Consider the following 97126-nt stretch of genomic DNA (forward strand, 5'->3'; position numbering starts at 1 on the left):
GCCCACCCCGCGATGCCGGGCGATCTCGGCCGCCACCCAGCCGATCCGCCGCACGTTGAGATCCCGGTCGGCCTTGCTGAAGCCGAGCCCGGCAGAGAGCTCCCGGCGCACCACGTCCCCGTCGAGCAGCGTCACCGTTCGGTCGCCGCTCTCCCGCAGCGCGTCCGCCAACCCCCGGGCGATCGTGGACTTGCCGGAGCCGGACAGGCCGGTCAGGAAGACCACAAGGCCCCGGTGCCGGCGCGGCGGCCGGGCACGAGCCAGCTCTTTCGCCACCGCCGGAGGGGTGTGCCACTCCGGCAGCGGGAAACCCCTGTCGAGCAGATCGTCGATCTCGCCCTGGGTCAGCGCCAGGCGGCGGTTACGCGGCGGGATGTCGTCCCGCCAGCGCCACTGCCCGTCCCGGTTGTCGTACGCCAACTCGCGGGGCACCAGCACCCGAAGCCCGGCGCCGGAGAGCATCTCCCCGGTGGAGAGCAGGTGGGTCACCCCGTACGCGGCGGAGACCCGGGCGCGCAGCAGGGCGTCGCTGATCTCCTCCCGCCGGTGCGACAGGGGCACCGCCACAAGGGTCGCCGGTGGCATCCGGTCCCGGGCGGCGAAGATCGTACGCACCAGCGCCTCCGGCGCGAGCCCACCGACACCGCCCTCACCGACCGGGATCATCACCAGCAGGTGCGCGGCCAGCGTACGTGCGGCGTGCGCGATCTGGGCCAGCTGCGGCCGGTGCAGTGGCCGATCGGCGATGACACCCAGCACCCGGCCCGGGGGCAGCAGCGCACGGACCTCCTCCGGGCTGCGGCGCAGCCGCTGGAACGGGCCGTGACCGCCGTCGCCGAGCCGTTGCACCTGACCGCCGACTCCGGCCACGCCCTCGCGGACCGACCACACGTCCACCACGTCCAGGGCGGCCGCCGGGGCGCCCTCGCCGTCGGTGAGCACAAGCGCCCGGCGGGCCGGGTCGCGCGGATCGAAGCCCTGCGCGAGCGCGCTCGGCACCTGGAGGGTCACCGGCACCTGCCACGGGGTGTCGTCGGCAAGGCGCCCACGACGGCTCACCGACACCAGGTCGGCGCGGGTCATGAAGCCGGTCAGGGGGGCGTACGCGCCGGTCAGCAGCAGCTCCAGATCCGCGAGCTCACCGGGACGCGGCGTGTACGCCGGCGCGTCCCGGAGCACCTCGTCGGGAAGCACCCAGCCGTTGCTCATCAACACCCCCACTCGGTGATCGGCACACAGTTTCGCAGCCCACCGCCGATCGGTCGAGGCCGCCACTCCACGACGCCGGGCGGGTCGGTCAGCGGCGGACCCTACGACCCACCGCAGACCGTAGCCGGTTCCAGACTTTCCGCTCGTCGCGGATGCGCGGACGGGCGCCGTCGGCACGACAGACGAAGATCAGCGGCAGCCGCGAGTCCTCCGTCCACCCGGCATTGGTGATCCGTGCCTTGATGAGCCAGCTGCCCCGGGTCCGGCCGCCGTTGAGGGACCGGAAGTCGATCGTGGTGGTGGCCCGGTGCACCAGGTGGATGGTCTCCCCGGCGGCCTGGTCACCGACCCGCTCGGTCTCGAAGGTCACCGGGAGGAAGATCTCGTCGCCGGTCTCCCGGCGGCGGGCGACCAGATCCAGCCGCGCCTTGCGGACCTGCTGGGTGGCGTCGAGGACCTCGGGGTCGATCTCGTCGACCGGGATCACCAGCACGTCCCGCTCGTCGTCGCTGCGGAAGCCGATCGGCTGGCCTCCGGAGCGCAGTTCGGCGGCGACGGTGACGGCGACGGCGTGCTCCTTGGGCCGGAGGTCGTCGATCCGGCTGTGCCCGGCGACGCCCGCCTCCCAGCGGGCCAGTCGGCGCAGGTCAGCGACCCGTCCCTGCCCGGCCAGGTAGGCCACGGCCCGTTGCAGGGGCGGCAGGCCGGCGGCCACACCGGGCGCGAACCGGTCCTGGATGATCTTCTGGACCTCCAGTGCGACCTGCTCCACCCAGTCCTCCGGGGCCTCCAACAGCCGCTTGCCACGTAGCCGGTTGGTCATCTCGTTGCGCAGCCACCGCCGGTGCAGCCGGTCACGCAGCGGACCCGGCTCGGTGTTGGCGTCCACGATGTCAAGCGCGTCCCGCACGCTCGCGAAGTAGCTCGACGGCTCCATCAGCGCCGCCGTGACGTTGCGGCTGTCGCCCCGCTGGGCGTGGTGGTAGCAGGTGTAGTCGGACAGCACGCAGGTGCGGCGCGACCTGAAGTAGGCCCGTACGACAAGCGAGTGGTCCTCGAGCCGCCGCTTGCCGCCCTCCGGGAACCGCAGCCCGTGCTCGAGCAGGAACGAACGACGGAACAGCTTGTGGCAGGTGAGGCTGTCGATGAGCGGGGCGTTGGACAGTGTGGCGTCGAAGCGGTTCTTGCGGAACAACTCCCGCGGCACACCACGTCCGTGCCCGGCCATCTTGCCGATCACCAGGTCCGCGTCGTACGTCTTCGCGCAGTCGTAGAGCCGCTCCAGCGCCTGGTCGGCGAACCAGTCGTCGTCGTCGGCGAAGAAGACGTACTCGCCGCGGGCGTGCTCGATGCCCACGTTGCGGGGACGCGACGGCCAACCCGAGTTCTCGATGTGCAGCACCCGGATGTGCTCGTGTGTGGCGGCCAGCCGATCCAACCGTTCGGCGGTGTCGTCGGTCGATCCGTCGTCGACGAAGACCGCCTCGAACTCGCCGGCGGGCAGCGACTGCCGCAGCAGCGACGACACCAGCTTCTCGATGTGCTGTCCGCTGTTGTAGGCAGGTACGACGACACTGACCTTGGGGGCGCCAGCCTCGACCATCACGATCCTCCCGCGTCGGCGGCCGAATGTCCGTCGGGACACCGTCCGGTGAACGGAATGTGAATCGTGCCATCCGGGATCGGCGATTTTCTCGGCGGGGTATCACGGCGTGCCCGGAGCGGCGCAAACGTCCCGTGTTCTCGCGACGGGACCTTAGGGGTCGGACTGTCGCGAGGATCAGGGGAGCACCGGGGGCGCGCCGGTGCCCCTCGGGGGCATCGACTCCATACGCTGACGTCGTGACACTGATCGCGACCCAGTCGCTCACCAAGACGTACGGAGGTCGGGTCACCGCACTCGCCGACCTCACCGTTGCCGTCGAGCCCGGGATCATCGGTCTGGTGGGCGCGAACGGCGCAGGCAAGTCCACCTTGATCAAGATCCTGCTCGGCCTGATCCCACCGACCAGCGGTCAGGTCTCGGTGCTCGGCATCGACCCGACCGCCGATCCGGCGGCGGTCCGTGCCCGCGTCGGTTACATGCCTGAGCACGACTGTCTCCCGCCGGACCTGTCCGCCGCCGAACTGGTGACGCACCTCGGCCGGATGAGTGGCCTACCCCGCACCACGGCCCGCGAACGCGCCTCCGAGGCGCTGCGCCACGTCGGGCTCTACGAGGAGCGCTACCGTCCGGTGGGCGGCTACTCCACAGGCATGAAGCAGCGGGTCAAGCTGGCCCAGGCGCTTGTGCACGACCCGGACCTGTTGCTGCTCGACGAGCCGACGAACGGGCTGGATCCCGCCGGCCGGGACGCCATGCTGGCGCTTGTGCACCGGATCGGCACCGAGTTCGGCATCTCCGTGCTGGTGTGCTCGCACCTGCTGGGCGAGGTCGAGCGGATCTGCGACACGCTTGTCGCCATCGACGGCGGCCGGCTGCTGCGCGCCGACCGCATCTCGGCGATGACCTCGGCCACCGACGTGCTCGCCGTCGAGGTCAGCGAGGGCACCGAGGAGTTGGCCGCCCGGCTGGCCGCACTCGACCTGCCGGTGGCGCGCGACGGGCGGCTGCTGCTCGTTCCGCTCGCCGACGACAGCACCTATGACCTGATCCTCGGTGCGGTCGCCGAGCTGGACCTGCCACTGCACCGACTGGACCAGCGCCGGCACCGGGTGGCCGAACTCTTCGCCACGAGGGAGCTCTCCCATGCCTGAGCAGTCATCCGCCGCCGTGCGGTCCACGCCCACAGGTGTCATCCACGACATCGGCTACCAGCGCTACACGGGGCCCCGGCTGGGCCGTCGGCACGTCTTCGGCGCGCTCTACGTGCACGGCCTGCGCACCACGTTCGGCTTCGGACGCAGCGTCAAGGCCAAGATCTTCCCGTGGCTCGTGGTCGGGATCGTCACACTGGTCGCCGTGGCCCTCGCGGCGGTACGCAGCCAGATCGGCGAGCCGGTCGCCACGTACGCCCAGTTCGCCGACTCGATGAGCTGGCTTGTCATCTTCTTCGTGGCGGTGGCCGCGCCGGAGCTGGTCTCGCGGGACCTGCGCAGCGGGGTGCTGCCGTTGTACTTCTCCCGGCCGCTGCCGCGCAACGACTACGCGCTCGCCAAGCTGCTGGCACTCGTCACGGCGCTGTGGCTGCTGCTGGGCGGGCCGCAGCTGGTGATGTTCCTCGGTGCGGCGTTCACCACCAAGGACGGCATGAGCGGGGTCTGGAACGAACTGCTCGACCTGCTTCCCGGGCTGCTCTACGCCGGGCTGTGGGCGGTGGTCTTCGCCTCGATCGGGCTCCTTGTCGCATCGCTGACCGGCAAGCGCGCGTTCGCCGCCGGAGGCGTGGTGGCGGTCTTCCTGATGACCACACCGATCGTGGGCACGCTGAGCATCCTGCCGTCGACGACTGCAAACGAACTGGCCGGCCTGGCCTCGCCCTCCACCCTCGTGCAGGGCGTCGGCATCTGGTCGCTCGGCGACCTGCTTGTCGAGAACGGCCAGGGCGGCGCGATGATCGGCGACTTCGGTCCGGTCTACGCCCTGGCCGCGGTGCTGCTGGTCGCCGGTGCGACCGCCCTCCTGCTGGCCCGCTACCGGAAGGTCGCATCCTGATGAGCACGCTGAGCCTGACCGGGGTGTCCCGGTGGTACGGCAACGTGGTCGCCGTCAACGACATCAGCATGGATCTCGGGCCGGGCGTCACCGGTCTGCTCGGCCCGAACGGCGCCGGCAAGACCACGCTGCTGCACATGATGGCCGGTTTCCTGTCCCCGTCGCGCGGCACTGTGACCCTCGACGACCAGCCGACCTGGCGTAACCCCGACGTGTACCGCCGGCTGGGCCTGGTAAGCGAGCGGGAGGCGGTGCAGAGCTTCCTCAGCGCGTACGAGTTCGTGCTGGCGAGCGCGAAGCTGCACCGGCTGCCCGACCCTGCGGCGGCGGCCCGCCGGGCCATCGACCTCGTGGAGTTGGAGTCGGCGCAGGACCGGCGGATCGGCACGTACTCCAAGGGCATGCGGCAGCGGGCCCGGGTGGCCGCCGCCATGGTGCACGACCCGCAGGTGCTGCTGCTCGACGAGCCGTTCAACGGCATGGACCCGCGCCAGCGGCTGCACATGATGGAGTTGCTGCACAAGCTGGGCGATGCCGGGCGGACCATCCTGTTCAGCTCGCACATCCTGGAGGAGGTCGAGCAGATCTCCGGCACGGTGCAGGTGATGGTGGCCGGTCGGCTTGCCGCCTCCGGTGACTTCCGCACCATCCGCCGGCTGATGACCAACCGTCCGCACGTGTTCGCGGTTCGCTCCACCGACGACCGGGCGTTGGCAGTGGCGCTCATCGCCGAGGAGTCGGTGAACGGTGTCGAACTGGACCGCACCGGGCTGACGGTGCGGGCCGGCGACTACGGGGCCTTCACCCGGGCGCTGCCCCGGATCGCGCTGACCCGGGGCATTCGGGTGCGCCAACTGGTGCCGTCGGATGAATCCCTGGAAAGCGTCTTCTCCTACCTCGTGGAGGCCTGACCGGTGAGTGCGAGGAGTGAACGAGCGCAGCGAGTGAGCCCCGCAGTCACGAACGAAAGAAGCTGAGATGTCGACAATTACCTGGATCACCGCGCGCGGGCTGTTCGGCCGGCGTCGGTTCCTGCTGCTGCTCCCGCTGCCACTTGTGCTGCTCGGTCTGGCAGTGCTCTGCCGCTCGCTTGGCGTCGACCCGGGCCAGTGGGGTCCGCCGGTGCTTGTCGGCCTCGGTCTGGCGGTCGTGCTGCCGGTCGTCGCGCTGATCATCGGCACCGGCGTGCTGGGTGCCGAGATCGACGACGGCACAGTGGTGCACATCCTGACCAAGCCGCTGCCGCGCTGGCAGATCGTTCTGCCGAAGCTCGCGGTGTCCGCCGGGGTCACAGCGGCCACAGTCGCGGTGCCGCTGTACGTCGCGGGCGTGCTCGCCGATTCGGTACGCCTCGGCCTGGCGCTGGCGGCCGCGGCGGCGCTCGGCGCGCTCGCGTACTCGGCGTTCTTCCTCGCGCTCAGCCTGGTCACCCGGCGGCCGGTGCTGCTCGGCCTGGTCTACGTGCTGATCTGGGAGGGGCTGCTGGGCAACTTCGTCAGCGGCACGAAGGTGCTCTCGATCCAGCAGTACGTGATCGCCCTGGCCGACCGGCTCGCACCCACCGGGCTGCTGGAGACCAGCGTGTCGGTGCCTGTGGCATCGGTGATGACCGCGTTGGTGAGCGTCGGCTTCACAGTGCTGGCCATCGACCGTCTGCGGTCGTTCAGCGTGGCCGGCGAGACGAGCTGAGGTCAGTGCGAGGCGGTGCTCCGGCCAGCCACCCCACGGCGGTAGGGCTGGCCGGATGGACCGGCCGGGTCACGCCGGGCGAGGCTGGTGGGCGTGATCGTCGAAGCGGAGCGGACGTCGTTGACTGAGCCGTACTCCCGGAGCAGCCGGCCCTGGCTGACCAGCCTGGCAGCCGCCGGGCTGGCCTGCGCCATCGTCACCACGGCGGCCCAGGGCATCGGCAAATTTCACTGGTGGGCGGTGTTCATCCTGATCCCGGCCGCGTTGATGGCAGCCAGCGGTGGGCCGCTGCTGGCCCGGGGCGGTGGTCGGGCCTTCGGCGGTTACATGCTCGCCTGCGTCGGTGGCCTCGTCTTCGCGGTGGGCGCGCTGCTGATGTTCGGGGTGATGGGGCTGGGCTGGCCCCTGCTGGTGGTGCTGCCCTGCCTGGCGGTCGCCGGCACCTACGGGTGGCGGGCGGCCGACCCGCTGGCCCGTGGCCTGCACCGGGCGGTGGCCCTGCTCGCGCTCACCGCCGTGCTGCTCGGTGTGACTCTGCAACTGATCCGGGTGGACCTGATCCGGCTGGAGACCGGCTGGTGGGGGGCGTTCCTGATGCTGGCCGGGGCCATCGTGCTGGGCAACGCGGGGGAGTTGACCAGGCACCGGATGCCGTACCGCCTCCAGGCGATCACCCTGCTGGTGGGGCCGGCGGTGATCGCGTTCCTGCTCGGGTTGCGCTTCCTGCGCGGCTGGTGAGCTGTTAGGAAGGGCCCCCTTTTATGCATCAGGCGTTAATAGGGGGCCCTTCCTTGCAGGTCAGAAGGCGCTGGCGATGACGAGTTCCGGAGTGCGGTCGGGCAGCAGGTCGAGCTTGCCGATCCGACCGGCCGCGCGCAGGTCGTCTGCGACAAGCGTGAGCTGCTCCAGCAGGTCGGCCGGGCCGAGCGCCTCGGCCAGCGGCACCTCCGCCTTCATCGACAGCTTCCGCTCCGACTTGGCCCGTCGCACCTGGCTCAACGCGTCACCGGCCAGCCGCAGCAGCGCCGGATCACCCGAACCTTCGATCGTCGACGCCACCTCGTACGTGGTGGGCCACGGCGCGCGGTGCACCGACCCGTACCGCCACCACGACCAGACCTCCTCGGTGACGTACGGCAGCACCGGGGCGAACAGGCGCAGTTGCACCGACAGCGCCGATGCCAGAGCCGCCCGTGCCGATTCGGCAGCCGCTCCCGTGCCGTACGCGCGCTCCTTCACCAACTCGATGTAGTCGTCGCAGAACCGCCAGAAGAACGCCTCGGTCGCCTGCAACGCGGCAGTGTGGTCGTACGCGTCGAAGGCGGCGCCCGCGGCGGTGACCACGGTGGCCAGTTCGGCGAGCATCGCCCGGTCCAGCGGGGCGGTCGCCGGGGTGCGCAACGCGTCCGCGGCACCGAGCCCGAGGGCGAACTTCGACGCGTTGAGCAGCTTGGTGGCCAGCCGTCGGCCGACCTTGATCTGCGCCGGGTCGAAGGCCAGGTCCATCCCGGGTTTGCCGCTGGCAGCCCAGTAGCGCACCGCGTCCGAGCCGTGCTGCTCCAGCAGCGCCAGCGGGGTGACCACGTTCCCCTTGGACTTGGCCATCTTCTTGCGGTCCGGGTCGAGGATCCAACCCGAGAGCACGGTGTCCCGCCACGGCAGCACCCCGTGCTCGAAGTGCGAGCGGACCACGCTGGAGAAGAGCCAGGTCCGGATGATCTCCTGCCCCTGCGGGCGGAGGTCCATCGGGAAGACCTGCGCGAACAGCTCCGGGTCGGTCTCCCAACCGCCGACGATCTGCGGGGTCAGCGACGATGTGGCCCAGGTGTCCAGCACGTCCGGGTCACCGACGAAACCGCCGGGCTGGCCGCGCTGTGACTCGTCGTAGCCGGGGGCCGGATCACTGGACGGGTCGACCGGCAGCGCCGACTCGTCCGGCGTGAGAGGGTGGGACCAGTCCGGCTCGCCAGCGTTGTCGAGCCGGTACCACACAGGCACCGGCACACCGAAGAAGCGTTGGCGGCTGACCAGCCAGTCCCCGGTGAGACCGCTCACCCAGTGGTCGTAGCGGTGCTTCATGTGCGCCGGCACCCAGCGCAGCTCCTCGCCCCGGGCCAGCAACGTCGCCCGCAGCTCAGCATCCCGGCCGCCGTTGCGCAGGTACCACTGCCGGGTCGACACGATCTCCAGCGGCCGGTCGCCGCGTTCGTAGAACTTCACCGGGTGCGTGATCGGGCGGGGCTCGCCGATGAGGTCACCCGCGTCGGCGAGCATCCCGACGATCTCCCGGCGGGCGCCGTTGACGGTCTGCCCGGCCAGCGCCGCGTACGGCTGCGCCGGCACACCGGCCGGCGGCTCGGGAAGCAGACGACCGTCCCGGCCGATCACCACACGGGTGTCCAACCGCAGCTCGCGCCACCACGTCACGTCGCTCAGGTCGCCGAACGTGCAGACCATGGCGACGCCGGTGCCCTTCGCGGGGTCGGCGAGCGGGTGGGCGTGCACCGGCACCTCGACGTCGAACAGCGGGCTTCGCACCGTACCGCCGACCAGTTCGGCGTACCGCTCGTCGTCGGGGTGGCAGACCAGCGCCACGCAGGCCGGCAGCAACTCGGGTCGGGTGGTGTCGATGAGCACCTCACGCCCGGCCGGGCCGGTGAACCGCAGCCGGTGGTAGGCGCCGGGGCGCTCCCGGTCCTCCAGCTCCGCCTGCGCGACGGCGGTGGCGAAGCCGACGTCCCACAGCGTCGGCGCCTCCGCCTGGTACGCCTCACCGCGCAGCAGGTTGCGCACGAACGCCCGCTGGCTCGTCGCGCGGGCCACGCGGCCGATCGTCGTGTACGTCAGCGACCAGTCCACCGAGAGGCCGAGCCGCCGCCACAGGGCCTCGAAGACCTGCTCGTCGGCGACTGTCAGCCGCTCGCACAACTCGATGAAGTTGCGCCGGGAGATGGGGGTGGGGTCGCGGCGTGCCGCGTCGTCGACAGGCGTCGCCGGTGGCCGCCACACCGGGTCGTACGGCAGCGCCGGATCGCAGCGCACCCCGTACACGTTCTGCACGCGACGCTCGGTGGGCAGCCCGTTGTCGTCCCAGCCCATCGGGTAGAAGACGGCCTTGCCGCGCATCCGCTGGTACCGCGCGACGGTGTCGGTGTGCGTGTACGAGAAGACGTGACCCATGTGCAGCTCGCCCGATACGGTGGGCGGCGGGGTGTCGATGGCGTACACGTCGGCGCGCTTCTTCGAGCGGTCGAACGCGTACGTGCCCTCCTCTTGCCAGCGGCGCGCCCAGCTCTCCTCGAGCCCGTCCAGACTCGGACGCTCGGGAACGCCGGCGCGGGTGGTCCTCGCCGTATCGGTCATCCTGCGATCGTAGGCACCGCGAGGGTGCCGGGCCACGTAGTTGCGCAGCACCGGGCTCAGACCAGCGAGTCGCGCCACTGCCGGTGCAGGGCCGCGTACCGGCCGCCGGCCGCGGCCAGCACGGCGGGTGGGCCGTCCTCGACGAGGCGTCCGCCGTCGAGGACGAGCACCCGGTCGGCAGTCTCCACTGTGGAGAGCCGATGTGCGATCACCAGGGCGGTCCGGTCCCGCAGGATGGTGCCGAGTGCCCGCTGCACGAGCCGTTCGGTCGGCACGTCAAGCGAGGACGTCGCCTCGTCCAGGATCAGCACTGTCGGGTCGGCCAGGAACGCCCGGGCGAACGCGACGAGCTGCCGCTGCCCGGCGGAGAGCCGACCGCCGCGCCTGTGCACCTGCGTGGCGTACCCGTCGGGAAGCGCGGCGATGAAGTCGTGCGCGCCGATGGCCTGCGCGGCGGCCTGGACCTCGGCGTCGTCGGCGTCCGGGCGGCCGAACCGGATGTTCTCGGCCACGGTGCCGCTGAACAGGTGGTTTTCCTGGGTGACAAGCACCACCGCGCGGCGCAGGTCGGCGTCGACCACCTCGCGCAGGTCGACACCGTCGAGGCGTACCGTGCCGGTGTCCGGGTCGTGGAACCGGGCGACCAGCTTGGCGATTGTCGACTTGCCCGCGCCGGTGGGCCCGATCAGCGCGACGGTCTGCCCGGCCGGCACTGTCAGATCCAACCCGTCGAGGATCGGGGTGCCTGCCAGGTAGCCGAACGAGACCGCCCGGAAGGTCAGCTCCCCCCGACCGCTGCCGGTCGGCAGCGGAACCGGCCGGATGGGCTCGGCGACGGCGGGCCGTTCGTCGAGCACCCCGGCCAGCTTCTCCAACGCGGCGGTGGCCGACTGGAGCGAGTTGTAGAACTGGCTCAGCTCCTGCATCGGCTCGAAGAAGCGGCGCAGGTACAGCAGGAACGCGGCGAGCACCCCGACCTCGGTGTGCCCGCCGAGCACCCGCCAGCCGCCGTAGCAGAGCACCACGGCGATCGTCACGTTGCCGATCAGCTTGATCGCCGGGGAGTACGTGGCGATCAGGCGGAACGCGTGCAGGCTGGAACGTCGGTAGTCGTCGCCGAGCGCCACGAAGATCCGCTGGTTGCGCGGCTCCCGGCGGAACGTCTGCACCGCACGGATGCCCCGCATGGACTCGACGAAGTGCACGATGACGAGCGCGACCGCCTCCCGGGTACGCCGGTACGCGCCGGCCGACGCCCGCGCGAACCAGCGGGACAGCACGAACAGGAACGGGAACGCGAACAGCGTCACCGCCGCCAGCGGCAGGTCCATCCAGAGCAGGATGGCGGCCACCGACAGGATCGACAGCGCGGCCAGCACCAGGCTGTCGATGCCGCCGTCGACGAGTTCGGCGATCGAGTCCAGATCGCTGGTCAGCCGGGAGACCATCCGGCCGGAGGTGTAGCGCTCGTGGAAGCCCACGGACAGCCGCAGGAAGTGCCCGAACACCCGCTGCCGCAGGTCAAGCAGGACGGCCTGGCCGATCCGGGCGGAGAGGGTCAGGAACCCACGCCGGGCCGCGTACTCGGTCACCGCGGCGACGGCGAACGCGGCGGCGACGGCGGCGAGCGGCCCGGCGTCCCCGGCCCGCAGCGGCGCGATGCCCCGGTCGATGCCGACCATCACCAGGTACGGCCCGGCCATCGCGGCGGCGTTCTGGGCCAGCAGCAGGCCGATCGCGGCGGCCAGCCGCCGCCGGTGCGGGCGGAGCAGGTCGGCCAGAAGTGCCCGACTGTGTCGGCGCAGCCGGGCCACCGCCTCGGGGGTGCTCTCCTCGGCCTGGCTGCGGTCGGCCTCCGGGTCGGTGGCCGTGCCGCGCCAGCGCGTCAGCTCCGGCTCCTGCTCCTGCTCTTGTTCCTCCGGCGGTGGGCCTGCCTGCTGCGGCACAGTCACGAGCGCACCAACCCCCACCCGTCGGAGGTGGGGGAACTGGACCCATCGCCTCCGCTCGGTGGTGGCTCGGCGGCGAGCAGCGCGCGGTACGCGGGTACTGTGGCCAGCAGTTCGGAATGCCGGCCGACAGCGACGATCCGGCCGCCGTCGAGCACTGCGACCCGGTCGGCAAGTGAGATCGTCGACGGCCGGTGCACCACAAGCAGCGCGGTGGTGGTGCGCAGGACCTGCCGCAGCGCCGCCTCGACAAGCGCCTCGGTGTGCACGTCCAGGGCGGACAGCGGGTCGTCGAGCACCAACAGTGCCGGCCGCCCCAGCACCGCCCGGGCCAACGCGAGCCGTTGGCGTTGACCGCCGGACAGCGACAGCCCCTGCTCACCCACCCGGGTGGCCAACCCCCACGGCAGGTCGTACGCGAAGTCGGCCTGGGCGAGCGCGAGGGCGGCGCGGACCTCGTCGTCGTCGGCGTCCGGGCGGCCCAGTGTGAGGTTCTCCCGCACCGACATGGAGAACAACGTGGGTTCCTCGAACGCCACCCCGACCAGTCGACGCAGCGAGGCCAGCCGGAGATCACGCAGGTCGTGCCCGTCCAGTGTGATCCGGCCGCCGGTCACCTCGTGCAGCCGGGGCACGAGGGAGAGCAACGTGCTCTTGCCGCTGCCGGTCGCGCCGACCAGTGCCAGCGTCTCGCCCGGCTCGATGGTCAGGTCGATCTCGCGCAGCACCGGCGCGGCGGTGCCCGGATAACAGAAGGCGACGCGTTCGAAGCGGAGCCTTCCGCGTACCGCGTCGCGGGACAACGTGAGCGCCTCGGGCGCGTCCACGATCTGCGGTGGGGTGTCCAGCACCTCCTGGATCCGGTCGGCGGCGGTCGCCGCCTCCTGACCGTTGGCGATGATCCAGCCCAGCGACTGCACCGGCCAGATGAGCATCAGCTGGAGGCTCGCGAACGCGACAAGCTCGCCGATGGTGAGCACACCCCGCGCGGCGGCGGCCGCCCCGGCCACCAGCACCACGCCGAGCGTCACGTTGGGCACCAGGTCGAGCAGCGCCGCGGTGTTGGCGAGCAGCCGGCCCTTGCCGACGCCCGTGTCGTGCAGGGTCCGGGCGCCGGCGGCGAAACGGGCGGCAAGTTCGGGCCCCCGGCCGTACGCCTTCATGGTGCGCAGACCCTGCGCGGTCTCCTCGACAAGCGTCGCCACATCGCCCTGCTGATCCTGCATCCGGCGGGACGCGGTGTGGTAGTGCCTGCCGAACCGTCGGGCGATCAGCAGCAGTGGCACCGCGCTGGCCGCGACAAGCAGCCCGAGCGCGGCGTGCAGGCGGATCAGCAGCAGCACCACCACCACGTAGGTGGCCAGGTTCAGCACCAGGAAGAACACACCGAACGAGAGGAACCGGCGAATCACCGACAGGTCGCTGGTGATCCGGGAGAGCAGTTGGCCGGACTGCCAGCGGTCGTGGAAGCTCGCCGGCAGCCGTTGCAGGTGGGCGTAGACGTCGGCGCGCAGAGTCGCCTCCATGCCCACCGCCGAGGACGACTGCACCCAGCGGCGGACGAAGATGAGCACCGCCTCGGCCACGCCGAGCAGCAGCGCCAGGCCACCGAGCTGGAGCAGCCCCGCGGGCTCGTGCCGGGCTATCGGCCCGTCCACCACCCGCTGCACCACAAGGGGTACGGCGATCCCGGCGGCAGTGCCCGCGAGCCCCGCGACAAGCAACCAGGCGAACTCGGCGGCGTACGGGCGCAGGTAGCGGCGCAGCCGCCAGAGGTTGTGCACGGAGTGGGTGCCCGAGGCGGCCCGGGCGGCCGGGTCGCCGTCGCTCTCCACAGGCACTACCCGACGGTAGCGTCAATATCTGTCGATGTTGCTGTCAGCTTGTTGTCAACCGCTGCTCGTGACCGAGCAGCCACCTCTTCACGTCGAGCCCCCAGCGGTAGCCACCGAGGCTGCCATCGGTGCGCAGGACCCGGTGACAGGGCACGAACAGCGCCGCCGCGTTACGGGCGCAGGCAGCCGCGGCTGCCCGTACCGCCGGTGGTCGGCCGGCCAGCGCCGCGTACCCGGTGTAGGTGACCGGGGTGCCGGCCGGGACTGACCGCAGCACCTGCCAGGCGTGGGCCATGAACACGCCTCCGGTGTGCTGCCGCACCGGGACGGCGTCGATGGCGGCGAGGTCACCGTCGAGGTAGGACCGGACGGCGGCGGTGACGGGCCCGAGGTCGGTGCGCTGCCGCAGCGGCGCGCGCAGGGTCGGGTGGATCAGGGGCAGCAGGGCCGCCGGGTCCGGTGTGAAGCCGGCCGCCAGGACGTCGCCGTCCGGGCCGGCGAGGATGCTCAATGGGCCGGTCGGCGTGCTCGTGATGGTGCTGTCGATGTTCATGCCGCTCTCCAGAGTCTGATCGTGGCGTAGGACCGCCAGGGCCGCCAGCGTTCGGCGTGCGCGTGGAGGGTGGTGTCGGGCAGGCCGAGTGCGGCGGCGCCGCGTCGGACCGCGAGGTCGGTGTCGAGCAGGACGTCCGGGTCGCCGAGGGCGCGCATGGCCAGGTAGTTCGCTGTCCACGGGCCAATGCCGGGCAGCGCGAGCAACTGCCGGACGGTTCCCTCCCGGTCACCTCCCGGCGCCAGGTCCACAGTCCCGTCGACAACCGCCCGAGCCAGAGCCCGCAGCGTCTCCCGCCGCCGAACAGGCATCCCAAACCCCGAATCCGGCACCCCCAGCACCTCCCCAGCGCCAAGAAACCCCCCACCCGGCCCCCCGCCCGCTCCCCCGCTCCGGTGATCATGAGGTTGGCGGGGGGTTTGATCTCCATCCGGCACGTCAACCTCATGATCATCGAGCGGGGACGGGGTGCCGGGCGGGGAAGGGGTGCCGGGCTGGGGGAGGGGAGGGCGGGCGGCGAGGAGGAGGCGGGTCAGGGTGGTGCGGGCGCTGGTGACCGAGACCTGCTGGCCGACGATGGCGCGTACGGCCATCTCGAAGCCGTCCACCGACCGGGGAACGCGGATGCCCGGCTCCGCCGCCACCACCGGGGCCAGCGCCGGGTCCGCCGCCAGTGTCCCGTCGACAGCTGTCGGGTCCGCGTCCAGGTCGAACAGGCGGCGGCAGCGGGCCACCGCCGGCGCCAGGTCACGCACGTCGGCCAGGCGCAGCGTCGCGGCCACGTACCCGTCGGTCGGGGTCAGCGCCACCTGACCGGTGCCGTGCGGCAACCGCAAACCCCTGTGGTACGTCCCGTCGCGCACCTCGTCCACCCCCGGCAGCGCCCGCACCGCCAGGAAGTCCAGGAGCGCCCGCGCGTGCAACGGCGGTCGGTACGCCAGTCGGAGCGTGATCGTTCCCGCCCCGGTCGCCACCTCGGGCCGGCCCCGGGCCGTGCGCAGGTCCGACGGCGCGCCCGCGTACACCTCTCGGATCGTGTCGTTGAACTGCCGCACACTGCCGAAGCCCGCGGCGAACGCGACCTCGGTCATTCCCAGGTCGGTCGTCTCGATCAGGATCCGGGCGGTCTGCGCCCGCTGCGCCCGGGCCAGCGCGAGCGGCCCGGCACCCATCTCGGCGCGCAGCATCCGGTGCAGGTGCCGCTCGGTGTAGCCGAGGCGGGCGGCCAACCCCGGTACGCCGTCGCGATCCACGACCCCGTCGGCGATCAGTCGCATCGCCCTACCGACCACGTCGGCGCGGACGTCCCATTCGGGGGAGCCGGGTGCGGCATCGGGTCGGCAGCGGCGACAGGCGCGCAGCCCCGCGCCCTGCGCCGCCGCTGCGGACGGAAAGAAACGGACGTTCTGTCGCTTGGGTGTGGTTGCCGGGCAGGACGGCCGGCAGTAGATGCCGGTGGACGTCACGCCGGTGTAGAACCAGCCGTCGAACCGCTGGTCACGGCTGTCCACGGCCCGGTAGCACCGCTCGAAGTCCATCTCCACGCCACCGATGATGCCCCGCCCGGATGGGCTTCGGCTGGCGGGAATCGGACCTGGCTGTGGACCAGGGGGAGCAGCGCCGTCGAGGAAGCGGTCCGGCCGGTCAGGCCCCGAGCGGTACTCGGCCTGACCGGCCGGGAATCAGCTCAGCGGGCTGGCTGCCCGGGCGCGTTCGCACTGGCGGTCGGAACCCCCGGCGGCGGAGGTTCCGCCGGGCGGCCCGGCGCACCGGGCGGGCTGCCGGGCGGTCCCGCCGGGCTGCCGGGCGGCGGCGGGGCCGGCGCGTCGGTCGGTCGACCCGAACTGGGTACGCCGGGCGCGGCGGGAACGTCAGTCGGTTTCGCGGTCGGAGGAGCCGGCACGCCGGGTGGCCCGGGTGCGGTGGGCGGCTCGGCAGCGGGGCCGGCCGGGCTGGGCGCGACGGGTCGCGGCTGGTCGGAGCCGGTCGCGGCGAGGGCGATGGGTGCCGCGATCAGGATGGCGGCCACGGTGCCCACCGCCCCCATCGTCACCGTGACGCGACGCCGCTGGCGTACCCGCCGTTCCGCTCGGCTCAACTGGTCATGCACGATCGGTGCCTCCTCAGCCAGGTCGGTGAGGGTGGAGCGGATGAGGTGCTCGAAGGGCTCGGTCATCGCCGTACCTCCAGCAGTTCGATCTCCGGTAGCAACTCCCGCAGTCGGGTGACCGCCCGGTGGGTACGGCTGCGCACAGTGCCCACCGAGCAGCCGAGCAGTTCGGCGACCCGGGCCTCGGGCAGGTCCTCGTAATAGCGCAGGACCACCACCGCCCGTTGGGCCGGCGGCAGGTGCCGCAGCGCGGCGCGCATCGCCAACCGCACGTCCGACCCACCGCTCGGGTCGGCGCCGACCGGCTCGTCCGCCGGGTTGAGCGGCGTCTCCCGCCACCGGCGCAGGCGCCGCCACCAGCTGATCTGCTGGCGGTACATCACCACGCGCAGGTACCCCTCGGGGTCGGTGTGGCGGATGGTCGCCCACTTCGGGATGGCTCGCGCCAGCGCCGACTGCAGGAGGTCCTCGGCTGCGTTCCGGTCCCCGGTCAACAGGTACGCGATCCGCATCAGCGCCGGAGTCCGGCTGCTGACGAACTCGGCCAGTCGGAGTCGTTCGTCCTCGTCCACAACCACCTCCCTTTCGTTGTCACCTCTACAGACGCCTCAGCTCGTCGCCGCTATCCACGTTCGACGGTGTTGTCCGTCCGAAAGTGTCGGTCGTGGCGGGTAACGTCCGGCCACCAACTCAAGAAGGGGTACGGCGATGGCGAGCGTGGCGGATCGGGCGGCGGCGTCGACACCTGGCGCTTTCCCGCCGCTGCCCCGGGCCGTCGTGCAGTCCTTCTACCGCCGGATGCGGGCCGTCGCGCCGGCCGCCGTCGGTGCCATCGAGCGGGACCGGGCCGCCGACCCCGAGCAGGCGTTCGCCGACACCGCTTGCGGCCGGCTGGTGCGGTCACTCGACGACGCGGGCCTCCGGGCACTCGGGATGTGGACACACCACTGGTGCATGCGTTTCTACGACGATGACACCCGGCCCGGTCGGCGGCTGGTCCGGGAGATCGCCACCCGACCGGGGCTGGGTTGGACGGCCGACGAGGTGCGCTGGATGCTGCGCGAGTCGGTGTGGGCCGGGCCGGCAGCCCCTGAGCGGTTCACGCTGCCCCGCGCCGCCGCCGCGCAACTACCCCCGACCGACCGGCCGCTGGACGAGTTGCCGCCGGGGCACTGGCCCGAGGGTGCGGTGCCCCGTCAGCGGCGGCCGAGCTGACGCCGCGCCAGCTCATCTCGCCGGCGTGGAGGGGCCGGCCTCTACATGGGTGCGCCCCCGGCCGTTCGGCGGCTGGGGCAGGATGGACGCGGCACCGCACCGACGGAAGGGACGCCCATGCCCGCAAGCGCACCGACGATCCTCGCCACAAGCATGGGTTTCAGCCGGGGAGACCGCGGTCCGCTGGATCTGCGTCCCGGCCCGGTCTTCGAGCTGGCCGCCGAGCTGGCCGAGGCCGGCCCGCAGCCACGGATCTGCTACCTCGGGCAGGCCGTCGGTGACCAGCCCACATCGCTGGCCGCCATCTACGGCGCGTTCGCCGACACCCGGTTCCGGCCGTCGCACCTGGCGCTGTTCCCGATGCCGAACGTCGACGACGTCCGCGCCCACCTGCTCGCCCAGGATGTGATCTGGGTCGGTGGTGGCAGTGTCGCCAACCTGGTGGCGGTGTGGCGGGTGCACGGCCTCGGCGAGATCCTGCACGAGTGCTGGCAGGCCGGCGTGGTGCTGGGCGGCGTGTCCGCCGGCTCGATCTGCTGGCATGTGGGCGGTGCCACCGACAGCTTCGGCCTGCGGCTGCGCGGCTTCACCGACGGGCTGGGCTGGCTGCCGTACGGCAACGGGGTGCACTACGACAGCGAGGCCCAGCGGCGACCGTTGATGCACGAGCTGGTCGGCAACGGGACGCTGCCGACCAGCCACTGCACGGATGACGGCGTCGGCCTGGTCTACCGGGGGACCGAGCTGGTCGAGGCGGTCGCCGACCGCGAGGGCGTCTCCGCGTACGAGGTGAGCCGTTCGACGGACGGCAGCGTCCAGGAGGCGGTCATCGCCCCACGCCTGATCGGCTGACAGCCTCGTCGACCATGATCGTCTGGCCGTACTGACGGCCGAATCGGAGCCGGCTGGACCCGCCTGGTCGGCACCGGCGTAAGCTGGCTCGTCGTGAGTCTCACCATCGGCATCGTCGGCCTGCCCAACGTCGGCAAGAGCACGCTTTTCAACGCGTTGACCAAGAACGACGTGCTGGCGGCGAACTACCCGTTCGCCACCATCGAGCCCAACGTCGGCGTGGTCGGGCTCCCCGACGAGCGGCTGGGCAAGCTGGCCGAGATCTTCTCCTCGCAGAAGGTGCTGCCCGCCCCGGTGTCGTTCGTCGACATCGCCGGCCTGGTGCGCGGCGCGTCGAAGGGGCAGGGCCGGGGCAACGCCTTCCTCGCCAACATCCGGGACGCCTCGGCGATCTGCCAGGTCGTCCGGGCCTTCTCCGACCCGAACGTGGTGCACGTCGACGGCAAGGTCTCCCCGGCCGACGACATCGAGACGATCAACACCGAGTTGATCCTCGCCGACCTCCAGACCCTCGACAAGGCGCTGCCGCGGTTGGAGAAGGAGGCCAAGCTCCGCAAGGACCGCCTGGCCGCCGTCGCCGCCGCGAAGGCTGCCATCGAGGTCCTCGACGGCGGCACGACCCTGTACTCCGGGGCCGCCGCTGCCAAGATCGAGCTGGAGCACCTGCGCGAGCTGCACCTGCTCACCACCAAGCCGTTCCTCTACGTCTTCAACGTCGACGAGGCCGAGCTGGCAAACGAGGCGTTCCTCGACGAACTGCGCGCCTTGGTCGCCCCCGCCGAGGCCGTCTTCATGGACGCCAAGATTGAATCTGAGCTGGTGGACCTGCCCGAGGACGAGGCCCGCGAGCTGCTGGAGTCGATCGGGCAGAACGAGCCCGGCCTCAACCAGCTCGTCCGGGTCGGCTTCCGCACCCTCGGCCTCCAGACGTACCTCACCGCAGGCCCCAAGGAAGCGCGCGCCTGGACCGTCCCGGTCGGCGCCACAGCGCCGGAGGCCGCAGGCGTCATCCACAGCGACTTCCAGCGCGGCTTCATCAAGGCCGAGGTGGTCTCCTACAACGACCTGGTCGAGCACGGATCGATGGCGGCGGCCAAGGCGGCGGGCAAGGTCCGCATCGAGGGCAAGGAGTACGTCATGCAGGACGGCGACGTGGTGGAGTTCCGCTTCAACGTCTAGTTCCGGTCCGACGTCTGCCTGATCCACGTCGCTTCTCGTGGCTGGTTCCTGCGGCTCACAATGTCGTGTGGAATCCGATCAGCAGTCCGATGACCGACTCGGCTATGCCCGCGACCGTGACTGGATCGCCTACGCGATCCATGAACTTCCAGTGGGCGTGCTGTGGGGGCCGGATGGCGCGACAGCGGAGCAGTGTGCGGAACTGCTGGACGGCTTAGACGAGTTCGCAACCGTCTGCGATCGCCTCGGATTGGGTGATCACGCGGAGTTCATCGAGAATTGCCGGTGGCACTTCGAGCACTATGCGCATTACCTGGGCCGCCGTCGTCATTTCGTGGACTACGGCACCTACGTTCGCGACCGGCACGGACCGATGAGCATCTCACCACCGCCGCCTCCGTACTGGTTGGGCAGCAGATAGATGCGCGGCGTCACGTGCTCGACGCCCGGCTGGGCTGAATCGCGTTGCCCACCCCGTCGAGCAGCCCCTACGGTGATCCGGTGATGATCCGTGACGCCGAGGACGCCGACTGGCCTGCGATCTACCCCTTTTTCAGCGAGATCGTCGCAGCGGGGCACACGTACGCCTACCCGGAGGATCTCACTCTGGACCAGGCTCGTGGGCTGTGGATGGAAGCTCCGCCGGGGCGTACCGTCGTCGCGGTTGATGGGTCGACAGTGCTTGGCAGCGCCAAGATGGGCCCCAACCGGCCCGGCCGTGGAGCCCACGTCGCGACCGCCAGCTTCATTGTCGATCCGGCGCACGCGGGCCGTGGCGTCGGTCGGCACCTGGGCCAGCACGTCGTCGACTGGGCGCGGCGCAGCGGATACCGCAGTATCCAGTTCAACGCTGTGGTCGAGACCAACGAGGTGGCCGTGCGACTGTGGCGGTCGCTGGGCTTCGAGGTGCTCGCCACCGTCCCCGAAGCGTTCGATCATCCAGAGCACGGCCTGGTGGGGCTGCATGTGATGTTCCTGGACCTGGCCAGCCCCGCAGAGTCGTGACGTCCGGCCGGATCCCGGACGCCCGTGTGCCTGCGACAGCAGACACACGGGCCGGGATGCCGTCCGGATTGCCCGTCGTTCGGATCAGGTCGGTTCGACAGGTAGCCACAGCTCGCAGGTCGCGGTGCTGAAGTCGTCCGCGCGCTCCACCATCGAAACGATCGACGGGCCGGGCCGCAGGCGCCACGGGTTGGACGGGAACCACTCGGTGGCCGTCGCGGCCCAGGTGCTCTGGAGCGTCTGCGGATAGGGCCCGGCGCTGCGGAATACCGCCCACCTGCCGGCCGGCACCTCGATGGCGTCGAGGTCGTCGGGGACCGGCGTGTCCAGGGACACCGCAACCCCGTGCAGGTACGTCAGTTCGCTGCCCTCGGTGGCGTCGGGGTCGACGTTGTCGCTGACCTGCAGTAGCCCTGCCGGGTCGGTGTCGCTGAGGGCCTTCAATTGGAGATGCGCCTCCATCGGCAGGCCGGAGATGTGCTGCTGGATGTGCGGATTGACGCCCTCGTGGATGAGCGGGACCCGAGCCGCGTATCCGGCGAGCCGGAACGCGGGGCGTTCCACGATACGAGTGTGCATGGGGATGCTCCCTTCGACTGTCAGGCGGAACCTGAGCTGCGGTTGTGTGCGAAGGGGACCTCCGTCGCGACGAACGTCACCGGGGCCGGCGCCATGGACCGCCCGGAACGCACGACCGAACGCCTCGGTCGAGCCGTACCCGTGCCGGACGGCGATGCTCAGCAGATCGCCGTCCCCCCGTACGACGTCGGCTGCGGCCACGGTCATGCGGCGTCGGCGCACGTACTCCGACAGGGGCATGCCAGCCAACGACGAGAACATCCGGCGCAGGTGGTATTCGGTGGTGCCGAGCGATTTGGCCAGTTCGTTGACGTCGACGTCATCGGTGAGGTGCTTCTCCACCAGATCGACAAGTCGATTGAGTGCCGCGATCACGAGACCTCCCTTCGACATCGAGCTTGGCTGAACGGACCCCGGCCCCGCCCGACCGTAGCGGCCCGATCCGATCAGATGCCCGAGGTGGCCAGCGAGCGGTCAGGGCGCCGTTCGACGGATGACCAGCAGGGCGATGTCGTCGTTGGGGTTCTCGGTGTCGAGGGTCGCCATGACGGCGGCGCAGACGGTCTCGGCAGGTTCGAGCGGAACGGCGGCCGCCAGCCGGCCGATGCCGGTGTCGATCGATTCGCCACGGCGTTCGACGAGCCCGTCGGTGTAGCAGACCAGGACCGCACCGGGCGGGAAGTCCACAGTCGTACTGCGCCGCTGCGGAATCCGGTGGCGGATGCCGAGCGGCGGGTCGACCCTGGCGGGAAGCAGGGCGGTGGGCTCCGAAGGCACGACCATCACGGGGCGCAGATGCCCCGCCAGGGAGACCTTGATCGTCGTACCGTCCGGGGAGATCATCGCGTACAGCGCGGTGCTGAGACTGCCGGTCTCGAAGTGGTTGACCTTGCGGTCGAGGAGGGTCAGCGCCTCGGCTGGATCGTGCGACACCAGGGCGTACGCGCGCAGCGCACTCCGGATCCGACCCATCACCACGGCCGACTGGAGTCCGTGCCCCGACACGTCACCGATGACCACTCCCAACCACCCCGACGGCAGGGGGAAGACGTCGTACCAGTCGCCGCCCACTCCGGAGACGTGACCGGGGACGTAGCGGGCGGCCATCTCCAGATTCGGCACCTTGGGCAGCTCCGTGGGGAGCAGGCTCCGTTGCAGAGCCAGGGCGGCGCTCTGGTCCAGGCTGTGCGCGCGGGCCTGGTTCGCCACGCCGATCCGGTCGGCGACGAGTTCGAGCAGCCGGACGTCGTCGGGTGCGAACCGGCGTGGCGTGAGAGTCCCTACGTGCAGGACGCCGATGAGATCACCGCGCGCGAAGATCGGCACACCGAGCAGGGACTTCACCCCGGTTTGCAGCAGGACCGGATTGATCACCTGCTCGGCGGTGACCTGCTCGATGATCACTGGTTGACGGGTCAGGGCGATCCGACCGGCGAAGCCCCGGCCAACGGAGACCCGGAATGCCTGCCGGACCTCCTCCTCCAGCCCTTTGGCGGCGGTCGCGACAAGCTGCCGGGCGTGGACGTCGAGAAGCAGGATGGCGGCGGTGTCGACGCGCAGCAGCTCGCGGACCCGGTCGAGCAGCTCGTCGAAGAGGTCGGCGGCGTCGAGCCGGGACAGCGTCGCATCGGTCACGGCCTCAATGCGGCGTAACCGCTCCGCGTCCGTGACTCCGCTGGTCGCAACCACCCGCTGATCCTAGCTGTGCAGTCCGCTGCTGCTGATCGCGCGCAGGTCAAGCTCGGACCTGGTGCAGCCGACGGCCGCTGAGGTGCGGCACCGGTCGGCGGCCGGGAACGAGCCGCGCGGATGGCCGCGACCCGGCTAAGATCGCCCGACTCGCCTTCGGCCTCACAACGGTCTGAGAAGGCCGGCCTGGGCTGCTACCGCTCGGCCCAGACGCCCAGCTCGTTGCCGCTGGGGTCGGTGAAGTGGAAGCGCCGCCCGCCGGGGAACTCGTACGGCCCGTTCACCACGTGACCGCCGGCGTCCTTGACGGCCTGCACGGACTGGTCCAGGTCTTTCGAGTAGAGCAGCACGAGCGGGCCGCCCGCCCGGACTTCCTTATCCACACGGAGGCCGCCCACCTCGGGTGCGGTTTCGCCGTGCGGGCTGCGGATGCCGGCGTATCCCGGCCCGTAGTCGTTGAACTGCCAGCCGAACGCGTCGGCGTAGAAGCGCTTGGCAATTTCGAGGTCGGTGACCGTGAACTCCACGTAGTCGATGGAGTGATGGCCGTGTGGCGTTGGCTCAGACATGCGCGAGATTGTGCGCCACCGGTATGACAGGTGCTTCACCGACACGGACCGCAGCGGGCAGGCACTGCTCATCACCTTCGACCTGGTGCCGAGTGGCGCGGGCACGCTCGTCCGGATGACCGAGACAGGGTTCCGTGAGCACCACGTCGTGAGCACCACCGTTCACGACGAACCGTGGTCGGCGATTGGCGACCCCATGCGGCGTACGATGATCGACATCCTGTTGTCCGACGGACCGGGCACTGCCACAACGTTGATCAGGGGTTACCCGTCACCCGCCCGGCTCAGTGGAGCTGCGGCGGCAGCCCTTTGCGGTCTACGACGGCCCGGACCTGCGCCTCCCACTTGAAGATCAGGTCGTTCCACTCAGGCGAGTCGAAGTAGTTCTCGGTCGACCCGTCGAGGTCGAACTCCGGCATGTACATGCCGACCACGCCCTTCTGGAGCAGACCCTCCTCAGGGACGTCCTTCTCGCGCAGGATCAGGATCGGTAGGCCGAGCTGGTACGCCATCGCCGGTTCGATGTGCGACCAGGGGCTGGTCAGCCAGGTGTCGTCCAGCCGGTAGCTCTTCAGGCCCGCGAGGTCGGTGCGGAAGTTGCCGCTGCCCGTCTCGATGTACGTCCGCCGCAGGGCGACGGTGATGAGCCCGTTCGACTCCAACATCAGCCGCCTGATCGCCTTCAACGGGGCATCCATGTCGTAGTCGGGGAGTGGCCTGCTGTCGGCAGTCCGACTGCCGGCAGAGGTGTAGACGGGCCGAGGCCGGACGACCTCGGAAGCAGCGTCGGGCACTGGTCCCGGTGACGACCGCACCATGATCGACAGGTTGGCAGGGCCCCCGCGTCAACGTTTGATCGATCGGCGGAGGGGCATGTGCTGCCGTGCGTATCGACATCAACGAGCCAAGGGCCGTCGAGCAGTTCTGGGAAGGGATGCACGATGTCGCAGCTGCCGCGGCACGGCACGGCACCAGGATGGCAACCTCTACGGGGCGCTGGTCAAGATCGGCAGATCGGCCCTGGCCCAGGGGGTCGAACTGATGCCGGCCGGTGGGCTGTTCCTGGTATGCCCGGTCTGCGATGCCGCGCCGGGCCAGCGCTGTATCAACGTGCCGGGCGAACCGCTGAACGGCGACATCCTGCACCGGCAGCGCGTCGATGTGGTGGAGAAGGTGATCGAGGGGCAAGCGGCGCTTCCCGCTCCGCTCGCCTGATCAACACGCGAGTGCTCCTGCCCGGCTCCCTCGGCCACCTGCGGAATCCAGCGCGGAAGGAAGGCCGGTCCTCGCGACCGCTGGCAAGGCCGGCTCCGGTTCCCTGACGGCGAGGCGTTGGTGCCTCCCGACGCTGTGGAACCGGAGCCGACCAACCGCCACTACTGCTTGCGGTAGACGGAGATGTGCGCCGGGCTGCTCGCGTCGAACGGCCGCCGGTGCCAGTCGGCGTACCGCTCGGTGAGCCGCAGCCCTGCCTGCTGGGCCATCTCGTCGATCTGGTGCGGCCAGGCGTACCGCATGGCGAACGGCTTCAGGTGCACACCGTCACCGTCGAACGTGATGGTCTGCCGGATGAACCGCTGCGCCGACCGGTCGTAGGAGTGCAGCCGGATCGTCGCCGAGTCCTCGGTGACGGCACGGACCCGCACCTGCTCGTCGGCGTCGAAGTCACGCGGGTCGGGCACGAACGTCTCGATCACGAACGCGCCGCCGGGTGACAGCACCCGGGCGACGTTGCGGAAGCAGTCCGCCTGCCGCTCGGCGTCGACCAGGTTGAACAGCGTGTTGAAGACCAGGTACGCGAGCCGGAACTCACCTGTCACCGGTACGTCCGCCATGTCGGCGACGACCACAGGGATCTGGTCGCCGCCGGGCTTGGCCCGCATCTGGGCGAGCATCTCCTCGGACGCCTCGATGCCTTGCACGGTCAGACCGCGCTCGGCCAGCGGCAGTGCGACCCGGCCGGTGCCGATCGCCAGTTCGAGGACCGGGCCGCCGTCGGCCAGGTCGGCCAGGAAGTCGACGGCGGGCATCGGGTCGGGGTTGGTGTCGCCGCTGTCGTAGTCGGCGGCCCACAGCCGGCCGAACAGGCCGGGATCGTCGAAGGCCGACATCAGCGGCCTCCGAGGTTGGTCAGGGCGTCACAGGTGCGCTGAGCAGGTCTGCTCACGAAGTCTCGATTCCTCAGGTCGGATGACGGTGGGTTCGGGGGACTTCGTCGTGTTGGGCATGTCGCTGCTCCCTTCCGGCGGCTGTCGAGTGAGGACACCAGAGACGGCAGGGGCCCGGCAAGGCAATTACGCCAGCCGGGCCCGGTAGTGCGCGTGGTCAGGAGATGTGGTGCAGGATCACGTTGTGTACGTGGTGGCTCTTCTGCGCGCCACGGAACTCCACCTCGTAGGTGTGCGTGCCGACGTGGATGGCTATCGCACCGGTGGAGAAGAACGACCCGCCCCAGGACTTGTTGCTGACCACGCTCACGCTGGTGATCTTCGAGTACGGGATGCTGGTGATCGCGAACCGCTTCCCGACGAAGGAACGGTCCTGGATGATCACCCGCCGATCGGTGAGCCCGATGAACCCGGTGCCGGTGCCCACGGCGTCGTAGACGGCGATGATCTGCTCGCCCTCGAGGAGTCCGCTCTCGATCTGCTGGACCTGCTCTTTGCGGTCGTACGCGATGTTCGCCATGCCTTCAAGGCTAGAAAACCGGCGCCAGCCGCCGTGGCGCGGTCAGGCTCAGGACTCGGTGACCGCCCGGTACGCGTCCTCGATGCGGGCGGCCAGCAGGACCTCGCCCTCGGTCAGAGGCTCGCCGTTGCCGTGCCCGACCCGGATCTGGGTGCTGTCGGACCGACGGCTGATCTCGGGGCGTAGGTGCAGTGCGTCCGCAACCACCTTCACCCGTTCTGTCAACGCCGCGTGTTGGGTATCGTCGATCACGAGGGTTCGCCGGATCTGTTCGCCCTCCCGCGTCCACCCGGATAACAGGGTCAACGCGTCGGACAGATAGTCGTGCTTGGCTCGGCTGTTGAACAACACCCGCATGACCGCACCCCCCAAGCGCCGTTGTCGGCTTGTGGCCAAATCGTCGCCATCCCGTGTCTTGTCGGTGCTCTCTAGTTTGTCCCCGCTCGTGGGAGGTGTCCACGCCCACACTTCCGGGTTCTGTTGGCCTTGCGGACGACGACGGCACCCAAACCGCCGATTGATCTGGCACCCTGGACGCCCGTGCAGACCGAACGGGCGAGTGGTGGCGGGCAGGGCGATCGACGGGACCTGAAAGTGATCGTCGGGGCGGCGATCATCCGGGACGGGCGGGTGCTCGCGTGCGCGCGTGCCGCCCCGCCGGAGGTGGCCGGCATGTGGGAATTCCCTGGTGGAAAGGTCGAACCGGGGGAGACCGAGACCGACGCGCTGATCCGGGAGTGCGTCGAGGAACTGGCCGTACGCGTCGAGATCGGCGACCGGGTCGGCCGCAACGTGCGGATGGCCCACGGTCGGTCGGTGCTGAAGGTGTACGCCGCGCGATTGGTGGGCGACGACGAGCCGCAGGCCCTGGAACACGAGGGGTTGCGCTGGCTGGCCGCCGACGAACTGGACTCGGTGACCTGGCTCCCCGCCGACGCACCGATCGTGACGGCCCTACGGCCCCTGCTCAAAACCCTGTAACGCCGCACGAAGGCTCCCCGGAGCCGGAGCCGGAGCCGGAGCCGGAGCCGGAGCCGCGGCGCGGAAGCGCAGGAGCGCGGTGGGCGCGGGCGGGCGCGCGGTGAGGGCGGAGTGCAGCGAGGGGCCGGCGGCTGTGCCGCCGGCCCCTCGCGTTGTCCGTTTAGTGCTTGTCCTGGTCCGGGTGGGCGAAGTTGAGCTCGTCCGGAGGCAGCGGGAAGGTCACGTCGTCGCCGAACGGCGACGGCGCGGCAGGCCTGTCGAACGTCAACTCGGTAAGCGGCAGCTTGCCCCGCTCGTCGACCGCTGGCGCGGTCGGGTGGGGCACCTCCCGGTGCCAGTTGACGCCGCTCTGCGCCTGCGCCTCGGCCTGCGGGTCGTGCGAGCCACCCGCGTGCGAGTGCACCCCGCCCCTTGCCGCGCCCGGCGACGTCGCCGAGCCCTGACGGGCGGTGGTCACGCTGGTCTGGGGCGTCTCGCCCCGACGGAAGATCTTGCTACCAAGCCACACAAGGGGATCGTACCTGCGGTCGACGACCCGTTCCTTCATGGGGATGATCCCATTGTCAGTGATCTTGATGTGCTCGGGGCAAACCTCCGTGCAGCACTTGGTGATGTTGCAGAAGCCGAGGCCCTGTTCGGCCTGTGCGTACTCCTTGCGGTCGGTCCGGGCGTCCAGCGGGTGCATGTCCAGTTCCGCTGCCCGGATGAAGTACCGCGGGCCGGAGAACGCCGGCTTGTTCTCGTCGTGGTCACGGATCACGTGGCAGACGGTCTGGCACAGGAAGCACTCGATGCACTTGCGGAACTCCTGCGAGCGCTCGACGTCGACCTGCTGCATCCGGTAGTCGCCCGGAGCGACGTCCGCCGGTGGGGCGAACGCCGGCGTCTCCCGCGCCTTCTCGTAGTTGAACGAGACGTCGGTGACCAGGTCCCGGATGATCGGGAAGGTGCGCAGCGGGGTGACGGTTACCGTCTCGGTCTCCTCGAAGGTCGACATCCGCGTCATGCAGCCCAGCCGCGGCTTGCCGTTGATCTCCATGGAGCAGGAGCCGCACTTGCCGGCCTTGCAGTTCCACCGGCAGGCCAGGTCGGGCGCGTCGGTGGCCTGCAGGCGGTGGATGACGTCGAGGACGACCTCGCCCTCGTTCACCTCGACCATGTAGTCCTGAAGGTCACCGCCGGACTCGTCGCCCCGCCAGATCCGGAACTGACGCTTCGCGCTCATCGGTTGTCCGCCTCTCCAGCGTCGGCGACGAGAGCGTCGAAGTCGGCGAGCTCCTCGTCGGTGAGGTACTTGGCCAGCTCCGCCCGGTCGAAGAGGCCGATCAGCTCCGGCCGCATCTTCGGCAGCGGCTTACGGGTCAGCTGTACGGTGTCGCCGTCCAGCGAGCAGACCAGGTTGACCTGCCGCCACTTCGGCTCCATCGCCGGGTAGTCCTCCCGGGTGTGCCCGCCGCGCGATTCCTGCCGCTCCAGCGCCGCCTTCGCGGTGCACTCCGAGACCACGAGCATGTTGCGCAGGTCCAGGGCCAGGTGCCAGCCCGGGTTGTAGCGCCGACCGCCGACCGCGCTCACCTTCGCCACCCGCTCGCGCAGCTCGGCCAGCCGTACGAGGGCGTCAGCCAGCTCACCCTCGCGACGGATGATGCCGACCAGATCCCCCATGACCGTCTGGAGGTCCTGCTGGAGGGTGTACGGGCTCTCGCCGGTGTCCCGCTGCAGCGGCGCGAGAGCGGTCTCCACAGCCGCCTCGACGGCGTCCACGGCGACCTTCGGCCGGGCGTCCAGCCCGTCGGCGTAACTGGCCGCGTGCCCACCGGCCCGCTTGCCGAAGACCAGCAGGTCGGACAGGGAGTTGCCGCCCAGCCGGTTGGAGCCGTGCATGCCACCGGAGACCTCACCGGCGGCGAACAGCCCGCGTACGTGGCCGAAGGCCGCACCCGAATCCGGGTCCACCTCGACGCCGCCCATCACGTAGTGACAGGTCGGACCGACCTCCATCGGCTCGGCCGTGATGTCGACGTCGGCCAGTTCCTTGAACTGGTGGTACATCGACGGCAGCCGTCGCCGGATCTCGTCGGCCGAACGCCGGCTCGCGATGTCCAGGAAGACGCCACCGGCGGGGGAGCCCCGACCGGCCTTGACCTCGCTGTTGATAGCGCGGGCCACCTCGTCGCGGGGCAGCAGCTCCGGGGGACGGCGGTTGTTGTCCGGGTCGGTGTACCAGCGGTCCGCCTCCTCCTCGGTCTCCGCGTACTGCTTGCGGAAGACGTCGGGGACGTAGTCGAACATGAACCGCTTGCCCTCGGAGTTCTTCAGCACGCCGCCGTCACCGCGGACCGACTCGGTGACCAGGATGCCCTTCACCGAGGGCGGCCAGACCATGCCGGTCGGGTGGAACTGGAGGAACTCCATGTTGATCAGAGTCGCCCCGGCGCGCAGCGCCAACGCGTGACCGTCGCCGGTGTACTCCCACGAGTTCGACGTGACCTTGTAGGAGCGCCCGACGCCGCCGGTCGCCAGCACCACGGCGGGCGCCTCGAAGAGGATGAACTCCCCGGACTCCCGGTAGTAGCCGAACGCGCCGGCGACCCGGTCACCGTCGAGCAGCAGCTCGGTGATCGTGGTCTCGGAGAAGACCTTGATACGCGCGTCGTACGAGCCGAACTCGCGCTTGTCTTCCTGCTGAAGCGAGACGATCTTCTGCTGGAGTGTGCGGATCAGCTCCAGGCCGGTGCGGTCGCCGACGTGCGCAAGGCGGGGGTACTCGTGGCCACCGAAGTTGCGCTGCGAGATCTTGCCGTCCTTGGTGCGGTCGAAGAGCGCGCCGTACGTCTCCAGCTCCCAGATGCGCTGCGGCGACTCCTTCGCGTGCAGCTCGGCCATCCGGAAGTTGTTGAGGAACTTGCCGCCGCGCATGGTGTCGCGGAAGTGCACCTGCCAGTTGTCCCGGCTGTTCACGTTGCCCATCGCGGCGGCGGCGCCGCCCTCGGCCATCACAGTGTGCGCCTTGCCGAAGAGCGACTTGGAGATGATCGCGGTCTTCTTGCCGGCGAGCCGGGCCTCGATCGCCGCGCGCAGACCGGCGCCGCCGGCCCCGATGACGACGACGTCGTAGTGGTGTCGTTCGATGCGAGTGGTAGTGGTCATGTCGGGGGCCCTTTAGTTGATGAACCGCAGGTCGGAGAACCAGCCGGCCGCCAGCGCCATGATGTAGAAGTCGGCCAGCGCCAGGGTGCCGAGGGTGATCCAGGCGAGCTGCATGTGCCGGACGTTCAACGCCGAGACGAACGTCCAGGCCTTGTAGCGCACCGGGTGCTTGGAGAAGTGCTTGAGCCGGCCACCGATGATGTGCCGGCAGGAATGGCAGGAGATGGTGTACGCCCAGAGCATCACCACGTTGCCCACCAGGATGATGTTGCCCAGGCCGAAGCCGAAGCCCTCGGGGGAGTGGAAGGCGAGGATCGCGTCCCAGGTGTTGATCAGCGAGATGATCGCGGCGGCGTAGAAGAAGTAGCGGTGCAGGTTCTGGCCGAGCAACGGGAAACGGGTCTCACCGCTGTACTCCTTGTGACCGTCCGGGACGGCGCAGGCCGGCGGCGACAGCCAGAACGACCGGTAGTAGGCCTTGCGGTAGTAGTAGCAGGTGAGCCGGAACAGCAGCAGGAACGGCAGCGTCAGTGCCGCGTCCGGGATGATCCACCAGCCGGGCAGGAACTGGCCGAAGTGCGAGGAGCCCTCGACGCACCGGTCCGTCACACAGGGGGAGTAGAACGGGGTCAGGTAGTGGTACTGGTCCACCCAGTACCACTTGTGCATGAAGACCCGGACCGTCGCGTACGCGACCCAGGCGCTGAGCCCGATCACGGTGATCAGCGGGGCGATCCACCATCGGTCGGTACGCAACGTCTTCGCCGCGATGGCGGCGCGTGCCCGCGCTCCCCGCGGCTTCGTTGCCGTTGAAGTCATTCGAGTCGTCTCCTCGGCGGGCCCGTACGGGCGGGCTGATCTATCTCCGGTCGGCACGCGGCCCGGCGAACCGCACCCGCTGCCACGTCATGCGCACACCAACGACCACGCCGGATGACCGGCGCAGCTAAGTGACACACGTTACGCCGATCTTTGCGGGCCGTCCGCGCAAGGGAGTGTCCCGTGTGTCTGGCCTGCGGAAAAGCCCTGGCACGCCGATCAATGGCTCGATGTTAAGAAGATCACTCTCCGCCCGGCTGATCAGCCCGAGGCGCCTCCCGTGAAGTGCCAGGACGCCAGTCGCACCGACGGGGCCGTCCACCACGTACCGTCCACCCGGTCCGGTTGACGCACGGGCCGCGCGCCGAGCCCCAGCACCGCGCCCGGACCGAGTGCCCTCGGGTACGACTCGGTGAACCTGAGGTCGCGTACCGCCCGTACGACAGTGCCGTCCTCGACGAGCCACACCCCGTTACGTGTCAACCCCGTGACGACAAGGCTCTTCGGGTCGAGGACACGCGTGTACCACAGGTCGGTGACCAGCAGCCCGCGTCGCATCCCGGCGACCAGCGCAGCGGTGTCGGTGTCGACGACCGCGCCGGCCGCCGTGCCAGTGGTGCTCCGACCCACAGCACTGGCCGGGCCGGCCGCGGCACCCGCGAGACGCAGGTTGCGGGCCATCGGGCCCCAGGTGGCACCGCCCGCGATCGCGTGCCCGGTGGACTCCGCACCAGCCTCGGCGGCCGTCCGCCGATCGTGGGCCACCGCCCGGGTCGTGCCCGCGTCCACCAGGGTCAGCGCCCGCCGGCCGGTGCCCTCCGCGTCGAACGGCAACCCCGACGCGCCCAGTGGATCGTCCACCACTGTCACCTGTTGATCGAACTGGGCAACCCCGGGCTCGGCGAACGACTGCCGCTCGGCGTACCGCTTGCCGTTGAAGCCGTACCAGGACAGGTTTTGCAGCAGGTCCGCCACGGCGGCCGGCTCGAAGACCACCTCGTAGTGCCCCGGCGGCAACTCGACCGGGTCGGCCGCCGCCCGCGCCTTCGCGGCGGCGTGCGCGCCCAACTCCGCGCCGTCCAGGTCGGCCAGCCGGTCCGCGCAGCGCCGCGCGACCCCGTCCGCGCCGTCGCGACGGGCGATGCCGTCCATCGCCGCCTCCACCGCGCGGCCGTACGCGGTGTGCCCCGCCGAGTTGGCGAACGCAGACGAGCGGTGCGCGGTACGGCAGTAACCCGCAGTGGTGAGGTCACCGGCGGCGGCAACGAACGCGCGTACCCGATCGGCACGCTCATCCGGCTCGGCGTGCGCGGTGGCCTCGTCGACAGGCGGAGCGTCCGGCACGGGTGCGGGCGGGGCCAGCCCTGGCCAGCCCGAATCGGGCGGGCAGAGCCGCGCCGCGGTCAGGGTGCGCTCCACCAGGGCCCGCAGCCCGTCGGCGGTGACCACGCTGCCGCTGCCGGCGGCCGTCCGGCCCTCGACGTGCAGCCGCAGCCGGACACCGACTGTGGATTCGGAGACGTTCTGGTGGATTGCCGAGTTGGCGAACCGGGTCAGCGCCAGGTCCGCGCGGGTCACGACCGCCTCGGCCTGAGCATCCGGTCCGCCGAGCCGCCGCACCAGCTCGACGACCTGCCCCGCCAGCTCGACCTCCGTCGACCCGCTCACGCTGAGCCACCTTTCGTTCGCGACTGCGGGGCTCGCAAACCCGGCTCACTCCTCGCGCTCACGCTGAGCCACCTTTCGTTCGCGACTGCGGGGCTCGCAAACCCGGCTCACTCCTCGCGCTCACGCTGACACCCCCACCCGGACGTTGCGGAAGCGCGCCGGCGCGGCCGGGTGACCGGTGTGCCCGGTCTGGCCGGGTTGGCCCTTGCCGCAGTTGGGCGTCCCCCAGGACACCGTCTCGCCGGAGAGCATGTCCATCGAACGCCAGAAGAGCGGGCCGATGCCCGTGTACGTGGGATTACGCAGCATCCGCCCCCGCCGACCCTTCTTGATCTCCCAGCCGACCTCGCAGCCGAACTGGAAGTTGAGCCGCTTGTCGTCGATCGACCAGGACCGGTTGAGGTCCATCAGCACCCCGTCGTCGGTAGCCGTGATGATCTCCTCCAGGGTGTGCGGGCCGGGTTCCAGGCCGACGTTCGTCATCCGCACCATCGGCAGCCGCGCCCACCCGTCGGCGCGTACGCTGCCGCCGTAGTCGAGGCCGGCCACGGCGGCCGAGTCCCGGCCGGCGAGCACCCCCACCCAGCGACCGTCGCGGACCGCGTCCCGCTTTACCGCCGGCGAGCCCTCGTCGTCGAAGCCGAAACTGCCCAGCGCGCCGGGGATGGTCGGGTCGATGGTGATGTTCATCAGCTCGGAGCCGTAGTGGAGCGAGCCGAGCTGGGCCAGATCCAGCCAGGACGTGCCGGCGAACGCGGCCTCCCAGCCGAGGATCCGGTCCAACTCGATGGCGTGCCCGACCGACTCGTGGATCTGCAGGGCCAACTGCTCGCCGCCGAGGATCAGGTCGGTCTCGCCGGCCGGGCAGGGCGGTGCGGTCAGCAACGCCCGGGACTCCTCGGCGATCTGCGCGGCGTGCGCCGCCAGGGCGAGCGACTCGACAAGCTCCCAGCCGGTGGTGCCGTACTGCCCCCGGTAGCTGGGCCAGGACCGTCGCTGCGTCTCGCCGTCGCCGATCGACGTGGCCGAGATGCCCCCGCCGCACTCACGGATCCGCTGGTCGATCCGGTGGCCCTCGCTGGACACGAACCACTTCGCGGTGTCCCAGATCTGGTAGAGCCCTTCGGCCAGGTCGGCGCCGTGCCCGACCATCGTGCGTGTCGCGTCGACAAGCAGGTCGCCCTTGTCCGACAGCGGCACGCCGAGCGGGTCGATCTGGCAGTCGGAGGCCCAGCTCGCGGTCACCGGCTGGCTCGGCACCAGGTCGACCGGCGGACCGGGCACCCGCGCGCTCGCTGCGGCCGTCCTGGCCGCGCGCCGGCCGGCGTCGCGGGCGGCGGCGTCCGACAGATCGGGTACGGCGTGAAAGCCCCAGCTCGACCCGACAAGCGCCCGGACGCCGAGGCCGATGCTCTCGTCCTGGGTCAGCTCCTCCACGTCGCCGTTGCGAGCCGTCATCGACTCGTAGCGGCGGTGCATCACCCGTGCGTCGGCGTAGCGGGCGCCGGCGTCGAGTGCGGCCTGCACGGCGGCGGTGGCCGCGTCGAACTCGGTCATGCGACCGACCCTAGGCCAGCCGACCGACAGCCGTCAGGGGAGCAGATCTTCCGGCCGGACGGTGGCCCACACCGGCTCCGCTAGCTCCAGAACCCCACGTGACCTTGACGCTACTGGCGTCGCCCGCGCCGTAGCCCTCCGCGCCCCGTAGCCCGATCCCGCCACGCCCCCGCCCTGTCCCGCTCCGCGGGCCGCCAGATCACGCAACATCCTTGTTGTCGTGGTGTCGGCGCGTCGGTGATGCCACTACATCCTGGTTCGAGCGTGACCCTTGACGGCGGTCGGGCTCCCAAGCCCTGTTCCCGGTCTCTCGGGGGAGGCGTTCGTCGTCAAGAATCGCGCAGCATCGGGGATGTTGCTGTCTCTCGGGTACTGGAGGCAGCAACATCGGGGAAGTTGCGTAGATCTTGGCGTGGGGCGCGATCAGGAGATGAATGGGCGTGGATGGCGAGGTGACGGGGCTGCGGGGCCGATGCCGACTCGTTACGCTCGGCCCCGCTGACAGGCGCTGGCGTCGTAGCTTATTTTCACCCTCGGGACTTGCCTGTAAGTTCTCTTCGTCACTGAGGGGAGGCGGCCGTGGACAAATCGGATCCGGCGCCGTCCGGGGGACCGGACGACCATCCCACCGTGCCGGCGCAGCGCGGCAACGAGGACGCCTACCTGCGGGTGAGTGACCTGCGGGTCCGGTTCGACACCTCCGACGGCGTGGTGCGCGCGGTCGACGGGGTGTCGTTCGCCGTCGAGCGTGGTCGCACCCTCGGCATCGTGGGCGAGTCCGGCTCCGGCAAGAGCGTCACGTCGCTTGCCATCCTCGGTCTGCACGACCCCAAGCGGACCACGATCACCGGGGAGATCTCCGTCGGCGGCCGGCAGGTGGTCGGCCTTGCCGACGAGGAGGTACGCCGGCTGCGCGGCCGGGACATGGCGATGATCTTCCAGGATCCGCTGTCGGCGCTGCACCCGTACTACACGGTGGGCCGGCAGATCGCCGAGGCGTACCGGGTGCATCACCCGAAGGCCAACCGACGCGAGGCCCGCCAGCGGGCTGTCGACATGCTGGAAAGGGTCGGCATCCCGCAGCCGGCACGGCGCTTCGACCAGTACCCGCACGAGTTCTCCGGCGGCATGCGGCAACGGGCGATGATCGCGATGTCCCTTGTCAACGACCCGGCGCTGCTGATCGCCGACGAACCGACCACCGCGCTGGACGTCACAGTGCAGGCGCAGATCCTGGACCTGCTCGCCGACCTCCAGGCCGAGTTCCAGTCGGCGATCATCCTGATCACCCACGATCTGGGCGTGGTCGGCCAGGTGGCCGACGAGGTGCTTGTCATGTACGGCGGGCGGGCCGTCGAGCACGGCAGCGTCGAGCAGGTGCTTCGCTCGCCGCAGCACCCGTACACCTGGGGGTTGCTCTCCAGCGTGCCGTCGCTGCACGGCGACGCGGACGCGGACCTGCTGCCCATCCCCGGCAACCCGCCCAGCCTGATCAACCTGCCGTCCGGCTGCGCCTTCCACCCGCGCTGCCGCTACGCGGACCGCAACGGCGACCGGTCCCGCACGGAGGTGCCCGAGTTCCTCCCGGCCGGCGCGGACGGCCATCTGGTCGCCTGCCACCTGAGCGCGCAGGAGCGCGCCGAGCGCTACGCCGAGGACGTCGCATCCGTGGGGGTGGCGCGATGAGCGAGGAACCGCTGCTGCGGGTCCGCGGCCTGACCAAGCACTTCCCGGTACGTCAGGGGCTGCGCTCCACCGGCCTGGTGCGGGCGGTCGACGGGCTCGACTTCGACGTGCGCCCGGGCGAGACGCTCGGCCTGGTGGGGGAGTCGGGCTGCGGCAAGACCACCACCGGCCGGATGATTGTGCGGCTGTTGGAGCCGACCTCCGGGACCATCGAGTTCGACGGACGGGACATCACCCACGCCAGGCGGCGCGAGCTGCGACCGTTGCGCCAGGAACTCCAGATCATCTTCCAGGACCCGTACGCCTCGCTGAACCCCCGGCACACAGTCGGGCGGATCGTGGCGATGCCGTTGCAGGTCAACGGGATCAAACCGCCGGGCGGGGTCAAGGCCCGGGTGCATGAGTTGCTGGAGCTTGTCGGGTTGAACCCGGAGCACTACAACAGGTACCCGCACGAGTTCTCCGGCGGTCAGCGCCAGCGCATCGGTATCGCCCGCGCGCTCGCCCTGCGGCCCAAGCTGATCGTCGCCGACGAGCCGGTCTCCGCGCTGGACGTCTCGATCCAGGCGCAGGTGGTCAACCTGCTGCGCGACCTGCAACGGGACCTCGGGCTGGCGTTCGTGTTCATCGCACACGACCTGGCCGTGGTGCGGCACTTCTGCCAGCGCGTCGCGGTGATGTACCTGGGCCGGATCGTGGAGATCGGCGATCGGGCCGACATCTACGAGCGCCCGCAGCACCCGTACACCAGGGCTCTGCTCTCGGCGATTCCGGACGTCACCCAGCTCGGCCCGGCGGGCCGGATCCGGCTGACCGGGGACGTGCCCACGCCGCTCGACCCGCCGTCGGGCTGCCGGTTCCGCACCCGGTGCTGGAAGGCGCAGGACGTCTGCGCCACCGAGGAGCCGGCGCTGGTGCCGCGCGACGGCGGCAACCAGGCCACCGCCTGTCACTTCCCGGAACCACCCGGCGCCGGTCCGGAGGCGGGGGCCGGCGTGGGCGTCGCGCAGGGGCGCGGGGCCGCAGCGAACGTCGAGGAGGTGTCGTCGTGAGCCTGTCGCCGGTGGAGGGTGTGGCGCTGGCCGAGATCGAGTCCGGCGCCGACCCGGGGGAGCCCGCGACGAAGGGCGTCGTCGGCCGTTCGCCCGGCCAGCTCGCCTGGCTGCGCTTGCGCCGGGACCGGACGGCAGTGGTCAGCGGCGGTCTGCTGATCTTCTTCATGCTGCTGGGGTTGGCCGCCCCGCTGATCGAGATGGCGTACGGGATCGGCCCGCGCGAGCAGTTCCAGAACCTGCTGGACGGCTTCGGGATGCCGCTGGGCTACGCCGGTGGGGTCAGCGGGGACCACTGGTTCGGCCTGGAGCCGGGGCTGGGCCGGGACATCTTCATCCGGCTGATCTACGGGCTGCGGACGTCGCTGTTCATCGCGTTCGCGGCGGCTCTGATCACCGCGACCATCGGGGTCGTGCTCGGTGCGCTCGCCGGCTACCTCGGCGGCTGGCTCGACGCGGTGATCAACTGGATCACGGACCTGACCCTGGCCATGCCGTTCCTGATCATCGCGCTGGCGCTGACCCCCACGATCACGCTGCGCTTCTACGGCGAGCGGGGGCAGGTGTCGGCGGCCTTCGGCGTGGGTGTGCTGATCGCCGTCTTCGCCATCTTCGGCTGGACCAGCACGGCCCGACTCGTACGCGGGCAGGTGATCGCGCTGCGCGAGCGGGAGTTCGTGGAGGCGGCCAAGGCCAGCGGGGCAGGGCTGGGGCACATCATCTTCCGGCAGCTCCTGCCGAACATCTGGGCGCCGATCCTGGTGTCGTTCTCCCTGGCCGTGCCGCAGTTCATCACCAGTGAGGCGGCGCTGTCGTTCATCGGCGTCGGGCTCAGTGACGAGACGCCGAGCTTCGGCCGGATGATCTACCGCAGTCTGGACTTCCTCCAGACCGACCCGGCGTACGTGTTCTTTCCGGGCATCACGATCTTCGCGCTGGTGTTCGCCTTCAACCTCTTCGGCGACGCGTTGCGTGACGCGCTCGACCCGAAGTCGTCCCGGTAGGGGTAACTCATGGCGCGATTTCTGATCAAGCGGCTCTTCTCCGCCGTGCTGACCCTGTTCGCGGTGAGCGTGCTGACGTTCCTGATGTTCTTCGCCCTGCCACGCGACCCGGTCACCAGCATCTGCTCGAAGAACTGCAACCCGGAGCGGCTGGAGCGGGTCCGCGACGACCTGGGTCTGAACGACCCGCTGATCAGCCAGTACGCCGGCTACATGAAGGGCATCTTCACCGGACGGGACCTGGGCAGCGCCCAGGGCGGCAGGTGCGACGCACCCTGCCTGGGCTGGTCGTACGTCACCAACGAGGCTGTCTCGGACACCATCGCCCGGGTGCTGCCGGTGACGCTGAGCATCGTGATCCCGGCGGCGATCCTCTGGCTGCTGCTCGGTGTCGGGCTGGGCATGGTGTCCGCGCTGCGTCGGGGCACCTGGCTGGACCGGGCCGCCATCGGCTTCTCGCTTACCGGCGCCTCGTTGCAGCTCTACTTCGTGGGCGCGGTGCTGCTGCTGGTGTTCGTCTACAACCTGCGGTGGCTACCGGTGCCCAGCTACACGTCGATCTTCGACAATCCGGCGAAGTGGGCCAGTGGGCTGGTGCTCGCCTGGGTGGCGCTGGCGTTCCTGTTCTCGGCCATCTACGCCCGGCTGTCGAGGGCGCAGATGCTTGAGACGCTGTCGGAGGACTTCGTCCGCACGGCACGGGCCAAGGGCCTTGCCAAACCCAAGGTGTACGGGCGGCACGCGCTCCGCGCGGCGATCACCCCTGTGGTGACCATCGCCGGGATGGACGTCGGCGGGGCGCTGGGCGGCACGGTGATCACCGAGACGACGTTCGGCATCCAGGGGCTGGGGCGTACGGCGGTGGACGCCGTCCGCTCCGGCGACCTGCCCACCATCATGGCCACCGTGCTGATCGCGGCCGTCTTCGTGGTGTTGGCGAACGTGCTGGTGGACCTGCTCTACGCGGCCATCGACCCCCGGGTACGACTGCGGTGACGGTCGGCTGCCCGCAGCGCCGCCCGATGGCGAAATTTATCGACAACTGTTACACAACTCGTAGGTTTTCTTCCTTACGATCCTCGGGACGTCGGCGGTTCTCGCCCCGACGAAACCGCACGGCACATGGGTGAAGGGGGTACTTCATGAGACCACGCGTGGTGGCTGCCGCAGGCGGCGCGATCGCTCTGGTTGTGGCATTGGGTGCGTGCTCGAAGAACACGGGCGAGGGCACCACTGTGGACACCGAGCGCAAGCAGACCGGGGTCATCGCGACCGACCCCAAGGACTCGCAGGGGCCGGCGGCCGAGGTCGAGGGCGCCGCGAAGGGCGGCACCTTCACCATCATCCGGGAGTCGCCGATCTCCCACCTGGACCCGCAGCGGACGTACTCGTTCGCCGGTCTGATGACCAACCCGCTCTTCGCCCGCTACCTGACCACCTGGAAGGACGACGGCAAGGGCGGCCTGGTCCTGGTGGGTGACCTTGCCGAGACCCCGGGCAAGAACGTCAACAACGACTGCAAGGTCTGGGAATTCAAGGTCAAGGACGGGGTGAAGTTCGAAGACGGCCGGCCGATCACCTCCAAGGAGATCGCGTACGGCATCGCCCGCTCCTTCGACCCGGACCTGTCCGGCGGCCCGACCTACATCCAGGAGTGGCTGGCCGACAGCCCGCAGTTCGACACCGCGTGGGACTTCAAGAAGAACAAGACGTCGCTGCCGCCGGGCCTGAGCACGCCGGATGACAAGACGCTGCGCTTCGAGTTCGCCAAGCCCCGCTGCGACCTGCCGTTCGCGGTCTCGCTGCCGACCACCGCGCCGCTGCCGCCGGACAAGGACACCGGCGTCGACCTGGACAAGCAGCCCTTCTCGTCGGGCCCCTACAAGGTCGCGAAGAACCAGGTAGGCGTGCAGATCACCCTGGACCGCAACCCCAACTGGGACCCGAACACCGACCCGGTCCGGCACCAGTACCCGGACCAGTTCGTCTGGACCTTCGGCCCCACCGCCGACGCCGCGAACAACCGGGTGATCGCCGACAACGGCGCCGACCAGAGCGCGCTCGCCTTCAACGGCGTACCCGCCTCGCTCGTCGCCAAGGCGGTCGGTGACGCGTCGCTGAAGTCGCGCAGCATCCTGTCGCCGACGCCGAGCGCCAACCAGCTCGTCATCAACAACCAGCGGGTCAAGGACCTGAAGATTCGCCAGGCGCTCAACTACGCCATCGACCGCGAGGGCATGATCAAGGCGCTCGGCGGGCAGACCGTCGCCGCGCCGCTGACCACGCTCATGCCGCCGGCCACCATCGGCTACAAGGCGTACGAGGCGTACCCGGCGGGCCCCAACGGTGACGTCGCCAAGGCCAAGGAACTGCTCGGCGGGCAGACGCCCGAGCTGGTCCTCGGTGTCGCCGACAACACCACCGAGCAGCAGCAGGGCGCCCAGCTCAAGGCCAACCTGGAGCGCGCCGGCTTCAAGATCACGCTGCGGAACATCTCGGACGACGCCAAGCTCGACGAGATCAAGAAGAAGGACAACCCCTGGGACCTGTACATCGGTAACTGGGCGGCGGACTGGCCCAGCGGCGCCTCGATCCTGCCGGTGCTCTACGACGGCCGCACCATCAAGGCCGCTGGCAACAGCAACCAGTCCTACTTCAACGACCCGACGATCAACGCCGAGATGGACCGCATCCTGGCGCTGGCCCCGGCCGAGCAGGGCCCGGAGTGGGCAAAGCTCGACGAGCGGATCATGAAGGAGCACGCGCCGGTGGTGCCGATGTACGTCGACGTGGCCTACTTCGTGCACGGGTCCAAGGCCGGCGGTGTCTTCGTCTCCAGCGTCTTCGGCTACCCGTCGTTCGTCAACGCGTACGTCAAGCCGTAAGTTCCCGCACCACAGCAAGGGTCCCCTCCCGACAACGTCGTCGGGAGGGGACCCTTGCTGTGAAGATGGCATTGTGAATGCGATCTACCCAGATGACGGCGACGGCGCCCAGGGGACCCCTGCGGAGGCCGTGCCCGGCCTGCGCCCCGAGACTGGCGATGCCACGTCGCTCACTCTCGACGTCGATGGAGAGACGTTCGCTCTCCGCCGAAACGAGTGCAACGGCACCGACTACACGTGGCTCAGCGGCCCGAACCCCGGCTACGGATTCGGAATGAGTCCGACTCTCGACCTGTCGCTCGACGAGCACAGGGAGAACATTCGCGACTTCCTGGCCATGGTCGACCCCGCCACCGGACGCATCGAGGACTGACACCGACCAGGCAGGGCAGATCTTGGACACTTACCGTCAAGCGATGACGGAAACTGTCCAAGATCCCGAATGGTCGGACCTGCCGGTCGTTCAACGGAACTTGCGGGCGGTCGATTCCAACCCCTCGCGGTAGGCGGCCCACCACGCCTCGTCGCGGTCGACCACGTTGTCGCCGGGCCGCCGCCAGCCGACCTGGCCATCGATTAGCTCACGCACGATGTCGGCGTGCCCGGCGTGCCGGTTCACCTCGGCGAGCATGCGCACGAGGATGTGGTGCAGGGTCACCGGTGTGTGGCCCCACCACCGCACCGAGCCGGGCGCGTCGATCGCAAGCGTGTCGATCGTCGCGTCCGCGTGCGCCCAGGCTCGATGCCACAGGCCGATGACATCGTCGCGGGACTCGTCCGCCGTGGCCCACATGTCCGCGTTCGGCTCGCCGTCCTCGTCCAGACCTGGGACGAACTCGGGAAGAGGCCTGTCGAACGTCTCACCGAAGTACCCGGCGGCCATCGCTGCCACGTGCTTTACCAGCCCGAGCAGGTTCGTGCCGGTCGGCACGAGCGGCCGCCGTACGTCGTACTCGGAAAGCTCGTCGAGCTTTCCGAGCAGCGCCTCGCGTGCCTCCCGTACAGATGGAGATTCGCCTTGGCGTCGAGGTCCGTCATGCCGCCCAGGATTGCATCCCCGCGATGCCTCCGTGTGCCCCGCGCGCAGTGGCATGGGCGGACGGTGGCGGGCCGGTCGGTCAGGCGAAAAAGTGATGCAGCGCCGCGGTCAGGTCGTCGGGGTTCTCCTCCGCGACGTGGTGTCCGGACTCGATCGGGTGGCCACGGAGATCGGTGGCCCACTGCCTCCAGATGGCGAGCGGATCACCGTACAGCTTCTCCATGTCGTCCTCCGTCGACCAGAGGAAAAGCGTCGGGCAGCCCACGGTGCGGCCGGCGTGCCGGTCGGCTTCCTCGTGCTCCCGGTCGACGCCGAGGCCGGCGCGGTAGTCCTCCAGCATCGCCCGGACGGTGGCGGGATCGTGAATGGCCTGCCGGAACTCCCTGTAGTTCTCGGCTCCCATGATCTCGGGCCGTGCCCTGCTCGCGTACCAGGCGTCGGGATCGGCGTTGATCACCCGCTCCGGCGTGTCCGGCTGAGCGAAGAAGAACCAGTGGTACCAGTCGCGGGCGAAAGTGGCGTCGCAGCGCGCGAGGGCCTCGCTGATGGGCACACCGTCGAGAACGACCAGGCGGTTGACCGCGTGGGGATGGTCCAGTGCCAGACGCAGCGCGACGTAGGCGCCGCGGTCGTGCCCGACGACGGAAAACGTCGGGTGGCCGAGGGCGTTCATAAGCCGGACCAGGTCCGCTGCCACGGCTCGCTTGGACTGCTGAGAGTGGTCGGAGAGGATCCGGGCCCTCCCCGACTGCCCGTAGCCGCGCATGTCCGGGCAGACGACTGTGAACCCGCGATCCACCAGTTGCGGCGCGACCCGATGCCACGTCGATCCGGTACGCGGATGCCCGTGGATGAGGAGGACCGGACGCCCTTGCCCCGCGTGCCGGACCCGAAGTTCCACTTCCCCGACGTCGATCCGCTCGTCCGCGAAGCCCTCGAACATGAGCGACAAGTGTCCAGCAGGCTCGTCAGGTAAACGTCGGAGCAGATCCTCCGACTCGGCCAGCTCGGCTCCACTCTGGCGAGGCAGGCGGTGATCCCGGATAGGTTCGTGCGGTGAGTGACCCGTTGCCAAGCGGAGGTATCCGGGTGTCGCCCGGTGACCTTCCGGCGCTCGAAGCCCGCTGGGCGGGGTGCTGGACGCCGCACGACGTCTGGCAGCGCCTGGCCGGCATCTCCGTGCCTTGGTTTGTGGCGGCGGGCTGGGCGCTTGACCTGTTCCGTGGTGAGCAGACCCGCGACCATCACGACATCGAGATCGGCGTGCCCGCCCGGCGGTTCCCGGAGATCCGCGAGCGCTTCGCCGAGTTCGCCGTCGATGCGGTCGGCGACGCCCGGATCTGGGAAGCGGCGACGCCGCAGGTGCTGAATGCCACCCGGCAGACGTGGCTGCGCGATCCGGCGACCGGACGCTACCTGCTTGACGTCTTCCGTGAGCCGCACGACGGCGACACGTGGATCTGCCGGAGAGACGAGACGATCAGGCTGCCCTACGCCGAGATCATCAGGCACACCGTGGACCGGATCCCCTACCTGGTACCCGAGCTCGTTCTTCTCTTCAAGGCCAAGCACGTACGCCCCAAGGACCAGGCCGACTTCGACGGCGCTCTCCCACTGCTGAGCCGTACCCGGCGTGAGACGCTGTCCAGGCTGTTGACGCGGGTACATCCGGGACACGCCTGGCTGGCAGCCTTGTCGACCCGTCCGTGACGAGGGCTGTCGTAGCCAGCGCCTAGCCTGTCGGGGTGAGCATGAACGGCAACTGGCTGCGGGTTTCCCCGGACGAACTGGAGCAGGCGAGGGCTGACCTCAACTGGGCCTACGAACTCGCCATTACGGAACGGGACGGCGACTCCGAGCGCTGGACCGGCACCGACAAAGCATGGAACGGGCTTGACTTCCTCCTCGATCGGCTGGGCTTCGAGATTCCACTGGTCCTCGGCGCGGAGAGCTTCGTGGAATTTCCCGACGTCGAACCCGACAGCGAGGAGATGTTCGACTTCCTGGAGAACCTCGAAGATGACTGGGGCTACGGGCCGCCCTCGTACCTGACACCGGCCCAGGTGGCGGCAGCGGCGTCGCAGTTGGCCGCGCTAACCGAAGACGACCTCGTCCGAGGCGTCGACCCGCAGGAGTTGAAACGGGCCGACGTCTACCCCGGGCCCTGGGAAAGCCCCGACGAACTCGCGTGGGCGGCCCACTATCTGCCCGACGTCCGGAGCTTCTTCGCGGCAGCCGCCCGAGATGGTGCCGCGGTGATCTGCTGGCTCGACTGAAGCCAATGTGAGCGTGGTCGAGGTCCGTTCCACGGACCGTGCGGGCTCGCGCCGCCACCACCAGAACGTCCATGTCCTTGCGCCGAAGCCGAAGCCGAAGCCGACCGAAACCGACCCGGACCGGCGGCGCGCCCGTGCCGGCCGCGCTTGGGTCGTGCCGCCCTGATCTACGGCGCGGGTTCGAGTACGACGACTGGGATCTGCCGGGCCGTCTTCTGCTCGTAGTCGGCGAAGCCTGGATACGCGGCCTTCTGCGCGTTCCAGATCCGTTCCCGCTCGTCCCCGGTGGCAACCCTGGCGACCAACTCGACGGTGTCCGTGCCGATCTCCGCGCGCACCTGGGGCTGGGCGAGCAGGTTGTGGTACCAGTCGGGACTTGTGGGCGCACCGCCCTTGGACGCGAACACGGCGTAGCCGCCGTCCACCTTCTGGTACATCATCGGGTTCACGCGAGTCTGGCCGCTCTTGGCGCCGACCGTGTGCAACAGCAGCAGCGGCGCGCCCGCGAAGTTGCCGCCGACCTGCCCACCGTTGGCCCGAAACTCTTCGATGACTTTGTCGTTCCAGCCGCTCATCGGTTCTCCTGCCCACGCGTCGACACTCGATCACGAATCCTGACAGTCTCGGCCAGAACGTGCCACCGCGCCGGCCACCCACTCCCGAGCCGACCACCCAAGATTCACGGCGGGGGCGAGCAGGACGGTTCACAGCAGATGGGTACGCAGGAAGTCCAGCTCCAGCGGCAGCAGTCGCTCGGCGGTGCCGTTCGCGGCCATGTGGGTGGCGCCGGTCAGCGGCAGTACGGCGTGCGGCCGGCCGGTGCTGAGCAGCGCCGCCGAGAGCCGCAACGTGTGCGCGGCCACCACGTTGTCGTCGGCCAGGCCGTGCACCAGCAGCAACGGGCGCGCCTGGTCCCGGCTGGTGACCGGTTCGGCGGCCAACTCGATGAGCGAGTGGTGCGCGTACACGTCCATGCCGTCCTCCGGCATCCCCAGATAACGCTCGGTGTACGCCGTGTCGTACAGCGCCCAGTCGGTCACCGGGGCGCCCGCGATCCCGCACTTGAACAGCTCGGGGTGGCGCAGCACCGCCAACCCGGCCAGCCAACCCCCGAACGACCAGCCGCGCACACCGACCCGGCTCAGGTCCAGGTCCGGGTGTTTGCCGGCGAGGGCTGTCAACGCGTCCACCTGGTCGGTAAGGATCACGTCGGCCACCCGCCGGTGGATCGCCTTCTCGAACGACGGGGCAACTCCCGGCGTACCCCGGTTGTCGATGGTGACCACAGCGAACCCGGCGTCGGCCCACCACTGCCGCTCCAGCCAGGCAGCGCGGGCGGCCACGACCTCCTGGTGGCCGGGGCCGCCGTAGACGTCCAGCAGCACCGGCAGCCGGCGGCCCGTCACGTGGTTGTCGGGGTAGAGCACCGCCGCCGGCAACCGCCGGTCGGTCACCCGCTCGAGCAGGGGCAGCGGAGAGTACGGCGGGTTGGCGGCCAGCGACAGCAGTTCGGCTACCTGCTGCCCGGCGCGGGACACCGTCCACCGCACCCCGGCGTGGTCCAGCGTCGCCGTCCCGACCACCAGCACGTCCCCGCCCACGGCCGCCGTGTGCCACCCCGAGTCGGTGGTGATCCGCCGGGCGTCCACTCCGCCGCCGATCGTGGTGCGGACCCGGAACAGGTGCCGCTCGCTCGGCTCGCCGTCGCTCGCCTCGACCAGCAGGTCGGCCGGACCGCTCTTCGCCGGCAGTCGACCCACCACCCGCCGCACGTACAGCGACGGTGGGGTGAGCAGGGTGCCGTCGGCGAACAGGCAGCGCGCGTCGTACCCGTCGTGGGCCAACTCTCCGCCGACCAGCACCCGGCCGTCCGGCAGGTGCGCCGGGGTGCCGGCGATCGGCTCCACCCAGCGCGGATCGGCCAGTTCGGCGTGCACCTGTGTCTCACCGGTACGCGGATCCACAGCGAGCACCAGCCCGTGCTGCTGCGAACGGCGCAGCACGGTGATCAGCGGACTGCCCTCGCCCCAACTGACCCCGGTCAGGTACGGGTAGGTCTCCCGGTCCCAGTGCACGTCGACCCAGCCGTCGTCAAGGTCAAGCAGATGCAGGCTGACCTCGGCGTTGGGCCCACCGGCACGGGGGTACGCGACGGCTGTCGGCGGGCTGCCCGGCTCGGCCGGGTCGTGCAGGTGCCAGCGCTCCAGCCGGGACTCGTCCACCCGGGCGGCGAGCACCATCCGACCGTCCGGCGCCCACCAGTAGCCTCGGTAACGACCGAACTCCTCGGCCGCGATGTGCTCGGCCAACCCCCAGCTCACCCCGGCGTCCTCGCCGGCCAGCAGGGTGTCGGTGCCGTCGGCCTCGATCACCCGCAGCTCACCTCGACGTACGCCCTCGGCCGCGTCGGTCACGTACGCCAGCCGCTGCCCGGTCGGATCCGGCCGGGGGTCGAGCACCGGGCCGACGGCTTCGACCTCGACCACGTCGCCGTGCACCAGATCGGCCCGGAACAACCGCCCGGCCAGCGCGAACACCGCCACCCGACCGGCGGCGTCAAGCGCGTACGAGCCGATGCCCGCGGCGGTGAGCCGCAGCCGCTCGCGCAGCGCCCGCTCACCGGGGGAGAGCGCCCGGACGTCACCGTCGGCGCCGAGCAGGGTCGCCGGGTCGGCCACCAGCCGCTCCTCGCCGGTCGCCACGTCCAGCAGCCAGAGCGCGTCCGCCGGATCCTCTGGCCCGGAGGAACGCAGGAAGATCACCCGGGAGCCGTCCTCGGCCACCGAGACCGCGCGTGGCGCGCCGTGGCTGAACCGGCGGGTGCGGGCGGCCAGTTCCGGAAAGTCCACAGGCCAAATCGTAGAGCCGCGCCGGGCGTGATGTGGCCGACCTGGGCGGACGCGTTGACGATGCCCCGATGGAACCGCCAGTTAGAGTGACCGCGTGACGACGCTGCCCGACCGCCGCCTGCTGCTGGTCCACGCGCACCCCGACGACGAGTCGATCGGCACCGGCTCGACGATGGCCCACTACGCCGAGGCCGGCGCACACGTCACGCTTGCGACCTGCACCCTCGGCGAGGAGGGCGAGATCCACGTACCGGCTCTGTCGCAGCTCGCCGCCGCCGAGGCCGACCAGTTGGGCGGCTACCGGATCGCCGAGCTGGCCGCGGCCTGCGCCGCGCTCGGCGTCACCGACCACCGCTTCCTCGGCGGCGCCGGCCGCTACCGCGACTCGGGCATGATGGGCCTCGCCACCAACGAGCACCCCCGCGCCTTCTGGCAGGCCGACCTGGACGAGGCCGCCGGGCACCTGGTGGAGATCATGCGGGAGGTACGCCCGCAGGTGCTGATCACGTACGACCCGAACGGCTTCTACGGCCACCCGGACCACATCCAGGCGCACCGGGTGGCGATGCGTGCTGTCGAACTGGCAGCCGCCGAGGGCTGCGCACCGCTGAAGGTCTACTGGACGGCCATGCCGCTGAGCGTGCTGGAAGCCGGCCTGACGCACTTCGCCGAGTCCTCCGACAACCCGTTCGCCAACATCAAGGATGCCGCCGAGCTGCCCTTCGGCACCCCTGACGACCAGATCGCCGCGCGGATCGACGGCACGGACCAGCACACCGCCAAGGAAGCGGCGATGCGGGCGCACGCCACCCAGATCCCGGCGACCTCGTGGCTCTACTCGATCGCCGGCAACTTCGGTGGCGAGTTCATGGGGGTGGAGTTCTTCACCCTCGCAGTCGGCGAAAAGGGTCCCGGCACCGGCCCGTACGGCTGGGAGGACGACCTGTTCGCCGGGCTGCCCGAGGAGGCCGGCCCGGATCGGTCGCCGGTCGCGGCAGCCGGCCTCCGGTGACCCTGCCCGCCGCCCCGATGCCGGTCGTGGAGGACCAGGAGACCCCGCCCGAGGCGGGGCCGCCGCCGCGACTGCTGGATCTGGGCCTGCGACTGACCGGCGGGATCGTCGCTGTGGTGGCCGGTGTGGTGACAGGTGTGCTGGAGTTGCTGCTCGCCACGTTCCGGATCGGCGGTCAGCTCGTCGGTGTCTCGGTGCTGCTCGCCATCGGCGCGAACATCGCGCTGAGCTGGTTCGCGTACGAGGCGGTCGGTCGCCGGTGGGCGGTGGCGCTGCCGGCCGTACCGTGGTTTGCCCTGATGGCGGTGGCAGCGGTCCGCACCAGCGAGGGCGACCTCCTGTTGGCTGGCGACAACTGGGTCGGCTTGGCCATGATCGTGGCTGGCGCGATGACCTTCGCCGTGATGGGCTTCCGGCAGATTCTCGCCCCACCGACCAGCCCTGGCGGCTGATGACGCCACCGGTGTGTGGGTGGTAGATATTCCTGCCAGGGAAGCGGCCCCATGACGGGGCGTACGGCAGGAGGTCGTCCGATGGACAGACGGTGGCGTGACGTCGGCGTGCTGGCGGGAGCGTTGTTCGCGGTCAACGTCGTCGCCCGACTGGTCACGCGGTTCGGTTTCGACGGCGACGACGCCGCAGCCGACCGGGTGTCGCTTGTGATGTTCCTGGTGATCGGTCTGGTCCTGGCCGTGGTCGCCTTCCGCTGGGGGTGCCGCAGGCCGCTGGGCGCCTGGGCGGGCGACGTCGTCGTCGTGGTGCTTGTGGCGATGGCGCTTACCGTGCTGGTCGGGCCGTTGCTCGTCGGCCACAATCCGTTCGCCGGTGGTGCTGGCACGTTCTTCGCCCAGATCTGGCTCTACCTGCTCGCGACCGGCGCCGGAACGCTTGTCGGCTACCTTGTCGCCACAGCTCTCGGTCGTGACTACCGTTCCCAGCAGCTCAAGCGGTTCGCCGAGGTCAAGGCCGCCAAGCCGCGCCGCGTCGTCCGCCGCTGACCCGCCGCGCGGTCGGAGTCAGTGCGGGGCCACCCGGGTCAGGTACGTGTGGTGCGTGGTGAACCCGAGGCGCCGGTAGAGCGCGACCGCCGCCGTGTTGCGCTGCTCCACCTGGAGGAACACGTGCGTCGCGCCGGCCGACGCCCCCCATTCGGCGAGTGCGTCGATCACCCGGCGGGCCAGCCCCTGCCGGCGTGCGGCAGGTAGCACCTCGATGAGGCTGAGGCCCAACCAGCGCCCCTGGCCGGTCACCGTGCCTCGGCCGATCGCCACGAGCGTGCCGTCGGCGTACACGTGGGCGAAGCGGACCTGGTCCACGGCGGTGAGCACGTGTCGGGCGGCGTCCGGCAGGCCGCCCTTGCGGCCTGCGGCGATGGCCAGCCACTCCTCGGTCGGCGCGGTCACCAACTCGACGACCGCGTCGCCCAGCCGACCGACGTCGCCAGCAGGCCCCTGGTCCGCGGGTGTGGCATCGAGCCTGCCGCCATCCGGCGTGGCGGCCGCACCGGACGTGTCGCCTTTTTCGGGGGCGGCGATGGATGGCAGGGGGAGTGGAGCGGTCTGGACGAGTGTCGGCGGGCGGGTGGTCCAGCCGCGGGCGTCCAGTTCGGCACCGACGGGCGCGGCGAGCGGCAGCGGCGTGTTGATGATCGCCGGTTGGCCCTGCTCGGCGTACCAGCGCTCGACCGCGTCCACGGCGGCGGGCAACGGGCGGTCCGGGTCGCCGATCGGCAGCGCGGAGTTGGCGCGGCCGGTCCAGCCCTCGGCGGAGCGCAGCAGCCATTCGCCGAGGCGGCTCCGGGTGGGCGCGGGCCAGGCTTCGTCGGCGGCCCGTTCGAGCGCCACCACCGACGCGGCGGTCGGCCGGCGGGTCGGCGGTACGCGCTTGGCCCGGTGCACCTGCGCCACCGGCACTCTCAGATTGCCCTTTGCGGTGGCAAGCGTGAGATGGGTCTCGCTCAACTCCACGAGCTCACCGAGGGCATCGGAGAATAGCGGGCGACCTTCGCGAACCCCCACAATCCGGCGGACCACGATACGGTGTCCCACATCCTGCTGTCGGAGCACGATCGACCCCCTCCCCGGCGAGATACTAGGCTCTTACCGTCGCGGGAGATCGCGGCGCGTCTTGCGGAGGAGAAGACCGGTGACCTACATCATCGCCGAGCCGTGCGTGGATGTGCTCGACAAGGCATGCATCGAGGAATGCCCGGTCGACTGCATTTACGAGGGCAACCGGATGCTCTACATCCACCCCGACGAGTGCGTCGACTGCGGTGCCTGTGAGCCTGTCTGCCCCGTGGAGGCGATCTTCTACGAGGACGACGTTCCGGAGCAGTGGAAGGACTACACGGGCGCCAACTACGAGTTCTTCGAGGACCTGGGCTCGCCCGGGGGCGCTTCGAAGATCGGCAAGGTGGAGAAGGACGCCACGTTCGTCGCCGCGCAGCCGCCGCGCGGCGAGGGCCACTGAACCGGCCCGCGCCGGTCTCGTCGCGGCTGCCCGAGTTCACCTGGGACACCCTGGACGCCGCGGCCACCCTGGCCGCGGCGCATCCGGAGGGTCTGATCAACCTCTCCATGGGTACGCCTGTCGACCCGGTGCCCGAGGTGATCAGGCAGGCGCTCGCTGACGCGTCCGATGCTCCCGGCTACCCGCTGACCGCCGGCACTCCGGTGCTGCGTGACGCCATCGCGGCCTGGGTCGCCCGCGCCTGTGGCGCCGGGGTCGACGGGCTCGGCGTGTTGCCGACCATCGGCTCCAAGGAGCTGGTCGCCTGGCTGCCCACACTGCTGGGCATCGGCCCGGGCGACGTGGTCGTGGTGCCGTCGATCGCGTACCCCACCTACGAGGACGGGGCGCGGCTGGCAGGTGCCACGGTGGTCCGCGCCGACTCGCTCACCGCTGTCGGGCCGACCTCCCGCGTCCGGTTGGTGTGGGTCAACTCGCCGGGCAACCCGACCGGGCAGGTGCTGCCCGCGGCGCACCTGCGCAAGGTTGTCGACTGGGCCCGTGAGCGCGGCGCGGTGGTCGCCAGCGACGAGTGCTACCTGCCGCTGGGCTGGTCCGCCGAGCCGGTCTCGGTGCTGTCCCCGCAGGTCTGCGGCGGTGACTACGCCGGGGTGCTCGCCGTGCACTCGCTGTCCAAGCGGTCAAACCTCGCCGGCTACCGGGCCGGGTTCGTGGCCGGTGACCCGGCGCTCGTCGCCGAGCTGTTGAAGGTCCGCAAACACGCCGGGATGATCGTGCCCGCGCCGGTGCAGGCCGCCATGGTGGCCGCCCTGAGGGACGAGCAGCATGCCGCCGAGCAGCGCGAGCGCTACCGAGCGCGACGTGAGGTGCTGACCGACGCGTTCACCGGCGCCGGCTTCACGATCGAGCACTCGGAGGCCGGCCTCTACCTCTGGCTCACCCGTGACGAGGACTGCTGGGCGACCGTCGACTGGCTGGCCCGGCGCGGCATCCTGGTCGCGGCCGGCGTCTTCTACGGTCCCACCGCCCAGCGGTACGTCCGGGTGGCGCTCACCGAGTCCGACGAGCACGTCGCCGCTGTCGCCGACCGGCTCCGGGCCTGATTCCGGGCGGCCGGCGATGACCGACGGCACGACCGGGCGGTACGCCGGAGTGCGGGCGGCGGTGCTCGGCACCGGCCTGATCGGCGGTTCGGTGTTGCTGCGCCTCGCCGACGCCGGCTTGGACGTCGCCGGCTGGGACCCGGATCCGGCGACGCGGGAACGGGCCCGGGAACGCGGCTTGAATGCCCCGGCCACTGTCGAGCAGGCCGTCGCCGGTCGGGACGTGGTATTCCTCTGCGGCCCGCTGCCCACATTGCCCCGCACGCTGGCACAGGTCGCCGAGCTGACCGCGCCGGACTGCGTGTTGACCGACGTCGGTAGCACCAAGGCAGAGGTGGCCGAGGCGGCCGGCAGTCTCGGGCTCACCGACCGGTTCGTCCCCGGGCACCCGATGGCCGGCGCCGAGTCCGCTGGCCTGACAGCCGCCTCAACGACGCTCCTCGCTGGCGCAGCCTGGGTGCTCTGTCCGGCGACGGGCGCCGCGACGCTCGCCTTCCGCTTGTTGACCGGGCTGCTTGTGGAGGTGTTCGGTGCCCGGGTGGTGCCGATGTCCGCGCCGGAGCACGACTCGGTTGCCGCTCTCGCCTCGCACGTGCCGCACCTGCTTGCCGGTGCGCTTGCCGGGGCAGTCCAGCGGTCGCCGCTGCGGGACGCGGTGCTGGCGCTTGCTGCGGGCAGCTTCACCGACGGCACCCGGGTCGCCGGCACGCCTGCCGAGCGGACAGCGAACATGCTGCTCGGCAACCGCGACCGGGTGCTGCAAGAGTTGGCCGCTGTGCGCGTACTCCTTGACGAGCTGGCCGCCGCGCTGTGGGCCGGCGACGCGACGGCCCTGACCGGCGGGTACGCGGAGGCGCGGGCGGCCCGGTCGGCGCTGCGCGGCCGCCGGTTCGTCGAGCTGGAGCAGGCTTTCCCGGCCGATGGGGACCATGCCGTCGAGGTGGCCTGGCTGTGCGGACTGGGCGCGGCGGGCGGGCACCTGACCGGCTGCCGGATCGACTCGGGTGCCGTCTCCTACACCGCGTGGCGGCCGGCGGCTGACTAGGCTGACAGTCATGGCGACGGACGGCCCGGTGGTGCAGGTACGCGGCGAGGCACACCAGGAGGTGCCGCCCGAGCTGGCCCGTTTCGCTGTCACCGCGACGGCCCGCGACAAGGACCGGGAGGCGACGCTGGCCCGGCTGGCCGAGCGTGCCGCCGCAGTGCGGGTGCTGCTGGACGGCGCGGAGCCGGCGGTGGCCCGGCGGGAGACCGGCGACCTGCGGGTGCGGCCGGAGACCCGACGCTCGGGCGAGCGCGTGGTGGCCTGGCACGGCAGCGTCACCACCACTGTCACGGTCACGGACTTCACCGCGCTGGGTGAGCTGATGCTCCGCCTGGCCGATCAGGACCAGGTCGAGGTGGTCGGGCCCTGGTGGGAGCTGCGCCCGGACAGCCCCGCGTACCGCGCGGCGCGGCACGCCGCGATAAGTGACGCGCTGCTGCGCGCCAGGGAGTACGCCGAGGCGCTCGGGGCCCGGGTCACCGCGTTGATCGAGCTGGCCGACACCGGCCCGGCGGACCGGCCGATGTTCGCCCGCGCGGCGTTCGAGGTCGGTGGCGGTGGCGGTGTGCCCGACCTGGAGCTGGACCCGCAGCCGCAGACAGTGCAGGCGGCAGTGCAGGCGCGGTTCACGATCAGCGAACCGGTGCTGGGCTGATGACCCCGGCGCGGGTTCTGGCCTTCGACGAGCTTGTGGCACGGGCGCGGGGCCTGGCCGACGCCGGTCCGCGTCAGCTGCTCGGCATCACCGGTGCGCCCGGTGCCGGCAAGTCCACGCTCGCCGAGCGGATCGTCGCCGAGATCGGGCCGAGCGCCCGGCTCGTGCCGATGGACGGCTTCCACCTGGCGCAGGCGCAGTTGGTCCGGCTGGGCCGCGCCGACCGCAAGGGCGCGGTCGACACGTTCGACGCCAACGGCTACGTCTCGCTGCTGCGCCGGCTGCACCGCCTGGAGCCGACTTCGGTGTACGCGCCGGAGTTCCGCCGTGAGCTGGAGGAACCGGTGGCGGGGTCGATCGAGGTGCCGCCATCGGTCCGCCTGGTGGTGACCGAGGGCAACTATCTGCTGTTGCCGGACTTTCCGTGGCAGGAGGTCCGGTCGCTGCTGCACGAGGTGTGGTTCCTCGACCTGGACGCCGAGCTGCGCCTGCGCCGGTTGACGGCCCGGCACGAGGCGTTCGGGCGTTCGCCGGAGGAGGCGCGGGCCTGGGCGTTGGGCAGCGACGAGACCAACGCTGCCCTGATCACCCCCACTGCCGACAGTGCCGACCTGGTGGTCCGCCTGTCTGAGCAGCCTGCGGCCTGATTGCCGGCACCGGCTGTCAGGTCAGTTCGCGTACCTGTCGTGCCGGGTTGCCGACGGCTACCACGTTCGCCGGTAGGTCACGTGTGACCACCGCACCTGCGCCGACGACGGTGTTCGCGCCGATCGTCACTCCGGCCAGCACGATCGCGCCACCACCGAGCCATACGTTGTCCCCGATGGTGATCGGCTTGGCGGCCTCCCACTTGTCACGCCGTGGTCCGGGTTCCACCGGGTGGGTGGGGGTGAGCAGTTGGACGTTCGGGCCGACCTGGACGTCGGCGCCGAGGGTGATCGGGGCGACGTCGAGGAAGACCGACTGGTAGTTGACGAAGCTGCGGGGGCCGATCCGGATCTGCCAGCCGTAGTCGCAGTAGAACGGCGGCCGGATCCAGGTGTCCTCGCCGACCTCGCCCAGCAGTTCACGCAGCGCCGCGAGACGCGCCTGCGGGTCGGCTGCGGGACTTGTGTTGAAGCGTTCCATGAGCAGGGCGGCCCGGTCCCGGTCGGCGACGATCTCCGGGTCGTCGGCGAGGTAGGGCTCACCGGCGAGCATGCGGTCCTTCATGGAGGTCACCGCTCGATCATGCCGTCCCTGGTGCGCGGCCATTGTTCAGATCGTCATATTCAGGACTTCCTTCTGCATACTCGGTATGCAATTCTGATGACCGTCAATGCGTCTCCCGTGGTAATGACGTTCCACCGAGGAGGATCCGTTGCATCACGCAAGAAGATTTGCCGCTCTCGGCCTCGTGTCCGTGCTGGCGCTCTCCGCGCCGGTCCCCGCCTCCGCCGCCTCCAGCGCCGTGCCCGGTACGCCGGACAGAGCGGGCCTGTCAGCCCGCCCGGCCGCCCCGGGTGCGCCAAACGCCGACCGATCGGCCACCGTCACATTGATCACCGGTGACCGGGTGACAGTCACCGGGTCCGGCGCCGCCGTCCGACCGGGCGCCGGCCGGGAGGACGTACGGTTCCTCGTTCGACGCGAGCGCGGCCACCTGTCGGTGACGCCGCAGGACGCGTTGCCACTGCTGCGCGCAGGCCGGGTCGACCCGCGACTCTTCGACGTCACCGAGCTGGTCGAGGCGGGCTACGACGACGTCCACCGGGACACCCTGCCGCTGCTCGTCTCGTACGGCTCGGCGGGCACCGCCCGAAGTGCCGCAGGCGCCCTGCCCGGCGTCCGGGTGACCCGCGACCTGCCGGCGATCCGAGGCGCGGCCCTGAGCACCGGCAAGTCCTCCCTCGGCGCGGTCTGGGCGACGATCACCAGCGGCCCCAGCGCGGCCCGGCTCGACGCGGCGGGGGGCGTCGAGCGGATCTGGTTGGACGGTCGCCGTCGGGTGACCCTCGACCACAGCGTGCCGCAGATCGGTGCGCCCGCCGCGTGGGCGGCCGGGCTCACCGGCAAGGGCGTGTCAGTGGCCGTGCTGGACACCGGCGTCGACGCGACCCATCCGGACCTGGCCGGCAAGGTGGCCGAGGCGCGCAACTTCAGCGAGGTCACCGACGGTCGGGACACGGTCGGCCATGGCACCCACGTGGCCTCGACCATCGCCGGCACCGGAGCGGCCTCCGACGGCAAGTACCGGGGCGTGGCACCGGACGCGACGCTGCTCGACGGCAAGGTCTGCGAGGACTCCGGGTGCTCCGAGTCGGCGATCCTCGCCGGGATGCAGTGGGCAGCGGTGGAGAAGAAGGCCTCCGTGATCAACATGAGCCTCGGCGGCTGGGACACCCCGGAGGTCGACCCGCTGGAGGAGGCGGTGCAGACCCTTACCACGCAGACCGGCGCCCTTTTCGTCACCGCCGCAGGCAACAGCGGCGCGGACGGCTCGGTCGGCTCCCCGGCCAGCGCAGACGCCGCGCTCGCCGTGGGCGCGGTGGACCGCGACGACGAGTTGGCCGGCTTCTCCAGCCGGGGCCCTCGTGTCGGGGACGACGCGATCAAGCCCGACATCACGGCCCCAGGCGTCGACATCGTCGCCGCACGAGCCGCCAACGGTGTGATCGGCGACCCGGTGGGGGAGCGCTACGTCGCGATCTCCGGCACCTCAATGGCCACCCCGCACGTGGCCGGGTCGGCGGCGCTGCTGGCCCAGCGGCATCCGGGCTGGCGGGCCGACCGGCTCAAGGCGACACTGATGGCCGCCGCCAAGCCGCACCCGACGCAGACCGCCTACGAGCAGGGCGCCGGTCGCGTCGACGTCGCTCACGCGATCACCCAACTGGTCAGCACCGACCCGGTGAGTGTCTCGTTCGGGCGCGCCCTCTGGCCGCACGGCGACGACGCCCCGATCACCCGCACTGTGACCTGGCGCAACGACGGCCCCGGCCCGGTCACCCTGGACCTGAGCGTCGAGGGCGCGGGCCCCGACGAGCGGGCGTTTCCGGCCGGCATGTTCCAGCTCGGCGCGAGCCAGCTAACAGTGCCGGCGGGCGGCACCACCGCGACCACTGTCACAGCGGACACGCGGCTCGGCGACGTCGACGGCTACTGGACCGGACGGATCGTGGCCCGCTCCGGCGCGACGGTAGCTGTCACGCCGCTGGCAGTGCACCGGGAGGTGGAGAGCTACACGCTTACGGTGGAGCACCTGAACCGCGCCGGTGAGCAAACGGCGGACTACTCCACGCTCCTGGTCGGGTTGGCTGGCTTCGGCTTCTGGGACGTCTACGGCACCGACGGGGTGGCCACGGTACGGCTGCCCAAGGGGAAGTACGGCCTGAACAGCCTGGTCTTCGAGGCCGGGCCGGACGATGAGCCGGCCGGGCTGTCCATGCTGGCGCAGCCCGAGCTGACTGTGGAACGCGATACGCGGATCACCGTCGACGCCCGCCGCACGAAGCCGGTCCGGATGACAATCCCGGAACGGGGCGCCACCCCGGAGCTGATCGATGTCAGCACGGTCTTCACCGCCGACGACGACAGTTCGTACGGCATCGGGCTCTGGACGGACACCTTCACCGGCCTGACCACCGGCCAGATCGGCAAGCCGGTCTCCGCGGACCGGTTCGTGGCAACCGTCAGCAGTCAATGGATCAAGCCGGGCACAGCGCCCAGCCCTTACCTGTACGCGCTGGCCGAGGCGATCCCGGGCCGGATGCCCACCGGCTTCGTCCGGAACTACGCGCGGCGGAACCTTGCCACAGTCGTGCACCGGTTCCGGGGCGGCTACCCGGGGCTGGAGGCCGAACGGCTGGTGCTGCCCGATGTGGGGTACAACACGGGCGGCTCCGCGCTTGTCCTACCCACAGCCGTACCGGGTCAGCGGGTCGAGCACTACAACACCCGGGGCGTGAAGTGGGAGTCCGAGATCGGCTTCGGGACGCGGGACGAGGACGGCTGGCTGAACCTGAAGGCGCTGCTCTCCTCCACACCCACCGCGTACCGGGCCGGGCGGACCGTCGGAGAGGACTGGAATCAGGCGCCGTACGGGCCGTCGTTCCCGGCCCCACACTGGCCCGAGCAGAGCGTCACCAGGACCGGTGACACCATCCTGGTCTGGCTGCCGATGTTCAGTGACGCCGCCGGGCATGCGGGCGGGTCGCTCACCGACAGCGAGCGAACCGTCCTCTGGCGCAACGGGAAACTTGTCGGCGAGAGCGAGTACGCCGGCTACGGCGAGTTCGCAGTGCCGCCGGGTGCGGCGGACTACCGACTCAGCGCGTCGGCTACGCGTAGCTTCACCGACCTGAGCACCGCTGTGGAGTCCAGCTGGACCTTCCGGTCGCGGCATGTGGCAGGTGAAGTGCCGGTGCGGTTGCCGCTGATGGCGGTGCGCTTCGCGCCTCCGCTGCGGGTCGACAACAGCGCTCCGGCCGGGCGAAGCTTCGTCGTCCCGGTGCGGGTGGAGCCGCAGCCCGGCGCGCCGGCCGCCCGGGTGCGGAAGCTGACAGTCGACGTCTCCTACGACGGTGGCAAGACCTGGCAGGCCGCCCAGGTCCGTAAGGGCGGGCAGGGCTGGACGGCCACCGTCCGGCATCCCGCCGGGCCCGGGTACGCGTCCCTGCGGGCCACCGCCCGGGACGCCGCCGGCAACACGGTGACCCAACAGATCATCCAGGCGTACCGGTTGCGCTGACGCGTACCCTCGCCGGGTCCGTGGTCGTGGGCCACGGACCCGGCGGGTACGTCAGTCGTTGGCGTGCAGGGCGGCGTTGAGCTCGATGCCCCGGCCGGTGCGCGGGCGGGCCTCCAGCGCGCCGGTCACCGAGTTGCGCCAGAACAGCAGGCCGTTGACGCCGGACAGCTCGCGGGCCTTCACCACCCGACCGTCCGGGAGGGTGATCTTGGATGCGGCCGTGATGTAGCAGCCCGCCTCCACCACGCAGTCGTCGCCGAGGGAGATGCCGACCCCGGCGTTCGCGCCGATCAGGCTCCGCTCGCCGATGCTCACCTTGTCGGTGCCGCCACCGGAGAGCGTGCCCATGATCGAGGCGCCGCCTCCGACGTCGGAACCGTCACCGACAAGCACGCCCTGCACGATCCGGCCCTCCACCATCGAGGTGCCCACGGTGCCGGCGTTGAAGTTGACGAAGCCCTCGTGCATCACAGTGGTGCCGGCGGCCAGGTGCGCGCCGAGCCGGACCCGGTCCGCGTCGGCGATCCGCACCCCCGACGGCACCACGTAGTCGGTCATCCGGGGGAACTTGTCCACCCCGTACACCGCCAGGTGGCGACCGGCGGCCCGCTCGATCACCCGCAGCTCGTCCACCCGCTCCGGCGGGCACGGCCCGGCGGACGTCCAGGCCACGTTCGCCAGCTTGCCGAAGATGCCGTCGAGGTTGAGCTGGTTGGGTCGCACCAGGCGGTGGGAGAGCAGGTGCAACCGGAGGTACGCGTCGGGGGCGTCCTTGATCGGGTCGTCCAGCGAGCCGATCACGGTGACCACCTGCACGGTACGCAGACCGGGCAGCGGGCGGTCCCCGAGCGCTGCCGGGGGCAGGTCGAGCACGTCCGACTGGTCCTCACCGGCGACCAGCGGCAGCTCACCCAGGCCCAGCTTGCCGGTCGGGTACCAGGTGTCGAGCACCTGCTCGTCTGCTGTCACCGTGGCCAGGCCGATGCCCCAGGCGGAATCTGCGGACGTCACTGTTTCACCTCTCGGTCGCGGCCGGGTCGGCCTCTGCGCACGACTGCGGGCGCTCACGCTCGCCCCGGTGGCCCGTAAGCTCGCTCTTCGCGCCGACAGACCTGAAGGTACCGTGCGAACCATGGAGAACCCGCTGACCCCCGAGGTCCTCGCCGATCCGGTGCAGCTGACCCGCGTACTGGTCGACATCGAGTCCGTGTCCCTCAACGAGAAGGCGATCGCCGACTTCGTCGAAGAGGTGCTGCGGGGCGTACCGCACCTGTCCACCCACCGGCACGGCAACACCGTGATGGCGCGTACCGACCTCGGTCGATCGCAGCGCATCGTGCTGGCCGGCCATCTGGACACGGTGCCGCTGAACAACAACTTCCCGTCGACCATGCGCGGCGACCTGATGTACGGCTGCGGCACCTCCGACATGAAGTCCGGCGTCGCGTACGCGCTGCACCTGGCCGTGACGCTGCCCGACCCGCGCTACGACGTGACGTACTTCTTCTACGAGGCCGAGGAGATCGAGTCCCGGTACAACGGGCTGAACCTTGTCGCCCAAGCGTTCCCCGAGTGGCTGGAGGCAGACTTCGCGGTGCTGCTGGAGCCGACGTACGGGATCGTCGAGGCGGGCTGCCAGGGCACCATGCGGTCGGTGGTCACCACGACCGGCGTACGCGCCCACTCGGCGCGCTCCTGGCACGGGGTGAACGCCATCCACGCCGCCGCCGAGGTGTTGCAGCGGCTCCAGGCGTACGAGGCGCGTCGGGTCACCATCGACGGCTGCGACTACCGCGAGGGCATGAACGCGGTGCGGATCAAGGGCGGGGTGGCCGGCAACGTGGTGCCGGACCACTGCGAGATCGAGGTCAACTACCGGTTCGCGCCGGATCGCACCCCCGCCGAGGCGGAGGCGCACCTGCGTGAGGTCTTCACCGGCTTCGAGGTGACAGTCACCGACATGGCACCCGGTGCCCTGCCCGGGTTGGACGCAGCCCCGGCGAAGGAGTTCCTGGCCTCTGTCGGTGCGGCGCCGATCGGCAAACTCGGCTGGACGGACGTGGCGCGGTTCGCGGCAATGGGGATCCCCGCGCTGAACTTCGGCCCCGGCGACCCCAACCTCGCCCACCATCCGGACGAGCACGTCGAGATCAGCAAGATCCGCGACGGTGCCGCGACCCTGCACCGCTGGCTCGCCTCGGCCTGACCGGGCCGCACCCGCTCCCGGTGATCAAGAGGTTCGCGTCAGCCTGGCCCGTTGTCGGCGGCGCGAACCTCTTGATCGGCTCCGGTGGTGGCGGGCGACAGGACAGGGTCCAGCTGGCGGGCGCGGCGACGCTCGGCCACCACGTCTCGGATCCGTCGCTGCATCTGTCGACGGATCCGGATCATCTCGCTGTTGCTGATCACGCTGTCTCCTCCCCCGAAGGCGCGCGCCGGGGCATACCCGGTATGTGAATAGTAAGACGTGCGGGGAAGTCAAATAGTTGCCCATGATCGAGAAGTTTTTCTCGGCGTCCCCGCCCCGCGTCCCCGGCGGGTGCGGCTCCACTACGGTTGCTGCATGAGTCAGAGCAAGGGGCGGGAGGCCGGCCGCGGTCCAGGTCAGGAGCGGCATCGGGGTGCGGTGACGTTGCGTCGAGGGGCGATCCCGACGAGCACCGCCGATCAGCGGCTGCTGGATTCGCGCAGCCGGGGCGACTGGAAGACCAGGGACGCCTGGCGCGCGCTGCGCATCCTCTCCGAGTTCGTCGAGGGTTTCGACACCCTCGCCGACCTGCCGCCCGCGGTGAGCGTCTTCGGCTCCGCACGCAGCAGCCCCGACAGCGCCGAATGCCAGCTCGCCGAGGAGGTGGGCGCCGCGCTGGCCCGCGCCGGCTATGCGGTGATCACCGGAGGCGGGCCGGGCGTGATGGAGGCAGCCAACCGGGGCGCCAGCGAGGCCGGCGGCCTCTCCGTCGGGCTCGGCATCGAGCTGCCGTTCGAGCAGGGCCTCAACGACTGGGTCGACCTGGCCATCGACTTCCGTTACTTCTTCGCCCGCAAGACGATGTTCGTCAAGTACGCCCAGGCGTTCGTCGTGCTGCCCGGCGGCTTCGGCACCATGGACGAGCTGTTCGAGGCGCTCACCCTGGTGCAGACCGGCAAGGTCACCCGGTTCCCGGTCGTGCTGATGGGCGTCGCCTACTGGCAGGGCCTGATCGACTGGCTGCGCGACACAATGGCGGCCGACGGCAAGATCGGGCCGGTCGACCTGGACCTGATCTGCCTCACCGACGACGTCAACGCGGCGGTCCGGCACATCGTCGAGGCCGAGGCGGCGCTCTCGGTGGAGCAGGAGGCGGTCCGCGAGGAGGCCGTCGCGCGTACCGGCGCTGACCAGCAGGCCGCCGCCGCGGAGTCGACAGCCGCGCAGTCCGCCGCCGACGGGCCCGGGGAGGGTTGATGGCGGCTATCTGCGTCTTCTGCGCCTCGTCGCGGACCCTTGACCAGCGCTGGCTGGACCTGGCCACCGAGACCGGCGCGGAGCTGGCCCGGCGTGGCCACACGCTTGTCAGCGGCGGCGGCCGTGTCGGCATGATGGGCGCCCTGGTCGACGGCGCCCGAGCCGCCGGAGGGCGCACCGTGGGCGTGATCCCGCAGGCGCTTGTCGATCTGGAGGTCGCCGACCTGGCCTCGGACGAGCTGCTGGTGACCGACTCGATGGCCAGCCGCAAGACCGTCATGATCGACAAGTCGGACGCGTTTCTGGCCCTGCCCGGCGGGCTGGGCACCATGGACGAGTTGTTCGAGGTGTGGACCACAGCGACTCTCGCCCTGCACCGTAAGCCGATGGTGCTTGTCGACACCGACGGCTTCTACGGCCCGCTGCTGGCCTGGCTCGACGCGATCACCGACCAGCAGTTCCTCAAGCCCGGTGGCCGCGACCTCCTGACGGTGACCCCCACCGTCCCGGAAGCCCTGAACACCCTAGAAGCGCACCTGCTCTGACCCCGCCCCCCGTTCCGCCCCGCCCCCCGTTCCGCCCCGCACGGCGTTCCGCCCGACTGCGTTGATCATGAGGTTGGCCGCGCCGTTGTCGGCGTGTCGCTCCGCTAACTTCATGATCGCCGGTAGTAGGTGAGGTGGTGGTTGGGTGGTGTGGGTGGGTGTCGCATGGGCGTGATGGGATGAGCTGATGCAGGCGTACCGGTTGGTGCGGCGGTCCGGTGGGCCGGCGCCGGGGGGCGAGGTCGCGCCGGCCAGCGGCGTTGTGCCCGCCGGCGGCGGTGCGTCCGCGGACCATGCCGTCTCCAAGGGCAACGCCGTGTCCGAGGTGGAGATCGGCGGCGCCGCGCGGGCCACCGAGGCCGTCGAAGCGGAGCGGGCCGTCGGAGGGCTCAGGCGGCAGGTCGATCCCGTGCAGGCGGAGGTCATCGGGCACACCGACGGGCCGATGCTGGTGCTCGGCGGTCCCGGCACCGGCAAGACCAGCACCCTCGTCGAGGCGGTCGCCGCCCGGGTGACCGAGGGCGTCGATCCGGAGCGGATCCTCGTCCTGACCTTCGGTCGCCGAGGTGCTACCGAGCTGCGCCAACGCATCGAGGCCCGGGTCGCGCAGGACGGCCACCGGGTGCTGCGCGAGCCGCTGGTGCGCACCTTCCCGGCGTACGCCTTCGGGCTGCTCCGCCGCGCCGCGGCCGAACGAGGCGAGCCGTCGCCCCGGCTGCTTACCGGCCCCGAGCAGGATCTGATCATCCGTGAGCTGCTGGACGTGGTGGGCGAGGAGCCCGACGACGACCCGGTCGGCTGGCCCACCGATCTGCGCCCGGCCCTGCGGACCCGGGCCTTCGCGGGTCAGTTGCGCGACCTGCTCATGCGCGCCGCCGAGCGCGGTGTCGGGCCCGTCGAGTTGGCCCGGCTCGGCGAGAAACTCGGCCGCGGCGACTGGCCGGCCGCCGCGCGCTTCCTGCGGGAGTACGTCGCCGTGCTCGCGTTGCGCGACGTCAGCAACCGGGGCTCCATCGCGTACGACCCGGCGGAACTGGTCCGCGCGGCCACCGGGCTGCTCCGCGACGACGAGGACCTGCTGGCCGCCGAGCGCCGCCGACTCGCCCACGTGTACGTCGACGAGCTGGCCGACACCGACCCCGCCCAGCTCGAACTGCTGTCGGTGATCGCCGGCGGCGGCACCTCGCTTGTCGCCTTCGCCGACCCGGATTCCTCCACGTACGCCTTCCGAGGTGCCGACCCGGCCGGGGTGAGCACCTTTCCGCACCGATTCCGCACCGCCTCCGGTGCGCCGGCCGCGCAGGTGCTGCTGACCACGTCGTACCGGGCCGGGCCGGGCCTGCTCGCCGCGATCGCCCGGCTGGGTCGCCGGCTGCGCGGTCCCGCAGCCCACCGCCGGCTGCGTCCCCTGCCGGATGCACCGACCGGGGTGGTCGAGGTGCACACGTTCCGTTCGGCGACAAGTGAGGCAGCCTGGTTGGCGCACGCGCTGCGCTCCGCCCACCTGCTCGACGGTGTGCCGTGGTCGCGGATGGCGGTGCTTGTGCGTTCCACAGCGTTGCAGTTGCCGACCCTGCAACGGGCGCTGCACGCGGCCGGCGTACCGACGGTGGTGCACGGCGAGGACCTGCCGTTGCACCTGCAACCGGCGGTGGCGCCGCTGCTGCTCCTGCTGCGCTGCGCGCTGGAGCCGGAGCGGCTGGACGAGGAGGCGGCGGTAGCGCTGCTGCACTCGCCGCTGGGCGGCGCGGATCCGCTGGCCGAGCGGCGGTTGCGACAGGGCCTGCGCGCGATGGCGCTCGCCGGTGGTGACAGGCGTCCGTCCGGGGAGTTGATCGTCGAGGCGCTGAGTGACCCGGCGGAGCTGGCCGGCATCGACCGGCGGTGGGCGGAGCCGGCCCAGGCGGTTGCCGGGCTGCTCGCCACCGCTCGCGATGCGGCCGCCCGGCCCGGCGCGACCGCCGAGACGGTGCTGTGGGCCGTCTGGCACGGCAGCGGGTTGGCCGAGCGCTGGGCGGGCGCCATCGGCCAGGGGCGGCCCGAGGCGGGTGAGGGGGACCTGGCACGGCGGCGTCGCGCCGAGGCGGCCGATCGGGACCTCGACGCCGTGCTTGTGCTGTTCGATGCGGCGGCCCGCTTCACCGACCGGCTGCCCGGCGCCCGTACCGAGGTCTTCCTCGACCACGTGCTCGCCCAGGACCTCCCGGCGGACACCATCGCGCCGACCGCTGACAGGGGCGCGGCTGTCCGGTTGCTCACCGCGCACGCCGCGAAGGGCCTGGAATGGGACCTGGTCGCGGTTGCCGGTGTGCAGGAGGGCATCTGGCCGGACCTGCGCCTGCGAGGCAGCCTGCTCGGTTCGGAACGGCTTGTCGACGTGCTCGCCGGTCGGTTCGTCGGGGGCGCCCGCGTGGCGAACATGGTGGGACAGACGTCGGCGCTGCTGGACGAGGAACGTCGACTGTTCCACGTCGCGATCAGCCGGGCACGGCACCGACTGCTGGTCAGCGCGGTGGCCTCGGCGGCGGTCGGCGGGGACGACCACGAGGAGCAGCCGAGCCGGTTCCTCCACGAGCTGCTTCCGGCCGCGCCGCCGACCTCGCCCGACGGTTCCGGACCGACCGACCCGCCCACGACGCCCGGCCCCCGCACCGGCCCGCCTACCGCTGGTCCGATCGGGGGCGGCAATCCGCAAGGCGCGCCCGGCAACGGCGGCGAGAGCGGCACGCCCGGCAAGGAGGGCGCGTCTGGCAAGGAGGGCGCGTCTGGCAACGGCGGCGCGCCCGGCAAGGACGGCAAGGACGGCGCGGCCGGCAACGTCGGCGCGCCCGGCAAGGACGGCGCGGCCGGCAACGGCGGCGCGAGCGGCGCCTCTGGCGCGGACGGCGAGAGCGGTGACGGTGGGGACGACGGGCCGGATCGGCCGGGTGCGCTGCCGGTGACCCGTCCGCCCCGGGCGCTCACACTGCCGGCGCTGGTCGCGGAACTGCGTACCGCAATCACCGACCCCGCCGCCCCGGCGGGCCGGCGGCGCGCGGCGGCGGCCGAGCTGGCGCGGCTCGCCGCCGCGGGCGTGCCGGGCGCGCACCCCGACGACTGGTGGGGGCTGCGCGCGCTCTCCGACGACCGGCCGCTTGTCGACGAGGGCGAACCGGTCCGGGTCACCCCGTCGGCCATGGAGAGCGCGTTGCGGTGCAGCCTGCGGTGGCTGCTGGAACGGCACGGCGGCAGCGGCCCGACAAGCACGGCGCAGGGGGTGGGCAACCTGGTGCACGCCGCCGCGATGCTTGCCGAGGACGCCAGCGCCGACCGGGGGGCGTTGCTCGACTACGTGGCGGCCCGGTTCGACGCGATCGAGTTGGCCGCCCGGTGGATGGCCGGCCCGGAGCGCGAGCGTGCCGAGGCCATGGTCGACAAGTTGCTGCGCTGGCTGGCCACCAACCCGCGTCGGCTGCTCGCCATCGAGCACGAGTTCGCGGTGCGCCTGGATGATCCGCACCGGCCCGTGGAGCTGACCGGCCGGGTCGACAGGTTGGAGGTCGACGAGGACGGGCGGCTCGTGGTGATTGACCTCAAGACCGGCAAGTCGACAGCTGTCACCGGCACCGAGTTGGCCGAGCATCCGCAGCTCGGCGCCTACCAGGCGGCGGTGGAGGCGGGGGCGTTCGCCGAGTTCGGTGACGAGTCCGGTGGCGCTGCGCTGGTGCAGCTCGGCACCTCGGCGAAGGACGCCCGGGAGCAGAACCAGCCGGCGGCGGGCGAGGGTCCGGCGGCCGGCTGGGCGACGGCGCTGGTCCGGCGGACCGCCGATACGATGGCAGCCGCCACGTTCGCCGCGGTGGCCAACTCGAAGTGCCGGGTCTGCCCGGTACGCACCAGCTGCCCGGTGTCGGGGCAGGGGCGCCAGGTCGTCGAGCCTCCGACGGTCCGGCGCGGCCGTGAGGGCGAGGAGTGAGCCGGTGTTGCGAGCCTCGCAGTCGCGAACCGAGCTGGCACCGTGAGCGCGAGGAGTGAGCCGGTGTTGCGAGCCCCGCAGTCGCGAACAGAGCTAGCCCAGTGAGTCAGCCGACCCTGTTCGGGGCCGGTCCGGCGCCGACGCCGCGGCTTGCCGACTCCGGCCCTCGGTACACCCCGGTGGAGCTGGCGAAACTGCTGCGGTTGCCGGCGCCCACCCGGGAGCAGGCCGCGATCATCGCCGCCCCGGTGGAACCGTTGCTCGTGGTCGCGGGGGCGGGGTCGGGCAAGACCGAGACGATGGCAGCGCGGGTGGTCTGGCTGGTGGCCAACTCGTACGTGCGGCCGGAGCAGATTCTCGGGTTGACGTTCACCCGTAAGGCGGCCGGGGAGCTTGCCCATCGGGTGCGTACCCGGCTCGACCAGTTGATCCGGCGGCTCGGGCGGCAGGGGCGCGATCCGCTTGACGATCCGCTCGCCGGTGAGCCGACCGTCTCCACGTACCACTCGTACGCCGGGCGGATCGTCACCGAGCACGGGTTGCGGGCCGGCTACGAGCCGTCCACGCGGCTGCTGACCGAGGCGTCCCGCTGGCAGTTGGTCGACCTGCTGGTGCGCAACTACGACGGCGACATGTCCGAGGTGGACCGGATGCCGAGCACCATCACCGACGCGGTGTTGGCGCTCGCCGGGGAACTGGACGAGCATCTTGTCGCCCCGGACCAGTTGGCCGCCTGGACGGGTCGGTTCTTCGCGGAGGTGCAGTCCCGACCGGGTCGGGTCTACGCGGATGTGCGCAAGGCGCTCGCCCTCCAGCAGACCCGGCTGCGTCTGCTGCCGCTGGTGCGGGCGTACGCGCGGCGCAAGGACGACTTCGAGGCGATGGACTTCGCCGACCAGTTGGCCCGGGCGGCCCGGGTGGCCCGGGATCACCCGGCGGTGGGCGAGATCGAGCGGGACCGGTTCCGGGTGGTGCTGCTCGACGAATACCAGGACACGAGCCACGCGCAGGTGGTGCTTCTCAACGCGCTGTTCGGCGGTGGGCATCCGGTGACCGCCGTGGGTGACCCGTGCCAGTCGATCTACGGCTGGCGGGGGGCCAGCGCCGGCACCCTGGACCGGTTTCCCACCGAGTTCGCCACTGCCGACGGCGAGCCGGCCGTGGCGTTGGGGCTCACCACGAGTTGGCGTAACCGTCCGGAGATCCTGCGGGTGGCGAACGCGCTCTCCACTCCGCTGCGGGCGGCCGGCGCGCGGGTGCCGGAGTTGCGGTCCGCGCTCACCGTCCGCGACCCGATCCCGCACCGCAGCCCCGGAGGGGCGGCCGGCGGCACCGTGCACTGCGCGCTGCTGCCGACGTACGCCGACGAGGCGGCGTGGATCGCCGACAGTGTGCTCGCCGCGTGGCGGGGCGCGGCGCGGATGCCGGGCGCCGCCCCCGAGCACATCCCGGTGGTGCAGCGGCCGACCACGGCGGTGCTGGTCCGGGTCCGCAGCCAGATCCCGGCGATCGAGTCGGCGTTGCGCGAGCGTGGCCTGCCGGTGGAGGTGGTGGGCCTGGGTGGCCTGCTGGACACCCCCGAGGTGCGGGACGTGGTGTGCACGTTGCGGGTGCTTGCCGATCCGACCGACGGGGCGGCGCTGTTGCGGCTGCTCACCGGCGCGCGGTGGCGGATCGGGCCGCGTGACCTTGTGGCGTTGCACCGGCGGGCGAGGGCGATCGCCAGGGCTCGGCGTCAGGTGGCCGCCGACGAGAACTCCGAGATCAGCCCTGACCTGCTGGACGAGGCGACCCTCGTGGAGGCGCTGGCCGACCTCGGGCCGGCGCAGGCGTACTCGGCTGAGGGCTTCGCGCGGCTGCGCGCGTACGGCCGGGAGTTGGCGCTGTTGCGGTACCGGCTGGACCAGGCACTGCCGGATCTGATCGCGGACATCGAGCGGACAATCGGCCTGGATGTGGAGGTCGCGGTGCGGGCCGGCCGGGACGGCGCCGGCGATGCCGGCCTGGCCCGGGGCCACCTGGACGCGCTCGGCGACGTTGCTGCCCGGTTCAGCGGGGAGACGCCCGGTGCGACACTGTCCGGCTTCCTGTCCTACCTGGCCGCCGCCGAGGACGAGGAGCGTGGTCTCGCCCCGGGTGAGGTCGAGGTGGTGGACGGCGCGGTGCAGGTGGTGACGGCGCACGCCGCGAAGGGTCTGGAGTGGGACGTGGTGGCGGTGGCCGGGCTGTGCCGTGGGCTGTGGCCCGGGCCGGTGCGCAACTCCGACCACTGGTTGGGCGGGTTGGGTGTGTTGCCGTTCCCGCTGCGGGGCGATGCCGACGGGTTGCCCGAGTTGGCGCTCGACGAGGCGGCTGATCAGCGGGCGGTGGCCCGGGCGCTTACCGACTTCACCGACGCGTGGCGGGCGCACGACGAGCGGGAGGAGCGCCGGCTGACGTATGTGGCGGTGACCCGGCCGCGCCGGCTGCTGCTCTGCTCCGGGTACTGGTGGGGGGAGGGGACGAAGCGCCCGCGCGGCCCGTCGGTCTTCCTGACCGAGGTGTACGACACATGCCTGGACGGCGGCCCGGGGCATCTGGTCGACGCGTGGGCACCGGAGCCGACGCCGGACGCCACGAACCCGACGGCCGAGGTGGTGCTGCGTGCGGAGTGGCCGGCCGATCCGCTGGGTCGGCGCCGGCCGGAGTTGGCCGAGGCGGCGGGGTTGGTCCGCAGGTTGATGTCCGACGGCCCGGCGGAGGTGGTGGTCGCCGGTGGGCCTGACGATCCGGAGGTGGCGCGCTGGCGGCGTGAGGCGGATCTGTTGCTGGCCGAGCGGGCCGAGCTGACCCGCCTGTCGGGGGCGGTGGAGGTGGCTCTACCCGGGCAGTTGAGCGTCACCCAGTTGGTGGCGTTGCGCCGTGACCCGGCGGCGCTGGCCCGTACGCTGCGCCGTCCGGTGCCGAGCGAGCCCAACCCGTACGCCCGCCGGGGCACCGCCTTCCACGCCTGGCTGGAGCAGCGTTTCGGCGCCGACCGGCTGCTCGACCTGGACGAGCTTCCCGGCGCGGCGGACGCGGACGCGGCACCGGATGAGGCGCTGGCCGAGCTGCAGGAGCGGTTCCTGGCCAGCGAGTGGGCCGACCGGGTGCCGGTGGAGGTGGAGGTGCCGTTCGCCACGGTGATCGCCGGCGTGGTGGTGCGGGGGCGGATGGACGCGGTCTTCGCCCGCCCGGGTGGCCGGTTCGACGTTGTCGACTGGAAGACCGGCGCGCAGCCCGCGGGGCCGGCGGCGGAGGTGGCAGCGGTGCAGTTGGCCGTGTACCGGCTGGCGTGGGCGGAGTTGGCGGGTGTGCCAGTCGATCGGGTGGGCGCGGCCTTCCACTACGTGCGGGACGGGGCGACAGTCCGGCCGGCCGACCTGCTCGACGTGACCGGGCTCACCGCCCTGATCGCCCAGTTGCCAGAGAATTCCGCCCAAGATTGACTCCTGCCCGGAGATCCATGGTAGGTTGAACACGTTGCAGTTTTGGTTACCAGAGACTCTGTGTGCGCCTGGCGGGAATTGTGGCCCCAGGCGCTCTTTGTTGTGTCCGGAGTTCTCCGGGCGGGGCGACCAGAAGCGACAGGCGATTCGCGCATTCCCGCGCGGAGCGCTCCTCTTCGGACCGGCAACAAGTGCGGGTCCGACGTTCCGTCAAGGAGACGAAACACATGGCTATTGGCACCGTGAAGTGGTTCAACGCTGACAAGGGCTTCGGCTTCATCACCCCGGACGGCGGCGGCGCTGACGTCTTCGCCCACTTCTCGGCGATCCAGTCCTCCGGCTACCGGAGCCTGGACGAGAACCAGCGGGTCGAGTTCGAGGTGACCCAGGGCCAGAAGGGCCCGCAGGCGGAGAACATCCGCCCGCTCTGATCTTCGGATCGGTCGGTATTACCCGTCGCGCCCTCCGGGTGTGACGGCGACGGGACCGGCCCGCCCCGCTGTCGACCTGCCTACGCAGGCGGCGGCCCGGCGGCGGGCCGGCCCGTACCCAATCGGTTCGTGCTTGTGAGTCCTGGCGGCCTTTTCCGCTGGTGACAGCGCCGACTTCGGCGCCCTCCCTCGACACGTGCCGCGTCGAGGAAGGCTTCTGCGTGACCACAGTTATTCCGTCCTTTGCCCACACCGGTCTGGCTCCGGCGCTGTTGAGCGCGCTGACCGCACAGGGCATCAACGAGCCGTTCCCGATCCAGTCGGCCACGCTGCCCGACTCGCTCGCCGGCCGGGACGTGCTCGGACGGGGCCGCACCGGCTCCGGTAAGACTCTCGCCTTCGGGCTTCCGCTGCTCTCGCGTACCGCCGGCCAGAAGGCCCGGCCGGGTCGCCCGCTTGTCCTGGTGCTGGTGCCGACCCGCGAGCTGGCACAGCAGGTGACCACCGCGCTGGCCCCGTACGCCCGCGCCGTCGGGCTGCGCTGTGCCACAGTCGTGGGTGGCCTGTCGTTGCAGCGCCAGGCGGACGCTCTGCGCGCCGGCGCCGAGGTGGTAGTGGCGACCCCCGGCCGGCTGCACGATCTGATCAACCGCGGTGACGCCCGGCTCGACCAGGTCGAGATCACCGTGTTGGACGAGGCCGACCAGATGGCCGACATGGGCTTCCTGCCGCAGGTGACCAAGCTGCTGGAGCAGGTCGCGCCGCAGGGGCAGCGGATGCTCTTCTCCGCCACTCTGGACGGCGGCGTGGACCGCCTGGTCCGCCGCTTCCTGAGCAACCCGGTGACCCACTCGGTCGACCCGGGCACCGCCACGGTCACCGCGATGACCCACCACGTGCTGCACGTCGACGCGATCGACAAGCCCGACGCGCTGACCCGGATCGCCGCCCGCGAGGGCCGCACCATCCTGTTCATGGGGACCAAGCACCGCGCCGACAGGCTCGCCCGCCAGTTGCTCTCCAAGGGGGTACGCGCGGCCGCGCTGCACGGCGGCAAGTCCCAGCCGCAGCGCACCCGGATCCTGGAGCAGTTCCGCAACGGCCAGGTGACAGCTCTCGTCGCCACGGACGTGGCGGCCCGGGGCATCCACGTCGACGGCCTCGACATGGTGGTCAATGTGGACCCGCCGACCGAGGCCAAGGACTACCTGCACCGGGGTGGACGGACGGCTCGGGCCGGTGAGTCCGGTTCGGTGGTCACCCTGGTCCTGCCCGAGCAGCGGCGGGACGTGTCCCGGCTGATGGCGACCGCCGGCATCCGGCCCCAGTCGGTCCAGGTACGCCCCGGCGACGAGGCGTTGGTACGGGTGACCGGGGCGCGTGAGCCCTCCGGCGTGCCGGTGACCATCGTGGCCCCGCCGGTGGCTGTTGGTCGGGGCCGCGGCTCCGCTGGTCCGGTCGCCGATGGCTCCGCCCGGCCGGCCCACCGCGCGTCGGGTCGGTCCCGCCGGCCGCGTCGCCCCCGTACCGTCTGATCTTCTCGACCCCTGACCGACCCGTCCCGCTTCGGCGGGGCGGGTCGGTTTCGTCTGCGGTCCCCACGCGGGGCCGGGGTCTTGTCCGTGCCCGGTGCCGGCAGTCGGCTTGCGGCACTCGGGGGGAGACGGCTGGTCCCTGGTGACAGCCTTTGCTCTGCTTCAACCGACGCAACGGGCACTGTCCGGATAGCGGACACCAACTGGTGCGTGGATTGAAGCAGAGCAAAGGCTGCAAGCAGGTGCCCGACCGGCCCTGGGGTTGGTGCCGTCAACGCGGCCGTCATCGCCGTCATCGCCGTCACCGTCGACACCCCCGACCCGCGAGCGCGATCTGGCTGTTCGGCTGAGTCGGTAATCAGCCCCGGTTGGGTCGGCTGGCCGACTGTTTTCCGGCCTGATGTGGTCAAAACTGACCATCGGGGGGACGCCGGGCGGGGGGCCCGGCGCGGAAGGGGTGGCCATGGCGGGCGAAGCCGGCTCGGGGACGCTGCGGGAACTGACCCTGGTGGTCGCGGTCGCGCTCGCCGGGTTGCTGCTCGCCATGGTTGCGGCCTTCACGCCCTGGCATGCCACCCCGGCGGGCAACGCTCCCGCCGGTCTGGTGGAGCTGCACAGCCCCGGCGACCTGGGTTCTGACCCGACGGTCCCGCACGTGGGCTGAGCAGCAACCGGCCGACCGGTGCCGGCGGAGGGGCAGGCCCGGTCGAATCGGTACGAGGTGTGGTCGGGCCGGCGGGGCACCGGCCCGACCACACCGCCTCCCCAGTGGAATGCCGGATCAGGCGGTCACGAAGCGGTGGGCGCCCGGTCGGTCGATTCGCGATCGAGCAGATCGGCGAGGGTGGTGCTGTCGACGACCGTGGCGATCGCCCCGTGCACGGCAAGCCAGACGTCGGTGAGCCCGGCGGCCACCCCGTGGTAGCCGGCCCGCTCGGCGGGCAGCCCTCGTACCGTGGTCAGCGATCCGCCGACCGCGCGCAGCACGTCGCCGACGGTGATGTCCTCGGGTGGCCGGGTCAGCGCGTACCCGCCGTCGGCACCGCGATGACTGTGCAGCAGGCCAGCCCTTCGCAGGTCGAGCAGGATGCCCTGGAGGAAGCTGAGCGGGATCCCCTGCACCTCGGCCAGGCTGGCCGCCTTCACCAACTCGCCTCCGTCACCACCGCTGCCCGCGTCGCCGCCGCCGTGAACGGCGGCGGCGACAGCGAGCATGGCCCGGAGCGCGTAGTCGCTGCGCGCGGAGACGTACACGTCACTGACCAGCCTGATCCAGTACGCCCCAGCGTCGACGGATCGACTTGTCCGCAGCCCCGAACGCCGCGTCCACCACCAGGCCGAGCACCAGAATGACGATCATCGTGGAGAGCAGCCAGGGCGCGTCGGACAGTTCGCGCGAGTAGGTGAGCTGGGCACCGAGCGAGGTCTGCGAGATGCCGACCACGAGCAGTTCGCCGGCCATCAGACTTCGCCACGAGAACGCCCAGCCCTGCTTGAGACCCGCGACGATCGCCGGCAGCGCGGCCGGCGCGATCACGTACCGGTAGAGGTTGAGCCCGCGGGCTCCCAGGTTGCGGCCGGCGCGCAGCAGTAGCGGCGGCACGTAGTCCACACCGGAGATGACCCCGTTGGCGATTGACGGCGCGGCGCCGAGCACCACCACGAAGAAGATCGCCTTCTCGCTCAGCTCGAACAGCAGGATGGCAAGCGGGAACCAGGCGATCGACGGCATGGTCTGCAACGCGGTGATCATCGAGCCGATGGCAGCCCGGAGGACCTTGGACCGGGCCACCGCCAGACCCACAAGCAGACCGACGGCGACGGAGAAGATGTACCCGAGGGCGGCCCGTCGCAGCGTGGTGACCAGGCCCTCCCAGAGCTGCGGGCCCTGGGCCTGGTTGAGCAGTTCGCGGCCGACGACAAGTGGGCCGGGCAGCGAGTACGGCGGCTTCCAACCCGACCAGACCACCAGCTGCCAGGCAGCGATGACGATGGCAAGCGCGGCCAGCTTGGGCCAGGTGGCAGCCCAGAGCCGGTTACCCCGGGAGACCTCCTTCTCCCGACCGGCGATCTCCAGCGCGTCCAGCCCGGAGATCTGCGCGTCGGTCCGCGCCGTGCTGGTCAGGGTGTCATTGGCCATGGCGGCCCACCTCCGTACGGAGCCGTTCGGTGACGTCGGCGGCGATGGCGGCGACCTCGGGGGAGTCGATCCGCCGTGGCCGCGGGATGTTCACCTCGGTGGAGTAGATGATCCGGCCGGGGCGGCTGGAGAGCAGGATGATCCGGTCGGCAAGCCGGGCTGCCTCGCGGACGTTGTGCGTGACGAACAGCACCGACAGGTGGCGTTCGGACCAGATGCGTTCCAGCTCGTCGTGCAGAATGTCCCGGGTCATCGCGTCCAGCGCGCCGAACGGCTCGTCCATGAGCAGCACCGGGGTGTCCAGGGCCAGGGTGCGGGCAAGCGCGACCCGTTGCCGCATGCCGCCGGACAGCTCGTGTGGCCGCTTGCGGCCGAACTCGCCAAGGTGCACGGTGCGCAGCAACTCGGCCACCCGCTCGCGTCGCTGCGCCCGGGGCAGGCCGCGCAGTTTCAGCGGCATCTCGACGTTTGCGTCGACGGTCAGCCAGGGAAAGAGCGCCGGCTCCTGGAACATCAGCCCGGGATGGGCGTCGCCGGCCAGGTCGATCTGCCCGGCGGTGGGCCGGTCCAGGCCGGCCACCAGGTTCAGCAGGGTGCTCTTGCCGCAGCCGGAGGCGCCGACCAGGCAGACGAACTCGCCCGGCGCGACGTCCAGGGACACCCCGTCGAGAGCCAGTACGGCGCTCTCCCCGCGTCCGTACACCTTTGTCACGCCGGAGAGCGCGACCGAGGTGGTCGCGCTTCCCGGCGTCGTCGTGGTCGACGTCATGGCTGGACGACCTCGGGCTTGCCCTGCGCCTTGAGCGCGTTGTTGAGGTACGTCAGGTCGTAGAGGCCGTCGAGGCTCACCGGGTCGGTCAGCTTGACCTCGACGGCGTGGTCGAGCCCGGCCTTGAGCGAGGAGGGGATGGGGTCGTTCGTGAACTCCAACGTCGGCCACGCCTGCTTGATCAGCTTCGGGTCCAGCGGCTTGCCGGTGATCTTGCCGATCGCCTCGGAGATGGCCTGCTGGGCCTCGTCCGGCTTGGTGTTGACGAACTCGTTCGCGGCGACCTGGCCCTCGACCAGCTTCTGCACGACGTCCGGGTGCGCCTTGAGGAACTTCGTGCTGACCAGGAGGTTGGTGATGACGAACTTCTTGTCCGGCCACAGGTCGCGCTCGTCGACGAGCACCTTGCCACCGGCGTTGATCAGACGGGAGACGAACGGCTCGGGCACCCAGGCGCCGTCGATGGCGCCGCTGGTGAAGGTCTCCACCGTCTGGGCGTTCTCCTGCGGGACGATCTTGACGTCGCCGCCGCCCTCCTTGGTGGTCGTCAGCCCCTGCTGCTTGAGCCAGTAGCGGACCGCCACGTCCTGGGTGTTGCCCAGCTGCGGGGTGGAGATCTTCTTGCCCTTGAGGTCCTGCGGGCCGTTGATGCCCGGCTTGACCACCAGCGCCACGCCTCCGGAGGCAGCACCGGAGATGACCCGGACCGCCTCGCCCTTGGACTTGGAGAACGCGTTCACTGTGGGGTTCGGGCCGATGTATGTCGCGTCGAGCGCGCCGGAGAAGATGGCCTCGATGGCGGCCGGGCCGGCGTTGAAGGTCTTCGACTCCAGCTTCACGTCGGCGCCGAGCTTCTCGGCGAAGATGCCCTTCTCGACACCGACCACCGCCGGTGCGTGCGTGATGTTGGGGAAGTAGCCGAGCCGGAGGGTCACCGGGCCGGAGCTGCCGCCCGCGCCCTCGCTGTCGTCGCCGCACGCGGCGGTGCTGCCCAGGGCGGCCGCGCCGACGGCGGCGAGGGTGGCCAGGGTGACCATCCGGCGCAGGGGGAGGCGTCTCATCGTCCATCCAATCCGCAGTATTCCTACTTAGTTGGTAGGAAGAGTGGGCCAGGCCCGCGCCAGCGTCAAGGCCCATCCACATGTCGGGAAGGGGCGTCTCGGTTATGTCGGCATTTCCTACCAGCTTGGTGGGACTGGCTGCCCTGCGCGATGGTCGCGCAGGTGCTGCCCGCGTCGCCGACTGGTGGTGGCTCCCCGCAGGTCGCCCGTGGTGGCAGTGCCGGCGCGCTAGGGTCGACCACGTGGCGCGGAGATCCAGAATTCCAGCGACGAAATATCCCGTCGAGCGGTTCACCCTCGACAACGGCCTGCGGGTGGTCCTCACGCCCGATCGCAGTGCCCCGGTGATCGGGGTGGCGGTGGTCTACGACGTCGGCATCCGATCCGAACCGGAAGGGCGCACCGGCTTCGCTCACCTCTTCGAACACCTGATGTTCCAGGGCTCGGAGAACCTCGAGAAGCTTGCCCACTTCCGGCACGTACAGGGCGCCGGGGGCACCTTCAACGGCTCCACCCACCTGGACTACACCGACTACTTCGAGACGCTGCCGAGCAACGCGCTGGAGCGCGCGCTGTTCCTGGAGGCGGACCGGATGCGCGGCCCCCGGCTGACCGAGGAGAACCTGCGCAACCAGGTCGACGTGGTCAAGGAGGAGATCCGGGTCAACGTTCTCAGCCGCCCGTACGGTGGCTTTCCCTGGCTGACCCTGCCGCCTGTCATGTTCGACACGTTCCCCAACGCGCACGACGGTTACGGCTCCTTCGACGACCTGGAGTCGGCCACCGTCGCCGACGCTGAAGACTTCTTCCGCCGCTACTACGCCTGCGGTAACGCGGTGTTGGCGGTCAGCGGCGACATCGACGTCACCGAGGCGACCGAGCTGATCACCCGGCACTTCGGCGACGTACCGGCACGTCCGGCACCGGTCCGGCCCGACTTCGCCGAGCCCGACCTGACCGCCGAGCGGCGCACCTCGTACACCGATGCCCTGGCACCCCTGCCGGCGGTCGCTGGCGCCTGGCGGGTACCCGACCCGATCACCGACTTCGCCGGCTACCTGCCGTACGTGGTGCTGGCCGAGGTGCTCACCGACGGTGACGCCTCACGGCTGGTCGAGCGGCTGGTCCAGCGGGACCGCTCGGTGACCGGCCTCAGCGGCTACCTCGGCTTCATGGGTGACCCGTTCGACGTGCGGGACCCGACAGCGCTGCTGCTTCAGGCGCACCTGCCGCCCGGGGGTGACGTCGACAAGGTGCTGCGCACCGTCGACGAGGAACTGGACCGGCTGGCCACCGACGGGCTGACCGACGGCGAGCTGGCCCGGACCCAGGCCCGGATGGCGACCCACCTGCTGCGCGACACCGACGCGGTGCTCGGCCGGGCGTTGCAGATGGCAGTGCTCGAACAGCAACGTGGCGAACCGGGTCTGCTCAACGACCTGCCCCGCCTGGTCGGCGACGTGACCGAGGAGCAGGTCCGGGCCGCCGCGGCAACCCTGCGTCCGGAGCGGCGTGCCACGATCGAGGTAATTCCCGGAGGTGCCCGGTGAGCGCGAGGAGTGAGCCGGTTTTGCGAGCCCCGCAGTCGCGAACGAAGGTGGTCCGATGAGCGTCACCGTGTCGGCTGGGCCGCGTGCGCTGCCGGCGCTCGGCCCCACGCGCAAGCTCAAGGTGCCGAAGCAGTCCGAGCGCACCCTGGGCAACGGGCTGACCGTGATCGCCGTACGCCGGCCGGCGGTGCCGCTGGTCGAGCTGCGGCTCTGGGTGCCGTTCGGCCGGGTCAACGTGGCGCGTGGCGCGATGCTCTCGCAGACGATGCTCTCCGGCACCGAGTCGATGACAAGCGTGCAGATCGCCGCCGAGTTGCAGAAGGTGGGCGCCGGGCTTTCCGCGGGTGTCGATCCGGACCGGCTGATGCTCTCGGGTGCCGGCCTGGTCACCGGGCTGGACCGGATGCTGGAGCTGCTGGCCGAGGTGTTGACCGGTGCCAGCTATCCCAGCGACGAGGTGGCGACCGAGCGGGATCGGCTGATCGACCGGATCCAGGTCGCGCAGAGCCAGCCGACGCACCTGGTTCGGGAGGCGTTGCTGAAGCGGATCTACGGGCGGCATCCGTACGCGGCGCAGACCCCGGACCCGGGTCAGATCCGCGCGGTGCGGCCGGCGGCGCTGCGTACCCTGCACGCCGAGCGGGTGCATCCGGCCGGCGCGCAGTTGGTGGTGGTCGGTGACGTACAGCCGGAGAGGGCTCTGGACGCCGTCGAGCGGGCGCTCGGCGGTTGGGGAGGTGCCGGGCGTACGGCGACCCTGCCGGCAATTCCGCGGCTGGAGCCGGGGCCGCTGCTGCTTGTCGACAGGCCCGGCTCGGTGCAGTCCTCGTTGCGGGTGGCGCTGCCGGCGGTGCCGCGCACCGACCCGGACCACGCTGCTCTGCAACTGGCCAACCTGGTCTTCGGTGGTTACTTCTCCTCCCGGTGGGTGGAGAACATCCGCGAGGACAAGGGCTACACGTACGGCCCGCACTCGGTGATCGAGCATTCGGTGGCCGGCTCGGTGCTGGTCGCCGCCGCCGAGGTGGCCACTGAGGTGACCGGCCCGGCGCTGCTGGAGACGACGTACGAGTTGGGTCGGTTGGCGTCGCTTCCGCCGAAGCCGGAGGAGTTGGAGCAGGCCCGGCAGTACGCGCTGGGCACCCTTCAGCTCGGTATGTCCACCCAGGCCGGGTTGGCGGCGTTGACGAGCGCGTACGCCGGTAACGGCCTGCGTCTGGAGTTCCTCGCCGAGTACGCGGCCCGGCTGGCGGCGGCGACCGTCGACGACGTGGCGCGGGTCGCGGCCCACCACCTCGCGCCGTCCCGGGCGGCGGTCGTGGTGCTCGGCGACGCGGAGCGGGTGGCCGACGGGCTGGCCGCGTTGACGCCGGTGCGGGTCGAGCCGGTGCAGCCGTGAGCCGTCCGGTCTCGCCGGCTGGGGCGGGCGCGTCGTGAGCGGGGAGACGGTGCCGCCGCTGGCCCGGTCCACCTTGGATCGGGTGGCGCACCGGCGGGGCGACTCGCTGTGGCTTACCGACGCGTGGCTGCGCGGCCGGGTGCTGCTGCTCGACTCGGCCGAAGGGCAGACGCTGGCCCGTACCGACGTGTCACCTCCGGCTCTTGTGCTGTTCGGCGCGGACGACGCGCCGGCCGGCTCCGAGGCGACCGCGATGTTCCTCGGCGTCGAGCCGGACGGGGTGCCGGTCTTCGCGGTGGACACGCCGCTGCCGGCGCTGCCGGGGACCAGGGCGGTCAACCTGCGGGAGGTGGGTCACCTGCTGGCCGACCGGGAGGCGGGGATCTTCACGACGGCGCTCGCGCTTGTCAACTGGCACAACCGGCACGGTTATTCGCCGGCGACCGGGGCGCCGACCGCGATGGACGAGGCCGGTTGGTCCCGGGTGGACCGTAACGGGGGGCGGATCTGGCCGCGTACCGATCCGGCGATGATCGTTCTGGTGCACGACGGTGTGACCGGACCGGACGGCCGTTGCCTGCTCGGTAACAACGCCGGTTGGGCGGGCACCCCGGGTGGTCGGCGTTACTCCTGTCTGGCCGGTTACGTCGAGCCGGGGGAGTCCGCGGAGGCCGCCGTGCTGCGCGAGGTCCGCGAGGAGGTGAGCATCACCGTCGACCGGATCGTGTACGTCGGCAGCCAGGCCTGGCCGTTCCCCGGCTCGCTGATGCTGGGCTTCCTGGCCGTCGCGGATCCTGCGGAACCGGTGCGGGTGGACCCGTCCGAGATCGCGTACGCCAGGTGGTTCTCCCGTGCCGAGATCGGGGCGGCGTTGGCCGGTCGGTCGGTGGACGTGGGTGACGGGGCCAGGCTGATGCTGCCGCCGCCGTCGTCGATCGCGCTGTTCCTCATCCATCGCTGGCTGGATGGCTGGGTGGACGCCGGCGCATGAGTGCGGTCCCGGCCCGTGGCCGCCGTTGCCGCGGCGGTCACGGGCCGGGAACACGGGCCGCCGTGGTCGATCAGGGCGGGTAACGCGGCGGGGGAGCCGGTCCGACCACGGCGGACGTCTGGGTCAGGTGCCGGTGAGGCCTGGCCGGCGTCGGAGGACGGGCCGTGGCTCGCTGAGCGGCAGGACCTTGACCCGTTGCTTGCCGGCGCGGACTGCGCCGACAGTGGACAGGGCCCGGGCCAGCAGCAGTGCGGCGTCGCGGTCCTCGGCGTGCACGATCTGTCGGCGCGGCTCGGGCGTGGTCGTCTCGTCGCGGAGTCGGTGGCCGTCTGCCCAGGCCGCGGCGATGTCCCCGTCGGCGACGGTGCGGATGTCGGTGCGAACGATCAGGAAACGCATGGGGGTCTCCGGATGAACCGCGACGAATGAGCGGTGTGGAAGTTCCACCTTCACCGGTCATGCTACGCCGGGTAGTCATCCCAGCAAGTGAAACGCGCCTATTGATTTCGAGTCATCCGATCGGTGGATGCCTGGTCAGCGGGTCGACGCGGGTAGAGCGACGGGGCCGCCGGCGAACTGCCGACGGCCCCGCTTCTGGTTGACGGCTCAGTTCAGATCGAACTGGCCCGTCTTGGTTCCGGCGATGAAGCCGAGCCATCCGGCCCGGTTGAACAGCAGCACCGGGCCACCCCGGTCCTTGCTGTCGCGTAGCGCGACCGCCGATGGTCCGGTGCCCAGCGGGGCGACCTCCACGCAGTTGGAGGTCTGGCTGCGCGTGCTGGTACGCCAGGGCGCGTCCGCCAACGAGTCGGCGGAGATGGACGGCGTGTTGTGGATGTCGTTCATGGTTCTGCTCCTGATGTGAACCGATCCGATGGGACGAGTGGTGCCGCACGCCCCGACGGAGGTCCCCTGGTTCACAGTTCCGTCAGCCGCCCCGAAGCGCGGCGACGTTGAACCGGCGCCGTTGCCGGGCCGAACGCCACTGTGGATGGGGGCGTCGTCTCGGTCACCCGTCCTGTCGCCTCGATCAGCCAGGAGAGGGTGTCCGAGGCGTCAAGTGCCGCCGTGCATAGCCACTCGAACACCACTTTATAGCGATTTAGCGTGTTCACCTCGGTCGACATGACGTCGGTGAACCCCCCTTCGATGGCCAATGTCTCCGGATCGAGTGGATCGGCGAACCGGTAGAGGGAGAACGCGGTCGGCGGAAGGTACCAATCGCCGATCTGGGTGTCCCGAAGTAGCACGTGCAGCGTCACGTTCGGCAGAAGGGCCAGCTCACACAACTGGACCAGTTGGTCGTGCAGCACCTCCGGTGGACCGGCCCGCCGGCCGAGGGCAGCCTCCTCCAACACGGCTGTGTAGCGCGGCGCGTGCGGCTCCCGGGTCAGCAGCGACTGGCGGGCCAACCGTGCCTGCACCTCGGTATCCGGCTCGTCGCCGGGCTTCGGCTCACCGGCGCTCTCGGCCACCTGGCGGGCCGAGACGATCCGGACCTGCGCGTACCCGGCGGTCTGCAACAGGCCGGGCACCAGCACCGGGTTGTACTCGGAGATCTCCGCGCAGCCCGCCTCCAGCTCGGCCCAACTGCGCTGCTGCTGAGTCATCACCGGGAAGTTCTTCAGCCAACCCCGCATGTCGCCGGCCTCGCCAGCGATCCCGAGCAGCTCATCGTGCAGCGCCGCGTCGGCACCGTAGAGGTCGAGCAGCACGGCGACGTCCTGGGGGTCCGGTCGACTGCGACCGTTCTCCAACCGGGACAGTTTGGACGCGGACGCCCAACCGATCCTCTCGATGACCTGGTCACCGGTGAAGCCCGCGGCCTCGCGCAGGCGACGTAGCTCTAGGCCCAACCTGCGGCGACGCATGATCGGGCTGGGTGCGGCAGGAGGCACAGTGTCCTCTTTCCCGTCGACCGCCGCAGACGCGACGGTAACTGTATGAAATTCGCCCCCCACGGTCAGTATGGACGGCGCGACCGGCGTCGGAGGTTCCGGCGGGGGCGTGTCTTGCGAAAAATGGACCGTGGGTACGCCGTGACGACGGCGAACCCCGCGGTCGCGGCCCCGTCGACCCCGCCCACCCCAGGGCACGCCATCCCCGCCGGAGGGATCCCATGCGCACCGTCCTGCGCCGACCCGACTTTCGCCTGCTCTTCGCTGGTCTGCTTGCCAGCATGACCGCCGAGTCGATCCTGTTGCTCGCACTCGCGATCTGGGTCAAGGATCTGACTGGCTCCAGCGGGCTGGCCGGCGGCACCATCTTCGCCGTCGTCGCCCCCATGACGTTGGCGCCACTTGTCGGCTGGGTCGTCGACAGGTACCCCCGCCGCCCCTTCTTCGTGGCCGCCAACCTGGCCACCGCAGCGTTGCTCACCCCGTTGTTCACGGTCCGGGACGCCGGCGACATCTGGCTCGTCTACCTGGTCGCAGCCCTGTACGGCCTCTCCTCGATCACGCTCGGCGCGGCGCTCAGCGGGCTCATCCGGCAACTGGTGCCTGTGGAGCTGCTGGCCGAGGCGAACGGCGCGCTGCAGACCGTACGCCAGGGGCTTCGGCTTGTCGGCCCGCTTGTCGGCGCGGCGCTCTACGCCGCGTTCGGCGGGTGGGCGCTGGCCGGGATCGGCATGATCGGCTTCGTCACGGCCGCGGCAGTGGTGACGGCGGTGCCCAGCCCGCAGCCGACGACGCCGGCCGTGCGGCTGCGCTGGCCCGCCGAACTGGGTGCCGGCCTGCGGCACCTGGCCGGTGTGGCGGCCCTGCGCCGGGCCCTGCTCGGCTACGGGCTGGGGTCGCTTGTGATGGGCTTCAGCGAGTCGCTGATCTTCGCCTACGTCGACCAGGGGCTGGGCCGCAACGCCGCCTTCGTGGGCGTGCTGGTCACCGTGCAGGGCGTGGGCGGGCTGCTCGGCGGGCTCTGCTCACCGGCGCTGGTCCGCCGGCTCGGCGAGGTCGGCACGCTGGCCGCCGGCGTCGCCTTCTTCTCCCCGGCCGCGCTCGCGCTCGCGTACCCCGATCTGCGGCTCGCCTTCGTGGCGGTGCTGCTGGCCGGCGTCTCGCTCCCGCTGACGATGGTGGGGCTGCACACACTTATCCAACGGCGTACCCCGCCGGTGCTCGTCGGTCGGGTCGCCGCAGCCACCCAGGCGGTGGTCAGCGGCCCGCAGGCGCTCTCCATCGGCGCTGGCGCGCTGCTCGTCGGTGTCCTGGACTACCGGGCGCTGTTCGCGCTCGTCGGGGTGGCCACCTTCGCGGCCGGCGCCTACCTCTGGCGGGGCCGGCACCTGAGCCCGCCGGCCGGGGGCCGCCCGCTCCGGCCGCCCACAGCGCCGACGAGCCCGTCCATTCCGGCGCAGCGCCGCCCGGCCGAGGTGGAGATCGACAAGCCGATGACGACGGGCACCCCTCGGGCGCCCCGGCGGTGACCGACCCCGGACGCGACGAACGGCCGCCCGCGTGCGGGCGGCCGTTCGTCGAAGGTGACCCAGACCGTCAGGCGGTGAGAGTCGCCAGGTGCTGCTTGACCTGGGTGATCGAGGGGTTGGTGAGGGCGCTGCCGTCGGCGAAACGCAGCGTCGGCACCGTCTGGTTGCCGCCGTTGACGCCCATCACGAACTCCGCGGCCTTCGGGTCCTGCTCGATGTCGACCACCTCGTACCCGATGCCCTCCCGGTCGAGCTGCGACTTCAGCCGGTGGCAGTAGCCGCACCAGGGGGTTGAATACATCGTCAGCATGGTCGGATCCTCCAACTCCTCCGGCCGCGGCTTGCGGATCAAGCCGAGGCTGTCCGCTACAACGTTCGGAGGAGCTGAGATGATTCCTGGTTGTGGTGGTTCACTCAGCGTCGGAACGCGTACTCGCCGGGCTGGACCCTGAGCAACGCTCCGCCGTGACCGCACCCGCCGGCCCGGTCTGCATCCTCGCCGGAGCCGGCACCGGCAAGACCCGGGCGATCACCTCCCGGATCGCCCACCGGGCGCTCTCCGGCGAGATCTCCCCCCGGCACGTGCTCGCCGTCACCTTCACCGCCCGCGCCGCAGCCGAAATGCGACACCGTCTCACTCTGCTCGGGGCTCAAGGTGTCCAGGCGCGGACGTTCCACGCCGCGGCGCTGCGCCAGGTGCGCTACTTCGCCCCCCGCCTGCTGGCCGGGCGTGCCATGCCCGAACTGCTGGACAGCAAGGTACGGCTCGTCACCCTCGCCGCCGCCCGGGTCGGCCTGCGTACCGACCGGGCCGCCGCACGGGACCTGGCCGGCGAGATCGAGTGGGCGAAATCGTCGCTTGTCGAGCCTGCGGACTACGTGGTGTCGGCCGCCCGCGCGCTGCGCGACACCCCGCACGAGCCGGCGAAGGTCGCCGACGTGTTCACCGCGTACGAGCAGCTCAAACGCGCCAACGGGGTGATCGACTTCGAGGACATGCTGCGCGCCGCGGTGTGGGGCATCGAGGAGCACCCGGACGTCGGCGAGCAGGTCCGCGGCCAGTACCGGCACTTCGTGGTCGACGAGTACCAGGACGTCAACCCGCTCCAGCAGCGGCTGCTGGACGCCTGGCTCGGCGGCCGCAACGACCTCACAGTGGTCGGCGACGCCAGCCAGACGATCTACTCGTTTACCGGCGCGACCTCGGCGTACCTTGTCGACTTCCCACGCAAGCACCGGGGCGCCACAGTGGTCCGGCTCGTCCGCGACTACCGCTCCACCCCGCAGGTGGTGGGGCTGGCCAACGCGGTGATCTCGCAGGCCCGTGGCACCGAGGCGCGCCTGCGGCTGGAGCTGAGCGGGCAGCGCCCCGCAGGCCCCGAACCCGACCTGCGGATCTTCACCGACGAGCCTGCCGAGGCCAACGCGGTGGCAGCCCGCTGCCGAGCGCTCATCGACGCGGGCACGCCGGCGAAGGAGATCGCCGTGCTGTTCCGGATCAACGCGCAGTCCGAGGCGTACGAGAAGGCGCTCACCGAGGCCGCTGTGCCGTACGTGGTGCAGGGCGCCGAGCGCTTCTTCGAGCGGACCGAGGTCCGCCAGGCGATGGTCGCGCTGCGTGCCGCCACCCGCTCGATCCCGGGGGAGACCCCACTGCCGGCCGCCGTCGTCGAGGCGCTCACCGCTGTCGGCTGGGCTCCGGACGCGCCCCCGGCCGGCGGCGCCGCCCGCGAGCGCTGGGAGGCACTGGCCGCGCTGGTCCAGCTCGCCGAGGAGTACGCGGCCACCCCCGAACTCGTGCCGATCGGCGAGGCGGCGTCGGTGGAGCGGCCGGTCACGCTCACCGACTTCACCGAGGAACTGGCCCGCCGGGCCGCCCAGCAGCACGTACCGACTGTGGACGGGGTCACCCTCGCCTCCCTGCACTCGGCCAAGGGGCTTGAGTGGGACGCCGTCTTCCTTGTCGGCCTCGCCGAGGGCACCCTTCCCACCGCGTACGCCAAGACCGTCGAGCAGGTCGAGGAGGAACGCCGACTGCTCTACGTCGGGATCACCCGGGCGCGGGAGTGGCTCTGGCTGTCGTACGCCGCCGCCCGCTCGCCCGGAGGCCGGGCCCGACGGCCGTCGCGTTTCCTGCCCCAGCTCGACCGCTCCGGCGGCACCGAGCGGGCAGCTCCCGGCACCGGCCCGGCACGCCGCACCGAGCGCCGCCGGACGCAGATCATGTCCTGCCGGATCTGTGGCGCCACGCTGCTCGCCGGCCCGGACCGCAAGCTGGGTCGCTGCCCCACCTGCCCGTCCGACATCGACGATGAGCTGCACGAACGGCTACGCGAGTGGCGGCAGCGGGTGGCCGGCACGCAGAAGGTCCCGGCGTACGTGGTCTTCACCGACGCCACGCTTATCGCGCTGGCCGAGCGGCGTCCCGGCCGTCCGGAGGAGTTGATCGCCATCGCCGGCATCGGCCCTCGCAAATTGGGCCTGTACGGCGAGTCGGTGCTGGCGCTGGTGGGGGGCGAGAGTGTGGACGATGTCTGCCCGGAGAAAACTTTCGAAATCTCGTCGTAAATTCGTTTGCCCTCGCCCTGTGGCGAGGAATAGCCTCAGGACACACCACGCGAGCGGCGCCATTCCGGCTGCTCACCGGGGTTGGTCCAGTCGATCGAGGAACGTGAGGGAGGTGGCCACCGTGGAGATCTTCACCTATGAGCGTCCGACGGCGATGCCGTCTGTCCACGCTCCGCTGTCGGCTGTCTGGGTGGCCCTCCCGGCCACGCGACCGTCGGTTCCGCAGGTGCACCAGGTTCAGGTCGAACTGAACCTGACCGTTGCACCGGCCACCGGAATCGAGGGGACCAGTGGCATCACGGGCATGGGCATCCAGGGCGCCAAGAAGCGCACGGATCTCCGCGGCGTTCCACCTCGAGGCAGACCGGTCTGACCATCAGACACCGGCTCACCTCGAGGCCGCGGAACCCGCTTACCGGGATCCGCGGCCTAGTTTTTTGCCCCGCCGAAGTACGTCGGAATGCGATCCACGAGATCGAAGTGAGAGAGAGGTGACCGGGCGATGAGTCTGGCGTTGGCCCCCGTCGACGTGAGCGTCGACATGGAGGCGAACCTGCCCTGCCGGAAGTTCGACCCCGACCTGTGGTTCTCCGACTCGCCTGCCGAGCTCGAGCTGGCCAAGTCGCTCTGCGGGGACTGCCCGCTGCGCGTCGAGTGCCTCGCCGGGGCGGTCGAGCGAGCGGAGCCGTGGGGCGTCTGGGGCGGCGAGATCTTCGAGCGTGGCGCGGTCGTCCCGCGCAAGCGGCCCCGTGGCCGTCCGCGCAAGGAGGACGTCGCTCGTGACGCCGCGCTCCGGGTCGAGGCCGAGGCGCGCTTGGAGGCCAGTGGGCTGTCCGAGGCGCGTGGCGCGGTCCGGCTGGCAGCCTGACAACTTCCCGAATCCGTACCAACTACGCCGGTGCCACACCGGCAGTTAGAGAGACGACGATGTTGAACGTTCCGAACGGAGCCTTTGAGATGCAACTACTCCACGAAGCGTTGTCCCGGGCTCGAATGCGCCGGCCTCAGGCCGGTCGTACCACCACGAGCACTGAGGCAACCCGTTCCGCCCGTACCGTCGCCATGAACAGCCGCAACCGTTCGGCACGCGACCTGGGCGTTCTCTAGTACCACCCCATGCGGAAGGGCGGGTGCCGGTCGGCACCCGCCCTTCGTGACGTTCAGGCCACGGGGGCGAAGCCGGGCAGCCACCGCTCCAGGATGCCCCGGTACGGGGCCTTCGCCTCCAACTGGCACAGCACGCCGATCGACCCGAGTGTCACCCGGTGGATGAGCAGGTACGACGGCGGCAGGTTGAGCTGGCGGCTCAACTGGTAGGTGGGGGAGCGGGGGCTGGCCAGTCGCGCCGCCTCGGCCCGCAGCCAGGCCCTGGTGAACCGGAACCCGTCGGCGGCGATGGGCTCCAGCATCGGGCGGAGGAAGTCGAGGACGCCCTCGGCGTCGATCTCGTCGTCGGCGCCGATGAACCCCTCGGACCGAAGCCCTTCGACGACCCCGTCGGCGTCGCCGCGCAGCGCCCGCCCGGCGATGCGACCGATCGGCTCCGGCGTTCCCTCCGGCATCCGGGCCACAGCACCGAAGTCGATCACTCCGAGGCGGCCGTCGGGTAGCAGCCGGAAGTTGCCCGGGTGCGGGTCGGCATGCAGCAGACCCGCCCGCTGCGGCGCGGAGAGGTGCAGCGTGGCCATCAGCCGGCCGGCCTCGTCCCGCTGCTCCTCGGAGCCCTCCCGGATGATGTCGGCAAGCGGGGTGCCGGTCACCCATTCGGTGACAAGCACCCGGGGCGACGCGGAGATCACCTCCGGGATGAAGATCTCCGGGTCGTCGGCGTACGCGGCGGAGAAGGCGCGCTGCGACTCGGCTTCCAGCTCGTAGTCCAGTTCCTCGGTGATCCGCTCGCGCAACTCGACAAGGAGCGGCTTGACGTCCAGGCCGGGCTGGATGGCCCGGAACATGCCGCCGAGACGGGAGAGCTGCTTGAGGTCGGCGAGCAGCGCGTCACCAGCCCCCGGATATTGGATCTTGACGGCCACGTCGCGGCTGTTCGGCTCGCCCGACGGGTCGAGCCCCGGCTCACGCCACCGCGCCCGGTGCACCTGGCCGATGCTTGCCGCCGCGGCCGGAGTGTCGTTGAACTCGACGAACCGATCGCGCCAGTCCGGGCCGAGCTGCTCGGCAAGCACCTTGTGCACGCTTGCCGCCGGCAGTGGCGGCGCCGCCTCCTGGAGCTTGGTCAACGCCTGCCGGTAGGGCGCGGCGATCTCTTCGGGCAGCGCCGCCTCGAAGACCGACAGCGCCTGGCCGAACTTCATCGCACCGCCCTTGAGCTGGCCCAACACGCTGAAAAGCTGCTCGGCGGTGCGCTGCTGGATCTCTGCGGAGATCACGTCGGAGGCGATCCCGGTGACGCGCTTTCCCATGCCGAGAACGGTCCGACCGGCGAAGCCGAGCGGCAGGGCGGCGAGTTTGGCGGTCCGGGACACGGCCCGGCGCGGGATGTCGGTCACCCGGCCATTGTTACCGACCGGAGGGCTCCGCTGCTGCTCTGCGGCCGGGCTGGTGCCGACACCCGGCTCCGTGAGCACCCGCACGCCGGGTGTGGCGGCCAGCTGCGGCGGCGAAAGCGACACGCGTCGGTGACCTCCATGGCGCCACCCAGCGTCTCCGGGCTGCCGCCGTCGAGATGCGCCAGCGCCTCGGTCAACGCGTACCCGATGGCTGTGAGCAGGGTGCCGGTCGTGCCGGCGGCGACCGGCTCGGCCGCGGCGAGCTGGGCGGCGAGTCGCGGCCACGCCGGGTCACGGTCTGTCCGGTGCAGCTCGATGCAGTGCAGGCAGGGTCCGGCGGGTGGGCGGACCAGGGGGCCGATGACCGGTACGCCCTCGCGGACGGTGACAAGCAGGTGCGGCTGACGGCGCTGGGCGAGGCCGGCGGCGAGGAGCGCGGGCGGACGGTCCGCGCCGAGCTGGATCACCAGGTCCGCCCGAGGGCTCCGGAGCGGGTGGGTGCCGGTGCCCGGGGCGACGTTGTCGATGGCGGCCCGCACCGCCCGGGCCAGCGGTGCACCCAGGTCGGTCGCCGGGATGCCGGTGCCGACCAGGTCGATCGGGCGGACCGGGCCGGTGAGGTCCGGGATCACCCGGCCGACGCCGGACTGGGCCAGCGCGACCGCGAGCGGCCCGCCGAGTGCTCCGGCCCCGGTGAGCAGCACCCGGGCCGCTCGCCGTCGCCGCAGGATCTGCGCGGGAGTTCCGGGCAGTCTGGCCGCGACCAGGGCCAACGCCCCGGCTTCGGCGGCGAGCCGGGCACGGGCCGGCCCGGCGAGGTCGCGGGGGAGGAGGCTGTGCGCGGGCACCAGGAGGCCCGCCGCACGCAGGGCGTCGAGCAGGGTACGGGCGTCGGCGGCGGTGACCCGGGCTGCGCTCGCCTGGGTCAGCACGGCGCGTTCGCTGCGGGTGCCGTCCAGGAGATCGAGCAGGTGGGCGGCGCGCGGGTTGGCCAGCTCCAGCAGCACGGCGAGACCGGTGTCGATGCCGAGTTGCAGTGTGTGCCGGTCCCGCCAGAGGCGGCTGAGGCCGGGGAGCAGCATCGGTCGGGGCAGTGCGGTACGACTCATGATGACGAATCGTGACCGAGCCCGTGCGCAGGGTCGATCGTTATCCACAGATGGCCGGAGCTGTATCCAGCGCTGTCCACAGGGTCTGCCGGGTTATCCACAACCCGGCGGTAACCGTGTCGGTCACCCGACAGAGGGACCTGCCGGGCCGGCAACGGGGGGCGGGGTGACCGCTCGGCCACCCCGCCCCCCATTGACCCGTACGGTCAGACCTTCGCCTTGCCCAGGATGCGGTTCACTGTTGTCCCGCATACCGGACATTTTCCTTTTGCCATGTTCATACCGGTCTTCGAGACCTCCACGTGCCCCTCGAAGTCCCGCTTCTCCTTGCACTTCACGCAGTAACCGTTGTAGCTCTGGGCCTGGTCGGCCACGGTGCCCCTCCTCGTCTCGTCCGCCGGTCGATGTCGTCCCGGCGGGTGCCCCGGCGGCGGGCCACGCGGGGCGGCCGGCGCTGGGTCTCATTCCGCAGCCACCCTCGTGACCGCTGGTCCGCGGACCCTACCCAGGTCTGGGCGGTTCCATGTCAGCTGTGCATCGACCTGTGAGCAAGTCGACGTCGAGAGTGTGCATGGCGAATTAGGTCGGATAAGTGAGTTTGGCGGGGACACGCCGACGAACCGTCACAGACACCCGTGCGAGTACCCCGAAGGTGATCATCTAGGGTGGTGCGGACGTACGGCTGCCAGCGGCGTTCACCATGGGTGACGAGGCGCACTAGTGGCGGCCCGGCCAAGAAATTTTCGGGACGCCAAGCGGCCAATCGCCACTTTCTGGGCGCGTGTCGGGTGGTTGACCCTTGCGGACCCCTGGTCAGTACGCATTAGCTTTCCCTCGTGACACGTAGCCGAGGCTGCGCGGGCCAGTGATGGCGGGGACGCGTAAGCCGGTCGTCGAGGTGCGGCGCAGCCAGCGCCGGCGACGCACGGTGTCCGCGTACCGGGACGGTGAGCGGGTCGTCGTCCTCATCCCGGACCAGTTCTCCCGGGCCGAGGAGAGCGAGTGGGTCGACCGGATGCTTGCCCGGCTCGCGGCACGCGAAGGTCGACTGGCCCGCTCCGACGCCGAGCTGGTGGCCCGGGCCACCCGCCTGATCGGCCTCTACCTCACCGGGTACGGCGACAAGGCGGTGCCCCTCAGCGTCCGGTGGGTCACCAACCAGAACGGCCGCTGGGGCTCCTGCACACCCGCCGATCGCAGCATCCGGATCTCCCACCGCGTGCAGGACATGCCCGAATGGGTGATCGACTACGTGCTGCTGCACGAGCTTGCCCACCTCATCGTGCCCAGCCACAACGCCCGCTTCTGGGCGCTCGTCGGCCGCTACCCCAAGGCCGAACGAGCCCGCGGCTACCTCGAAGGCGTAGCCGCCGCCTCCTGCGCCCCGGTCCCCACCTGACCGGTCGACCCTCGCGCCGTCGTACGGTGAGCTGCGATCGTCTCGATCCACTCGGCTTCCTTGAAACCGGGGTATCCCCGGGTGGCGGACACCCCGATTTCAAGGAAGGCGAGTCGATCAGCCCCGCAGACCTCGGATCAGGCGCGCCGGGGTGAGGCGACGGGGCTGGGGCGGAGGGATATGGTCTGGGCATGGCGCGGCGGGTTGTGGTGGCGTTGCTCGGTCCGGTCCACTGGTCGCCGCCCGGCATCGACCGGCAAGACTGGCGGGCGGCGCTCGCCGAGGACGTCATCGACCTGATCGCCACCCTCAACGAGGTGGACGTCGCAGTCGCGGTCACCCCCGCCGACCGGGCCTTGGCTGACGCGCTGGTCTGGCCCGGCACCACGGTCTACGAGGTGGCCGAGCCGACGCCGAACGCGGTGTTCGCCGCCTTGGGCGGCTACGACCAGGCGGCCGTGCTCGCCAGCGACGTGCCCGACCTGCCGGCGTTGACGGTCGGCAAGTTGCTGCGCCCGCTCACCACCCGGTCGGTCGCGGTGGCTCCGGTCGAGGGCGGCGGCCCGGGTCTGCTCGGGGTCGCCGCGCGGCTGCCGGCACCGGGCTGGCTGCGCCCGCTGGACCTGGACACAGCGACCCCGACAGACGCCCGGGCCGGCGCACCCCGACCGGGGGAGGTCGCCGTCACCGCCGGCTGGCGACGACTGCGCGGCCCGGCCGACCTGGCCACGTTGGACCCGGCCTTCGAAGGCTGGGAAGCCACCCGCGCCCTGCTCTCGGGCGCCGGCCGGCCAACCTGACGACCCACGCGCCTTGCTTCCGGATGTCGGCGGGCGCGCCTGACGAGCCCGTTCGGCGGTCGGCCGGATCAATCGGTTACATCCGGTCGGCAATGTCCGAGACCTTCACGGTGACCTGTCGACAAATGAGCCGGGCGCCCGCCGTTGAGCGGCGCGGGCGCCCGGACATCTGGGCTCTGACTGTCAGCGCTTGGTGTCGTCGCCGTCGTCGGTGTCGTTGCCGTCATCGAGCTGGCCCGGGGCCTGCTCCTTCGCGCCACCGGGTGCGGTGAAGTCGAAGTTGTCCAGCTCGCTCAGGTCCATGTCGTTCATCGCGAAGGCCACCGGGTCGGCGAAGTCGTCGTCGGACGGGAGCAGGTCCGGGTGGCCCCAGACGGCGTCCCGGCCCTCGATGCCGCGGTGCTCGGTGAGCGCGGCCCAGAGGGCTGCCGCCTCGCGCAGTCGGCGGGGGCGCAGTTCCAGACCGACGAGCGCGGCGAAGGTCTGCTCGGCGGGACCGCCCGCGGCGCGGCGGCGCCGGAACGCCTCGCCCAGCCGGACGACGTTGGGCAGCCGGTCGCTGGCGGCGCTGTCGACCACGTGGCACACCCAGCCCTCGACCAGGGCAAGCGCGGTCTCCAACCGGGCCAGCGAGGCCTTCTGCGCCGGGCTGTCCTCCGGGGTGAAAATGCCCTCCAGGGCGATCGCCTGCATCGACTCCGGGTCGGTCGGGTCGACCCGGCCCATCGCCTCCTCGATCGCCTCCCGGTTGACCCGGATGCCCGAGGCGTACATCTCGACGGCGGTGAGCACGTGCCCACGCAGCCACGGGACGTGCTGGAACAGCCGCTGGTGGGCGGCTTCGCGCAGCGCCACGTAGAGGCGTACCTCGTCTTCGGGCAGCTCCAGGCCCTCGCCGTACGCGCGGATGTTGGCCGGGATCAGCGCGGCCGTGCCCGCCGGGCCGAGCGGCAGCCCGATGTCGCCGGCGGAGAGCACCTCCGCGGCGAGCGAGCCGAGGGCCTGCCCCAACTGGCCGCCGAAGAGCGCGCCACCGAGGGTCGCGACCATCGACTGCATGGGGCCGAGCTGGGCGCGCGCCTCCGGTGGCACCAGGTCGCCCATCGCGCCGACCATCCGGCTGGCCACCGGGTCGCAGAGCTTGCGCCACACGTCGAGCGTCTTGAAGATCCACTCATTGCGGTTCCAGGCCACCGGGGTCTGGATGCCCGTCGGCCACGACGACGCCGGCTCCAACCACAGGTCGGCCAGGCGCAACGCCTCCTCGACAGCGTTGCGCTCGTACGGCGACACTGCCGGGTCACCGGCGGCGGCGAGTTGGCTGGCTGCTACCTGCCGAGCCAGGTCCCAGTTGACCGGCCCGCTGCCCGGCGCGGAGAGCAGGTGCTGCAACTGCGACATGAACTGCTGCATCTGCGCGGGATCGTTGGGGTCTGGTGGTTGCCCACCCGGGAGCGCGAAACCGAACGGAATATCAGGCACGACGTCTACGGTACGCGGGCCGAGCCCCAGGTAGCCGCCGCTGGCGTTGCGCTGAGGGCGAAGTCGCGTGGCGCATCGGTCAGGCCGGCCCCGGGCGATCGGTACGCTCTGGCGCATGAGACGTCGTGGCCTGACGGTCCTGCTCGGTGCCCTGTTCACCGCTCTGTTGAGCATCGGGGTGCTGCGGGTGCCGATCCCGTACGTGGTGCTCGGCCCCGGCCCGACGGTCAACACCCTCGGTACGGCCGACGGTAAGGAGGTCATCCAGATCACCGGGCGGGAGACCTCGACGTCGGCCGGGCAGCTGCGGCTGACGACGGTGGGGGTGCAGCCAACGGTGCGGCTGCGATCGGCGATCGCCGGCTGGTTCTCCGACGACGAGGCGGTGGTGCCGCGCGAGCTGGTGTATCCGCCGGGGGAGTCGACGGAGCAGGTCGAGCAGCGCAACGCCGAGGACTTCAAGGTGTCGCAGACAAGCGCCGAGACCGCCGCGCTGCGCGAGCTGGGTTTCTCGGTGCAGGTGGTGGTCAAGACGGTGGCCGCGGACGGCCCGTCCGCCGGTCTGCTGAAGGTCGGCGACATCGTCACGTCCGTCGACGGTCAGCCGGTGCCGGTGGCCGCGAAGCTCACCGAGATGGTCCGGGCCAAGCCGGCCGGTACGGCCCTGACGATCGGCTACACCCGTGACGGCGTACCGGCCACCGCGAAGGTGACAAGCCGTGAGCAGGACGGTCGGCCGAGGATCGGTGTCGAGATCGACCAGCAGCAACCGCACCCGTTCACGCTCAGCATCGACCTGGGAGACATCGGCGGTCCGAGTGCCGGCCTGATGTTCGCCCTGGGCATCGTGGACAAGCTGACGCCGGCGGACCTGACCGGCGGCAAGGTCATCGCCGGCACCGGCACCATCGACGACGAGGGCACCGTCGGCCCGATCGGCGGGATCGCCCAGAAGCTTGTCGGCGCGAAGCGTGCCGGGGCCAAGGCGTTCCTCGTTCCGGCGGACAACTGCGCCGAGGCGGTCCGCAATCCGCAGCCCGATCTGCCGCTTCTGAGGGTGGGTTCCCTCACCGAGGCGATGACCGCGCTGGAGACGCTGCGTGCCGGAGGCCAGCCGACCCGCTGCTGACGCTCGTGACCGTGTCCCGACACGTTCAGGAACACCCCGTACTCTGGGTGCCTGGTCGGAGCCGATCACATCGAGCGTGCGGAGCCAAACAGTGGTAATGCGTAGCAGCAGCCCCCTACCGAAGATGAGTAGGCGCGGACGCGTCACCATCGCCGTCCTGGTGGGGGTGTTCGTGCTCTTCACCCTGCTGGGCTGGGGCGTCCAGGCCTGGACGGACTGGCTCTGGTTCGAGGAGGTGCGCTACACCGAGGTCTTCACGGGTGTGTTGTTCACCCGGCTGCTGCTCTTCCTCGCCATCGGTCTCGGTATGGCCGCCATCGTCGGCGGCAACCTGTGGCTGGCCCACCGGCTGCGCCCGCGGCTGCGTCCGCACTCGGTCGAGCAGGCCGCCCTGGAACGCTACCGCATGGTGCTCAGTCCGCGCCTCGGCACCTGGATCGCGCTGGCCGCCGTGGTGGTCGGCCTCTTCGCCGGCCTGTCGGCGCAGAGCCGGTGGAACCAGTGGCTGCTCTTCCGCAACGGTGGCGACTTCGGGATCAAGGACCCGGAGTTCGGGGTGGACATCGGCTTCTACGTCTTCCAACTGCCGTTCTGGCGTTATCTGCTCGGCGTCGGCTTCACCGCTGTGGTGTTGGCTCTGATCGGCGCGTTGGCGGTGCACTACCTCTTCGGCGGGGTCCGCCTCCAGGGTGTCGGGGACCGGATGACGAACGCCGCCCGCGCTCACCTGAGCAGCCTGGTGGCGGCCTTCGTGCTGCTCAAGGCCGTCGCGTACGTGCTGGACCGGCGGGCGATGCTGCTGGAGTACAACGAGGGCGCGAAGCTGTACGGCGCCGGCTACGCCGATGTCAACGCGCTGCTGCCGGCGAAGGAGATCCTGGCGTACATCTCGATCGTGGTGGCCATCGCGATCATCGTGTTCTCCAACGCCTGGATGCGGAACCTGGTGTGGCCGGGCATCTCGCTCGCCCTGCTCGGTGTCTCCGCCGTGGCGATCGGCGGCATCTACCCCTGGGCGGTGCAGACCTTCGAGGTCAAGCCGAGCGCCAAGGACAAGGAAGCGCCGTACATCCAGCGCAGCATCGACGCGACCCGGGCGGCGTTCGGGTTGGCGGCTACCGAGACCACGCCGTACGCGGCGAACAACCTCACCCCACCGGCGAACCTGGCCACCGACACCTCCGTCGTGTCGAACGTGCGGCTGCTCGACCCGCAGTTGGTCAGTGAGACGTACACCCAGTTGCAGCAGGTGCGTGGCTTCTACGACTTCGGCCCCAAGCTGGACATCGACCGCTACGGGGTGAACGGGAAGGTCTCGGACTACGTGGTCGGCGTCCGGGAGATCAACTACGGCGAGCTGACCGACCAGCAGAACACCTGGATCAACAGGCACACCGTCTACACCCACGGGTTCGGACTGGTGGCGGCCCCGGCCAACCAGGTGGTCTGCGGTGGGCAGCCGTTCTTCGTCTCGGGCTTCCTGGGCGAGCGCACCCAGGAGGCGTGCTCCTCGCAGACCGAGCAGATCCCGGCCAAGCAGCCGCGCATCTACTACGGCGAGCGGATGGCTGCCGGCGACTACGCGATCGTCGGTCAGTCCGACCCGAACAAGAAGGCCGAGTTCGACCGGCCGGTCGGTGAGGGCGGCGGCGAGTCCTACACGTACACCGGTGAGGGTGGCGTCAAGATCGGTTCCTTCCCCCGGCGGCTGTTGTACGCCATCAAGGAGCAGGAGACGAACTTCCTGCTCTCCGAGGCGGTCAACGAGGACTCCAAGCTGCTCTACGTGCGTAACCCGCGGGACCGGGTGGAGAAGGTCGCGCCGTTCCTCACCCTGGACGGCGACCCGTACCCGGCGGTGGTGGACGGTCGGGTGCAGTGGATCGTCGACGGCTACACCACGGCGGCCACCTACCCGTACGCAGAGCGCGTCAACCTGCAGACGGAGACCACCGACGAGCTGACCAACCGGGGCACCTTCCAGCTGGCCCGGGAGAACGTCAACTACATGCGCAACTCGGTGAAGGCCACCGTCGACGCGTACGACGGCACAGTGAAGCTCTACGAGTACGACGACACCGACCCGGTGCTCAAGGCGTGGAACAAGGCGTTCGGCGGTGACCTGGTGTTGCCGAAGGCGGACATCCCGGTCGAGTTGAGCGAGCACCTGCGCTACCCGGCGGACATGTTCAAGGTGCAGCGCAACCTGCTCACCAAGTTCCACGTGACGAACCCGGGCGACTTCTACTCCGCGCAGGACTTCTGGCAGGTGCCGAACGTGCCGGACGCTCCGGACAGCGGCCAGAAGCAGCCGCCGTACTACCTGTTCACCCAGTTCCCCGGGCAGGAGAGCCCGCGGTTCCAGCTCACCTCCGCGGTCACTCCGAACGGCAGGCAGAACCTCGCGGCACTGATCTCGGGGTCGTACGTCGACGGCAAGCCCCGGCTGGAGGTCCTGGAGTTGCCGGACCAGACCCGGATCTCCGGTCCGGTGCAGGTCCACCAGCAGATGACGAACAACGCAAACATCCGTCAGCAGCTCAACCTGCTCTCCAGCAACCAGGCGCAGGTCCAGTACGGCAACCTGCTCTCGCTGCCCTTCGCCGACGGCATGCTCTACGTCGAGCCGGTCTACGTGAAGAGCAACCAGCAGGACGCGTACCCGCTGTTGCAGAAGGTGCTGCTCTCCTACGGTGACGGCGGCTCCTTCGTGGCGCTGGCCGACAACATCAACGACGGCATCAAGCAGTTGGTCGAGCAGGGCAAGCGGGCTGGGCAGGCGACACCGCCGCCGACCACCGGAGGCAACCCGACGACGCCGACGACGCCCACGCCGACGACGCCGCCTCCGAGCGGTGGTGAAGCGCCGCCGCTGACCGGTGATCTGGCAACCGCCGCGGAGCGGGTGCAGACCGCCATCACCGAGGTCCGGGCCGCGCAGACGTCCGGCGACTTCGAGCGGTACGGTCGCGCGCTCAAGGCGCTGGACGAGGCGCTCACCGCCTTCCAGCAGGCACAGCAGGCCGCCAACCCGGCCGGTACGCCGGCGCCGAGCGGCGGCGCGGCGCCGCCGTCACCGACCGGCAGCCCGGGTACGGGCGGCTGACCGCAGCCACCCGGAAAGCACCTCACGGAGCCCTCGCCATCCTCCTGATGGCGGGGGCTCCGCCGTGTCGGTACGGGGTGCGCAGGACGTCGATGGCTGACAAAGCCGCAGGTCAGAGGGGTCGAGGGCGGCGGTATCGGAGTCGCTTTGCGGTGCCCCGGGTCGGTGCGCTACGGTTAGTGAACCGACG

Annotated in this window: 89 protein-coding genes (1 of these 89 cut by a window edge); 48 read left to right on the plus strand and 41 right to left on the minus strand. The window is 70.9% G+C overall.

Annotated elements, in window-relative coordinates; all coding sequences use genetic code 11:
- Positions 1-1209 carry the 5' portion of an adenylyl-sulfate kinase gene (cysC, locus tag ACPXB1_RS04870; RefSeq protein ID WP_355590751.1) on the minus strand. It extends 321 nt beyond the left edge of the window, so the window shows 1209 of its 1530 coding nt (coding positions 1-1209); its start codon is at positions 1207-1209; its stop codon lies off the left edge, out of view.
- Positions 1210-1297: 88 nt separating this feature from the next.
- Complete coding sequence (locus ACPXB1_RS04875) at positions 1298-2812, minus strand: glycosyltransferase family 2 protein (RefSeq protein ID WP_355590753.1); 1515 nt, start codon at positions 2810-2812, stop codon at positions 1298-1300.
- 239 nt (positions 2813-3051) lie between these two features.
- Here ACPXB1_RS04875 and ACPXB1_RS04880 point away from each other — a divergent pair, with 239 nt between their 5' ends.
- From ACPXB1_RS04880 to ACPXB1_RS04900, 5 genes are all read left to right on the plus strand, one after another.
- Positions 3052-3966: an ABC transporter ATP-binding protein gene (locus ACPXB1_RS04880; RefSeq protein WP_053660471.1), complete on the plus strand. Its 915-nt coding sequence runs from the start codon at positions 3052-3054 to the stop codon at positions 3964-3966.
- The gene (locus ACPXB1_RS04885; RefSeq protein WP_355629837.1) at positions 3959-4864 is read left to right on the plus strand and encodes an ABC transporter permease; all 906 of its coding nucleotides are present in this window, start codon (positions 3959-3961) and stop codon (positions 4862-4864) included. The genes ACPXB1_RS04880 and ACPXB1_RS04885 overlap by 8 nt, the downstream gene beginning before the upstream one ends.
- Complete coding sequence (locus ACPXB1_RS04890; protein ID WP_355590759.1) at positions 4864-5775, plus strand: ABC transporter ATP-binding protein; 912 nt, start codon at positions 4864-4866, stop codon at positions 5773-5775. The genes ACPXB1_RS04885 and ACPXB1_RS04890 overlap by 1 nt, the downstream gene beginning before the upstream one ends.
- A gap of 67 nt (positions 5776-5842) precedes the next feature.
- Positions 5843-6553, plus strand: a complete 711-nt coding sequence (locus ACPXB1_RS04895; protein ID WP_053660464.1) for an ABC transporter permease subunit — start codon at positions 5843-5845, stop codon at positions 6551-6553.
- A 93-nt stretch (positions 6554-6646) separates the two neighbouring features.
- Positions 6647-7291 carry a hypothetical protein gene (locus ACPXB1_RS04900; protein WP_355590762.1) on the plus strand — a complete coding sequence of 215 codons (645 nt, stop codon included), beginning with the start codon at positions 6647-6649 and terminating at the stop codon, positions 7289-7291.
- A 60-nt stretch (positions 7292-7351) separates the two neighbouring features.
- Here ACPXB1_RS04900 and valS read toward each other — a convergent pair whose 3' ends face one another.
- The 7 genes from valS to ACPXB1_RS04935 form a co-directional block, all read right to left on the minus strand.
- On the minus strand, positions 7352-9916 hold the full coding sequence (gene valS, locus ACPXB1_RS04905; protein WP_355590765.1) for a valine--tRNA ligase: 2565 nt from the start codon (positions 9914-9916) through the stop codon (positions 7352-7354).
- 56 nt (positions 9917-9972) lie between these two features.
- On the minus strand, positions 9973-11862 hold the full coding sequence (locus ACPXB1_RS04910; protein WP_425734896.1) for an ABC transporter ATP-binding protein: 1890 nt from the start codon (positions 11860-11862) through the stop codon (positions 9973-9975).
- A gap of 2 nt (positions 11863-11864) precedes the next feature.
- Positions 11865-13706 (minus strand): ABC transporter ATP-binding protein, encoded by a 1842-nt coding sequence (locus ACPXB1_RS04915; RefSeq protein ID WP_355590768.1) that lies wholly within the window; start codon positions 13704-13706, stop codon positions 11865-11867.
- 37 nt (positions 13707-13743) lie between these two features.
- Positions 13744-14253, minus strand: coding sequence for a methylated-DNA--[protein]-cysteine S-methyltransferase (locus ACPXB1_RS04920; protein ID WP_355590771.1), 510 nt, complete (start codon positions 14251-14253; stop codon positions 13744-13746).
- Entirely contained in the window at positions 14250-15797 is a 1548-nt protein-coding gene (locus ACPXB1_RS04925) for a DNA-3-methyladenine glycosylase 2 family protein (RefSeq protein WP_355590773.1), read from the minus strand. Before ACPXB1_RS04925 ends, ACPXB1_RS04920 begins: the two co-directional genes overlap by 4 nt.
- A 143-nt stretch (positions 15798-15940) precedes the next feature.
- Entirely contained in the window at positions 15941-16429 is a 489-nt protein-coding gene (locus ACPXB1_RS04930) for a hypothetical protein (RefSeq protein WP_355590776.1), read from the minus strand.
- A complete protein-coding gene (locus ACPXB1_RS04935; protein WP_355590779.1) occupies positions 16426-16935 on the minus strand; it encodes a SigE family RNA polymerase sigma factor in 510 nt (169 codons plus the stop codon). Before ACPXB1_RS04935 ends, ACPXB1_RS04930 begins: the two co-directional genes overlap by 4 nt.
- Positions 16936-17071: 136 nt before the next feature.
- Here ACPXB1_RS04935 and ACPXB1_RS04940 point away from each other — a divergent pair, with 136 nt between their 5' ends.
- The 5 genes from ACPXB1_RS04940 to ACPXB1_RS04960 all read left to right on the plus strand — a co-directional run bounded on the left by ACPXB1_RS04940 (position 17072) and on the right by ACPXB1_RS04960 (position 20614).
- The gene (locus ACPXB1_RS04940; protein ID WP_355590782.1) at positions 17072-17578 is read left to right on the plus strand and encodes a hypothetical protein; all 507 of its coding nucleotides are present in this window, start codon (positions 17072-17074) and stop codon (positions 17576-17578) included.
- Between the two features lie 117 nt (positions 17579-17695).
- Positions 17696-18430 carry a peptidase E gene (locus ACPXB1_RS04945; protein WP_355590784.1) on the plus strand — a complete coding sequence of 245 codons (735 nt, stop codon included), beginning with the start codon at positions 17696-17698 and terminating at the stop codon, positions 18428-18430.
- 93 nt (positions 18431-18523) lie between these two features.
- On the plus strand, positions 18524-19609 hold the full coding sequence (gene ychF / locus ACPXB1_RS04950; protein WP_355590787.1) for a redox-regulated ATPase YchF: 1086 nt from the start codon (positions 18524-18526) through the stop codon (positions 19607-19609).
- Positions 19610-19676: 67 nt separating this feature from the next.
- The gene (locus ACPXB1_RS04955) at positions 19677-20030 is read left to right on the plus strand and encodes a hypothetical protein (RefSeq protein WP_355590790.1); all 354 of its coding nucleotides are present in this window, start codon (positions 19677-19679) and stop codon (positions 20028-20030) included.
- Between the two features lie 83 nt (positions 20031-20113).
- Positions 20114-20614 carry a GNAT family N-acetyltransferase gene (locus ACPXB1_RS04960; protein ID WP_425734897.1) on the plus strand — a complete coding sequence of 167 codons (501 nt, stop codon included), beginning with the start codon at positions 20114-20116 and terminating at the stop codon, positions 20612-20614.
- 84 nt (positions 20615-20698) lie between these two features.
- Here ACPXB1_RS04960 and ACPXB1_RS04965 read toward each other — a convergent pair whose 3' ends face one another.
- The 4 genes from ACPXB1_RS04965 to ACPXB1_RS04980 all read right to left on the minus strand — a co-directional run bounded on the left by ACPXB1_RS04965 (position 20699) and on the right by ACPXB1_RS04980 (position 24137).
- A complete protein-coding gene (locus ACPXB1_RS04965) occupies positions 20699-21568 on the minus strand; it encodes an AraC family transcriptional regulator (RefSeq protein WP_355590796.1) in 870 nt (289 codons plus the stop codon).
- Positions 21569-21667: 99 nt separating this feature from the next.
- The gene (locus tag ACPXB1_RS04970) at positions 21668-22882 is read right to left on the minus strand and encodes a PP2C family protein-serine/threonine phosphatase (RefSeq protein ID WP_355590799.1); all 1215 of its coding nucleotides are present in this window, start codon (positions 22880-22882) and stop codon (positions 21668-21670) included.
- Positions 22883-23076: 194 nt separating this feature from the next.
- Positions 23077-23451 (minus strand): VOC family protein, encoded by a 375-nt coding sequence (locus ACPXB1_RS04975; RefSeq protein ID WP_355629842.1) that lies wholly within the window; start codon positions 23449-23451, stop codon positions 23077-23079.
- A 284-nt stretch (positions 23452-23735) separates the two neighbouring features.
- Positions 23736-24137, minus strand: a complete 402-nt coding sequence (locus ACPXB1_RS04980; protein ID WP_425734842.1) for a hypothetical protein — start codon at positions 24135-24137, stop codon at positions 23736-23738.
- A 355-nt stretch (positions 24138-24492) separates the two neighbouring features.
- On the opposite strand from ACPXB1_RS04980, the gene ACPXB1_RS04985 reads away from it, so the two are divergent.
- Positions 24493-24666 carry a zinc finger domain-containing protein gene (locus tag ACPXB1_RS04985; protein ID WP_425734843.1) on the plus strand — a complete coding sequence of 58 codons (174 nt, stop codon included), beginning with the start codon at positions 24493-24495 and terminating at the stop codon, positions 24664-24666.
- Positions 24667-24827: 161 nt separating this feature from the next.
- Here the strand turns inward: ACPXB1_RS04985 and ACPXB1_RS04990 are convergent, their stop codons facing one another.
- The 3 genes from ACPXB1_RS04990 to ACPXB1_RS05000 form a co-directional block, all read right to left on the minus strand.
- Positions 24828-25562 carry a class I SAM-dependent methyltransferase gene (locus ACPXB1_RS04990; RefSeq protein WP_425734844.1) on the minus strand — a complete coding sequence of 245 codons (735 nt, stop codon included), beginning with the start codon at positions 25560-25562 and terminating at the stop codon, positions 24828-24830.
- Positions 25563-25776: 214 nt separating this feature from the next.
- Positions 25777-26139, minus strand: a complete 363-nt coding sequence (locus ACPXB1_RS04995) for a PH domain-containing protein (RefSeq protein ID WP_030337500.1) — start codon at positions 26137-26139, stop codon at positions 25777-25779.
- A gap of 48 nt (positions 26140-26187) precedes the next feature.
- On the minus strand, positions 26188-26496 hold the full coding sequence (locus ACPXB1_RS05000) for a 4a-hydroxytetrahydrobiopterin dehydratase (RefSeq protein ID WP_053660437.1): 309 nt from the start codon (positions 26494-26496) through the stop codon (positions 26188-26190).
- A gap of 183 nt (positions 26497-26679) precedes the next feature.
- On the opposite strand from ACPXB1_RS05000, the gene ACPXB1_RS05005 reads away from it, so the two are divergent.
- Positions 26680-27120, plus strand: a complete 441-nt coding sequence (locus tag ACPXB1_RS05005) for a (deoxy)nucleoside triphosphate pyrophosphohydrolase (protein ID WP_425734845.1) — start codon at positions 26680-26682, stop codon at positions 27118-27120.
- A gap of 160 nt (positions 27121-27280) precedes the next feature.
- Here the strand turns inward: ACPXB1_RS05005 and ACPXB1_RS05010 are convergent, their stop codons facing one another.
- The 5 genes from ACPXB1_RS05010 to ACPXB1_RS05030 form a co-directional block, all read right to left on the minus strand.
- On the minus strand, positions 27281-28345 hold the full coding sequence (locus ACPXB1_RS05010; RefSeq protein WP_355590817.1) for a succinate dehydrogenase/fumarate reductase iron-sulfur subunit: 1065 nt from the start codon (positions 28343-28345) through the stop codon (positions 27281-27283).
- Positions 28342-30270 carry a fumarate reductase/succinate dehydrogenase flavoprotein subunit gene (locus ACPXB1_RS05015; RefSeq protein WP_355590820.1) on the minus strand — a complete coding sequence of 643 codons (1929 nt, stop codon included), beginning with the start codon at positions 30268-30270 and terminating at the stop codon, positions 28342-28344. Before ACPXB1_RS05015 ends, ACPXB1_RS05010 begins: the two co-directional genes overlap by 4 nt.
- 12 nt (positions 30271-30282) lie before the next feature.
- Positions 30283-31089 (minus strand): hypothetical protein, encoded by an 807-nt coding sequence (locus tag ACPXB1_RS05020; protein WP_355590823.1) that lies wholly within the window; start codon positions 31087-31089, stop codon positions 30283-30285.
- 261 nt (positions 31090-31350) lie between these two features.
- A complete protein-coding gene (locus ACPXB1_RS05025) occupies positions 31351-32757 on the minus strand; it encodes a TldD/PmbA family protein (protein WP_425734846.1) in 1407 nt (468 codons plus the stop codon).
- Between the two features lie 120 nt (positions 32758-32877).
- Positions 32878-34314: a TldD/PmbA family protein gene (locus ACPXB1_RS05030; RefSeq protein WP_425734847.1), complete on the minus strand. Its 1437-nt coding sequence runs from the start codon at positions 34312-34314 to the stop codon at positions 32878-32880.
- A 630-nt stretch (positions 34315-34944) separates the two neighbouring features.
- On the opposite strand from ACPXB1_RS05030, the gene ACPXB1_RS05035 reads away from it, so the two are divergent.
- The 6 genes from ACPXB1_RS05035 to ACPXB1_RS05060 all read left to right on the plus strand — a co-directional run bounded on the left by ACPXB1_RS05035 (position 34945) and on the right by ACPXB1_RS05060 (position 41314).
- On the plus strand, positions 34945-36000 hold the full coding sequence (locus ACPXB1_RS05035; protein WP_425734898.1) for an ABC transporter ATP-binding protein: 1056 nt from the start codon (positions 34945-34947) through the stop codon (positions 35998-36000).
- On the plus strand, positions 35997-37052 hold the full coding sequence (locus ACPXB1_RS05040) for an ABC transporter ATP-binding protein (RefSeq protein ID WP_355590832.1): 1056 nt from the start codon (positions 35997-35999) through the stop codon (positions 37050-37052). The genes ACPXB1_RS05035 and ACPXB1_RS05040 overlap by 4 nt, the downstream gene beginning before the upstream one ends.
- Positions 37049-38056, plus strand: a complete 1008-nt coding sequence (locus ACPXB1_RS05045) for an ABC transporter permease (protein ID WP_355590835.1) — start codon at positions 37049-37051, stop codon at positions 38054-38056. Before ACPXB1_RS05040 ends, ACPXB1_RS05045 begins: the two co-directional genes overlap by 4 nt.
- 9 nt (positions 38057-38065) lie before the next feature.
- Positions 38066-39052 (plus strand): ABC transporter permease, encoded by a 987-nt coding sequence (locus tag ACPXB1_RS05050; protein WP_355590838.1) that lies wholly within the window; start codon positions 38066-38068, stop codon positions 39050-39052.
- 146 nt (positions 39053-39198) lie between these two features.
- Positions 39199-40941 carry an ABC transporter substrate-binding protein gene (locus tag ACPXB1_RS05055; protein WP_355590841.1) on the plus strand — a complete coding sequence of 581 codons (1743 nt, stop codon included), beginning with the start codon at positions 39199-39201 and terminating at the stop codon, positions 40939-40941.
- A gap of 73 nt (positions 40942-41014) precedes the next feature.
- A complete protein-coding gene (locus tag ACPXB1_RS05060) occupies positions 41015-41314 on the plus strand; it encodes a hypothetical protein (protein WP_355629857.1) in 300 nt (99 codons plus the stop codon).
- 90 nt (positions 41315-41404) lie between these two features.
- On the opposite strand, the gene ACPXB1_RS05065 is transcribed toward ACPXB1_RS05060, so the two are convergent.
- Together ACPXB1_RS05065 and ACPXB1_RS05070 are read right to left on the minus strand one after the other, a co-directional pair.
- A complete protein-coding gene (locus ACPXB1_RS05065; protein ID WP_355591390.1) occupies positions 41405-41923 on the minus strand; it encodes a DinB family protein in 519 nt (172 codons plus the stop codon).
- 136 nt (positions 41924-42059) lie between these two features.
- Positions 42060-42923 carry an alpha/beta fold hydrolase gene (locus ACPXB1_RS05070; RefSeq protein ID WP_355590847.1) on the minus strand — a complete coding sequence of 288 codons (864 nt, stop codon included), beginning with the start codon at positions 42921-42923 and terminating at the stop codon, positions 42060-42062.
- A gap of 113 nt (positions 42924-43036) precedes the next feature.
- On the opposite strand from ACPXB1_RS05070, the gene ACPXB1_RS05075 reads away from it, so the two are divergent.
- Positions 43037-43690, plus strand: a complete 654-nt coding sequence (locus tag ACPXB1_RS05075; protein WP_355590850.1) for a nucleotidyltransferase domain-containing protein — start codon at positions 43037-43039, stop codon at positions 43688-43690.
- 41 nt (positions 43691-43731) lie between these two features.
- Entirely contained in the window at positions 43732-44256 is a 525-nt protein-coding gene (locus ACPXB1_RS05080; RefSeq protein WP_355591393.1) for a DUF1877 family protein, read from the plus strand.
- A gap of 167 nt (positions 44257-44423) precedes the next feature.
- On the opposite strand, the gene ACPXB1_RS05085 is transcribed toward ACPXB1_RS05080, so the two are convergent.
- Together ACPXB1_RS05085 and ACPXB1_RS05090 are read right to left on the minus strand one after the other, a co-directional pair.
- Positions 44424-44831 carry a nitroreductase family deazaflavin-dependent oxidoreductase gene (locus ACPXB1_RS05085; RefSeq protein WP_355590853.1) on the minus strand — a complete coding sequence of 136 codons (408 nt, stop codon included), beginning with the start codon at positions 44829-44831 and terminating at the stop codon, positions 44424-44426.
- 129 nt (positions 44832-44960) lie between these two features.
- Positions 44961-47105, minus strand: coding sequence for a S9 family peptidase (locus ACPXB1_RS05090; RefSeq protein WP_355629863.1), 2145 nt, complete (start codon positions 47103-47105; stop codon positions 44961-44963).
- A gap of 94 nt (positions 47106-47199) precedes the next feature.
- Between ACPXB1_RS05090 and mshB the strand changes: the two genes are divergently transcribed.
- The 3 genes from mshB to ACPXB1_RS05105 all read left to right on the plus strand — a co-directional run bounded on the left by mshB (position 47200) and on the right by ACPXB1_RS05105 (position 49115).
- Entirely contained in the window at positions 47200-48117 is a 918-nt protein-coding gene (gene mshB, locus ACPXB1_RS05095) for an N-acetyl-1-D-myo-inositol-2-amino-2-deoxy-alpha-D-glucopyranoside deacetylase (protein WP_425734848.1), read from the plus strand.
- Positions 48118-48134: 17 nt separating this feature from the next.
- Positions 48135-48569: a hypothetical protein gene (locus ACPXB1_RS05100; RefSeq protein ID WP_355591396.1), complete on the plus strand. Its 435-nt coding sequence runs from the start codon at positions 48135-48137 to the stop codon at positions 48567-48569.
- Positions 48570-48650: 81 nt separating this feature from the next.
- On the plus strand, positions 48651-49115 hold the full coding sequence (locus ACPXB1_RS05105) for a hypothetical protein (protein WP_355590862.1): 465 nt from the start codon (positions 48651-48653) through the stop codon (positions 49113-49115).
- Positions 49116-49133: 18 nt separating this feature from the next.
- Here ACPXB1_RS05105 and ACPXB1_RS05110 read toward each other — a convergent pair whose 3' ends face one another.
- Positions 49134-50183, minus strand: coding sequence for a GNAT family N-acetyltransferase (locus ACPXB1_RS05110; protein WP_425734849.1), 1050 nt, complete (start codon positions 50181-50183; stop codon positions 49134-49136).
- Between the two features lie 79 nt (positions 50184-50262).
- Here ACPXB1_RS05110 and fdxA point away from each other — a divergent pair, with 79 nt between their 5' ends.
- From fdxA to ACPXB1_RS05135, 5 genes are read left to right on the plus strand one after another with little or no spacing between them, the layout of a single operon-like run.
- Positions 50263-50589: a ferredoxin gene (fdxA, locus tag ACPXB1_RS05115; protein WP_007464872.1), complete on the plus strand. Its 327-nt coding sequence runs from the start codon at positions 50263-50265 to the stop codon at positions 50587-50589.
- The gene (gene dapC, locus ACPXB1_RS05120; RefSeq protein WP_355591399.1) at positions 50586-51692 is read left to right on the plus strand and encodes a succinyldiaminopimelate transaminase; all 1107 of its coding nucleotides are present in this window, start codon (positions 50586-50588) and stop codon (positions 51690-51692) included. Before fdxA ends, dapC begins: the two co-directional genes overlap by 4 nt.
- Before the next feature lie 16 nt (positions 51693-51708).
- A complete protein-coding gene (locus tag ACPXB1_RS05125) occupies positions 51709-52737 on the plus strand; it encodes a prephenate dehydrogenase (protein WP_425734850.1) in 1029 nt (342 codons plus the stop codon).
- A 10-nt stretch (positions 52738-52747) separates the two neighbouring features.
- A complete protein-coding gene (locus ACPXB1_RS05130; protein ID WP_425734851.1) occupies positions 52748-53392 on the plus strand; it encodes an SIMPL domain-containing protein in 645 nt (214 codons plus the stop codon).
- On the plus strand, positions 53392-54039 hold the full coding sequence (locus ACPXB1_RS05135; protein WP_355590874.1) for a nucleoside/nucleotide kinase family protein: 648 nt from the start codon (positions 53392-53394) through the stop codon (positions 54037-54039). The genes ACPXB1_RS05130 and ACPXB1_RS05135 overlap by 1 nt, the downstream gene beginning before the upstream one ends.
- A gap of 16 nt (positions 54040-54055) precedes the next feature.
- On the opposite strand, the gene ACPXB1_RS05140 is transcribed toward ACPXB1_RS05135, so the two are convergent.
- A complete protein-coding gene (locus ACPXB1_RS05140; RefSeq protein ID WP_355590877.1) occupies positions 54056-54613 on the minus strand; it encodes a sugar O-acetyltransferase in 558 nt (185 codons plus the stop codon).
- Positions 54614-54788: 175 nt separating this feature from the next.
- Here ACPXB1_RS05140 and ACPXB1_RS05145 point away from each other — a divergent pair, with 175 nt between their 5' ends.
- Positions 54789-58121, plus strand: coding sequence for a S8 family serine peptidase (locus ACPXB1_RS05145; RefSeq protein ID WP_425734852.1), 3333 nt, complete (start codon positions 54789-54791; stop codon positions 58119-58121).
- A 51-nt stretch (positions 58122-58172) separates the two neighbouring features.
- On the opposite strand, the gene dapD is transcribed toward ACPXB1_RS05145, so the two are convergent.
- Entirely contained in the window at positions 58173-59132 is a 960-nt protein-coding gene (gene dapD, locus ACPXB1_RS05150; RefSeq protein ID WP_355629871.1) for a 2,3,4,5-tetrahydropyridine-2,6-dicarboxylate N-succinyltransferase, read from the minus strand.
- 121 nt (positions 59133-59253) lie between these two features.
- Between dapD and dapE the strand changes: the two genes are divergently transcribed.
- Positions 59254-60327: a succinyl-diaminopimelate desuccinylase gene (gene dapE, locus ACPXB1_RS05155; RefSeq protein ID WP_355590886.1), complete on the plus strand. Its 1074-nt coding sequence runs from the start codon at positions 59254-59256 to the stop codon at positions 60325-60327.
- Between the two features lie 38 nt (positions 60328-60365).
- On the opposite strand, the gene ACPXB1_RS05160 is transcribed toward dapE, so the two are convergent.
- Positions 60366-60530: a hypothetical protein gene (locus tag ACPXB1_RS05160; protein WP_157552980.1), complete on the minus strand. Its 165-nt coding sequence runs from the start codon at positions 60528-60530 to the stop codon at positions 60366-60368.
- Between the two features lie 154 nt (positions 60531-60684).
- Between ACPXB1_RS05160 and ACPXB1_RS05165 the strand changes: the two genes are divergently transcribed.
- The 7 genes from ACPXB1_RS05165 to ACPXB1_RS05195 all read left to right on the plus strand — a co-directional run bounded on the left by ACPXB1_RS05165 (position 60685) and on the right by ACPXB1_RS05195 (position 72163).
- Positions 60685-61566 (plus strand): TIGR00730 family Rossman fold protein, encoded by an 882-nt coding sequence (locus ACPXB1_RS05165; RefSeq protein WP_355590889.1) that lies wholly within the window; start codon positions 60685-60687, stop codon positions 61564-61566.
- Positions 61566-62111, plus strand: coding sequence for a TIGR00730 family Rossman fold protein (locus ACPXB1_RS05170; protein ID WP_355590892.1), 546 nt, complete (start codon positions 61566-61568; stop codon positions 62109-62111). Before ACPXB1_RS05165 ends, ACPXB1_RS05170 begins: the two co-directional genes overlap by 1 nt.
- Positions 62112-62298: 187 nt before the next feature.
- Positions 62299-66066: an ATP-dependent helicase gene (locus ACPXB1_RS05175; protein WP_425734853.1), complete on the plus strand. Its 3768-nt coding sequence runs from the start codon at positions 62299-62301 to the stop codon at positions 66064-66066.
- Positions 66067-66167: 101 nt separating this feature from the next.
- Positions 66168-69533 (plus strand): ATP-dependent helicase, encoded by a 3366-nt coding sequence (locus ACPXB1_RS05180; protein WP_425734854.1) that lies wholly within the window; start codon positions 66168-66170, stop codon positions 69531-69533.
- A 227-nt stretch (positions 69534-69760) separates the two neighbouring features.
- On the plus strand, positions 69761-69964 hold the full coding sequence (gene cspE, locus ACPXB1_RS05185; RefSeq protein ID WP_007464836.1) for a transcription antiterminator/RNA stability regulator CspE: 204 nt from the start codon (positions 69761-69763) through the stop codon (positions 69962-69964).
- Positions 69965-70185: 221 nt separating this feature from the next.
- A complete protein-coding gene (locus ACPXB1_RS05190; RefSeq protein WP_355629880.1) occupies positions 70186-71499 on the plus strand; it encodes a DEAD/DEAH box helicase in 1314 nt (437 codons plus the stop codon).
- A 463-nt stretch (positions 71500-71962) separates the two neighbouring features.
- Positions 71963-72163 carry a hypothetical protein gene (locus tag ACPXB1_RS05195; RefSeq protein WP_355590903.1) on the plus strand — a complete coding sequence of 67 codons (201 nt, stop codon included), beginning with the start codon at positions 71963-71965 and terminating at the stop codon, positions 72161-72163.
- Positions 72164-72288: 125 nt separating this feature from the next.
- On the opposite strand, the gene ACPXB1_RS05200 is transcribed toward ACPXB1_RS05195, so the two are convergent.
- The 4 genes from ACPXB1_RS05200 to ACPXB1_RS05215 are packed head-to-tail and all read right to left on the minus strand — an operon-like array spanning position 72289 to position 75469.
- Entirely contained in the window at positions 72289-72753 is a 465-nt protein-coding gene (locus ACPXB1_RS05200) for an RrF2 family transcriptional regulator (protein WP_355590906.1), read from the minus strand.
- Position 72754: 1 nt separating this feature from the next.
- Positions 72755-73639 (minus strand): ABC transporter permease, encoded by an 885-nt coding sequence (locus ACPXB1_RS05205; protein WP_053660364.1) that lies wholly within the window; start codon positions 73637-73639, stop codon positions 72755-72757.
- The gene (locus ACPXB1_RS05210; RefSeq protein WP_425734855.1) at positions 73629-74408 is read right to left on the minus strand and encodes an ABC transporter ATP-binding protein; all 780 of its coding nucleotides are present in this window, start codon (positions 74406-74408) and stop codon (positions 73629-73631) included. Before ACPXB1_RS05210 ends, ACPXB1_RS05205 begins: the two co-directional genes overlap by 11 nt.
- The gene (locus ACPXB1_RS05215) at positions 74405-75469 is read right to left on the minus strand and encodes an ABC transporter substrate-binding protein (RefSeq protein WP_355590912.1); all 1065 of its coding nucleotides are present in this window, start codon (positions 75467-75469) and stop codon (positions 74405-74407) included. The genes ACPXB1_RS05210 and ACPXB1_RS05215 overlap by 4 nt, the downstream gene beginning before the upstream one ends.
- Positions 75470-75711: 242 nt before the next feature.
- Between ACPXB1_RS05215 and ACPXB1_RS05220 the strand changes: the two genes are divergently transcribed.
- From ACPXB1_RS05220 to nudC, 3 genes are read left to right on the plus strand one after another with little or no spacing between them, the layout of a single operon-like run.
- The gene (locus ACPXB1_RS05220) at positions 75712-77019 is read left to right on the plus strand and encodes a M16 family metallopeptidase (RefSeq protein WP_355590915.1); all 1308 of its coding nucleotides are present in this window, start codon (positions 75712-75714) and stop codon (positions 77017-77019) included.
- Positions 77020-77074: 55 nt separating this feature from the next.
- The gene (locus ACPXB1_RS05225; RefSeq protein ID WP_355632885.1) at positions 77075-78418 is read left to right on the plus strand and encodes a M16 family metallopeptidase; all 1344 of its coding nucleotides are present in this window, start codon (positions 77075-77077) and stop codon (positions 78416-78418) included.
- Between the two features lie 34 nt (positions 78419-78452).
- On the plus strand, positions 78453-79409 hold the full coding sequence (nudC, locus tag ACPXB1_RS05230; protein ID WP_425734856.1) for an NAD(+) diphosphatase: 957 nt from the start codon (positions 78453-78455) through the stop codon (positions 79407-79409).
- A 123-nt stretch (positions 79410-79532) separates the two neighbouring features.
- Here the strand turns inward: nudC and ACPXB1_RS05235 are convergent, their stop codons facing one another.
- From ACPXB1_RS05235 to ACPXB1_RS05245, 3 genes are all read right to left on the minus strand, one after another.
- Complete coding sequence (locus tag ACPXB1_RS05235; RefSeq protein ID WP_355590923.1) at positions 79533-79808, minus strand: hypothetical protein; 276 nt, start codon at positions 79806-79808, stop codon at positions 79533-79535.
- Positions 79809-80015: 207 nt separating this feature from the next.
- Positions 80016-80255, minus strand: coding sequence for a DUF397 domain-containing protein (locus ACPXB1_RS05240; protein ID WP_355590926.1), 240 nt, complete (start codon positions 80253-80255; stop codon positions 80016-80018).
- Between the two features lie 71 nt (positions 80256-80326).
- Positions 80327-81307: a helix-turn-helix domain-containing protein gene (locus ACPXB1_RS05245; protein WP_355590929.1), complete on the minus strand. Its 981-nt coding sequence runs from the start codon at positions 81305-81307 to the stop codon at positions 80327-80329.
- Positions 81308-81528: 221 nt separating this feature from the next.
- Between ACPXB1_RS05245 and ACPXB1_RS05250 the strand changes: the two genes are divergently transcribed.
- Positions 81529-82836: an MFS transporter gene (locus tag ACPXB1_RS05250; protein ID WP_355590932.1), complete on the plus strand. Its 1308-nt coding sequence runs from the start codon at positions 81529-81531 to the stop codon at positions 82834-82836.
- Positions 82837-82903: 67 nt separating this feature from the next.
- Here the strand turns inward: ACPXB1_RS05250 and ACPXB1_RS05255 are convergent, their stop codons facing one another.
- Positions 82904-83146 (minus strand): mycoredoxin, encoded by a 243-nt coding sequence (locus ACPXB1_RS05255; RefSeq protein WP_355591402.1) that lies wholly within the window; start codon positions 83144-83146, stop codon positions 82904-82906.
- 92 nt (positions 83147-83238) lie between these two features.
- Here ACPXB1_RS05255 and ACPXB1_RS05260 point away from each other — a divergent pair, with 92 nt between their 5' ends.
- From ACPXB1_RS05260 to ACPXB1_RS05270, 3 genes are all read left to right on the plus strand, one after another.
- On the plus strand, positions 83239-85404 hold the full coding sequence (locus ACPXB1_RS05260; protein WP_425734857.1) for an ATP-dependent DNA helicase UvrD2: 2166 nt from the start codon (positions 83239-83241) through the stop codon (positions 85402-85404).
- Positions 85405-85525: 121 nt separating this feature from the next.
- Complete coding sequence (locus ACPXB1_RS05265) at positions 85526-85777, plus strand: hypothetical protein (RefSeq protein ID WP_053660610.1); 252 nt, start codon at positions 85526-85528, stop codon at positions 85775-85777.
- 129 nt (positions 85778-85906) lie between these two features.
- A complete protein-coding gene (locus ACPXB1_RS05270; RefSeq protein WP_355590939.1) occupies positions 85907-86272 on the plus strand; it encodes a WhiB family transcriptional regulator in 366 nt (121 codons plus the stop codon).
- Positions 86273-86564: 292 nt separating this feature from the next.
- Here ACPXB1_RS05270 and ACPXB1_RS05275 read toward each other — a convergent pair whose 3' ends face one another.
- From ACPXB1_RS05275 to ACPXB1_RS05285, 3 genes are all read right to left on the minus strand, one after another.
- Positions 86565-87911, minus strand: a complete 1347-nt coding sequence (locus ACPXB1_RS05275; RefSeq protein WP_425734858.1) for an ABC1 kinase family protein — start codon at positions 87909-87911, stop codon at positions 86565-86567.
- Positions 87908-89020 carry a TOMM precursor leader peptide-binding protein gene (locus ACPXB1_RS05280; protein ID WP_425734859.1) on the minus strand — a complete coding sequence of 371 codons (1113 nt, stop codon included), beginning with the start codon at positions 89018-89020 and terminating at the stop codon, positions 87908-87910. Before ACPXB1_RS05280 ends, ACPXB1_RS05275 begins: the two co-directional genes overlap by 4 nt.
- Before the next feature lie 206 nt (positions 89021-89226).
- Positions 89227-89394 (minus strand): DUF5679 domain-containing protein, encoded by a 168-nt coding sequence (locus tag ACPXB1_RS05285; protein ID WP_167517324.1) that lies wholly within the window; start codon positions 89392-89394, stop codon positions 89227-89229.
- Between the two features lie 494 nt (positions 89395-89888).
- Here ACPXB1_RS05285 and ACPXB1_RS05290 point away from each other — a divergent pair, with 494 nt between their 5' ends.
- Together ACPXB1_RS05290 and ACPXB1_RS05295 are read left to right on the plus strand one after the other, a co-directional pair.
- On the plus strand, positions 89889-90419 hold the full coding sequence (locus tag ACPXB1_RS05290) for a M48 metallopeptidase family protein (RefSeq protein WP_355590948.1): 531 nt from the start codon (positions 89889-89891) through the stop codon (positions 90417-90419).
- A gap of 191 nt (positions 90420-90610) precedes the next feature.
- Positions 90611-91219: a hypothetical protein gene (locus ACPXB1_RS05295; RefSeq protein ID WP_425734860.1), complete on the plus strand. Its 609-nt coding sequence runs from the start codon at positions 90611-90613 to the stop codon at positions 91217-91219.
- A 183-nt stretch (positions 91220-91402) separates the two neighbouring features.
- Here ACPXB1_RS05295 and ACPXB1_RS05300 read toward each other — a convergent pair whose 3' ends face one another.
- Entirely contained in the window at positions 91403-92632 is a 1230-nt protein-coding gene (locus ACPXB1_RS05300; RefSeq protein ID WP_425734899.1) for a zinc-dependent metalloprotease, read from the minus strand.
- Between the two features lie 184 nt (positions 92633-92816).
- Between ACPXB1_RS05300 and ACPXB1_RS05305 the strand changes: the two genes are divergently transcribed.
- Together ACPXB1_RS05305 and ACPXB1_RS05310 are read left to right on the plus strand one after the other, a co-directional pair.
- Entirely contained in the window at positions 92817-93830 is a 1014-nt protein-coding gene (locus ACPXB1_RS05305) for a YlbL family protein (protein ID WP_355590954.1), read from the plus strand.
- Between the two features lie 97 nt (positions 93831-93927).
- Entirely contained in the window at positions 93928-96936 is a 3009-nt protein-coding gene (locus tag ACPXB1_RS05310; RefSeq protein ID WP_355590957.1) for a UPF0182 family protein, read from the plus strand.
- Positions 96937-97126: the final 190 nt, after the last annotated feature.

Origin of the sequence: Micromonospora sp. DT68 (assembly GCF_049847245.1) — a bacterium.
GTDB classification, from domain to species: domain Bacteria; phylum Actinomycetota; class Actinomycetes; order Mycobacteriales; family Micromonosporaceae; genus Micromonospora; species Micromonospora profundi.

What these genes read in the sequence shown, in the direction of transcription:
- ACPXB1_RS04875 (WP_355590753.1), bottom strand. Translation starts at nt 2,812, where the DNA reads ATGGTCGAGGCTGGCGCCCCCAAGGTCAGTGTCGTCGTACCTGCCTAC.
- ACPXB1_RS04885 (WP_355629837.1), top strand. Translation starts at nt 3,959, where the DNA reads ATGCCTGAGCAGTCATCCGCCGCCGTGCGGTCCACGCCCACAGGTGTC.
- ACPXB1_RS04890 (WP_355590759.1), top strand. Translation starts at nt 4,864, where the DNA reads ATGAGCACGCTGAGCCTGACCGGGGTGTCCCGGTGGTACGGCAACGTG.
- ACPXB1_RS04895 (WP_053660464.1), top strand. Translation starts at nt 5,843, where the DNA reads ATGTCGACAATTACCTGGATCACCGCGCGCGGGCTGTTCGGCCGGCGT.
- valS (WP_355590765.1), bottom strand. Translation starts at nt 9,916, where the DNA reads ATGACCGATACGGCGAGGACCACCCGCGCCGGCGTTCCCGAGCGTCCG.
- ACPXB1_RS04920 (WP_355590771.1), bottom strand. Translation starts at nt 14,253, where the DNA reads ATGAACATCGACAGCACCATCACGAGCACGCCGACCGGCCCATTGAGC.
- ACPXB1_RS04930 (WP_355590776.1), bottom strand. Translation starts at nt 16,429, where the DNA reads ATGACCGAGCCCTTCGAGCACCTCATCCGCTCCACCCTCACCGACCTG.
- ACPXB1_RS04940 (WP_355590782.1), top strand. Translation starts at nt 17,072, where the DNA reads ATGGCGAGCGTGGCGGATCGGGCGGCGGCGTCGACACCTGGCGCTTTC.
- ACPXB1_RS04945 (WP_355590784.1), top strand. Translation starts at nt 17,696, where the DNA reads ATGCCCGCAAGCGCACCGACGATCCTCGCCACAAGCATGGGTTTCAGC.
- ACPXB1_RS04960 (WP_425734897.1), top strand. Translation starts at nt 20,114, where the DNA reads ATGATCCGTGACGCCGAGGACGCCGACTGGCCTGCGATCTACCCCTTT.
- ACPXB1_RS04975 (WP_355629842.1), bottom strand. Translation starts at nt 23,451, where the DNA reads ATGTCTGAGCCAACGCCACACGGCCATCACTCCATCGACTACGTGGAG.
- ACPXB1_RS04985 (WP_425734843.1), top strand. Translation starts at nt 24,493, where the DNA reads ATGCCGGCCGGTGGGCTGTTCCTGGTATGCCCGGTCTGCGATGCCGCG.
- ACPXB1_RS04990 (WP_425734844.1), bottom strand. Translation starts at nt 25,562, where the DNA reads ATGTCGGCCTTCGACGATCCCGGCCTGTTCGGCCGGCTGTGGGCCGCC.
- ACPXB1_RS04995 (WP_030337500.1), bottom strand. Translation starts at nt 26,139, where the DNA reads ATGGCGAACATCGCGTACGACCGCAAAGAGCAGGTCCAGCAGATCGAG.
- ACPXB1_RS05000 (WP_053660437.1), bottom strand. Translation starts at nt 26,496, where the DNA reads ATGCGGGTGTTGTTCAACAGCCGAGCCAAGCACGACTATCTGTCCGAC.
- ACPXB1_RS05010 (WP_355590817.1), bottom strand. Translation starts at nt 28,345, where the DNA reads ATGAGCGCGAAGCGTCAGTTCCGGATCTGGCGGGGCGACGAGTCCGGC.
- ACPXB1_RS05015 (WP_355590820.1), bottom strand. Translation starts at nt 30,270, where the DNA reads ATGACCACTACCACTCGCATCGAACGACACCACTACGACGTCGTCGTC.
- ACPXB1_RS05020 (WP_355590823.1), bottom strand. Translation starts at nt 31,089, where the DNA reads ATGACTTCAACGGCAACGAAGCCGCGGGGAGCGCGGGCACGCGCCGCC.
- ACPXB1_RS05030 (WP_425734847.1), bottom strand. Translation starts at nt 34,314, where the DNA reads ATGACCGAGTTCGACGCGGCCACCGCCGCCGTGCAGGCCGCACTCGAC.
- ACPXB1_RS05040 (WP_355590832.1), top strand. Translation starts at nt 35,997, where the DNA reads ATGAGCGAGGAACCGCTGCTGCGGGTCCGCGGCCTGACCAAGCACTTC.
- ACPXB1_RS05050 (WP_355590838.1), top strand. Translation starts at nt 38,066, where the DNA reads ATGGCGCGATTTCTGATCAAGCGGCTCTTCTCCGCCGTGCTGACCCTG.
- ACPXB1_RS05055 (WP_355590841.1), top strand. Translation starts at nt 39,199, where the DNA reads ATGAGACCACGCGTGGTGGCTGCCGCAGGCGGCGCGATCGCTCTGGTT.
- ACPXB1_RS05070 (WP_355590847.1), bottom strand. Translation starts at nt 42,923, where the DNA reads ATGTTCGAGGGCTTCGCGGACGAGCGGATCGACGTCGGGGAAGTGGAA.
- ACPXB1_RS05080 (WP_355591393.1), top strand. Translation starts at nt 43,732, where the DNA reads ATGAACGGCAACTGGCTGCGGGTTTCCCCGGACGAACTGGAGCAGGCG.
- ACPXB1_RS05085 (WP_355590853.1), bottom strand. Translation starts at nt 44,831, where the DNA reads ATGAGCGGCTGGAACGACAAAGTCATCGAAGAGTTTCGGGCCAACGGT.
- ACPXB1_RS05100 (WP_355591396.1), top strand. Translation starts at nt 48,135, where the DNA reads ATGCCGGTCGTGGAGGACCAGGAGACCCCGCCCGAGGCGGGGCCGCCG.
- ACPXB1_RS05105 (WP_355590862.1), top strand. Translation starts at nt 48,651, where the DNA reads ATGGACAGACGGTGGCGTGACGTCGGCGTGCTGGCGGGAGCGTTGTTC.
- ACPXB1_RS05125 (WP_425734850.1), top strand. Translation starts at nt 51,709, where the DNA reads ATGACCGACGGCACGACCGGGCGGTACGCCGGAGTGCGGGCGGCGGTG.
- ACPXB1_RS05130 (WP_425734851.1), top strand. Translation starts at nt 52,748, where the DNA reads ATGGCGACGGACGGCCCGGTGGTGCAGGTACGCGGCGAGGCACACCAG.
- ACPXB1_RS05135 (WP_355590874.1), top strand. Translation starts at nt 53,392, where the DNA reads ATGACCCCGGCGCGGGTTCTGGCCTTCGACGAGCTTGTGGCACGGGCG.
- dapE (WP_355590886.1), top strand. Translation starts at nt 59,254, where the DNA reads ATGGAGAACCCGCTGACCCCCGAGGTCCTCGCCGATCCGGTGCAGCTG.
- ACPXB1_RS05165 (WP_355590889.1), top strand. Translation starts at nt 60,685, where the DNA reads ATGAGTCAGAGCAAGGGGCGGGAGGCCGGCCGCGGTCCAGGTCAGGAG.
- ACPXB1_RS05170 (WP_355590892.1), top strand. Translation starts at nt 61,566, where the DNA reads ATGGCGGCTATCTGCGTCTTCTGCGCCTCGTCGCGGACCCTTGACCAG.
- ACPXB1_RS05175 (WP_425734853.1), top strand. Translation starts at nt 62,299, where the DNA reads ATGCAGGCGTACCGGTTGGTGCGGCGGTCCGGTGGGCCGGCGCCGGGG.
- cspE (WP_007464836.1), top strand. Translation starts at nt 69,761, where the DNA reads ATGGCTATTGGCACCGTGAAGTGGTTCAACGCTGACAAGGGCTTCGGC.
- ACPXB1_RS05195 (WP_355590903.1), top strand. Translation starts at nt 71,963, where the DNA reads ATGGCGGGCGAAGCCGGCTCGGGGACGCTGCGGGAACTGACCCTGGTG.
- ACPXB1_RS05205 (WP_053660364.1), bottom strand. Translation starts at nt 73,639, where the DNA reads ATGGCCAATGACACCCTGACCAGCACGGCGCGGACCGACGCGCAGATC.
- ACPXB1_RS05210 (WP_425734855.1), bottom strand. Translation starts at nt 74,408, where the DNA reads ATGACGTCGACCACGACGACGCCGGGAAGCGCGACCACCTCGGTCGCG.
- ACPXB1_RS05215 (WP_355590912.1), bottom strand. Translation starts at nt 75,469, where the DNA reads ATGAGACGCCTCCCCCTGCGCCGGATGGTCACCCTGGCCACCCTCGCC.
- ACPXB1_RS05225 (WP_355632885.1), top strand. Translation starts at nt 77,075, where the DNA reads ATGAGCGTCACCGTGTCGGCTGGGCCGCGTGCGCTGCCGGCGCTCGGC.
- ACPXB1_RS05235 (WP_355590923.1), bottom strand. Translation starts at nt 79,808, where the DNA reads ATGCGTTTCCTGATCGTTCGCACCGACATCCGCACCGTCGCCGACGGG.
- ACPXB1_RS05240 (WP_355590926.1), bottom strand. Translation starts at nt 80,255, where the DNA reads ATGAACGACATCCACAACACGCCGTCCATCTCCGCCGACTCGTTGGCG.
- ACPXB1_RS05250 (WP_355590932.1), top strand. Translation starts at nt 81,529, where the DNA reads ATGCGCACCGTCCTGCGCCGACCCGACTTTCGCCTGCTCTTCGCTGGT.
- ACPXB1_RS05255 (WP_355591402.1), bottom strand. Translation starts at nt 83,146, where the DNA reads ATGCTGACGATGTATTCAACCCCCTGGTGCGGCTACTGCCACCGGCTG.
- ACPXB1_RS05270 (WP_355590939.1), top strand. Translation starts at nt 85,907, where the DNA reads ATGAGTCTGGCGTTGGCCCCCGTCGACGTGAGCGTCGACATGGAGGCG.
- ACPXB1_RS05280 (WP_425734859.1), bottom strand. Translation starts at nt 89,020, where the DNA reads ATGAGTCGTACCGCACTGCCCCGACCGATGCTGCTCCCCGGCCTCAGC.
- ACPXB1_RS05290 (WP_355590948.1), top strand. Translation starts at nt 89,889, where the DNA reads ATGGCGGGGACGCGTAAGCCGGTCGTCGAGGTGCGGCGCAGCCAGCGC.
- ACPXB1_RS05295 (WP_425734860.1), top strand. Translation starts at nt 90,611, where the DNA reads ATGGCGCGGCGGGTTGTGGTGGCGTTGCTCGGTCCGGTCCACTGGTCG.
- ACPXB1_RS05300 (WP_425734899.1), bottom strand. Translation starts at nt 92,632, where the DNA reads ATGCAGCAGTTCATGTCGCAGTTGCAGCACCTGCTCTCCGCGCCGGGC.
- ACPXB1_RS05305 (WP_355590954.1), top strand. Translation starts at nt 92,817, where the DNA reads ATGAGACGTCGTGGCCTGACGGTCCTGCTCGGTGCCCTGTTCACCGCT.
- ACPXB1_RS05310 (WP_355590957.1), top strand. Translation starts at nt 93,928, where the DNA reads ATGCGTAGCAGCAGCCCCCTACCGAAGATGAGTAGGCGCGGACGCGTC.